The organism is Henriciella marina DSM 19595, from assembly GCF_000376805.1.
GTDB classification, from domain to species: Bacteria; Pseudomonadota; Alphaproteobacteria; order Caulobacterales; family Hyphomonadaceae; genus Henriciella; species Henriciella marina.
This window is the reverse complement of record NZ_AQXT01000002.1, coordinates 2824926-2939506: the sequence shown is the minus strand read 5'-3', so window position 1 is coordinate 2939506 and position 114581 is coordinate 2824926. Positions and strand designations below refer to the sequence as shown.

Here is a 114581-nt window from a genome sequence, read left to right as displayed (position 1 = left end):
GTCGATATCGAAGGCGCGGCCTGACAGAGACCTACTCGGCGGCTACCATGCGCGGCTCATTAGGCTTCATGGCCCGGCGTATAACGTCGAAATAGTCCTTCGAAATGCAGTCATAGCCTTCATAATAGCCACGCTCTGCCAGCAGCCTGTGCAGGCGGCCCAGCCTGTAGGGCGGCACGCTGGCCAGCAGATGATGCTCCAGGTGATAGTTCACGTCATTCGGCGCCACGATGAGCCGCTGCCAGAGCGGTGCGACCGTGGTCCCCGTATTCAAACGCGCATCAAGGCTGGTGCGGTCGAGCGCGGTGCCATGCTCCCCAATCTGGCGAAGGCGTACGATGGCCGGGAAAACAAAGAGGCGCGCTGCCCACCACATCAGATACGCCCATGGCGCGCCAACCAGTGTCAGCGTGCCAAGCAAAGCGAAGTGGAACATCAGCCAAGGGTAATTGCGCGAAAGCTTGAACTTCTTGAAATCATTCATCGTATCGCGAAACCCGGTCTGGCCGGTGAAGTCGCGAATGAATTTTCGCTTCAGGCTGTCCTTGGACACCGGGTAATTCTTCACGAAACCGATATCGGGATCATCGGGTGTGCCAGCATATTTGTGGTGCTTCAGATGATAGGCACGGTAGGCCTTGAGCGATGTATTCATCGGCGCGCCGGCCAGCCAGTGACCGACAAACTCATCAACCTTCGGGCTCTTGAAGAAAGCGTGATGCGCGCAATCATGGTTCATCACGCCAAGGCCAAGCTGGCGCCCGCCAAGGATCACGATACCTGCCAGGATCGTCAGCGGATTGGTCCAGATGATCGCAATGGCAAAGGCTAGCGCGATGATCGCCCAGTTGAACACCAAGCCGCCAAGGGCGCGGATATTCGACTTTTTCTGAAAGGCGCGCAGCTCAGCCTTTGTGAGCGCTTGCGAAAGCTTCATACCCTGTTGCATGAGCGAACTCCTGATCCCTGGCGTTTCTTCTTTATTACATTTATAAGCACTAATTGTCAAATGTCGTATTATTTTAAGCCTCTCGAGAAAACCAGCATGTCGGCGCGCGCGCTTGTCCTGTCTCTCCTGAGCAGTCGCCGCGATGAGCCAGAATCGATCTCGCGGCTGATACAGGCGGGCGGCCTCTTCGACGTTGGGGCGTCGACCCTGCGCGTGGCGGTCACCCGCCTTCTGAAAGAGGACCTTCTGGAAAGCCCGTCACGCGGCCTTTACCAGCCGGGACCCAGATCACGCTCGCTCATTCGCAGGCTGCAGGACTGGCAGAACGTCGAGCACAAGATCGCCCCCTGGAGCGGCAGCTGGCTGATCGCGCTGACCCAGCACCTCGGGCGCACCGACCGCAAGCAGCTCGGGGCCCGCGAAAGGGCGCTTGGTCTTTCAGGCTACCGCCGCACGCCGGAAGGCGTCTGGACCCGCCCGGCCAATCTGGCGCTTGCGCTAGATGAGCACCGGGAGGAGCTGATCGCGATTGGCGCCGACCCCGACATTCTGCTCGTTCACGCCGACAGGATCAGCGCACCAGCTCCCTCAGACTGGCGAACCCTGTGGTCCACCGAAGCGCTCGCGGCAACCTATGAGGAAGCGACCACCGCAATGGAGACCAGCCTCGCTGGACTACCAGACCTGCCGGTCCCGGACGCGGCCCGTGAGACGCTGCTCATCGGTCAGGCCGTCATTCGCCTGATCAATTACGACCCGCTCCTGCCGCCCGACCTCGCCGATCAGGCAGGCTTCCTGAAAATGGTCGACACGATGCGGACCTATAATGAAGACGGCCTCAAACGCTGGCAGGCCTTCTTCGCCACAAGCGATCAATGACAGCCACCTTTTCGCGCGCTACTCGCAGTGCCAGCAGGTCTCATAAGGCGTAAACCCAATCGGCCCGCCAGGTGGCAGCGCCTCCGCCTCAATGGCAGGCGGGTTCACATCAGCCGGGGCCTCAAGGAAGTCCTCAATACGCGCCTGCAGCCAGGCCGCATGATCACCGCTTGTGCTTCCAAGCGCTTCGGAAAGGTCGCGCAGTCCGGCTTCTGCCGCGGCCTTCACCGCGACGGTCGTATCAGCGGCGGCAAGGTCCATCAGCGAGAAAGCGTACCGGGCCCGGACCGCCTCTGCGATCGGGCGGGTGCGCGCCGACGGAGCGCTCGCCAAGACACCCTCCTGGACCCGCCCAAGCACCGTGGAGACACCGGGATTTTCGGGGTCGCGACGATGAAATTCGATCAAGCGTGCAACACGCTGCGGCTCAAGAAGAATGCTGAACGTCGTTGCCGCTGCCGTGTCAGCTGCCGACACAACATCAAAAGCCGGGCTGGCCGCCCCCGCAAACCTCTCCCGGTCCCAGTCGGCCAGCTCGTAATTCGCCATGCCGGGTGTAAGCAGCGCCAGCACATCGTCCGGCAGGTCGAGCCGCGCCGGATCAACAGTTTCCAGCAAGATATCAAGCGCTTCCATCTGCCGCTCAGGCGAAACGATAGACGCCGCCGGCTGGCCGTCACCGCGCTCGGCATAGTTGAAACTCATCCCGCCAATCAGCTTGGCGGCCGCCGCCGTCTGATAGCGGTGATAGAGATAGATCGGCACGATCACATCATTGAGGTCTGAAATCGGCTGGCCTTGCGCGACGCGGTCAGGCCCAAAACTCTCAAGCGCGATCCGGCGGATCTCGAGCGTCTCACGAAGCGCATCTACCGGGTCGCTTCCATTGTCCCAGATGTTGCCGAGCGGATGGCCCGTGGCAGCACTGCGCGCATCCTGATCGGCGACATAGATCAGCCCGTCGGAGCGCGCCTCGAGCACCATCGCATCACGCTCTTCGCCGGTAAGGTCGCCGTAAAGCCACGTCGCCGTGAACTTGTCCCATGCGCCGATGCCGACACCATAGACATTGCTGAAATCGAGCTCGCCACGCTTCACCCGGACGTCGGGCGCCGGGTAATCCATGACAGAGCCTTTGCCATAGGTGCTGGCCGCGAAATTGTGCTGGAAGCCAAGCGCATGGCCGATCTCATGGGCTGAAAGCTGGCGAATACGTGCCAAGGCCAGCTCAACTGGATCATTGTTCGATCCTGTTCCGGTCTCTCCCGTCCCTGCCAGCCCTTCAAAGATCATCCGGTCCTGCCGCACCCGGAGCGACCCGAGGATGACATGACCTTTCAGCATTTCGCCCGTGCGCGGGTCGGAAATGCCGCCGCCATAGGACCAGCCGCGCGTCTGGCGATGGACCCACTGGACCACATTGTACCGGATATCGAGCGGATGGGCGTCTTCCGGCAGGATTTCAACACGGTAGCCATCCGGATAGCCGGCTGCGGCGAACCCATCTCCCCACCAGCGCGCCCCATCGAGAAGGGCCTCCTGGATCTGTACCGGCGCACCGCTATCGATGTAGAAAGTGATGGGATTGATTGTCTCGCCATCGGCGTTCTTCTGCAGGCGGTAACGACGCGCCAGCCGCTTGACCACTGGCTCATCGAGGGCGGCACTGTAATCGAAATAGATCTGGTCAATGACACCTGCACGCGGATCAGATGCGAGCGGTGTGTACCCCTCTTCCGGCAGGCGGACGAAGGAATGATGCTGAACCAGCGTCACGTCATTCCCGCTCGCCGCCGTCGTCGCCACTTCGCGGCCAGGGTCCTTGCTCGACAGCGTCAGGAAGACATCGACTTCCACATTGTCGGGGAAGACGAGAATATTGTCGGGGTCCACAAGCGAGCGCTTTTCCGCGACGGTGAACGTGCCCTGCTCTGCGTCCTTCAGATGCTGGACCAGATTAAGGCTGTCAGCGACCAGAAAGCTTGTCAGATCGAAGGTAACATTTCCGCCTTCCTGCGCGGTGATCTCTGCCTCTCCAACGAAGGAATTGGCAAAGCTTTCTGCAACCGCGCGCGCTTCGAGCGGATTTTCCGGGTTTGCGCGATAGGTCTGGTTTTCAACTTCCAGCAGGACGCGGTTGCCAATCTTGCGAAAGGCCAGGATCTCTCCGCTCGAGCCCCATCCGCGGTCAAGCCCGACAGGGTTGGAGCCGAGGCCCGCCTTGAGCCGCACCGCATGGATCATCCGCAGCATGACCCCGTCATCGCCGGGGGCCGGCAGGGTCGCCAGCACCTTGTTCTCATCAGTGACTTCCATATCGATGAAGCCGCTCATCGAAACGTCTTGCGCGCTTGCCACCGAGGACAGGCTGAAAAGGGCGGTGATGAGGAAACCGATGATGGTCTGGCGCACGGACATGCTCTCCATTTTTAACATGAGCAGACCCTAGGAGGATTGGGGACCTGATGTCGAGCGCCTGCCGCGCGGGAAAGCCTCCAGCCCGATTGTCTTGGCCCCGGCTTCCCGGATACCTTCTGCGAAAATCAAAGGGAGAGACAAGATGGCCGACCTTGCAAGCCGACTGTTTGATTTCACGGGCAAGACTGTTCTGGTGACAGGGGGCAGCCGGGGGCTCGGCTATGAGATGGTAAAGGCGTTCGCGCAGCAGGGCGCCGACGTAATCATCGTCAGCCGCAAGCTGGATGCCTGCGAGGAGGTTGCCGAAGAGGTTCGCGCACTCGGCAGGAAAGCGCTCGCGCTCAGCGCCCATTGCGGCAAGTGGGAAGAAATCGACCCGATGATCGAGCAAGTCTATAAGGCGTTCGGCAAGGTCGACATCCTCATCAACAATGCCGGGATGAGCCCGCGCGTCCCGAGCCATGAGGTGCCGGAAACCCTGTTCGACAGCGTCCTGAACCTCAACTTCAAGGGCCCGTTCAGGATCGGCTCGCAGATCGGCAAGCGCATGGCAGACGGCGATGGCGGGGTCATCATCAACATCTCGTCAACCGGTGCGCTCATGCCGCTGCCGGAGGTTGTGCCCTATAGCGGCGCCAAGGCCGCGCTGAATGCGATGACCGTCTCGTTCGCCCGCGAGTACGGACCAAAGGTTCGCGTCAACACGATTTCGGCCGGGCCTTTCCTGACCGATATTTCGAAAGCGTGGCCCGAACAGATGCGGGAAAAAGCCGACAACGCGCTTGGCCGCCCCGGCAGGCCTGAAGAGATCGTCACCGCCGCGCTCTGTCTTGCCAGTGAGGCCTCCAGTTTCACCACGGGCACCATCCTGCGTGTCGATGGCGGAAGCTGATCTGCCGCCTCAACCAGATGTGATCGATTTTTTTGGCCGCGTCGCTGGTCGGGTGGGGGCAAGCGCGCTAGGCTTATCTGCGTGAAGGTCCGGCTGAGGGAATGGATTGCTGCCGCGATGAAGACTTGCGTCTGAAATTGCGGTCTGCCCATCCATAAACGTCAAGGCGTTTGATGCTGGTGCCTGTTCGCAATGCGAGAGGAGGATCAGCGCATGGCAGATATCAAGGTCAACGGAAAATCAGTCACCGTCGACGCCGACGACAGCACACCGCTTCTGTGGGTGCTTCGTGAGCATCTGGGCCTTACCGGCGCCAAATATGGGTGCGGGATCGCCCAGTGCGGCACCTGCACGATCCATATCGATGGCCAGGCCGTACGCTCATGTACGTACCCGGTTGGCGCCCTCTCTGGTGCCGAAGAGATCACGACGATTGAGGGCCTCTCGGAGGATGGAAGCCATCCGGTCCAGCAGGCCTGGGTCGAGATGGACATCCCCCAGTGCGGCTATTGCCAGCCTGGCATGATCATGGCCGTCGCCGGCCTTCTGAACAACACGCCTGACCCGACCGATGACGACATCGACGCTCAGGTCACCAATATCTGCCGGTGCGGTACACTCGCCCGGGTCCGCAAGGGTGTCCACCTTGCCAAGACGAAAGCCTGAGGGAGGGCAGACACATGGCTGACACGATCAGGCTTTCACGCCGCAATTTCATTATCGGCACTGGCGCCGCCGGGCTTTCAATCGGCATCCTGGCCTCCTGTTCTGGCGGGTCAGATGACGCGCCCGACGCCGACCAAGCTGCAAACGCGGCCCCGAACCCAGAGGTCAATGCATGGGTCCATGTCGGCAATGACGATGTTGTCACGATCCGGATCGCCCGCTCCGAGATGGGCCAGGGCACGCTGACAGGCCTCGCCCAGCTCGTCGCTGAAGAGCTTGAATGCGACTGGGACAAGGTCGTCACCGAATATCCAACACCCGGCGAAAATCTCGCGCGCGACCGCGTCTGGCGCGACTTCTCAACCGGTGGCTCGCAAGGTATCCGCGCCAGCGTTGATTATGTCCGCGAAGGCGGCGCCGTCGCACGGGTCATGCTGACCCAGGCGGCTGCTGATCAATGGGGCGTTCCGATCGGCGAATGTTCGGTCTCCAAGGGCGTCATCACGCATGGAGCCTCAGGCAAGGAACTGCGGTTTGGCGAAGTGGCCGACGCCGCCAGCAAGCTCACGCCGCCAACCGGTGTGAAAGTCAAGGACCCGTCAGAATGGAAACTGGTCGGGCAGCCCGTCCTCCGTCTCGACACGAAAGAAAAGGTCACGGGTGCGCAGAAGTACGGTGCGGACCTTCAGATGGAGGGCATGGTCAATGCGGCCATCCTTCAGGCCCCAAAACGCGGCGCAACGCTCGCCTCTTATGATGAGAGCGCCGTGACCTCGATGCCAGGCGTCCGCAAGGTCGTCCGTGTCGATGACCGCTCTGTCGCGGTCGTCGCCGACTATTGGTGGCAGGCAAAGACGGCGCTCGATGCGCTACAGGTCGAATGGACCGATGGCGAAGGCTCCGATTATTCGAGCGCTGCATTTGATGAAAGCCTCGAAGAGGCGCTGACATCTGATGAGGCCTTTGTTGGTAATACCGCAGGCGATGTCGACAGCGCATTTTCCAATGCTGCCCAGACCGTCGAAGCAACCTATCGCGTCCCGAACCAGAACCATGCCTGCATGGAGCCGATGAATGCGACGGCGATCTGGACCGAGGACAAATGCGAAGTCTGGTGCCCGACACAGAATGGCGAGGCCGCACTCGGCGCCGCGTCAGAGGCCGCTGGCCTGCCTATCGAGCAGTGCGACGTCTACAAGATCCATCTCGGCGGCGGTTTTGGGCGGCGCGGGATGAGCGACTATGTCACCCAGGTCGTGAACATCGCCAAGGAGATGCCCGGCACACCGGTCAAGCTTCTCTGGTCGCGCGAAGAAGACATGAAGCATGGCTTCTATCACCCGACCACGCAGGCGCGCTGTCAGGGTGCTCTCGACGCTGATGGCAATCTGATCGGCATGAAGATCCGACTTGCGGGACAGTCGATCCTCGCAGGTCTGATGCCGCAGGCGCTGATGAACGGGATGGACCCATATGTCTTCCAGGGCCTCCTTCCGAGCGGGATGGATGCGCGGGCTGAAGACCAGACCCTGAAATACACCTTCCCAGCCCTGAAGGTGGACCATGCCATGCGCAACCCGCCGGTCCGGCCGGGTTTCTGGCGCGGTGTGAACGCCAACCAGAACGCCATCTATCTTGAATGCTTCATGGACGAGATGGCCCACGCAGCGGGCCGCGACCCGCTCGAATTCAGGCTGGACTATCTGAAAGACAGCCCACAGATGGCCGCTGTTCTCAATGCCGTGGCGGAGAAATCCGGCTGGGGCAGCGATGACGGCAAGGCCCGCGGGCTTTGTGTCTTCTACTCGTTCGGCAGCTATACAGCCGCCTGTGCCGAGGTGACCGTCAGCGATGAAGGCCGCCTGAAGATCCACCGCATCGTTGCCGCGACCGATCCCGGCTATGCCGTCAATCCGCAGCAGATCGATGCACAGGTTGCTGGCTCCTTCGTCTACGGCCTATCGGCAGCGCTCTTCGAAGAGATCACCTTCGAGAATGGCGAGGTGCAGGAAACCAATTTCGACACCTACGACTCGATGCGCGTGCGCGACATGCCGGAAGTCGAGACCATCGTCATGCCGTCCGGCGGTTTCTGGGGCGGCGTTGGCGAACCGACGATCGCTGTCGCAGCGCCGGCCGTGCTCAACGCCATTTATGCCGCCACCGGCAAGCGTATCCGCCGCATGCCTGTAAAGGACCAAGACCTGAGGAAAGCGTGAGGTCTGATCGTAAGATGACTTCGCCCGTTGCCGCGTTCGCCGCGGCAGCGGGCTTTTTGCTGGCGGCCTGTAGCGGTGAGCCGAACATCGCGCAGGCGGACCCGCAGCCAGAGAATGTGGCGCAGTCCGCCGCAGACCCCTCAGCAGCCATCGATCCCGGCAAAAGCCTCGCGCTGACATGCTCTGGCTGTCATGGCGGCGAGGGTGAGGCCATTCCGGACTACGGCGTGCTGACCCACGAAGAGCTTGAGGCACGGCTCCTCTCCTACAAGCAAGATGCGAGTGGCACGACCGTCATGCACAGGCTGATGCGCGGCTATAGCGACAATGAGATAGCCGCCGTCAGCAGGTATCTCTCAACGCTTGAGGAGACCCACTAATGGTCTGGACCCCGCAGCGACGAAGCTTGCTCGCCGGACTGGCGGGCGCCGCCGCCCTGCCCTTCATAGGTTCGCCCGCGCTTGCGCAACCCCGCCCTCGTCTGGTGGTCATCGGCGGCGGCTTTGGCGGGGCAACAGCAGCCCGTTTCCTCAAGACCTACATAGCCGACGCCGACGTCACGCTGATCGAGCCGCAGGCGACCTACACAGCCTGTCCGTTCAGCAACCTCGTCATCGGAGGTCTGCGCGAAATGAGCGCGCAGACGTTCGGCTACGACAGGCTGAAAACCGAAGGCATCAATGTTATTCAAGAGAGAGCCGAAGACGTCGATCCATCCGCCCGCACCGTGACGCTCGGCTCTAGCGACACCCTGTCCTATGACCGGCTCATCCTGTCCCCGGGGATCGATATCCGCTGGGACGCGCTCGAAGGCTATGGACCAGACGCGCAGCAGGTGATGCCGCATGCCTGGAAAGCCGGGCCGCAGACAACGCTGCTACGCGATCAACTCGAGGCGATGGAAGACGGCGGCCTCGTCGTCATGTCGGTCCCCGCCGCCCCCTATCGCTGTCCGCCCGGCCCATATGAACGCGCCAGCCTGATCGCGCATTATCTCAAGACGCAGAAGCCAGCCTCGAAGCTCATAATCCTTGACGCCAAGGACCAGTTCTCCAAGCAGCCGCTCTTTCTGGAAGCGTGGGCGCAGCACTATCCAGATCATCTGCAATGGGTCGGCGCGAGCGACTTCGGCCGCGTCGTCTCCGTTGATCCGGCAGCCATGACGCTCTCGACAGATTTCGACACCTACAAAGCCGATGTCGCCAACGTCATCCCGCCTCAGAAGGCCGGAGAGATTGCGGCCCGCGCAGGCGTCGCCGACCAGACCGGCTGGTGCCCGATCAATCCGGTCGATTTCTCGTCTACGCTTCAAGACAACATCTACGTCATCGGAGACGCGACCATTGCGGCCCCGATGCCAAAGTCGGCATTCTCCGCCAACCTGCAGGCCAAACTCTGCGCGCTTCAAATTGCGCGCGACCTCAGCGGCGCCGCCATTGAGCCGACCGTGCTGGCCAATACCTGCTATTCCTACGTCACGCCTGACGCGGCCGTCTCGATCACCGGCGTCTACTCGAACGCAGACGGCAAACTCTCCAGCATGGACGGCGCAGGCGGTCTCAGCCCCGCAGGTGCTGCGCCCGCCATCCGGGCCGCAGAAGCGGCAGAAGCGGAAGCCTGGTTCAAACAGATCACCCGTCAGACATTTGGATGAGGCTCGTAGCTTTTCCGCTTATTGTCTGCTGCCTCGCCGCCTGCAGCTCAGAGGCAGACGTTCGGCTTGCTACTCCGGCAGAGATCGAAGGCGACGCGATCAACGCGCCACTTCTTGGCCTCAAAGGGGATGCGACGAGAGGCGAGGCTGTGTTCACCGAGCGCGCGCAAGGCCACTGCGTCCTTTGCCACGCAGCCCAACAACTGGACACGGAATTTCAGGGAAGTGTCGGTCCAGATCTCACTCTGGTTGGCGCGCGGCTGAGCGAGGGCCAGGTCCGTCTTCGCATCGCAGACGCGCAGCGCCTCTGGCCAGAAACGGTAATGCCCTCATATTATCGAGCAGACGGCCTTAATCAGGTCGGCGATGAATATAGAGGCGAGCCCGCGCTCGATGCCCAGCAGATCGAGGATCTCGTGGCTTACCTCGCAACACTTGATGGTGAACAGACATGACAGCGACAGGCAAAACACCCCTCATCATCGCCCGGCGCGCATTCCTGCTCACCGGCGCGGCCGGTCTCGTTGCCGCCTCCCTCCCGCTTGGCGCGGTGGCCGATGCCGCAGATGCTGACGCTGCGATCCGCGAGATTTTCGGCGACAAACCCCTCAATGAGGGCCGCGTAACCGTCGATCTGCCGCCAATCGCAGAGAACGGAAACTCGGTCGCCATCACCATCTCTGCCGAAAGCCCGATGACGCGTAAGAACCATGTGACACGCATGGCCATCATCTCGCCGCGTAATCCGGTCGCCGAAGTCGCACTGTTCAAACTTGGGGCCCGCGCCGGTAAGGCTGAGGTCTCGACACGTATCCGGATGGCGGGCACGCAGCGTATCAGGGCCGTCGCCGAGATGAGCGACGGGACACTCTGGCACGGCTCCGCGAGCACGGTGGTGACACTCGCCGCCTGCCTGATCGGGTAGGGAGACAGAAAAATGGCAACCATCCGCATAGCCGCCCCGGACACCGCAAGCCGCGGCGAAATCATCGAGCTGAAGGCGTTGATCCAGCACCCTATGGAAACCGGGTATCGAAGCGGCCCTGATGGCAAGGCGATCGAACAGGACATCATCAAGAGCTTTGAAGTCACCTATGATGGCGAGACCGTTTTCGAGGCTGAGCTCAAACCCGGAATTGCAGCCAATCCGATCCTCACCTTCTACACCCGCGCCACAGCGTCCGGACCCATCGCATTCACATGGACCGGCCAGAATGGCGAGACCTGGTCCGAGACCCATGAGCTGACGGTGGAATGAAGCGCCTCGCCGCCATTTCAGCCATCCTGTCTCTTGTGGCATGCCAGCCGGACACAAGTCCGGCGCCTGCCGATAGCGCCCCCGACCCGCTCAAATCCGGCTATGACTTCCTGCAGGCGCAGACGCAGGCCCTTCAGGATGATGACTTCGCCAATCCAGGCTTCCTCTGGGTGGACAGGGGCGAGGCGCTTTTCTCCGAAGCACCTGCCGACGGGAAGGCCTGCAGCACCTGCCACAATGACGACGGCCTCTCCCTTGCGGGCGCGGCGGCTCACTATCCCCAGATCGACGAAGAGAGCGGCGACCTTGTGAATATTGAAGGCCGGATCAATCTCTGCCGGACCCGCCATCAAGGCCTTCAGCCGCTGGAATATGAAAGCGACGATCTCCTCGCGCTGACCGCCTACACCGCCAGTCTTTCGCGCGGCGCGCCAATCTCCGTCGATATCGAAGGTGCCGCAGCCAACTGGTATGCCCGCGGACGCGACTATTTCGAGACACGTCGGGGCCAGTTCAACCTCGCCTGCACCCAGTGCCATGACGACAATTGGGGCAAGAAACTGCGCGGCGATACGATCAGTCAGGGCCACGGCACGGGCTTCCCGGCCTACCGCCTCGAATGGCAATCGCTTGGCTCGCTCCACAGACGGCTGCGCGACTGCGATGCGGGCGTGCGGGCACAGCCCCGCGACTATGGCTCTGATGACTACCTCGCCGTTGAGCTCTATCTCGCCAAACGCGCACAAGGCCTGACCCTCGAGGCCCCGGGGGTCCGCAGATGACCGGCAAGGCAAAGCTCAGCGTACGTATAGACCTGCCGAATGGCGGCCGTTTCGGCCCCGGCAAGGCGGCGCTCCTGCTCGCGATCGACAGCGAAGGATCGATCAGCAAGGCCGCGGCGGCGCTCTCCATGTCCTACCCGCGCGCCCTGAAGCTTATCGATGAGATGAAAGCCGACTTCGCGCAGCCGCTTATCGCGTCATCGCATGGCGGGGCATCGGGCGGCGGCTCCGAGCTCACCGATCTCGGCAAGCGTGTCCTCACGCTCTATGGCGACGTGACCGAAACGGCTGAGACCGCCTCGATGTCATCCATCGAGGCCCTTTGCGGCCTTCAAGGTTAGAACTCGGCTGGCTTCGTTCTAAATGATGGTTTAGAACGAAACACATCGTGGCCATGCAGCAGACCTATCCTGAACATCCAGAAGACGTGCTCAGCCAATGGCTGGACTGGCGAGCCGATGGCCCGGCGGCGCTTGTCGTGGTCACTGCAATCGAAGGCGGCGCCGTGCGTGCGCCCGGCGCCCTGATGGCCGTGAATGAAGCTGGCGCAATTGCTGGCTACATCTCTGGCGGGTGCATCGATTCAGATGTCGCCCTGCAGGCCCAGAACACGCTGCGCACCGGCAAGGCCAAACAGCTACGCTACGGCGCGGGTTCGCCCTTCACAGACCTGCCGCTCCCCTGCGGCGGCGCGATCAAAGTTACGATCATTCCGGATGCCGACACCGCCAGCCTAAAGTCCGTTCGCGATCAGCTGCTGTCGCGAAAGACGGCACGGCTGGACCTTGACCCGCTGGATGGCTTCGCGCCTGTCTATGTCCCCAAGCCTCGCCTGCGCATTGCCGGACGCGGCGCCGACTGCCTCGCCCTCGCCCGCGTCGCACATGCGGCAGGACTTGATGTTCACCTCCAGCTTCGCGATGGCGAAGACGTCACCGCGGCAAAGGACCAGGGCTTCGAGCGTGTCACCCCACTTGAGACGCCGTCTGACATTCCAACCACCAATGATGATGCGTGGACGGCCTTTATCCTGATGTTCCACGACACCCATTGGGAAGGCCCGCTGCTGAAACAGGCGCTGGACGGACCGGCCTTCTATATCGGCGCTGTCGGCAGCCGGAAAACCCATGCCCGCCGCTGGGAAGCGCTGAAGGCCAATGGCGTGTCCGATGTCGCCTTTGAACGCGTGCGCGGACCGATCGGCCTCATCCCGTCCATGCGCGATGCCTCGATGCTGGCGGTTTCCGTGCTGGCGGAGATCGTCGCGGCCTATCACGACGCGCTTCGCAAAGCCTTTGCAGACACCGCGCTCATCCTTCTCGCCGCCGGACAGTCTCGCCGGTTTGAGAATGGCGACAAATTGCTGGCCAAGCTGGACGGCAAAGCCGTGCTCGAGCACGCGGCCCATCTTCTGGACGGGCAACAGACCGCCGGAAACATCGCTATCGTTGGCCCAGACGATGCACCCCGCGCTGAAGCGCTGTCGGCATCTGGCTGGCAAGTCGCCCAGAACCCGGACGCCGCCGAGGGTCAGGCCACATCGCTCAGCGTCGGTATTCGCGCCGCGCAGAAAACAGGCGCAAACGCTGCGCTCATCCTGCTCGCCGACATGCCGCACATCGACGACGCCCATCTTCACGCCCTTAAAGACGCCTTCAGGCAGGGCCGTACTGCCGCGATGAGCAAGGTCGACGGTATCCTCTGCCCGCCTGCCATCTTCCATCATTCGACGTTTGATGCGCTGACAAAGCTCTCTGGCGACACCGGCGCCAAGTCGCTCTTCAACCAGCTTTCCAATACCGCCACTGTCGATCTTGCGCCTGACCGCGCGCTGGACATCGACACGACCGCCGATCTTGATCGCGCGAAAGGACTTACGCATGCCTGACGGACATACCGCCCTGAAGCCTGCCCCGCTTATCGACCGCTTCGGACGCGAGATCAGCTATCTCCGCCTGTCGGTCACGGACCGCTGCGACCTTCGCTGCACCTATTGCATGGCAGAGCATATGACCTTCCTGCCCAAGAAGGATCTTCTCAGCCTCGATGAGATGCAGACCGTTGCCGATGCCTTCATCCGGCGCGGTGTCCGGAAGATCCGTATCACAGGCGGGGAGCCACTGGTCCGCAAAGATATCATGCGGCTTTTCGAAGGGCTGGGCGCGCGTTTGGGCGATGGCCTCGATGAGCTCACCCTCACCACCAATGCGACGCAGCTTGAAGCGAATGCCGAAGCGCTCATCGCAGCTGGCGTGCGCCGGGTGAACGTCTCGCTCGATACGCTCGATCCCGACATGTTCCACCAGATCACGCGTCGCGGCGACTATGACAAGGTCATGCGCGGCATTGAGGCAGGCGCGAATGCGGGCCTCAAGATCAAGATCAACACCGTCGCCCTGCGCCATCAGAACGCCGATGAAATCCCCAGAATGGTCGAATGGGCCCATGCCCGCGGCCATGACATGACGCTGATTGAGGTCATGCCACTCGGCCTGACCGGCGAGGATCGCTACGACCAGTACATCCCGCTTTTCGACATCCGCGACCAACTGGAACGCCGCTGGACACTGACGCCTGAAGAGGCGAACGACACCAATGGCGGCCCGTCGCGCTATGTCCGCATCGCCGAAACCGGCGGCCGCCTCGGCTTCATTACCCCGCTGACCAATAATTTCTGCGCCGGCTGCAACCGCGTGCGCGTTACGTGCACGGGCCGCATCTATATGTGCCTCGGTCAGGATGATCACATTGACCTGCGCGCCGCCCTGAGAGAAAGCGACGATCTAATGGCAGCGCTTGATGAGGCGCTGGACCGGGCCCTCATCGCCAAGCCGGAACGTCATGACTTCGCGATCGATCGTCGCAATCAGGACCCGGCCCTTGATCGCCACATGTCAGTTACAGGGGGCTGAGCCCATGGCTGATATCCTCTATTTCGGACGGCTCAGCGATGTTACAGGCACGGGCGCCGAAACGCTCGACATACCCGTGGACATTACAGACACAGCCGCGCTCCGGCGCTGGCTCGACGACGCCAAATCGGCAAATGGCGCCTTTCTCGAGGCGAGCGTCAGGCTAGCGGTGAACAGCGAGATTGTGGTCGATCCACATCCGGTCGCGCCCACCGACGAAATCGCTTTCATGCCGCCCGTAGGTGGCGGCTAAGCCTTTCCATGATCACGCTTTCCCCCGATCCTTTCCGCCCATCTGAGGCGCTTGCCGCCTTCGAGACAGCAGCGCGCGGGGCTGGCGCAATTGTCAGCTTCACCGGTCTTGTGCGGGACACCGCCTCGGACGGCGAGGTGACCGGACTTCACCTTCAGGCATACTCGCCGATGACGGAAAACGGCATCGAAACGGCCGTCTCGCAGGCCCGCGCCCGATGGCCGCTCGATGCGGTCCGTGTCATTCATCGTACAGGGGACATGCAGCCGTTCGACCCGATCGTTTTCGTTGCGACGGCGTCTGCCCATAGACGCGCCGCCTTCGAGGCCGCCGACTTCCTTATGGACTACCTCAAGACCGAAGCGGTTTTCTGGAAAAAAGAACTCACCCCGACTGGCAGCCGCTGGATAGAACCGCGCCAGCAGGATTATACCGACAGCGCCCGCTGGGCGAAGACAGACGAAGAGAGAGCCTGACATGCACGGCATCAATGAAAGCCTCGAATTTCACGCCGTCCGCATCGCCGTTCTGGTGATGAGCGATACGCGCACACTGGACACGGACACGTCCGGCTTCACGCTGGTGAAGCGGATCGAAGCGGCGGGACACATCGTTGCTGACCGCAAGATCGTGCCGGACGACAAGGCCGCCATCCGGGCGCAGGTCTCCGCCTGGATTGCCGATCCGGACGTCGATGTCGTGATCACATCAGGTGGCACGGGCCTCACCGGCCGCGATATTACCCCCGAAGCGATCACGCCGCTGTTCGACAAGGTAATCGACGGCTTCTCGGTCATCTTTCATCAGGTCAGTTTTCAGAGCGTCGGCCTCTCGACCCTCCAGTCTCGCGCGGTTGCAGGCCTCGCCAGCGGCACCTTCATTTTCTGCCTGCCTGGCTCTAACGGAGCCGTGAAAGATGGCTGGGACAAGGTCATCTCGCTGCAGCTCGATAGCCGCCACAAGCCCTGCAACCTCGTGGAGCTGATGCCCCGCCTCATGGAGCATATGGAGCCGGGCCATTGAGCGATCTCACCCATATCGGCCCCGATGGCCGCGCTCGCATGGTCGATGTCGGCGCCAAGGACGTCACCGAGCGTGTCGCGGTCGCCCATGGCCGGGTGCGGATGGACGCCGAGACTCTGAAGGCGGCGACCGGACGCGACACCAAGAAGGGCGACCCCATCTCCATCGCTGAGCTGGCCGGCATCATGGCCGCCAAGAGGACGTCAGACCTCATCCCGCTCTGCCATCCGCTGCCGCTTTCGTCGGTAAAGGTGGAGATCGAACCAAATGATGCGGGCACCGGCCTGCGCGTTACGGCCCGGGTGAAGACAAGCGGGCGTACCGGCGTCGAAATGGAAGCGCTGACGGCGGTTTCAGCCGCCTGCCTGACGCTCTACGACATGCTGAAGGCGATCGATAAATCCATGACGATTGAGGGCATAGAATTGCTGGAAAAGACCGGCGGCAAGTCGGGCGACTATCGCAAGGCAGGCTCATGAGCGGCCTGATCAGCGTCGATGAAGCGATGGCCGCGCTACAGCGCCATGCCCTGCCCCAAAGCACGGAAACGATTGAGCTCGAAACCGCCCATGGCCGACAACTGGCGGAGACGATCACCGCGGGGGTCAGCCGCCCGCCCGCTGATCTCTCCGCGATGGATGGGTACGCGGTCAGACTGGAAGATGTCCGCCAGAAAGGCGCGCGCCTGAGCGTCGTTGGTGCATCCCCGGCAGGCACACCGTTTACTGAAAGCATCACATCCGGCGAGGCCGTCCGCATCTTCACCGGCGGTGAGATTCCAGCTGGCGCCGACCACATTGTCATTCAGGAAGATGCGACACGCGACGGCGACACGATTGTCTGCGCTGAAAGCTATGACGCGTCGCAGTTCATCCGCAAGGCGGGCCGCGATTTCGATCAGGGAGACGTTCTGCTTCGCGAAGGCGTTTTTCTCGGTGCGGCAGAGCTTGGACTGCTCGCAGCCGGGAATATCGGCACCGTTGAAGTTACCCGGCGCTTGCGCATCGGCATCCTTGCAAATGGCAATGAGCTGAAGCCTCCGGGCAGTGAGCTCGGCCGCGGAGAAATCGTCAATTCCAACCCGGTGGCGCTGGCCGCGCTCATCCGCGAATGGGGCGGCGAACCGGTCGATCTCGGGATTGCAGAGGACACGCTGGACGCCATCGCCGAGCGCATCGCGGCAGCAAATGACATCGACATTTTCCTGCCTGTCGGCGGCGCGTCTGTTGGCGATCATGATTTGATGCGCCCCGCTTTCGCGGCGGCTGGCTTCGATCCTGTCTTTGAGAAAATCGCCGTGCGCCCTGGCAAGCCGACATGGTTTTCAACGCGCCAGCAGACGCGCGTCCTGGGCCTACCTGGAAATCCGGCCTCGGCGCTGGTTTGCGCGCAACTGTTTCTGAAACCGCTGATCACCGGCACGCCGCATCAGTTCGTACAGGCCACCCTGGCTTGTGACCTCACCGCGAACGGCCCGCGTGAGCACTACATGCGCGCCTTCCTGTCTTTCGGCGTGGGCGGCCAACTCATGGCCGACCCGGCACCCGATCAGGATAGCTCGCTCATAAAGCCGTTTGTGAATAGCGCAGGTCTACTGCGCCGCCTGCCGAATGCCGATGCCCGAAAACGCGGCGAGCTGGTCGACTTTCTGGTGACCAGCCCGGCGCATATTCAGTCTGAGGCCTAGCTCTCCGGCGTGTAGCCGGTTTCGCTCATGATATAGGCGATGACCGCAACGCGGTTGTCTTCGCGCGGCACGCCCGCAAAGCTCATACGGTTGCCGGGCAGGAAATTACGCGGGCTGGCAAGCCACTGGTCGAGCTGCTCCGGCGTCCATTCAAAATCGGCTTCCTGCAGCGCCTGCGAATAGTCGAAATTATCGAGGCCGCCGACCTGACGGTCGAACATGCCGTAAAGGTTCGGGCCTAGCAGCGTCGGGCCGCCTTCAGCCAGCGAGTGGCAGGACGAGCACTGCATGAAGAGGCGCTTGCCTGTCGCGTAATCGGCGCTGGCATATGGCGCGGGCAGGCTTGCAAGCTGCGCGCTCTCCTCTGCCGGGCCAGATGCGGTCTCTGCCTCCACAGGGGCCTCGGTATCCGCTTCGGCGTCAGCTTCATCCGGCGTGGACATCTCTGCAGGCGGCGTATCGGCTTCGATATCAGCCGGTTCATCCGCGCCGCCGCAAGCGCCAAGACCCGTAGCCAGAACCAGCGCCAGTGCGCTCATGCGAAATTTCATTTCGTCTCTCCCATCAACCTTTGGAACGAACAGTCATAACACTAGGCCAGCGGCCCCGGCTTGCAAAAGGAAAACAGGAAGAGGTGGCTTAAAAAGCCTGAATTGGTGGCCGCGACGGCGATCACGCTTTCTTGCCGACGGGCGGATCGTTCACATCGGCAACGTCAAGGATGGGCGATGCCTCTATCTTTTCTGCATCCAGCAGCGAAACGACACGCAAAAGCGAGGCGGTAATGCTCGCCTGTTCCCAATCTGCAAGTTTGCCAAATCGCGTGCGAAACCTGTCCTGCAGAAGATCGGGCGCGCCCTCAAGCGCGGCGAGGCCCTTGTCGGTGAGACGAACCCAGACGCGGCGACGGTCGGTCTCGCCACGCTTGCGATCAACAAGACCGTTTTCCTGCAACTTGTCGATCAGGATCGAAATTGTCGCCTGCTTGAGGTCAACGGCGCGCGCCAAGTCTCCGGTCAGCGTATCGCCTTGCGTCCGCAGCACCTGAAGCACGAGCAGTTGCGATGCGGTCAGGCCGGTCTTCTGGGCAACCGACTTCACGTTGCTGGCCGTAGCTTTGAGGACACGCCGCAATGCGACAAGTGCAACTTCCGCCTGATCCTGCATGTCCTCGCTCCACATATCTGCATGCGCCGCTGACAGGCGCAGGGAATCAAAACCTTCCGAGAGTTGCGCCATATTATCAATGATCCTTTGGTTAAAAAATATTTTTGTATCAAACAGTTCTTAGGGCTATTTTTGTCTTTATTCCGGCTTTTGAGGAACGATGTCTCTCAATCCAGTTCTTCGGCGTGCACGGGTTGACCCCGTTTGCGCCATACTTATATAGATAGTCAAACAATATTTACCAGGCAAGCGCTCGACCGGGAACTCGGCGGCGCTTTGGCCATTGTATAATTGAAGCAGGCTTGAAGACATGATCACAGACGCCGTCACAATCGAGGCACCGAAAAGCGAGGACGGCGCAGCCGTTCACGACCTCATCGCTGCATGTCCTCCGCTTGATACCAACTCGCTTTACATGAACCTGATCCAGACGACCCACTTTGCTGAGACGTGCGCGCTCGCGCGTGAGGATGGCGAGGTGATCGGTTGGGTCAGCGGGCATATTCCACCCGGCGAGCCGGATGTCTTTTTTCTCTGGCAGGTGGCCATTGGCGAAAAGGCGCGTGGCAAACGCATTCCAAAGCGCCTTGTCGCCGACATCTTCTCCCGCCCGTCCTGCAAGGATGTGCGTTATCTGAAGACCACTATAACACCAGATAATGAGGCATCATGGGGCCTCTTCAAAAGCCTCGCGCGCTGGCTTGAAGCGCCATTGAGAGACACCAAGTTCTTCGACAAGGACACACATTTCAAAGGCCGTCACGACAGCGAGATTCTCGTGACAATCGGGCCTTTTGGCCGGCCGGCCAATAGCTGAGCCGACACTTCTCGCGTTTAGAGACGCCCAAAACCAGACCAATGACAGGAGCAGAACGCATGCCGTTCACAGACACTCAGGAAGACATCTTTGAAAGGCGCGAGTCGATCGTGCGCAGCTATTGCCGCAACTTCGACGCGCTTTTCGTGAGCGCCAAAGGCTCGGAAATGACCGACGCCGATGGCGAAACCTATATCGACTTTCTCGCCGGTTGTTCGACCCTCAATTACGGTCACAACGATCCGGACATGAAGGCCGCTCTTATCGCGCATATCGAACGTGATGGCATCGCCCACGGTCTCGACATGTATACAGACGCAAAAGCCGAATGGCTGAAAGCGTTCGAGGAGAACATTCTCGAGCCGCGCGGCATGGGCGACTACAAGATCATGATGACTGGCCCGACCGGCACGAATGCCGTCGAGGCCGCCGTCAAGCTGGCCCGCAAGGTTACCGGCCGCACCAATGTGATTGCCTTCACCAACGGCTTTCACGGCATGACCATGGGCGCTTTGGCGCTGACCGGCAATGCCGGCAAGCGCGGCGGTTCGGGCACGGGTAGCGTTGGCCTGACCGGCACGACCCACATGCCCTATGCCGGCGCGTTCGGCGACGACATCGACACGCTGAAACAGATCGAGACCATGCTCGACAATCCATCCTCCGGCGTCGATGCCCCGGCGGCCTTCATCTTCGAACCGATCCAGGGCGAAGGCGGACTGAATGCCGCGTCAAAGGAGTGGATGAAAGGAATTGCAGATCTTGCGAAGAAGCATGGCGCGCTGCTCATCATCGACGATATTCAGTCGGGCTGCGGCCGTTCGGGCGACTATTTCGGCTTCGAGATTGCCGGCATCAAGCCGGACATCATCACCCAGGCCAAATCGCTGTCCGGCATGGGCCTGCCTTTCGCCTGCGTACTGATCAAGAAAGAGCACGACATCTGGAAGCCGGCCGAGCACAACGGCACGTTCCGTGGCAACAATCATGCTTTCGTGACCGGCAAGGTTGCCCTCGACAAGTTCTGGAAGGACGACTCTTTCCAGAAGGACGTCCGGGCCAAGTCGGAAATCCTCACCGAAGGCCTCCAGAAGATTATCGACATTCTTCCTGACGCACGGCTCAAGGGCCGCGGGATGATGCAGGGTATTGACGTCGAAAGCGGCGATCTCGCCTCCGACATCTGCGCCCGCGCATTCCAAAAAGGCCTCATCATCGAGACCTCCGGCGGAGACGATGAAGTGGTGAAGGTGCTCGTTGCCCTCACCGTGCCGGAAGCCACCCTTCGCAAGGGCCTCGACATTCTGCTCGAGTCCGCGCGCGAAGCATCCGACAGTACCAAAGTCGCAGCGGAGTAAGCTAGCATGATTGTACGCGACCTGAACGACCTCAAAGGCACAGACCGTGCCGTCTCTGACGCCAAATGGACATCCTACCGGATGCTCCTGGCCGATGAGAAAATGGGTTTCAGCTTCCATATCACGATCCTGGAAGCTGGCTCAGAGCACATCTTTCACTACAAGAACCACTTCGAGAGTGTGTACTGCATGAAGGGCAAGGGCTCGATCACGGATCACGGCACCGGCGAGACCCATGAGATCAGGCCTGGCGTCATGTATGCGCTGAACCTGCACGACAAGCATACGCTGCGTGCCGAGGAAGAACTGCACATGGCCTGCTGCTTCAATCCGCCTGTGACCGGCAAGGAAGTCCACCTGCCGGATGGGTCCTATGCAGCCGCCGAAGACCTTGAGGACATCAACGACGCCTGAATACCCTGTCTCCCGCAGCCTGCCCCTGGCACGAACAGGCAGGCTGCGGCTTCAACCAGACCAAATCCTAGGGGGCTTTAAGCCATGACCCACACTGTTGAAAAAATCGGCGGCACATCAATCGCCAACACGCCGGTCATCCTGGACAATGTCCTGATAAATGGGCGCGAGGGCGCTGATCTGTACAACCGTATTTTCGTCGTGTCCGCCTATGCGGGCATGACCAACCTTCTTCTGGAACACAAGAAAACCGGCAAGCCGGGCGTCTACAGCCTTTTCGCAAGCGCCGAAAACAAGTGGCAGTGGAGCGAGGCACTGACTGAGCTGTCGGCGGCCATGCGCGAAAAGAATGAGGAAGTCTTCGGCGACCATCCAGATTGCAAGGTTGCAGACAATTTCGTTCTTGAACGCGTCGAAGGCGTCCGCAACTGCCTGATCGACCTTCACCGTCTTTGTTCCTACGGCCAGTTCCGCCTTGACGAACATCTCCTGACGGTTCGCGAAATGCTGGCCGCCCTCGGCGAAGCCCATTCGGCGCACAATACGACGCTCCTGCTTCGCCAGCATGATATCAACTCGGTCTTCGTTGATCTCACCGGGTGGCGCGACGAAGAAAAGATGACGCTGGATGAGCGCATTGAAACCTCATTCCGCAACATTGATTTCTCCAAGGAACTGGCGATCTGTACCGGTTATGCAAGTTGCACCGAAGGCATGGTGAAGCTTTATGACCGTGGCTACACCGAAGTGACCTTCTCGCGGATTGGCGCGCTTACCGGCGCTGCCGAAGCGATCATTCATAAGGAATTCCACCTTTCCAGTGCCGATCCGAAACTGGTCGGTAACGACAAGGTGCTGAAGATCGGCAAGACCAATTACGATGTTGCCGACCAGCTCTCGAATATGGGCATGGAAGCGGTTCATCCGAAAGCCGCCAAGGGCCTTCGCCAGGCCGGCGTGCCGCTTCGGGTCAAGAACACATTCGACCCGTCTGACGCCGGGACGATCATCACCGATGACTTCCACCCTGAAATCGGCCGCGCCGAGATCGTCACAGGGATCAAGAACATCTACGCTTTTGAGCTGTTCGAACAGGATATGGTCGGCGTGAAAGGTTATGACGCTGAGGCGCTGAAAGCCCTGACACGCCATAATATCTGGATCGTGTCGAAGTGCTCCAACGCCAATACGATCACCCACTATGTCGACTGCACGCGTCAGTCGCTGAAACGGGCAGCAGCAGACCTTGAAGCCATGTACGAAAACGCCGAGGTGACGATCCGCAAGGTGGCCATCGTTTCGGTGATCGGTGCCAATCTTGACGTGCCCGGCATGACTGCAAAGGCGACGACAGCGCTGTTTGAGGCTGGCATCAACATGCTCGGCCTCCAGAAACTGACCCGGAGCACGGATCTTCAGACAATCGTCGCCGAAGAGGATTACGACGAGACCGTCCGCGTCCTTCACCGGGCTCTGGTGGAAGAGGATTCCGCCACCCGCGATGGTGATTCCTCGGAAATCAGAACCGCCGCCTGATGGCAAGTTCGGGGTCCGTCACCCGGCAAGAAACTGGATGGAAAGAACGTCTGGGGTCGTACCGCAACGTTCTGGCTGTCACGAGTGCTCTGACTATGCTTCAGGGCGCATCGGCTGCCCTGTCCGTGACGATCGCGCTGAGCCTGGCAAATGCCGGTGCGTCGAATGCTGGCCTTGGTCTGGTTGCGGCATTCTTCGCGGGCGGCTTCCTCACAGGAGCCTTGCTATCGCCAGCGCAGATTTCACGGATAGGGCATATCCGATCTTTCGCCTTCTTTGCCGCCATCGCCATTATTGCATCGCTCAGCTTCACACTGGGCGTTAGTCTTATGGGCTGGGCGCTTGTCCAGGGCGTCATCGGCATCTGCACGTCGGCGCTCTTCACGGCTGGTGAAAGCTGGGTCGCAGACGCTGCGCCAGCAGACCGCCGCGGTTCAATCCTCAGTTTCTATCACGTTGTCTCAAAGCTAGGCGCTGTCGGTGGCCCATTCCTGATCATGGCCGGCGCGGGTGGCGCGGGCGGCTTTCTTATCGTCGCCGTGCTCTTCGCCCTCACGATAATGCCGATAACCGCCACGCGGCAGAGCCAGCCAGAGTTGAGCACCGGCAAGCCGTTCGGCCCCCGCAGGATGTTCCGGCTGGCCCCCGCCGCCGCGATTGCAGCCTTCTGCGCTGGTGCCGTGAACAATTCGGTCGCCCAGCTTTACCCCGTCTATGCCCAGACCATCGCCCCTGATCAGGCCGCTTCTTTCGCAGCCAACTTCAACGCCGCAATCCTGGCAGGCGCCATCGTTGGTCTCTGGCCAGCAGGCATGATTTCTGACCGTATCGACAGACGCCTGGTCATAGCAGCCACCGGTCTGATCGGGGCTGTCTGCGCGCTTGGACTTGGCCTCGCAGCGGGTCTGGTGCCGCAAATTCTGATCTTCATGCTGGGATTTGGCTATGGCCTGGGCGCGCTGTCATTCTACGCGATCGCTGTCGCACATGCCGCAGACCGGGCCGAAGCCAGTCAGACAACGCCAATGATGGCTGGTATCATCGTTTTGTGGGGGATCGGGTCCATCGCCGGACCCGCCGTGGCAGGCCTCGTCATGACGCCTCTCGGTGGGCCAGGCCTCTTTTTCTATGCGTCGGGTGCCCTTGCTCTACTTGCCGCGCTCATGTTCACACGTACAGTGAATGCCGACCCTGTCGAAGAGATCGACAAGGAACCCTTCAATGCCACCCAGGCAACCAGCCTCGCCCTGTCGGACCTAGACCCACGCGGCGAGGAAGAAAATGAGCAGTTCGACCTGTTTCTAGCCTGGATGGCCTCAAACGAGAACGACGAATGATTATTGCGAGCTTTGTAGTTATCCTGATCATCTTCCTGGGCGTAGGGCTTGCCTCTGCCAGAAAATCCACCGGGGAGAGAAATGATTACTACATGGCCGGCCAATCAGTCTCGCCATGGCTTGCCGGGCTTTCTGCCGTTGCAACGAACAATTCCGGTTATCTCTTCATCGGCGTCATCGGCTATGGTTATGCAACCGGTCTATCGGCCGTCTGGCTGATGTTTGGCTGGATTGTCGGGGACTATCTCGGCTCGCTCTTCATCCACAGACAGCTGCGCAAGGCGACCGGCGTCACCAAACAAGCCTCGTTCGCCTCAGTCCTTTCCAACTGGCACGGAGAGGATTTCTCGGTCTGGCGCCGGATGGCCGCGGTTATCATGGTGATCCTGCTTGTGGTTTACGGCGCCGCCCAGATCACGGCTGGCGCCAAGGCGCTGGACGGCGTGTTTGAAGGCTTTGACTGGCGCATCGGCGCGATCGGCTCTGCCGTGATCATTCTCGCCTATTCCATTGCTGGCGGCATTCGTGCCTCCATCTGGACCGATGCGGTGCAGTCCATTTCCATGCTTGTCGCCCTCTTTGCTCTCTTCTTCGTCGGCCTTTCAGGGGCAGGCGGATTTGACGGCATGCTGGGCCAGCTGAGCACCATGGATAACGGAACGTATCTGAACCTTTTTCCTGAGAACAACGAGATCCTGATGACCGGCGTTCTGGGCATCGTTTTCTTCGTGCTTGGCTGGCTTTTCGCTGGCTTCTCCGTTGTCGGACAGCCGCACATCATGGTGCGCTTCATGGCGCTCGATGACGAAAAGAACATGCAGCGCACCCGTGCCTGGTACTATGGCTTTTTCGTTGTCTTCTACCTGCTCGCGGCAGGGCTCTCTCTGATGGCGAGATTTTACATGCCGGAAGCAGGCGACATCGATGTTGAGCTTGCCCTGCCCCGCATGGCTGAGGACCTGCTCCCCGATGTCATGGTCGGGTTGATCCTTGCCGGCATCTTCGCCGCGACCATGTCGACCGCGGACTCCGTAGTCCTCTCCTGCTCGGCCGCCATCACGCATGATTTGACGCCCGAACGCCTCGAACATCCGCTGATGCTGAAGGCAGCCACCGCTGTCGTGACGCTTGCCGCGCTCGGGATCGCGCTTCTCGACAATCAGAGCGTCTTCACGCTCGTGATCCTGTCGTGGTCGACGCTGGCCGTGGCCTTTGCCCCCCTGCTGACCCTGTATTGTCTGAACCGCCGCCTGACCGAACCTGTCGCGATCGGCCTCATGCTGGGCGGCATCGCCATTGCCCTTTTCTGGCGCTACGGCCTTGGCTGGCAGGGCGGCGTCTATGAAGGTCTGCCAGGCATTTTGATCCCGATCATCGTCGGCTGGTTCCTCTCGCGCCCTGCGACCCGCGCAGAGATCAAGGCAAGTCCGATGAGCGAGTAAGGCCCCGCATCTCTCACACTAAAAAGCCCGTCTGGATGCATCCAGGCGGGCTTTCTTGTCTGCGCTTTCGAAAGTCGCTTAGCCGTAAAGCGCCTTTGCGTGATGCATGATGTGATCATCCATGAAGGTCGAGATGAAATAATAGGAATGGTCGTATCCCGGCCGCATGCGGATCGCCAGAGACTGTCCAGCCTCACGGCATGCCTCTTCGAAGAGGCGCGGCTTCAGCTGCTCTTCCAGGAACTGGTCATCCTCGCCCTGATCGATAAGGATCGTCGTTTCGAGCTGCGTCTTCCTGACCAGCTCGCACGCATCCCACTCTTCCCAGGCGTCCTTATCGTCGCCGAGATAGGCAGAGAACGCTTTCTCTCCCCAGGGCACCTGGCTTGGTGCCACGATGGGCGAAAAGGCCGACACGCTGCGGAAATGACCGGGATTGCGCAGCGCAAGCACCAGTGCGCCATGTCCGCCCATGGAATGGCCAAAAATTGACTGCCGGCGCATGTCAGCGGCAAAGTTGGACCGGATCACGGAAGGCAGCTCCTCCATGATATACTGGTCCATCTTGTAATGCTTGGCCCATGGCTCTTGCGTCGCCGTCAGATAGAAGCCAGCGCCCTGCCCCAGATCATAAGCCTCATCATCGGCCACATCGTCGCCGCGCGGGCTTGTGTCTGGCGCCACGATCATCACACCAAGCTCTGACGCCTTGCGCTGCAGGCCGCCCTTTTCCATGACGTTGGACCAGTTGCATGTCAGTCCGGAAAGATACCAGAGAACCGGAACAGGCTCATCGCTCGACTGCGGCGGCTCAAACACGGCAAACCGCATGTTACAGCCAAGCGTCTCGCTTTCATGCTCATGAACGCTGAGATCTCCGCCAAAACTTACCCAGTCTGATACTGTGTCCAAATCTCTACCTTTCCTCGTTTGCCTATGCTGCCACATGTAACACATGTGGGCGACAAGCCCACCGCCACTACATAGGGCTTCAGGAAACGTCGTTGTGGCAGCACCGCACAATGATGCTCAAGCGCCGCCACCACGAGGCTGGCGAGACCTTGGGCCTAGCGACTGCGCAGCTCGCCATTGACCCAGATTGTCGCGCGCGTGCGCGGGTCAACGTAATAATAGCGCCGGGCGCGGTCATCATAGTAGCGCTCCCCGTGATAGCGCGCGTCATATGTATCGTACCGCTCGTTGCCATAGCGGTCGTCATAGCGCGGGTCACCATAGGGGCGGTCAGCGCGCGGACGCTCTGGGGCATCCCTGTACGGGTCGTCGCCATAATAGCCGGGTCCGGCAGGGCCGGCGGCGGGTGGCGGCGTTGCCGCGCAACCCGCAATCGCGAGTGCAGCAAACGCCGAACTGATTGTGGTGAATGTCTTCATGTTCGTTTCCTTCCATTCTGGACGGCGCGCACAGGTAAAAGCCGGCGCGTCTTTCAAGGAAACGGTAATGCGAGACCTGAGGTTCCGCTTATCCTATTCGTTCCGGATGCGCTCTGCCTGTTCGGCGACAGCCAGCGCGCGGTCGTCTTCCTCGCACGGGACAATCTTCACATCATAGGCAAAAGCCTCATCACCAGCGATCTGCGTCGCCTTCGAGCGGAAGACCTCGACATTCTCTTCGATCTTGAAACCGACCTCATTGCCAATGGCGATAACAACGTCGACAGCTTCTTCAACGGATGCTGCCCAGACCTTGAGAGAGAGAACCGACGGTCCGATCCGGCCGTTCGGAACAGCATGTCCCTCCATTATGTCCCCACCTGCAACAAGCGAGAAATGCTTGAACTCCGACATGATATCGCCTTCCAATCAGTCCCTTAGGTTCACGATAGGCACAGGAATTCGGAAATCATATGACGAGCTACACATTGTACGGCGCCGAGGTCAGCTATTTTACCGGGAAAGCCCGCTCCTATATGGACTGGCGCGGCGTCGACTATCAGGAAAAACCTGCAACCCAGGCCGTCTACAAGGAGCTCATCCTGCCAAACGTCGGCTGGCCGGTCATTCCTGTGGCCACACTGCCGGACGGCACGGTCGTGCAGGATACCGCCGATATCATGGCAGCGGTAGAGCGGATCGAGCAGAAGGACCCGCCCGCCTGGCCCACTTCGCCATTGCAGCACTTTGTCAGTGAACTGCTTCACCTTTACGGCGACGAGTGGCTCGTCATCCCGGCGATGCACTACCGCTGGAACTACAATGAAGACTGGGCCTATGGCGAATTTGGCGCGCTCTCTGCGCCAGACCTCTCAAGAGACGAGCAATACGACCTCGGCAAGAAGAATGGCGCCCGCTTCAAAGGGGCGCTTCCCGTGCTGGGCGTCAGCGACACCACCATTCCCGGCATCGAGAAAAGCTACGAAGCCTTCCTGCGCGAGCTCTCGGCCCACCTCGACACCCACCCCTACCTTCTAGGTGGGCGGCCGACCTTGGGCGATTTTGCCTTTTACGGTCCGCTTTACGCCCATCTCTACCGCGACCCAGCCTCCGGCGAGCTGATGAAGCGGCTTGCCCCCAAGGTTGCAGACTGGGTTGAGCGGATGCAGGCGGGCGGCGGCAAGGGCGCCGGCGCGCTCCTGGCAGATGACGCCATACCGCAAAGCCTGGAGCCGATCCTCGCCCGACAGATGCGCGTGCAATGGCCAGCCATCGACGACACAGCTAAACTCTTCGAGGACTGGGCTGCCAATGCAGAGCCCGGCACCCCTGTTCCCCGCGCCCTTGGCGACCTCATCATCGACATTGAGGGACATCGCGGCCCTGCAAAGGCCCGCAGCTTCCCGCTCTGGCGGCTACAGGCCGCGCTCGATGTTTATGAGGCGATGGATGAGCAGACCCGCGCGCGCGCAGATGAGCTGCTCGCCCGCATTGGCGGCGACGCGCTGAAAGCCTTCCACCTGCCTGCCCGCCTGAAACGCGAGAACTGTCAGGTGGTGCTGGCCTAACGGGTCAGTCTTGTGGCTCGGCAGGCATCACCGGGATCAACACCTCATTGCGGCGAAGCGGCGAGGGTTTCCACGGGGCGTCATAGCCAGCATATCGCGCCGCCCCACCCGTTAGGTGAGACGGCGACATTCAATGCTCGGTTAAATCGGAACCTGTCAGCGGCAGAGCGCGCAGAGCTTGTTGCCATCCGGGTCGCGCAGATAGGCGAGGTAAAGCTTCTGCCCGCCGCCTTCGCGCCAGCCTGGCGGGTCCTCGATTTCCTTGCCGCCAGCCGCTGCGCCCGCCTTGTGCCAGGCATCGGCCTCATCGGTGGACTTCATGGCAAAGCCGATCGTCATGCCATTGCCATGCGTCGCAGGCTCACCGTCAATCGGCGGCGTGACGAGGAAGACCGCGCCATTGTGCAGATAGACAAGACGCCCCTTGGGATCCATCACGCCCGGCTTGCCGCCGATCGCCTCAAAGGTCGCGTCATAGAAAGTCTTGGCTTTGTCCAGATCATTCGATCCGACCATCATGTGGCTGTACATAGTTCTCGTTTCCTTCCTCAAAAACTCTTCGGGCCTGAATGCCTAGTAGACAACCACGCTGCGAATGCTTTCGCCGGAGTGCATCAGCTCGAACGCTTTGTTGATATCATCCAGCTTGAAAGTGTGCGTGATCATGGGGTCGATCTGGATCTTGCCGTTCATATACCATTCGACGATCTTCGGCACATCGGTGCGCCCCTTGGCCCCGCCAAATGCCGTGCCGCGCCAGTTACGGCCCGTGACCAGCTGGAACGGCCGGGTCGAGATTTCCTTGCCCGCTTCAGCGACGCCGATGATGACCGACGTGCCCCAGCCCTTGTGGCAGCATTCCAGCGCTTGCCGCATCACATCGACATTGCCGGTGCAGTCGAATGAATAGTCCGCGCCGCCATCCAGCATCTCGACAAGATGCGCAACGACATCCTTTGTCTCTTTCGGGTTCACGAAGTCGGTCATGCCGAACTTCTCGCCCCATTCCTTCTTGCTGTTATTGATATCGACGCCGACGATCCGGTCTGCGCCAGCCATCTTCGCGCCCTGGATGACGTTGAGGCCAATGCCGCCGAGACCAAAGACGACCACATTGTCGCCGACCTGGACCTTGGCCGTGTTCACCACCGCGCCGACGCCTGTCGTCACACCGCAGCCGACATAGCAGGTGGTCTCGAACGGCGCGTCATCGCGGATCTTGGCGACCGCGATCTCTGGCAGGACCGTAAAATTGGAGAAGGTCGAGCAGCCCATATAATGATAGATGGTCTCTCCCTTATAGGAAAAGCGGCTGGTGCCATCCGGCATCACGCCCTTGCCCTGCGTCGCGCGGATCGCGCTGCAGAGGTTCGTCTTGCCAGACAGACACATTTTGCACTGGCGGCATTCGGGTGTGTAGAGCGGGATGACATGGTCGCCGGGCTTGAGGCTCGTCACGCCTTTACCCACCTCGCGCACGATGCCTGCCCCCTCATGGCCGAGAATGCTCGGGAACAGGCCCTCACTATCGAGCCCGTCCAGCGTATAGGCATCGGTATGGCAGATACCCGTCGCCATGATCTCGATCAGGACCTCGCCATCCTTTGGGCCGTCCAGGTCGACTTCAATGATTTCAAGCGGTTTCTTGGCCTCGAAGGCGACGGCGGCGCGCGTTTTCATGATATCTGCTCCTAATAATCGAGCCGCAACATGACGGCTAAACCCAGTGCCCACAAGACGTTGCGCACCGAATACCCTGCGACTTTCTTCGCTATGGCGCGCCAGCCTGTGGAACAAGCGAACCCACGCATTCGTTCTGACAGCAGGAATTCACAAGGAGATCCAATTCATGAAAAAACTCATGATAACCGCCGCAGCATCTGCTCTCATGTTTGGGGCCGCAGCCTGCTCGAACGACAATGACGCCACCATGGACGACGCCACCTACGGCCAGGAAACCGAAGTCGTGGAAACCGACATGTCTGATGAAACAGATGACATGGACATGGTCGAAACTGAAACCGTGTACCTCACATCCGGCCAGATCAGCGCCGGTGAGATCGTTGGCGCAGAAGTAATCGGCGCCGATGGCGAGAAGATCGCCACCGTCGACGACCTGCTGATGAATAGCGATGGTCAGATCGAGATGGTTGTTTTCCGCAGCGGCGATTTCGTCGACCTCGTCGGCACCAAGGGTGCCCTGCCTTATGGTGAGCTTGATCTCGTCATGGCCGCAGAGGACGAGCCGCGCTTCACGATCTCGATGACTGAAGAAGCGATCCAGAATGTCGCTGAGTATGATCAGGACGGCCTGAACGACTATAGCCTCGCATCTGAGCTTATCGGCACAACGGGCGAGTTCATGAACACCGACGAGTCGGCACGTATCAATGACATCATTGTCTCTGCAGACGGCGATGCGCTTTATGCGATCCTTGGCAGCCCGACCATGATGGGCGACGATCGCCAGCTCGAGTTTGCAAACGTGATGGTCGAAGGCGACGATGAAGAGATCGCATTCGGCGGATCGGCTACCGAGCTCGAAATGCTGCCCGTCTTCAAATATGACCGCGAAGACGACATGGGCAACATGGACATGGACGATGATATGGACATGGACGATGACGCCACCGACACATATGGCGACCAGCAGTAATAAGCTGAAAGCCTTCGGCTAAGGCCTAAAAACAAGAAAGGCCCCGACAGCGATGCCGGGGCCTTTTCTTTGCTTTACTGAAATACCGGAATTCGGGCCGCTTCTTGCTAGCGGCGTCCGGCGGTCACTTCCCGTGTCATCTGCTCGATCTTGCGGATCAGGGCATCCGCCGACCCGTTCGTGCGGTCCAGCAGCGACAGGAATTGCGCCTGCTGCTCGATAGCCAGCCAGATCAGATTGCCATTGGCATTGAGTGCCACATCGACGACCTGATAGCTGTCATTACGGCGAAGTACACGCCAGCGAACGCTCATTTCCTCTCCATCAGCCCGCGGGATACGCGTATCGACGATGGAGTCCCGGGGCGTCCGGTCGGTAGAGCCTTCGACAATGACCTGCTCGCCGCGATAGTCATCAAGCTCGTTCTCGTAAACGGCGAGAGCATATTCCTCGAACGTCTCCTGGAACCGCTCAAGCTCCTCGGCGGTGAAACGGTTGGCATACTTGCCAATGACAAAGCGGCTGATCGCCCTGAAGTCCGCGAACTCTTCCATGTAATCGCTGAAAAGCTCTGTGCGCGCATCGCGGCTCAGCGAAGGATCGTTCAGCGCCTTGAGAACGTCATTGGCGTTTTCTTGCACGAAGGCTTCGGTGCGCGCATCGGCCAAAACCGGTGCACAGGCTGCAACGGCCGCCGCCGCAGCAAGTATGTATCTAACGCTTTTCATAGGTCTAGTCCTGCTGGTCTTCGACGTCCGTCCCCTGGTCGTCAGCGTCATCATAAACATCGAAATCAGGCAAATCTTTGTACGGATCCGCCTCAGTCTGCCCATTTCTGATGGCAGCCTGGCGTTGCGATGAATAATTCCGGCGAAGCGCGACATAAGGCTCTGGCTGTTCGCGCAGTGTTTCGATGACCTCGATCAGGCGGGACCGCGTGTCGACCACGCCGAGTATGGTGCGGGTTACGGCAATATCGTCATCTAGGTCGGGATCGCCCTCGAATTCAGTCCAGGTGAGCGGGTCGAATACCCGGTCAACCGCAACGCCGACCGTGTCGCGCACATTGCTCGGGCCGAGCAGCGGCAGCACAAGAAACGGCCCAGGTCCAACACCCCAGACGCCCATGGTCTGCCCGAAATCCTCGTCATGCTCTTCAAGGCCAACCGTGCTGGCAACATCAAAGAGGCCGACAACACCGACGGTCGAATTGATCAGGAAGCGCCCAAGCGTCTCTGCGGACGAGTTGGCATTTCCCTGCAGAACTGAATTGGTAAAGATGATCGGCTGGCGCAGATTGGTCAGCACATTGTGGACCCCGTCGCGCGCTGGCTCAGGCACTACGGCCTTGTAGCCGCGGGCAACTGGTTCGATGGCCGCCTTGTCGACGGTCTCATTGAACGCATAGACGTTGCGGTTGAGGCCCTCCAAAGGATCATTGACGTCCGATGCGCTCTGCGTGGTTGAACACGCCGCAAGGGACATGAGGGCGATGAGGGCTGGGAGTATTGTCTTCATGATGATTTCCGTCGTCTGGCCCCAGCATATGTACGCTTGGCACTCTGCTTTCAACGCCGGGATGGGCGTGGATAAGGCGCTTGTTCGCAATTGGTGTTCCAGAGGCCACACCAGAGGCTGCATATTGTCATTCATATAAAGGCATGTTTATATGCTGATATGAAACAGGGTTCGCCGTCCATTGTCGAAGCATTGCGTGCCGCAGGCGAACCGACCCGCCTGCGCATTCTCGCGCTATTGCGGCATGGCGAACTTTCCGTTGGAGAGCTTGTGACTGTGCTCGGCCAGAGCCAGCCAAGGCTTTCCCACCACCTCAAGACGCTGACATCTGCCGGTCTCACCGAACGCCTTCCAGAAGGGGCGTGGGTGTTCTATCGCCTGCCGGCATCCGGTTGGGCGGGCGCGCTGCTCGATGGTCTGTTCGCGCTGATCGACGAAGAGACGGGCGACTTCCCGAATGACATTTCGCGGCTGGAAGCGGTTCGCGAGGCCCGCCAGGCCTCAGCTGAAGCCTATTTCAGCTCGATCGCGACGGACTGGGATCACATCCGCTCGATGCATTATCCCGATGAACTCATCGAGGCCGCGATCCTGCGCACAATTGGTCCGGGCCCCTATCGCCGCGTGATCGATCTCGGCACCGGCACTGGCCGCATGCTCACCCTTCTCGGGGATCGCGCCCAGGAAGCTGAGGGCCTGGACCTTTCGCACCAGATGCTGACCCTGGCCCGCTCAAAGCTGTCAGAAGCCGGCGTTACGCAGGCGCGGGTCCGGCAGGGCGATGTCACCTCGACCCCGTTTGAAACCGCCAGCGCCGATATCGTCATCGTGCACCAGGTGCTGCACTATCTTGAAGAACCCGAGAAAGTCGTACGTGAGGCCAGCCGCATCCTCAAACCGGGCGGCAAGCTGATCATCGTCGATTTCGCCCAGCACAATCACGAATTCATGCGCGAAGCCTTTGGCCACAGACGGCTTGGCATTCGCGAAGACAATATGACCTACTGGGCCGACCAGGCCGGACTATACCTCGACGATGTCATGCGGTTCGAGCCGCCAAAAGACCTCGATCAGGGGATCGCTGTCCTCATCTGGTCTGCCCGCAAATCACAAGACAAAAAGGAAGTCGCCGCATGAGCCATCTGTCTGTTGCCACCCGGCAGGCCGAAAAGAGGCCGAATGTTTCCTTCGAATTCTTCCCGCCGAAGAATGAGACCATGGATGAACGCCTGTGGGAGTGCGTGCGCCGGCTGGAGCCGATGGCACCGCATTTCGTCTCGGTCACCTATGGCGCTGGCGGGTCGACGCGGGCGCGTACCCACGAAACCGTCGGGCGGATCGTCACCGACACCCGCCTGACACCGGCCGCGCACCTGACCTGCGTCGGGGCACCGCGTGAAGAGGTCCTGCAGACGGCAGAAGACTATTACGAGGCCGGCGTCCGCCACATTGTCGCGCTGCGCGGTGACGCCCCGCAGGATGACGACTTCGCGCAGCCTGAAGGCCGCTACACAAATGTCGTCGACCTTGTCACCGACCTGCGCGCCCACCGCCCTGATCTTGGTAAAGTGTTCGAGATCTCGGTCGCCTGCTACCCGGAACCCCATCCGGACTCGCGCGGCTGGGACGCCGACCTTGCCCACCTCAAGCGCAAGCAGGATGCAGGCGCAGACCGGGCCATCACCCAGTTCTTCTTTGAGCCAGAAATCTATTTCGAGTTCGTCGAGAAGGCGCGTGCCGCAGGCATCACAATCCCTCTTGTTCCGGGCATCATGCTTCAGCCGAACTTCAATGGCCTGAAGAAATTTGCGAAGATGTGCGGTGCCAGTGTGCCGGACTGGCTGCACAAGCTTTATGAGGGCCTCGATGACGACGCCGATACACGCGACCTGATCACCGCGAACGTTGCCGCAGAACTTTGTCACAAGCTGGCAGATGGCGGCGTCGAGCAATTTCACTTCTACACCCTGAACCGGGCAAACCTGGCGCTTTCGACATGCCACCTGCTCGGTCTCAAACCCGCAACGGCGGAGGCCGCCTGATGTCAGACACCACACTGATCGACCAGCTCAGCGCCAAGGCAAAGGACGAGATCCTGATCCTCGACGGCGCGATGGGTACGATGCTCCAGAAACACAGCTTTTCTGAAGAACAGTTCCGCGGCGAGCGCTTTGCCGACTGGGAAAGCCCCGTCCAGGGCAATAATGATCTCCTGAACCTCACCCAACCCGATGCGGTTCGCGATATCCATAGCCAGTTTATCGTCGCCGGTGCTGATCTCATCGAGACCAACACGTTCAGCGCGACCGTCATCGCGCAGGGTGACTATAACATGCAATCGATCGCAGCTGAGATCGCCGAAGCTGGCGCAAAACTCGCCCGGCAAGCCGCTGACGCAGCCGACAAGCCGGTTGGCGTGCTCGGCGCGATCGGGCCGACGAACAAGACGCTGTCACTGTCGCCAGACGTCAACAATCCCGGCTACCGGGAAGTGACGTTCGACGATGTCCGCGTCGCCTATCTCGAGCAAGCGCATGCCATGGCGCCTTATGTAGACTTCTTTCTCATAGAGACGATTTTCGACACGCTGAATGCAAAGGCAGCCATCAAGGCGCTTCTGGATTTTCGCGCAGAGACCGGCAAAGACATCCCGGTCATCATCTCCGGCACGATTACCGATGCCTCCGGCCGCACACTTTCGGGACAGACCGCCGAGGCCTTCTGGCATTCGGTCCGCCATGCACAGCCATGGGCGATCGGGCTCAACTGCGCGCTCGGCGCCAAAATGATGCGCCCACATATCGCGGCGATCTCCAAGATCGCGGACACGCGGGTCATCGCCTATCCGAACGCTGGCCTGCCGAATGAGTTTGGCGAGTATGACGAGCTGCCTGAGCAAACGGCTGCGCAGCTTGAGGAATGGGCGAAATCCGGTCTCGTGAACGTGCTGGGTGGCTGCTGCGGCACGACACCGCCGCATATCAAGGCCATTTCTGGTGCAGTGAAGGGCAAAGCCCCCCGAAAGGTCGCCGAACCACCTCGCGCCATGCGTCTCTCCGGGTTAGAACCGTTCCAGCTTGCAAGCTGACGGAGGAAAATATGGGTAAGACATATGACAAGCTTGATGACGCGCTCATCGAGTTCATCAAGGCACAGAAAATGTTCTTCGTCGCGACGGCGCCGCTGTCGCCCGATGGGCATGTGAATGTCTCGCCCAAGGGATATGACAGCTTCGCCGTCATCGACGAGACGACGGTCGCCTGGCTAGATCTCGGCGGGTCCGGCATCGAAACGATGGCCCACCTCAAGGAAAATCAGCGCATCACGGTCATGTTTTGCGCCTTTGAGGGCAAGGCGAATATTGTCAGGCTCTACGGTAAGGGCGAGGCGGTCCAGCTCGATGATCCCCGTTTCGCAGACCTGATGAAACTCTTTCCCAACTTCGAGAAAGCCCGCGCCATCGTCACGATCAATGTGGACAGAGTATCCGACAGCTGCGGATGGGGCGTTCCCTTCTATGACTTCAAGGGCGAGCGCGACCAGCTCAAGCGCACATGGGACCATGCCTATGAAAAGCATGGCGATGCGGTCGACGAGAAGTTCTACGTATCCAACGCAGCGAGCATAGACGGGCTCCCCGGCATGACCCGCCCTCAGGAGGCCGCGAAATGATTGCACCGCCTGTATCTGCCGGAGACCACTTCGTTTTTTACGGCCTGCTGAAGCAGGGCGCGCCTGGCGGACCCAGGGGCCTCGACCTGGAGCGCCATGGCGAGTTTCTGGGCCCGTGCCGCTTCAAAGGCACTATGTTCGACATGGGAGAGTATCCCGGCGTCGTTCGCCAGAAAGGCCTCTGCCACGGCATGCTCTACCGGCTCGATCATCCGCGGATTGCGCGCAAACTTGATGCCTTTGAAGGCGTGCGCCCGGCCGAACCGCGTGATGCGCTTTACCGCCGCGAAAAAGTCTCCATCGTCGATGATTTCGGGCGGCCCTGCGCCAAGGCATGGGCCTATGTTTACAACCGGCCGGTGACAGGAAGACCGATGGTCCGGTCTGGATTCTGGTCATCTGCCGACAGCGGGCGCCGCCAGAGGATGGCATGAAACCAGCCCTCAAATTCATCATCTGCTTTGCAATCGCAATAGTTGCCTATCTGCTCGGCCGTTATGCGGCCAGCGCCGCCTTTGAGGACCCAGCCAGAATATGGCTCAGCCTGGCTGGCGGCGTGAGCGCCGCGACGGCCTTCTACATTTCCGGGCGTCTGCTCGACATCGTGAACCCAAGTAAAAAGGATCCCGAACAGGATCAGTAATGACAAATTCCACAGCCTCCCAGACCTTCATCAATATCGGTGAGCGCACGAACGTCACCGGCTCCGCGAAATTCCGCAATCTCATCAAGGCGGGCGACTACGACACCGCTGTCGATGTCGCGCGCCAGCAGGTCGAGAACGGCGCCCAGATCATCGATGTGAACATGGACGAAGGCATGCTCGACGGTGTCGAGGCCATGACGACCTTCCTCAACCTCATCGCTGCCGAACCCGACATTGCCCGCGTGCCGGTCATGATCGACAGCTCCAAATGGGGCGTGATCGAGGCTGGCCTCAAATGCGTGCAGGGCAAAGCCATCGTAAACTCCATCTCGCTCAAGGAAGGCGAGGAACAGTTCTTCGAGCAGGCCCGCACGGTCATGGCCTATGGCGCTGCCGCAGTGGTCATGGCGTTCGATGAGGACGGCCAGGCCGACACCGCCGAACGCAAGATCGAGATCTGTACCCGCGCCTACAAGCTGCTGACCGAAGAGGTTGGCTTCCCACCCGAAGACATCATCTTCGATCCGAACATTTTCGCTGTCGCCACCGGCATCGAAGAGCACAACAATTACGCCGTCGACTTTATCGAGGCGTGCAAGGCGATCCGCGCGAACCTCCCACACTGCCATATTTCCGGCGGTCTTTCGAACGTCTCCTTCTCTTTCCGCGGCAATGAAATCGTGCGCCGGGCCATGCACTCGGTCTTCCTCTATCATGCCATTCCTGCCGGGCTCGACATGGCGATCGTCAATGCCGGCCAGCTCGACATCTATGACAACATCGACCCAGAGCTGCGCGAGGCCGTCGAGGACGTGATCCTCAACCGCCGCGACGACGGGACCGAACGCCTTCTCGACCTTGCCGAACAGTATCGCGGCCAGAAGGGCGAGGTGAAGAAGAAGGATATGAGCTGGCGCGAGCAGCCGGTGGAAAAACGTCTCGAACACGCGCTCGTCCGGGGCATCACCGAGTTTGTGGTCGAGGACACAGAAGAAGCCCGCCAGAAGGCCGAGCGCCCGCTCCACGTCATTGAAGGTCCCCTGATGGACGGCATGAATGTCGTCGGTGACCTTTTCGGCGCCGGCAAGATGTTCCTGCCGCAGGTCGTAAAATCGGCCCGCGTCATGAAAGCCGCCGTGGCCCATCTGACGCCCTATATCGAGGAAGAGCAGAAGCGGCTTGGCCTCGACAAGGTCTCCAATGGCAAGGTCGTCCTCGCCACGGTAAAAGGCGACGTCCACGATATCGGCAAGAACATCGTCGGCGTGGTGCTCGGCTGTAACGGCTATGACATCATCGATATGGGCGTGATGGTCCCAGCCGAGAAAATCCTCGAAAAAGCCATCGAAGTGAAGGCCGACATGATCGGGCTTTCCGGCCTTATCACGCCGTCGCTGGACGAGATGGTCTTCGTCGCCGCCGAGATGGAGCGCCAGGGCATCCACTTGCCGCTGCTGATTGGCGGGGCCACCACATCGCCAGCCCACACCGCCGTCAAGATCGATCCGGTCTTTCCTTCGGCGCCCGTCATCCATGTCAGCGATGCCAGCCGCGCGGTGGGCGTCGTCAGCGCCATGATGAACGAGGCCGACCGCGAGACCCTCTGGGGCACCACGAAATCGCGCTATGACCGCATCCGCGAGAGCCGCGCGGGCGGCCCGCCAACGCCGCGCCTGCCAATCGAAAAGGCACGCGAGCTGGCCTTCAACACAGATGAGCCATCCGCGCCGGCCCCAAGCTTTACCGGCGTGAAAACCTTTGATGATTTCGACCTTTCGGAGCTGAAAGACTATATCGACTGGACGCCGTATTTCATGAGCTGGGATCTTGCCGGGCGGTATCCGCAAATCCTCGAAGACGAGAAAGTCGGCGAGGCGGCCAGCGATCTCTGGCGCGATACGCAAGTCATGATGCAGCGACTGCTCGGCGAAAACTGGTTCAAGCCTAAAGCCGTTATCGGCTTCTGGGGCGCGAGCCGCGCGGGCGACGATATCAAGCTGTCGACCGGCGAAACGTTTCATACGCTGCGCCAGCAGATGAAGAAGACCAATGAGAAAGCCAATTTCGCGCTGTCGGATTTCATCGCTGAGAGCAATGACCATATCGGGGCTTTCTGTGTCACGTCCGGCGAAGAAGCCGACAGGATCTCCAAACAGTTCAAGGATGAAGGCGACGACTATTCCGCCATCATGGTCCAGGCCCTGGCCGACCGGTTTGCCGAGGCGATGGCCGAATACATGCACGAGAAGGTCAGGAAAGAGCTCTGGGGATATGCCGCAGACGAAGCCTATGATGTCGATGACCTGGTGAAGGAAAAGTATCGCGGCATCCGCCCTGCCCCCGGCTACCCGGCCCAGCCAGACCACACCGAGAAAGAGCTGATCTTCAAGCTTCTCGAGGCTGAAGAGCGTATCGGCGTCTCGCTGACCTCCAGCTTTGCAATGAGCCCGGCGCCATCGGTCTCAGGCCTCTACTTTGCCCATCCAGACAGCGCCTATTTCGCCGTTGGCCGCATCGAACGCGACCAGGTCGAGGACTATGCAAAGCGCAAAGGCTGGGATCAGCGCACCTGCGAACGCTGGCTCGCGCCGATCCTGAACTATGATCCGTTCGCGGTGAATACGGACGAGGCGGCCTGACATGGCGCGCATCTCCGCCTTCACAGTCGTCGTCCCCGATTATGACACGGCGATTGCCTTCTATATCGGCGCGCTCGGCTTCGACCTGCTTGAAGACACGCGCCTCAGCGATACCAAACGCTGGGTACGCGTCGCCCCGCCGGGCGCCGAGACTGCAATCCTGCTGGCTCAGCCCAAGAACGACCTTGAACGCACAGCCATCGGCAACCAGACCGGCGGGCGAGTTGGCTTCTTTCTCGAGGTCGAGGATTTCGACGCCGCCTACAAACGGATGAAGGCGCACGCCGTAGACTTCCGTGAGGCCCCACGCAGTGAGCCTTATGGCAAGGTCGTCGTCTTCGCAGATCCGTTCGAAAACCTTTGGGACCTGATCGAGCCGGCGTCATGAAGAGCGAGCCGGAACGACCTGACGGGCGGCTTAACGCCCTATTCGGCGAGCTTCGCCAGATCCTCAGCTATGATCCGTTCGCTGTGAACACCGACGCGGCGGCGTAGGGCTTGAATAGCGGGGCGGCCATGCGCCTTGCGCGCAAGATCGATGAAAAGATCTGGCCGCGCCGCCATGGGGAATTGAGAGCATCGGTTAGCTGGTATGTCGGCGTTATATTCATCGGCCTTGGGTTCTTCATCGCCTTGGTGCAGACCGCCAATGACCGGGAGCTCAGCTGGGGCGCCGTGCTTGGCTTTATCGCGGTCGGCGCAGCTCTGATCAGTCTTCGATGGTCTCGCACACTGCACTTTCGACGGCGCGGCGTCTTCGTTTACAGGTTTGGGCGCTACTCTCGTTATGAGCCGTATTCGCGATGGACGCGCGTCCAACTTGGCCCCATCTTCGTGCCGCTCCAAGTCATCCGTCATGATGGAACGCGATGGAATTTGCCGAATCCGGACGATGATCAATCAGAAATCCGGGGCGAAATTCTCTGGCAGCTGGAGCGCGCAGGCGTCCCGATCCCTGATCAGGTCGCCCGGCAGAACCGGATGGGAATTAACGAATTGAACTCCTACTCGCGGTTTCTTCACAAAAGAGATCAAGAGCCATCTCGACGAATTTTACCTCCTTCCGGATAAATCCAGCTGCTCTGGCCGCTGACTCGCAAAGTCATCGGTGTCGCACGCTCAAAATTCAGGGTTTTGGGGCGTGTCATGGCGGGGCGAGGGTCTGGTGCAGGGAGGGCGCCTGGATAGTGCACTCATGGTGTCTGGGCGGTGTTTCTGCGGTGTCGCAGGTGAAGAACGCGCCGAGCACGCCGAGGTCGATCGGCAGGAGACGCGTCCAGGGCGTGTAATCGAAACCCTCGCCAAGCGGGCAGCGCGCCAGACGCTCGGCCGCGCTGTCGCCGATATGGTCGATGACGATCGTGCCATTGCGAAAGACCCGGTAGCCGAGACCACGGCGTCCCTCTTCCCGGCAATGCGTGATGGTTGCCCAGAGGCGGGCGAGATTCAGCCATAGCACCGGCCAGCAAAGGACGGGCACGAAGGCGTGATATCGCTGAAGCTCATGGCGGGAGATCATGGGCCAAGTTTAGGGGCGCGCATGATGGCGGGGGATGGATTTGATTTGTCCTACCGGATAGGGACGGCTTCCCGTGAGGGTTTGAGCGGAAGCGCGCACGACCTTGTGGTTCGACTTCGCTCACCATGTCCGCCTCTTTGCGTGCGCCGGATAAGGCGGCGTATCACGCTAGTCCCCACCCCAACCCTCCCCAGAGGGGAGGGGGCGAAGACGGAGGCGTTTGCTTTCAGGATTTATGGGACCACGAGGGCGTCGGGGCAGACGTTGAAACCGTGTGGGACGCCATCCCCCTCCCCGCTCTGCGGGGAGGGTTGGGGTGGGGCCTATTCCGCCGCGTCCACCTTGTCCTGCGTCTTGGTGTCGAAGTCGCTGGCGTCGTGGCGTTCGCGGAGCTGGCTGGAGGGGTCGCCGAAGGTTCGGTTGACCATGCGGCCGCGTTGGACGGCAGCGCGCTCGGCGAGCTGATCGGTCCAGCGGATGACGTTCTTGTATTCGTGGACCTGCAGGAATTCGCCCGCCTCATAGACAATGCCTTTGACCAGCGCGCCATACCAAGGCCAGATCGCCATGTCGGCGATGGAGTATTCGTCGCCTGCCATATATTCGCGGTCGGCAAGGTTGCGGTCGAGCACGTCGAGCTGGCGCTTCACTTCCATAACGAACTGCCTAATCGGAGATCTGGAATGCGAGCCAACTTTCATCCAGACGGCAGCTTATCGCTCCATTGGAAAGTGCATCTGCCGCTGCGATCGCGGCGGCGTCACACTCTCGAAAAAGCTGATTACCCGGAGCCTGATAGTCCGCCGGATCAATCGAGCGGGCATAAACCAATCCCACCGTGCGACCGCCGATTGAAAGCCCGTACGTCTTCAAGGTGAAAACGATCCGATCAGCGCCGCCATCCCCGCCCTTATAAATATCTACATATTCGAAGCTGAGGCCATCGATATCCTCGGCATCGACCCGCTGAAAAGCGACCTCGGCAAGCGATGGAGCGTGTTGCTCATAGGTCTCGATCGCCTCTTCAAGCCCGTACGGCCTGCCACATGAGGCAAGGACTGTCGCCCCCAGCAGCAGGCCAATAGATCGAGACCGCACGCGCTACCCTTCGACCTTGTCCTGCGTCTTCGTATCGAAGTCGCTGGCCTCGTGGCGTTCGCGGAGCTGAGAACTCGGGTCGCCGAAGGTTCGGTTGACCATGCGGCCGCGTTGGACAGCATCGCGCTCGGCGAGCTGGTCAGTCCAGCGGATGACGTGCTTGTATTCGTGGACCTGCAGGAACTCGCCGGCATCATAGACAATGCCTTTCACCAGCGCGCCATACCAGGGCCAGATCGCCATGTCGGCGATGGAGTATTCGTCGCCTGCCATATATTCGCGGTCGGCGAGGTTGCGGTCGAGCACGTCGAGCTGGCGCTTCACTTCCATGGCGAAGCGATTGATCGGATACTCATATTTCTCTGGCGCATAGGCGTAGAAATGGCCGAAACCGCCGCCGAGATAGGGCGCCGAGCCCATCTGCCACATCAGCCAGTTGATCGCTTCGGTGCGCTTGTGATGGTCGCTCGGCAGGAAGGCGCCGAACTTTTCAGCCAGATAGATGAGGATCGATCCGCTTTCGAAGACGCGGGTGACCGGGTCCGTCGTATGGTCGGCCATGACCGGGATCTTGGAGTTCGGGTTGAGGTCGACATAGCCGGAACTGAACTGGTCGCCCTCACCGATATTGATCAGCCAGGCGTCGTATTCGGCGCCCGTGTGACCGGCGGCCAGAAGCTCTTCCAGCATGATGGTGACTTTGACGCCGTTTGGCGTGCCGAGCGAATAGAGCTGGATCGGGTGCTTGCCGATGGGCAGCTCTTTATCATGGGTCGGACCGGCGATGGGCCGGTTGATCTTGGCAAAGCGGCCACCGCTTTCAGTATCCCAGGTCCAGACTTTCGGGGGGGTGTAGGTCGGATCGCTCATGAGGGGTCAGTCCTTGCTTGCTGCGCTTTGTCTTGCACACTGAGGTAAGGACGACCAATCACCAATCAATTCCACGGCCCCAAGATTAATCGGCCTGTTCAGTTTTACTGAGCCTTGAAGATCGCCGTGAGGCCCTCTCGATAGGTCGGGTATTGAGGGCGCCAGCCCGTGGCGGCTTTCAGCTTCGCATTGGGCACGCGCTTGCATTCGGAATAGAAGCTGCGCGCCATGGCGCTGGCGTCCGCCTCGTCCAGCGTGACGTGTTCGGGCCGCGCCACGCCAATGAGGTCTGCGGCAAAATCCATGACGGTTTCAGGCGGTGCCGGTTCATCGTCGCAGAGATTGAAGACGCCGGAAAGGTGCGGGCGCGTCAGCAGGGCATAGAGGCCTGAGGCGAGGTCTTCGAGGTGGATGCGCGAGAAGACCTGGCCCGGCTTTACCATCTGCTCTGTCTTGCCAGACTGCAGCCGCTCTATCTGCGAGCGGCCCGGCCCGTATATGCCCGGCAGGCGGATCATGCGGGCATCTGGGCGCACGCCCATCCACTGGGCTTCGGCATCGCCGCGTTTTCGTCCCCGGTCCGAGCCGGGATTGGCTGGCAGCCATTCAAACGCCCATCCGCCATCAAGGTCGCCGTAGACCCCGGTGGTCGAGAGGTAGGTGACCGAGGCCGCCTCTCCGGCATGCTGGCCCGCCAACGCAAAGCCGGGGCAGCCGGTATCGCCGGGCGGTGTCGAGATGAGGAAGTGGCTGTCTTTGCTGGCATGCGCGATGGCGGCGGCGTCATCTGTCCGGACAGGCTCAATGCCTTCGTCGCGAAGGCCAGCGGACTTGTCGGCGCTGCGGGCGGTGCCGAAAATCGCCCAGCCGCCATGTGCCTTGCAGACATTTGCCAGCTGGCGGGCCGAATAACCGGGGCCGATCAGGAAGAGTTTGCGTGAAGCAACTGTCATTTGCGCACCTTGAGCCGGCCTATTACTCCGGCACTACAGTAGATTTCGGGGACCGGATTCCAAATTGTCAGCCTATATTGCTCTCCTGCTCGCCGCGATTCCTGTCTCACAGTCAGCAAGCGCTGATATTGTGCGCGCCGAACGCGCCCGCCTCAATGACTGTATCGAACTCTCACGCGAAGAGCCTGAGACCGCGCTTGAGGACAGTCTGCGCTGGATCGGCGAAGGCGCGCGCCCGGCGGCACGTTACTGCAATGCGATGGCACTGATCGGGCTTGGCGAATACCGCGAGGCGGCAGCCCGTCTGGAAGAGCTCGCCAATGCGCCGGATGCAGGCAGCCTTGGCGACCGGGCGACCTATCTGGCGCAGGCCGGCAATGCCTGGCTGGTCGCGGGATATCCGGATGCGGCCATCATTGCCCTGACCAATGCGCTGAAGCTCTCGCCAGACGACCCGGCCATTCTCACGGACCGGGCGGCGGCCTATCTCGGCACCGACCAGTATGAGGCGGCGATTGCCGATCTCGATGCCGCGCTGGTGCTGGCGAACACGGTCGACGCGCTGCAGATGCGGGCGCAGGCCTATCTGGAGACAGATGACCTCCCGGCTGCCGAGATGGATGTGAACCGGGCGCTGCTGCTTGATCCGGAAGATATCAACACGCTGGTCCTGCGCGGGCATATCCGTGAGGCCAAGCGGCTGGCACGCGAGGACTGAGCGGTTTGGGCGCTGTCTCGCCATGGCATGTGGTGAGACGCAGCTGGCCGGTCTTGGCCTCTATCGGCGTGAATGGCGCGCTTGTCGCCTTGTTGTTGAGCCTGCCGCATAAGGCTCCCGGCCCAGACAATGATCCCCGTGCCATCATCCCCGTGACGCTGGTCGACCTGCCGCCAAGACCCGAGCCTGAGCCGGAAGAAGAAGAACAGGCGCCGGAAGAGGACCCTCCACCCCAGGCTGAGCGGGCACGGGCGCAAACGCCGCCTGCACCTTCTGGCGCACCTTCCCCGGACGACAGTGCCACCATCCAGTCGCCCATTATTGCCCGGCCAGATGAGGCTGTGGACGCAGACCAGATGGCGGGGAGCGGACCGGGCGTCCCGGAGCTGGACCTGCCGGTCTTTGCAGATCGCGAAGAACGAGCGCAAGGCGCTCTGCGGGCCTTTCGTTGCAGCAGGCTTGGCCGGGACCGGCCGGCCTGGTGCGATGACACGCCAGATGCGGTCCCCGGGCCTGCCCGTGCAGGCTTTGCAGACACGCCGGACATGGCCGCGAAGGCGTTTGCGGACTTCCAGATCGAAGCAATGGACCCGAAGGTGAAGGAAATCCTTGCAGAGGGGTGCGGGCCGTCGCGCGGGGTCATCCGGGACGCGGTCAGCGAAGATACATCCTATCAGCGGCAGGGCGCGCATGCGGCTGTCGGCATGCTGTCCGAGGCCAGCCGGAAGGCCGAGTGCAATTGAGCCGGTGAGCCCCTATGGGGCCAGCACGCAGTCTGCGAGGCCATCGCCGGCGACAACGCGGATCCGCGACTGCAGCGTGCCGGCGCGGCCGCTGACATAGTTGCCGGGCGGGTCGAGGCGCCATTCGTGCGGGTTGGGAAGAACCGCGGCCAGCAAGGCCGCTTCGCGCTCGGTGAGGTCGCTGGCATGCTTGCCGAAACGCACGCGCGCGGCGGCTTCTGCGCCAAAGATGCCGTCGCCCCATTCGATCGTGTTGAGGTATTGCTCCATCACGCGGCGCTTGCCCCAGACGGCGTCGGTGAAAAGCGCGAACCATGCCTCGCCGCCCTTGCGTACGAAGCCGCCGCCATTCCAGAAGAAAGTGTTCTTGGCGGTCTGCTGGGTGATGGTGGAGGCGCCGCGTTGCGAGCGGCCCTCGCGGCGCTCTTCGATGGCCTGATTCACCGCTTCGAAGTCGATCCCGTCATGGGTGCAGAAGCGGGTGTCTTCAGCGGCGATCACTGCACGCACGAGAATGGGCGAGATGTCTTCCAGCGGGACGATGACACGGCGGAAATTCTCCCCGCCAATCGTCCGCTGCATCATCAATATGGTGCCGGGCACGGGCACCCATTTGAGGGAGAAGGCATAGACGTGCACGAGCACAAACAGCGCCAGCAAGACTTTCAGGATGCGGAGCGCCCATCGCAGAACCGGGCCGCGGTCTTTGCTCTCACTCATGCCGGTGTCTCGTTCCATTCAGCGCTCACTTGCTCATCTGTTTCGCCTGCGAGGCGCTGCGCCTTTTCTGCGTCAAACCGGGCCTTATCAAGGCGGGATAGTGCCCAAACAGCTGCGGCGCGCACAATCGCATCGCCGTCATCAAGGTGGGGGATCACCGAGCCTTCGACCAGTGACGGATCAGCGCTGTTCCCGATCGCTATAAGCACATTGCGGAGCATCCGGTTCCGGCCTGTGCGCTTTATGGGTGAGCCTGTGAACACCTCCCGGAAAGCGGCGTCATCGAGCGCGGCCAGCTCTGCAAGCTCAGGCAGCTTGAGCTCAGGCCGGGCCCAGAGCTTCTGTTCGGCAGAGCGGCTGGCAAACTTGTTCCAGGGACAGATGGCGAGGCAGTCATCGCAGCCATAGATGCGGTTGCCCATGGCGGCGCGAAACTCGTGCGGGATATGGCCTGAATACTCAATCGTCAGATAGGAGATGCAGCGGCGCGCATCGAGCTGATAGGGCGCGGTGATGGCCTGCGTCGGGCAGATGTCGATACAGGCGCGGCAGGAGCCGCAATGGTCGACTTCCGGGGCATCGGGCTCGAGCTCTGCCGCTGTCAGGATCGAGCCGAGGAAGAGCCAGTTGCCGAACTCACGGCTGAGAAGGTTGGTGTGCTTGCCCTGCCAGCCGAGCCCTGCCCTGGCGGCGAGCGGCTTTTCCATCAGCGGGGCGGTATCGACGAAGACCTTCACTTCGGCGCCGGACTTTTCGGCGAAGGCGCGGGCGAGCTGTTTCAGCCGTTTCTTGATGAGATCGTGATAGTCGGCGCCTCGCGCATAGACCGAGATATTGCCGTGCGTGGTCTCCTTGAGAGCTTCGAGGGGGTCGGTATCGGGCCCGTAATTGACCGACAGCATGATCGCAGAGCGCGCATCGGCCCACATGTTCGTGGGATGCTTGCGCCGCTCCAGCGTTGCTTCCATCCACGTCATCTCGCCATGGCGGCCTGCCTCGACCCAGTCTCCCAGCCGCTCGCCGTTTTCCCAGCTCTCATCGGCGCGGGTGATCCGGCAGTCTGAAAAGCCAAGGTCCAGCGCGGCCTGCTTCAGCCAGTCTTCAAGGGGCTCGGCAGGCGCAGCCATCTAGAAATCGAGATCGGCGTAATGGCGCGGCGGGCGCGTTCCTTCCACCTTGTCGGCCAGAAGCGGACGGAAAGAGGGGCGCGATTTCATGCGGGCGTACCATTGCTTGAGGTCTGGCGTCAGGTCCCACGGCACGTCGCCGAAATAGTCATAGGCCGAGAGGTGCGCGGCGATGGAGAGGTCAGCGAGGCTGAGCGTGCGGCCCGCCATATAGGGGCGCATGCCGGCAAGGCCCTCAAGGAAGGCGATCTTGCTTTTAAGGGCATGGATACCCTCGCGAAGGCGCGCGGTGTCGGACTGTTTCGAGCGCCGGACCCACTGGTTTTCGCGCTCTGCCAGAAGCGTGCGGTTGACCTCACCGAAGGAGGTTTCGCTCCACTGCCAGAGACGGCGCACTTCGGCCCGGTCCTTGGCCAAAAACGGCATGAGGCGCGGGCCAGCCTCCAGCCCTTCAAGGTATTCAAGGATGGCGTGCGTGCCGGACGCGGTAATCTTCTGCTCGCCGGACGTGTCCATCAAGACGGGAAGCTCGGTGCCCGGCGGCAGGTCAGGCAGCTCAGCAATCGGGGCGCCGGGACGGCAGGTGCGAAGGTCCGTCTCGGCGCGCTTTTCATCCAGCGCCAGACGCACGGTTCTGCCCCCTGGATCAAGCGGCCAGTGCCAGAGACGTTTCATGAAGCTTCCTTTCTGGATACGTTCATTCCAGTTCAGACCTTTTCCCGGCAACGAGTTTGCGCGATGAGTGCCCGCATTACCTAGGTCAATTCATTTGCTGCCCGGAGACTTATGCATGTCGCTTAACAGGTTCAAAACATCCATCCTAGCAACCGCTGCCAGCCTTGCGCTTCTGGCAGGCTGCGGACCCAATGATGCGGGCGAAGCAGATGTCGCCCAGTCTGCTGAAAATGAACCCGTAAGTCTTGAGACACCGCCTGCCGGACAGTTGCCCGATGGCGTCACACCGACGGCCTATCGGCTGGACCTCGTCACTGACCCGGCCGCCGACAGCTTTTCCGGCACCGCCGAAATCGACATCCGCCTGAGCGCGCCGCACGACCGCATCTGGCTGCATTCGCTTGAGCAGACGATTGAAAGCGCAACTGTTCGGCTTGAGGATGGCACCGAGATCGAGGGGACGTTCGAAGGCGCGCTGGCTGATGGCGGGGTTTCCAAGATCGATTTCGCCGAGACCGTTCCAGAGGGCAAGGCGACGCTCGTCATCGAGTATACCGCGCCTTACAATAAGGGTCTCGCAGGCCTCTACAAGGCGACCCAGAATGACCGCCCATATCTTGCGACGCAGATGGAGCCAATCGATGCGCGCCGCATGTTCCCAGGCTTCGATGAGCCACGCTTCAAGACGCCCTGGACGCTGACCGTTACCGTGCCGACCGGCAATCAGGTGATTGCAAACGCGCCGCTGACCGGCACCACCCAGCTCGACAATGGCATGGTGAAGCACTCCTTTGCCGCAACGCGCCAGATCCAGTCCTATCTCGTCGCGCTGGCCGTTGGCCCGTATGACATGCGCGAAGGCGCGCCGCTGCCGGCCAATTCCATCCGCGCCAAGCAGGTGCCGTTCCGTGGCTTTGCCCCGGCGGGCAAAGGCGACCAGCTTAAAGTGGCGATGGATATCACCGACGAGATGGTGGACCAGCAGGAAACCTATTTCGACTATCCCTACCCCTACGCGAAACTCGACATCATCGCGGTGCCGGACTTTGCCTATGGCGCAATGGAGAATGCGGGCGCGATCATCTACCGCGAAGCCGCGCTGCTGGTGTCTGACCGCACGTCGATCGACCGCCGCCGCGGCATCCTGACGACGCACGCCCATGAGCTTGCCCACCAGTGGTTCGGCAATCTGGTGACGCCGGAATGGTGGAACGACATCTGGCTCAACGAGGCCTTTGCCACCTGGATGAGCTACAAGACGATGGACGAGATCTATCCAGACCAGGGCTATGACCGCGCGCCGCAGCGCCGCGGCCTTGCCGCCATGGGCTCAGACAGCCTGAAAAATGCGCGTCAGATCCGTAACCCGATCGAGCGCAATGCCGACATCAATGACGCCTTTGACGGGATCACCTATTCCAAGGGCGGCCATGTCCTGGCGATGTTCGAATCCTATCTTGGTGCCGAAGAATTTCGCGAAGGCATGCGTCTTCACATGAAGCGCTTCGAAGACGATGCCGCCAATGTCGACGACTTCATGCAATCGCTGGCCGATGGCAGCGGCGATACCGGCGTCGTCGAGAGCTTCCGGTCCTTCATCTTCCAGCCAGGCATTCCGTATCTCAATGTCGAGGCAACCTGCAGTGAGGACGAGACCGGCCTGATCACGGTCAGCCAGCAGCGTTACGCGCCGCTCGGCTCCGAGATCAATCCGGATGGCCAGACCTGGCAAGTCCCATTTGCGATGCGTGTGTCCGGCCCTGCGGGCGACGAGGTCGTGCGCGAAATGCTGACAGACACCGTCACAGAGTTCCCGCTGGAAACGGGTTGCGCCGACTGGGTCATGCCGAACGCGACGGGCGGCTATTGGCGCTTCACCACGTCGACCGAAAACTGGGACGCGCTGATCGAGAATTTCGATGTCCTGTCCGCGGCCGAGCAGCTTTCCCTTCTCGATAGTGTCACGGCGGCCTTCCGCGCAGGCGATGCGCCGGCGTCGGCCGTCCTGAGAGCGCTGGAGGCAGGCGCGACGGCGGAGTGGGACGTTGCAAGCGCCTCCATCTCCAGGGCGACGGGATATTATTCGAGCCTGCCCGAGGAAGATCGCAGCGCCATGAGCGACTGGGCTGAAGCCACTTACCGCCCGGTCTATGACGCCCTGAAAGCGCGCGAAGATGATCTCGATCAGGGCGAAACCCTGCTCCTCAACGATCTCTATGGCGGCCTGCTCGAAATGGGCGACATGGAAGACGAGCGCGCCGCGCTCGCCGAAAGGGCTGCCGCCTTTGTCGGCGTCGAGGGCGAGCCTGACCCGTCCGCCGTCTCGCCTGAAGAATTCGCCGCAGCCATGAAGTATGGCACGCAAATGGGCGGCGAGGACTTCTACGAGGCCGCGCTGGATTATGCCCGCACCACCGATGCCCAGCGTGAACGCCGTATCGTGCTGGCCGTCCTTGCGCAGAATGTCGACGAAGCTCAGCTGGAAGCGCTTTATGAGGAGATGAGCGGCGAAGACTGGCAGGGTCAGGAAGCCTGGTCGGTCATGCAGCAATCGCTGAACAATGAAGCCAACCGCGACAAGGCCTGGGCGCTTTATCAGGCAAGCTTCAGCGACGTGATTGCGCGCACCCCGGAAATCCGCAAGGCGCAGACAGCTGGCGCGGTCGCGTCATTCTGCGAAGCCGACAAGATTGCCGAAAGCCGCGATTTCTTCACTGCCAACAGCGATGCAATCCCCGGCTATGAGCGCTCTCTTGCCCAGGCAGAAGAAGCGGCAAACCTCTGCGCGGCCTTCCGTAGCGAGAAGGTTGGCGAACTGACGGCTGCGCTTTCCGGCGAAACCGAAGAGTAACGACCTTTCTCCTTCGCACCTGCAGCGTGCGAAGGAGACTGGCCCCCGCCTTTCGGGACAGATAGAAGCGGCTATAGCCAAGCAGGAGCTTCGACATGTCGGATGCCGGTCATAGCGACACCTCAGCCATCGGCGATGTGCGGCTGAAAGATATCCTGCAGAATTTCAGGGACACTGCTGAGACAGAGCATCTGGACTTCCTGTCCGATGAGGACATCGAAGCCCAGGCGGCAAGTATTGCAGAGCTCGCGGCGACCTATTCCGGCGACACGGCAGGTATCAGGGTGCGCGACGGGCGCGGCGATGATGGCCGCCTGACAGGTACAAGCGTGCTTGAAACGGTCACGCGGGACATGCCTTTCCTGGTCGATTCCCTGCTGGGGCTCTGCGCCGAGCAGGCCTTTGAAGTGCGCGCCCTCTTCCATCCCATTATTAGCACCAGCGAAGGCGTCCGCCTGTCGCTGATCCAGATACATGTGCCCGCTCTCAGCGCGGCCGAATGCAAGGCGTTAAAGGATGGCGCAGAGGCGACCCTGCGCGATGTTGCCATGGCCGTTGCCGATTTCGGCCCAATGCAGACGCGGATGCAGACCGAGATCGACCGGCTGACCAATGATGCGGCGAGTTCCACAGAGACCTTCAAGGAAGCGGTCGCTTTCCTGAACTGGCTGGCCGACGAGCATTTCGTTTTTCTGGGCGTGCGCGACTACCGCTTCGAGACCGCAGATGACGGCACGGTACTGCCGGAAGAGCCGATCATGGTGGAGGGCTCCAACCTTGGCCTGTTGCGCGACGAGGATCGTAACGTGTTGCGGCGCGGCGCCGAGCCGCTGATGCTGACGCCGGCAATCGGCGTCTTCCTTTCAGAGCCCAATCCGATCATTGTTGCGAAATCGACGCTCACCTCGCGCGTCCATCGCCGCGCCCTCTGTGACTATGTCGGGGTCAAACATCTCGACGCTGACGGCAATGTCGTCGGTGAAACACGGTTTCTCGGACTGTATACAGCCGAAGCCTATAATCAGAGCGTCCAGGACATTCCGCTCGTGCGAAAGCGCGTCGACCGCGTCCTGGAAGCCACGGGCGCGATTGAAGGCAGCCACGACTTCAAGGCGCTTTCCAATATCCTGGAAACCTGGCCGCGTGACGAGCTTTTGCAGGCCGATGCCGACACGCTCATTCCGCTGCTTCAGGGCGCGCTGCACCTGGTCGGGCGGCCGAGAACGCGCCTGTTTGTGCGCCGGGACCGGTTCAACCGTTTTGTCTCCGTGCTCGTCTACGTCGCGCGGGACGCCTATGATTCCGCCGTTCGTGAGCGCATCAGCAGCTATATTACCGAGGCCTTCAAGGGGCGGCTCATCTCCTTCCAGCCACGCTTTGATGCCTCGCCGCTGGCGCGTGTCCACCTGCTCATCGAACTGCCCGACGGGTCGGTGCAGCCCGACCTGACAGCGCTCGAGGCCGATGTCACGGCCATCGCGCGGACCTGGGACGATGCTTTCCGCGAGGCTTTGACCGAACTTGGCCTGCCCGATGATACGTTCGAGAAAGCCAATGCGTTTCGCGGCGGCTTCAATGCCGCCTACAGGGAGGCGTTTGCCCCGCGCGAAGCGCTGACCGATGTCGAGGCGATCCGCGATCTCGCCCCTCAGCGTCCCATCCGCCTGCGGGCCTTCCGCCCGGATGGCGCGGGCGATCACGAAATTTCGGCCAAGATCTACTCACGCAGCGGCGCGATTGCCCTTTCCGACTGTGTGCCGGTCTTCGAGAATATGGGCCTCTTCGTCGATTTCGAGACCGGCTATCCGGTCAGACCAGAGACCAAACCCTCAGCAGATAGCCCGGACACATACTGGATCCATTCGCTCAAGATGCGCAGCGGTGACGCCTCGGCGCTCGACATCGAAGAAGTGGCCGCGCGTTTCGAAGAGGCGTTCGTCGCTATCTGGGACGGGCGGGCCGAGAATGACCGGTTCAACGGTCTCATCTTTACAGCTGGCTCAAGCTGGCGGGAAGCGGCGCTCCTTCGCACGCTCTGCGCCTATCGCCACCAGTCGGGGATGGACCCGGCGCGCAGCACGCAGATCGAGGCCCTACAGCGCCACCCTGGCCTGACCCGCGCCCTGCTCGACCTCTTCGAAATCCGGTTTGACCCCACGACGGCGGAGGATCTGAAAACCCGCTCGAAGAAGGCCGAGAGCAAGCGCCTCGATATCGAAGCACGCCTGAATGAGGTGTCTTCCCTGGATGAGGACCGCGTGATCCGCCGCATCACGCGCCTGATCATGGCGATCCAGCGGACCAATTTCTGGCAGCGCCGCCCCGATGGTACGCCGCATCCATTCGTCAGCTTCAAGATCGCCAGCCAGGAAATTTCGGACCTTCCGGCACCAAAGCCTTTCCGCGAGATTTTCATGGCGAGCCCGGAGGTCGAAGGGGTTCATTGCCGCTTTGGCAAAGTGGCGCGCGGCGGGCTTCGCTGGTCTGACCGGCGCGACGATTACCGCACAGAAGTGCTCGGCCTCGTCAAAGCCCAACAGGTCAAGAATGCGGTCATCGTGCCTGTGGGCTCGAAGGGCGGGTTCTTTCCGAAAACGCCGACGGCCGGGGCGAGCCGCGAAGAGGTTCGCGATATCGGCATTTCGGCCTATCGGACCTTTATCAACTCCCTCCTGGACCTCACCGACAATCTCATCGATGGCGATGTGCACGAGCCGGCGAACACCGTCGTCTGGGACGGCGATGACCCGTACCTGGTCGTGGCCGCCGACAAGGGCACAGCGACCTTCTCTGATATCGCCAACGAGATCAGCCTCGAACATGGTTTCTGGCTGGGCGATGCGTTCGCCTCTGGTGGGTCTGCTGGCTATGACCACAAGAAGATGGGCATTACCGCGCGCGGCGCATGGGAAGCGGTCAAGCGCCACTTCCGCGAAATGGGCAAGGACATCCAGACCGAGCCGTTCACCGTCATCGGCTGCGGCGACATGTCGGGCGACGTCTTCGGCAATGGCATGCTGCTATCGAAGCAGATCCGCCTGACGGCGGCTTTCAACCACATGCACATCTTCATCGACCCGGACCCGCAGGACACAGAGCGCCTCTGGGAAGAGCGCAAGCGCATGTTCGACCTGCCGCGCTCATCCTGGATGGACTATGACCAATCCCTGATTTCAGAAGGCGGCGGCATCTTCGAGCGCAGCGCGAAATCTATTGCGCTGAGCGATCCGATGAAAAAGATAACGGGCCTGAAATCGGATACAGCGACACCTGACGAGCTGATCCATGCCCTGCTGAAAAGCGACTGCGAGCTGCTCTGGTTCGGCGGGATCGGCACGTATGTGAAATCCTCGCAGGAAACACAGGGCGATGCTGGCGACCGGGCGAACGACACGATCCGCGTCAATGGCAGGGAATTGAAAGCCCGCGTCATTGGCGAGGGCGCAAACCTTGGCCTGACACAGGCAGGCAGAATCGAGTTTGCCCAGCATGGGGGACGTATCAATACCGACGCCATCGACAATTCAGCCGGCGTCGACAGCTCTGACCATGAGGTCAATATCAAGATCCTCTGCTCTGAAGCGATGCGGCGTGGCACCCTGCCGAGTGGCCAGCGCAACCATCTGCTGGCGGAGATGACCGATGATGTCGCCGCGCATGTGCTGGCGCATAACTATTCCCAGACCGGCGCGCTGACGCTGGCTGAGTCGACGGCTGCCCGGGACCATCAGGCCAATGAAAGGCTGATGGGCTATCTGGAAGGGCGCGATGAGCTGGACCGGCAGGTCGAAGGCCTTCCGGCGACATCGGAAATGACCGAGCGGGCCCAGAACAAGCAGTGGCTGACCCGGCCAGAGCTTGCGGTCCTCATGGCCTGGTCGAAAATCACGCTCTTCGATGACATCGTTGCCTCAGACGTGCCGGATGATCCTTATTTCTGGCAGACGCTGGAAGGGTACTTCCCGGCCGCACTGCACAAATATGAAGACGCCATGGAGGCGCACCGGCTTCGCCGTGAAATCATCGCAACGGTGCTCGCCAACCGGCTGGTCGATGCCGGCGGGCCGCTCATGCTGTTGCGGCTTCGCGAACGCACAGGCGCGTCAAATGCACATATTTGCCGCGCATTCGAAACCGCCGCCACCCTGCTCGGCCTGCCAAACTATCGCGAGGACATCCACAGGCTGGACAACAAGGTCCGCGCCAGCCTGCAAACCGAGCTTCAACAGCTTGGCGCAGAAGCCGTCGCCGACACGGCCGCCGCCCTCCTCCGCAGCGCGCCTGATCTTAAAGTGCAGGATGCCGTCGAGAGATATAGCGGTGTCTTCGGATCACTGGAGAGCGCCCTCGAAACCTCGCTTGAGGGGTTCGAGGCCCAGCAGTTCCGCAAGCGCGTCACCGCGCTCACCAATGCCGGGCTGGAGCGGGACTTTGCGGCCACAGCAGCCGCCATGCCGCTTCGCCCTGTCGGTGTGGAGCTGCAGATACTTACAACGGGCGCGGCCACATCAACCGACGAGGCCCTCAGCGCGTACATGAAACTCGGAGATACGCTGAAGCTCGACAGGCTGCGCCACGATGCGATGAACGGTATCGACGCAGCGAACTATTGGGAGCGTCTTGCGACCCGCAGGCTGGTCGAGGACCTTCGCCGCCATCAGGCACAGGCGACGGCAGATGCGCTTGTCGCTGGCGGCGTCGATCCATGGCTGAAGGAGCGCGACAGTGACCGGCGCGCCCTGGTGCAGCAACTGAATACGCTGTCATCGGCGAATGCGAGCTTTGCGCAGTTCACCCTCGCGGCCGACGCTGTGAGAGGCTTCATGTCGGGGTCGGCAAAAAGCGAATAGCGCCTAAATACAAACGGGCCCGCCAGACGGGGACGTGTCCAGCGGGCCCTACAGGCCACTCCGCAGGCTGGGTGGGGGGACGCACGCGGAGGCCTGATTGTATTGGAAAGCACTTACACACGCTTCCCCATTTCGGACCCCGTATATGTGACCCAGCCGGGGTTTCGCCAAGCTCAGTCAGCAGTGGCGCCTGCAGAATTTTGTCCAAGAGTTTCGGGGTCCCCCGTAAGCGCACCGCCGGGGTCTCCATCTGCTGACAACAACACCGAAATCCACCTGGTGGTTGCCGACTGTGCGCATAAAATCATTATGAGAACTGTTAATGGCGCCGACAGGAACATGCCGGGTATGCCCCAGATGGCGCCCCAGATTGCAAGTGACAACAAGACGACCAGCGCGGAAATGTTCAGCGATTCGCCCATGATGCGGGGCTGAACGAAATTCCCGATCATGAATTGCCAGAAGCTGACAGCGGTAAAGACAATCACCGCAAAGATGTAGGTGTCCTGCGCGCCGCCGGGAATCCAGCCCGGAATCTCGGGCTGCACAAGGGCAAACAGCGTCGGCACGAATGCGGCGACGATAGAGCCGATGGTCGGGATATAATTGAGAACAAAAATGAGCCCTGAGAGAAAGATTGCATTCTCCACCCCAAGCGCGACCAGCGTGATGTAGGTCAATACCGTGATCATCACGGAGATGACCGTCTGGGTCCAAAGATAGGTCTCGATGCCCCGGCGCGCGGCACGGCCGATTTCGCTGACCTGGTCGCGGCGCACCTCATCCTTGAAAATCCGGTCCAGCTTCGGCGTCCAGGCGCTTTGGGCAAGGAAAAGGAAAGCGACGTAGATCAGGATAATGACGAGATCACCCGAAAGATCGCCCATCGCCCCTGCAATCGTCGCAAAGAAGCGCTGCCCCCGCTCATCGAACAGGATCTCGGTGAGAGTCGGCGCCGGCCCCATATTCACGACATTATAGACGTCACTGATCAGCGAGTTGATCTTCTCTTCATACTCGCCAGCCTGATCGCTGAACTGCGCGACGCCTTGCGCCAGCAGGCCGATAAAGAGGCCGAACCCGCCAAGCACGCCCAGGACGGCCACGGCCCGGCTGGCGCCTTCAGACATGAAACTGACGCGTTCCTTTATCAGCCGCTGAAAGCCTTCCATGACCAGAAAAAGGAAAACTGCGAGCGCGAAGGGTGCAAGGATCGCTCGGCCCAGATAAAGAAGCGCAATGATCACGCCAATGGCGATGATCCATATGCCGACAATCCCGGATCGCATCGTCATGACTGGGAATTTCCTCCGGCGTCGCCAGCAGGCGACAGACGCGCCATGTGGAAGTCACGCGCGACGTGGATGCAAGGCCTGACCGCAAAGAAAACCGAGCCGATCAGGAAAAGCCATGTTCCTATAGTCTGTGTCTTCTCGCTGAAGAAGAGGGCCGAGCCAATGATGAAGGCAAAGGCGGCAAGCGCGTCGATGCCATCGTAGAGCTTCTGATAATTTCCATAAACCTGACCGTGTTTGTCGGTGTCGAAATTCATCCAGCTTCGCGACTGTCTGCTCATCTCGGTCTCCTTTCAACGGCTCAATGTCTCGTCAGGAGATTGCTATACTGACAGCCGAAATCAATTGTCGAAGCGGCTTCACTCAAAGCCGCCCAAGAACAAATTGTGCGTCAATCTGATCTTGAGCAACGACCACCGGAATCCTTAACCGTTCATTGGATGACAGTCTCACGCCCTGCGCTCCTTATAGAGTTAGGGACTAAACCCTTGGCCGCCCGGCCCATTTGCGTCTAGCTTCGCCGCGGGAACAGCGATGGAGCGCGTGGGATGAGTAACGGTATTTACCTCGGCGGCGGCGGCGGCGCGCAGAACGAAGCCCAGGCGCTTCTCCTGAAGCAGGCCAACCGCCACGGCATCATTGCGGGCGCCACCGGAACAGGCAAGACCGTCACGCTGCAGATCATGGCTGAAGGCTTTTCCAAGCAGGGCGTGCCGGTCTTTTGCGCTGACGTGAAGGGCGACCTTTCCGGCATCGCCAAGTCTGGCAGTGAGACATTCAAGCTGCACGAGGCCTTTGCCTCCCGCGCGGCCAAGATCGGCTTTGAAGACTATACCTATCACGATGTCCCGGCCGTCTTCTGGGATGTGTTCGGTGAAAAAGGGCACGCGGTCCGCTCAACCATTGCTGAAATGGGGCCAACGCTTCTGGCCCGGCTGATGAACCTCAGCGAGACACAGGAAGGTGTGCTGACAGTGGCGTTCGAATACGCCGATGATGAGAACCTCCTGCTTCTCGACCTCAAGGATCTGCAGAAGCTGCTTATCCATCTGGGCGACAAGGAGGTGCGCAATGAGGTGTCGCTCCGCTATGGCAATGTCGCATCGGCTTCGCTCAGCGCCATCCAGCGCCGCCTGTTGCAGCTTGAGCGCGAGGGCGCCGAACAGTTCTTCGGCGAGCCGGCGCTGGACCTCGGCCACCTCATGCGGACCGCCGATGATGGCCGCGGCATCGTCAACGTGCTCGACGCGACCCGGCTCATCAATTCGCCAAAGCTCTATTCGACATTTCTGCTCTGGCTTCTCTCAGAGCTGTTCGAACAGCTTCCCGAAATCGGTGACCCCGACAAGCCGAAGCTCGTTTTCTTCTTCGATGAGGCGCACCTTCTCTTCAAGGACGCGCCCAAAGCGCTCATCGAGAAAATCGAACAGGTTGTGCGGCTTATCCGCTCCAAGGGGGTCGGCATCTATTTCGTGACGCAGAACCCGCGCGACCTGCCCGACAGCGTGCTGGCCCAGCTGGGCAACCGCATCCAGCATGCCCTTCGCGCCTATACGCCGACCGAGCGAAAAGGCGTGCGGGCAGCAGCAGAAAGCTTCCGCCCGAACCCGGCATTCGATACCGGAGAGGTGATTACCCAGCTTGGCACTGGCGAGGCGCTTGTCTCGACCCTTGATGCGAAATCCACCCCGGGCATCGTCCAGCGCACCCTGATACGTCCACCTTCGTCTCAGCTTGGCCCGATTAGCGCAGATGAGCGCGCCGGCATCATGTCGGCCAGCCCGGTCGCCCGCCAATATGACAAGCCGGCAGACAGGGAGTCAGCCTACGAAATCCTGCTCGCCAAGGAACAGGCTGCCGCCGAAGAAGCCGAACGCCTCGCAGAGCAGGAAGAAGAGGCCAAGCGCGAGATCGAGAAGAAGAAGACGCGGCGACGCTCATCGGGGCGCCAGTCGGTCGGCGAAGCCGCGGTCAAAACAGCGACCCGCACGATTGCCCGCGATGTCGCACGCTATGTCCTGCGCGGCATTCTCGGCAGCATGAAACGGCGTTGAGACCTCTTCGTCTGCTCGGTGTCACACAGGCGTCGCGAGAGCGTTACCGTTCTGATACGAAACCGTCGCTGAACTGACGCGGAAGACTGTTACCCGCCCACTCTTGTTCAAGAGGGGTGTTTTGATATGAAATTCCGGTACAGCAAGCTTGTGACGACGGCCTTGATCAGCGCGGGGGTCGCGCAGCTCGCCGCCGCCGATATCGTGCGCGGCCAGGTCACCGACGCGACGGGCGAAGCGCCGCTCGAAGGTGCTATAGTCCGCATCGAAGGCCTCAATCGTTCAACCACCACCGACCGGTATGGCGACTATCGCTTCACCAATATTCCGGCTGGCGAGTATGCACTTTCGGTCAGCTATATCGGCGCAGAGCCGGTGACGGAGACGGTCAGCGTCCTCAATGACACCGAGCTCGACATCCAGCTTGGCAGCGATGTGCGCTATCTCGACAACATTCTCGTCGTTGGGTCTGCGGCAGCCCAGGCCGGCGCCATCAACCAGCAGCGCGCATCTAACGCGATCATCAATGTCATCGACTCCGATGGTCTCGGCAACTTCCCGGACACGACGGTGGCAGACTCGCTGGCGCGGGTGCCGGGCCTCTCGATCGAGAGCGACCAGGGCGAAGGCCGATATGTGTCCATTCGCGGGATCAATACCGACCTCATTGCCGCATCGATCAATGGCGTGCGCACCCCATCGCCTGAAGACCGCCGCGGCGTCCTGCTCGATGGTGTGCCGTCCGACCTGCTTGACGGTATCGAGGTCCAGAAATCGCTGACCCCGGATGTCGACGCAGACAGCCTTGGCGGCGTCATCAACCTCACCACCATTTCCGCCTTCGACCGCGATGGACGCTTCGTCCGGGCAAAGCTCGAAGGCGCCTATAACGAGATTTCGCAGGAGCTCTCTCCAAAGGCCACGCTGACCTATTCCGACGTATTCGGAGACAGGCTCGGCGTTGCCGTGTCGCTGAACTATCAGGACCTGCGCATCGAAACTCACAACAATGAGGCCGACGAGTGGAGCCAGCTCTCGAATGGCGACTACTATCTCAGCGATGGCTATGAGCATCGCTGGTACGGTCTCAACCGCGAGCGTATGGGCATCGTCGCCAATTTCGACTGGCGCCTCAATGAGACGACAGACCTCTATCTGCGCACCCTGTTCAACAATTATGAAGACGATGAGGTTCGCAACGTCCTCCAGTTCCGCGACCTGGGCGATATCGCCGATGAGGATGCCAATGGCGACGATGTCGTTGCCGACGGCTCACAGGTCACGCGCTTCACAGCCTCCCTGCCGCTCAATGAGATGGGCGCAGAGGTGCGTGTTCGCCGCGAAGTGCGCCAGATCCAGACCATTGCCCTTGGTGGCCAGACGTTCTGGGGCGACTGGGATACCGATTATGAGGTCTCCTACGCCTATGCCGAGGAAGACGACAGCGACAATCATGACGCGGCCTTCCGCTATGAAGACATCCAGGACGATGTGCCCGAGAACGCGACCATCGATTTCTCCACGCCCGAACGTGCTGTCTGGTCAGGCGCGGCCATTCTCGACGCGATCTATGACCCGGCGAACTACAATCTCGACGCCTATGAGCGTGAGTTCACGGTCAATGAGGACACCGAGTTCTCAGGCAAATTCAATATCGCCCGCCAGAGCCTGCTTGGCGACACGCCAGTCACCTGGAAAGCGGGTGTAAAAGTGCGTGACCGCGAGAAGATCCGCGATGTGAATGTGCTGGTCTATGAAGACAGCTCGATCAACCTCGCCGGTTTTGCGCGCAGCAGCGTCATCGAAAATTGGCGCCTCGGTAACCAGCAGCCGACCTGGCCGGATCCGGACCTTACGCGCGAGCTGCGTAATTTTTTCGGTCCAGCCGATCTCGATGAGGAAGGCAGCTTCTTCGATAGCAATGGTGAAGACTACAAGATCGATGAGCATATCCTGGCCGGCTATGGCATGGGCACGTTCGATCTCGGCCGTCTGACCCTTGTCGCAGGTGTCCGTGTCGAGCAGTCCAATGTCGATCTGGAAGGCCGTGTCGTGATCGAGGATGAGCTGACAGCGACGACCACGCGCTTTAGCAATGAGTACACAAACGTCCTGCCGAGCGTGAATGCCAAATACGAGTTCACCGACACGCTGATCGGGCGCGCGGCCTATTACAGCGCCGTCGTTCGTCCGGCCTTCGGCGAGATGGCGCCCTTCTTCTTCATCAATGACGACCGCGACGAGGCAGAGATCGGCAATCCCAATCTCGACGCGCTTGAAGCCGACAATTTCGATCTCGCCATCGAATTCTACCCGACCAAGCTCTCAGTCCTGTCCGCGGGCGTCTTCTACAAGGACATCTCCAACGCGATCTTCCCGGCGACCTTTGATATCGGTGACGTCCCCGGCAATATCGACCTGTCGGGCATCCCGGCCGAATTCCTCAATGGCGACGATACCGATGGCGGCGAGATCGAGGAAGTTTCGACCTTCATCAATGTCGGCTCCAGCGAGCTTTACGGTGTGGAGTTCAACTATGTTCAGGACCTCGGCGATCTCTCTGGCGCGCTCGGCGGCTTTCTTGTCTCGGCAAACCTGACGCTGACCGAAAGCGACGCGACGCTGCCCGACGGCCGCGATGTGCGTTTCCTCAAACAGTCCGACATGATCTGGAACGTCGCGCTCGGTTATGACAAGGGCCCATGGGACCTGCGCGTGTCGGCCAATTATCGCGGCAACTATCTCGATGAGCTGGTGGACGCCAATCTTGACCGGACAACCGATGACCGGCTTCTCGTCGAGGCGTCAGCCAAGTATGATGTGAACGACAATCTCCAGATCTATCTGGAGGGCAAGAACCTCACCGATGAGCCGGAATACTATTATTTCGGCGACGAGCGCCGCCTGTCGCAATATGACGAGTTCGGCACCACGGTCGTCTTCGGCGCCCGGCTGACCTACTAATTTCTGGCGATGCCAGTGGGCGGGCCGGAGCGCATATGCGTGTCCGGCCCACCATTTTTGAAACGCTACACTTCAGGAGATCTCACCGCATGACATTCCGTATCCTTCTGCTCGCCGGCGCTGCCACTGCAACGCTTGGTGCCTGCGAGACCGATGATGTCTGGATCGATGATGGCATCGCGGCCCAGCCTGTCGCGGCCAGCTTTGAAACTGATCCGATGACCGGCACTGGCGACCGCGCCGATGACCCGGCGCTCTGGGTGCATCCCGGCGACGTGTCCAAGAGTGTCATCCTTGGCACGAACAAGGATGAGGGCTTGCACGTCCATGACCTTTCCGGCGCTGAGCTTCAGTTCCTCGACGTCGGCCAGCTGAACAATGTCGACGTTCGCGGCAATGTCGCGGCCGCTTCGAATGATGAGTTCGCCTCGATCTCGACGTTCAGCGTGGATGCAGAGACCGGTACTGTCTCCCATACTGGCGACGTGCAGACCGGCAAGGATGAGCCATATGGCTTCTGCATGGGCGAGGTCGATGACACCACGCTGATGATCCCGACCTACAAGGACGGGTCCATCCAGATCTGGACCAGCAGCGATACCGGCACCACGCTGCAGCGCAGCCTGCAGGTGGGCCAGTTCGGTCAGCTTCAGCTTGAAGGCTGCGTCGTCGATGATGGCGCTGGGATTGTGTTTATCGGCGAGGAAGAGCACGGCATCTGGAAGCTGGACCTGCGCCAGCCAGACAGCTCGCCTGAAATCGTCGACACGATCGAGGCCGGCAATGGCCTCGTCGCCGATGTCGAAGGCCTGTCGCTCTGGATCGGTGAAGGCACCGAAGGCTATCTCGTCGCTTCTGCGCAGGCCGCCGACCGGTTCGTCGTCTATGACCGCGCCGCACCGCACGCCCTCCGCGGCGTTGTCACCATTACAGAAAGCGCCGATGGCAGCGTCGATGCTGTCAGCCACACCGATGGTCTCGATGTCTCATCGGCCGCCCTGCCCGGCTTTCCGCGCGGCGTGATGATCGTCCAGGATGACGCGAACCCGCTCCCCGAAGTCGACCAGAACTTCAAGGTCGTCGATTGGGCTGCCGTCGAGGCGGCGCTCGGTCTCGGCACCGCAGAGCGCTAAACCAAGCCTGCCGCCCGTCATCCTTGCCTTTATTTCACGCGAGGTGACGGAGCGGTAGCGCTTTCATTTTGCAGCTCGGGCCCTTAGATACGGGCAAGAGTTTACAGAAAACGCGCTTTGGAGGACCGACAATGCAAGACTATCTCAAATTTTATATCAACGGCGAATGGGTCGACCCGGTAGAGCCGCGCACGCTCGACGTTGAGAACCCGGCCACCGAAGAGCCGTTTGCCCGTATCTCGCTTGGCTCGCAGGCCGATGTGGACAAGGCTGTGGATGCGGCCCGTGTCGCGTTTGAATCCTTCTCCCAGACCTCGGTCGAATTCCGGGCCAGCCTTCTGGAAAAGATCGCCGCCGGCATCCAGGAACGCGCCAGCGACATGGCGAAGGCCATTTCCGACGAAATGGGCGCCCCGATGTGGCTCGCCAATGCTGCGCAGGTCCCTGCAGGCATGGGCCATTATATGGCTGCCGCGAAAATTCTGCGCGAATATCAGTGGGAAGAAGACCGCGGCGCGACCCTGATCCGCAAGGAGCCGATTGGCGTCTGTGGCTTCATCACCCCATGGAACTGGCCGCAGAACCAGATCGCCTGCAAAGTGGCTCCGGCCATCGCGACAGGTTGCACCATGGTTCTGAAACCATCTGAGATCGCCCCGCTCGACGCAATGATCGTGGCAGAGATCCTCCATGATGCAGGTGTCCCGCCAGGTGTCTTCAACCTCGTCAATGGCGACGGTCCGGGCGTTGGCGCTTACATGTCCCAGCATCCTGGCATCGACATGATGAGCTTCACCGGCTCGACCCGCGCTGGCGTGCTCGTCAGCCAGGCGGCTGCCCCGACGGTCAAGCGCGTCGCGCTTGAGCTTGGTGGCAAGTCGCCGAACATCGTCCTGCCGGATGCAGACCTGAAAAAAGCAATCGGCGGCGGCGTCATGCAGATGATGACCAATACCGGCCAGTCCTGTAACGCCCCCTCCCGTATGCTGGTCCAGCGCGACCAGCAGGACGAGGCCATTGCGATCGCCAAGGCGACCGCAGAGCAGGTCAAGGTTGGTGCAGGTGCAGACGCCCCGAAAGGCGCCATGGGCCCGATCGCCAATGGCAATCAGTGGAACAAGGTCCAGGACCTTATCCAGGCCGGCATCGATGAAGGCGCAACCCTCGTCACCGGCGGCACGGGTCGTCCGGAAGGCTTCAACAAGGGCTACTTCACCAAGCCGACTGTCTTTGCCAATGTGAAGAATGACATGACCATCGCGCGCGAGGAAATCTTCGGCCCGGTGCTCTGCATCCTTCCATATGACACCGAGGAAGACGCCATCCGCATCGCGAATGACACGGTCTATGGCCTGTCCTCCTATGTGCAGTCGTCCGACCTCGACCACGCCCGGAAGGTCGGCAATCAGATCCGCGCAGGCAACGTCCATATCAATGGCGCAGGCCCTGACTTCGCTTCGGGTGCCTTTGGCGGCTACAAGCAGTCGGGCATCGGCCGTGAGTGGGGCGATTACGGCTTTGAGGAATTCCTCGAAGTGAAAACCGTCTTCGGCAACGCGCCGGCCTGATCGGCTGATTTCAGCTGAAATGACAGGGAAAGCCCGCGGCATTCGTGCTGCGGGCTTTTTTGTCGCGCAGGGTCGGGCGGAACGCTGAACGCGCTCACCTGTTCGTCAGGTTCACTCATTCACAGGAGCAATCATGGCACGTTTGAAGCCCGGACAGGACGCAAGTCCGCTATCCCTTAACCTGATCAACGGCACCAATTGGACGCTGAGCGAACAGGACGACAGCGCCCACCCCTGGCGCATGATCGTCGTCTATCGCGGTCTCCATTGCCCGATCTGCAAGAGCCAGCTCACCGAACTTTCGGGCAAGCTGAAGGATTTTGCAGACGCAGGGATCAGCGTTGTCGCCGCCACGATGGAAGACAAGTCGCGCGCCGACAAGGCACATGAGGACTGGTCGCTCGACCAGCTGCCGATTGCCTATGGGATCGGCGAGGATTTTGCCGAGAAGTTCGGCCTCTTCACCTCAAGTGCCATCAATGACGATGAGCCGGATGTCTTTGCCGAACCCGCCACGCTGGTCTTCAAGGGCAATGACTTTCACATGGGCTGGGTCCAATCGGTCCCGTTCGCCCGCCCTGCCCTCGACGACATTCTCAAGAGCATCAAATTCGTCGACGAGAAGGATTACCCGCCGCGCGGCACGCGCTAAACAGCAGCCGAACTTGCGACCTGAATTCGAAAGCCCACCCGTGTGACCGGGTGGGCTTTTCTTATTGCTGGTCTTCGAGCCCGTTGAGGTTTCCAGAAAAGTTCTGGATGAGCAGCCTGCCTTGCTGGTCCAGTCCGAAGCTCGACATGCCACCGACGAGGATTGCTCCTTCAAACACGTCATTCAGTCGCTGAAAGGAGCTGGACGGAACGGTCTCACCGATCACAAGATCGGTTTCCGGCACTGACCAGAAATTCCCGCTGGCGAAGTCACCAAAGACGTAGTGGTTCTGGATCGCTTCGATATTTCCCCGGTAGACATATCCGCCCGTGACGGAATTTCCTTCAAACGGACCGCTGCCGTGCGCGTACTCAGCCACCGGCTCCGTGAAAGCAGGATCGTCCGGCCCTTCAAATTCCTGCGTCCCTTCTCGCGTATCCCAGCCGAAATTCGTTCCCGCGCCATCGGCAGGCAACCGGTTGATCTCTTCGATCGCATTCTGGCCGACATCGCCGAAGAAGAAATCGCCGGTGACCGGGTCAACGCTTCCCCGGTACGGGTTACGGACGCCGAGCGCGAAAATCTCAGGGCGGCCCCCGCCGCCGATAAATGGATTGCCTGCCGGGATGGCATAGTCGCGAAGGTCATCTGCGGGATAGTCATCGCCCGTCACATCCAGACGCAGGATCTTTCCGAGGAGTTCATTGGGGTCCTGCGCTTTTTCATTTGGATCACCTGAGCCACCGCCATCGCCGAGCGGCACGTAAAGAAGACCGTCATTCGAAAAGCCAATCCATCCCGCATTGTGATTGGATTCAGGCTGGGCCACCGTCAGGATGACATCCTTTGTCGAGGGGTCCGCTTGCGTTGAGGATCCACTGAACATCTGGTAGCGCCGAATTTCGGTATCACCGGACGTATTGGTGACATTCACATACAGGGTGCGGTCCGTTTCGAAATCAGGCGAGAATGCGAGCCCCAGAAGCCCGCGCTCACCGATCGAAGAAGTGTCTGCTTCGACATTCAGAAACGGTGCACCGAGCGCACCCGTTGTTGGATTGTATGCGAAGATCAAGCCGCCCTTTTGAACCACGGCAAGCCGCTCAGTCCCTGGGATCGGCGTGACGTAGACCGGTTGCTCAAACGTATCACTGATGGTGATGATCGTTCCCCTCTCAGCCACGTCCGTCACCGTCAGATTGAGCGTGAACCGCGTCGCCGCGCCCTGGTCATCGGTCGCCTCGACCGTGAGCTCGTAGACGTTGTTCTTGTCCTCATCAGCTGGACTGTCGAAGTCGAGCGCCGCCGCTGGAGATAGCTCACCGGTGTCTGTGTTGAGGTCAAACAGGAGAATGTCGCTAGACTTGACCGCCGCGAGCGTGACCTCGTCGCCGTCCGGATCTGACACTTCGAATGTGTAGATGACGCCGGAAGTGTTTTCCGCGACTGACAGGGTCGGTGTAGACGTGAATTCGGGGGCATTGTTCGCTGAGGGAGGCGGAGGTGGTGGCGGGGGCGGCGGAGATGCCGGGGCGCCGCTGCTTCCACCGCCGCCACAAGCTGCCGCCATGAGAATGAAGGGAACTGAACAGAGTAGGCGTCTCATGACGGGCTCCAATCGAGATTGAGAAGGAATGAGGAATTCAATCTTAGCTAAGGCCCTCAAGGTTCTCTTACTGAGAATGCAATCTGTTGCAACTATTGCAGTTTCAGCGCCTGTCGTTGCCTCCCGTTCACCTCCAACCAATATAATAGGCACCATCGCCGATAAGGACGTTCCATTATGATGAACAAGAAAAACGTTGTTACCGCTATTGCTGCTCTCGCCGCCCTTGGGGCGTGTGCGACCGCGACGCCTTATCAGGCCGCGACGCCGTCTGACCGTGGATATACCGACCAGCAGATCGAACAGAACCGCTGGGTGGTGAATTTCGCGGGCAATAGCCTCACGGACAGGCAAACGGTTGAGACCTATCTGCTCTATCGGGCCGCGGAGCTCACCGTACAGACCGGCTATGACAATTTCCGGATGGTACGGCGGACGACCGATGCGGACCGCAATTTTGTACCGGTCGGCGGCACCTATAGCCATTTCAGCCCGTATTACAGCTTTTACGGGCCGCGCGGCCGCCGCGTCGCCTATTACCCCCATCACTGGGCAGGCGCCGGCTTTAACGACCCGTTCTTCTCGCGCGCGCCAGACTACCGCGAAGTGACGCGGTTCGAGGCCTCGGCCGAGATTCTGATGGGCCGCGGCCCGTCGCCGGATGATCCGGCCTATTTCGACGCCCGGGACGTCTTGTCCAACCTCTCAGGCACGATCCTTCGCCCAGCGCCCTAGGCGTCACTGCGCCTCTGCAGGACTGACACCATCAGAATAGAAAAAGCCCGCCTCGATGAGGCGGGCTTTCATGTGTCTGGATACCGGTCTGGCTTAACGCGGGGCCATCCGGATTGCGCCATCGAGACGGACATCTTCGCCGTTGAAATAGGCGTTGGTGATCATCTGCTCTGCGAGCGAGGCATACTCTTCCGGATTGCCGAGGCGGGCCGGGTTCGGCACCTGAGCACCAAGAGCCTGCTTCACATTTTCCGGCGCACCCTGCAGGAGCGGGGTGTTGAAGATGCCTGGCAGGATGGTGTTGACGCGGATCAGTTCGCGCGAAAGGTCACGGGCGATCGGAAGGGTCATGCCAACAACGCCGCCCTTGGAGGCGGAATAGGCCGCCTGGCCGATCTGGCCGTCTTCTGCAGCCACGGAGGCTGTGTTGACCATGGCGCCGCGTTCCCCATCGATCGGGTCGAGCGTCATCATGCCGGCAGCCGATTTGGCGATGCAGCGGAAGGTGCCAACCAAATTGATCTGGATGATCATGTTGAAGGCATCGAGCGGGAAGTGCTTGATGGCGCCGCTTTCCTTGTCGCGCGAGGCGGTTTTGACGGCATTGCCGGTACCGGCGCAGTTGACGAGGATCCGCTCCTGGCCAATTGCGGCGCGGGCTTTCTCGAAGCCAGCATCTACAGAGGCTTCGTCGGTCACGTTGACCTTGCAGAAAACGCCGCCGAGTTCCTTGGCAAGCGCTTCGCCTTTTTCCTCGTTGAGGTCAAAGAGGGCAACCTTCACGCCCTGCGCGGCGAGGCGTCTTGCGGTTGCTGCGCCAAGGCCGGATGCGCCGCCTGTAATGACCGCGCTGATGTCTGAGCTGAGTTTCATGTCTGATAGGTCTCCCTTGAACGTTCGGCTAATGCGAGCGATCTATAGGGTCAGGAGATAATCTGCCAATGCGTCACCCAACGGAAATTGTGATTGAGAACGGAGAGGACGGCCCACGCCCGCTTCCCCTCGCCATTGAGCGTAACCGGCAGCGCACACGGAAGGGCTTTTTGCCCAAGCTTTTGCGCCTTGCCGGAAAGCTGCCTTTTGCTGACGATCTCGCCGCCGCCTACTATGCCGCCATGGACCCGGCGACGCCGCGAAAGGCAAAAGCGGTGCTGTTCGCCGCGCTCGCCTATTTCGTGGTGCCAACCGACTCGGTGCCTGACTTTATCGTCGGCTTCGGCTTTGCAGACGATGCGACCGTACTGGCAACAGCGCTGTCGATTGTGGGCGCGCAGGTGCGTGAGCGCCATCGCCGCTCAGCGCGCAACCTTCTCGGATTACCGGCGCCTGCGAATGAAGACGGCGCGAATGCCTAGCTGATCCCCGGATCGAAGCTTTCTGCCGCGCGCCGCACTTCAACCGCGCCATCCGATCCTGATATCTCATAGACCGACAGACGCCTTTGCGTTGTGCCCTGCCCATTGAAGCGGAAGAGGCCGTTAATGCCGACGAAGCCGTCCTCGGAGGCAAGCTCATCGCGGGTAACTTCGCCATCAGCGCCAAGTTGCGTGACGAGAGACGCGGCGTCATAGGCCGTAGCGGCAAGCGAGCTTGGGCCCCGGCCATAGATGCGCTGGAATTTCGTGTTGAAGGCCTGCACATCGTCGCGCGGCGGTGCAACGAACCAGCCGCCCCGCAGCGATGGTTCGCGCCAGACGGCGGTGTCATCCCAACCCGAAAGACCCATCATCTGGGCCCGGCGGCTCATCCCGTAGTAGCTGAGAAGCGGCGCGACGCGGCGCAGCTGCGTGCCGCGCTCAGGGATGAGGATTGCGACCGGGCTGCCGCTTTGCTGGGCGCTGTTGACTGCATTGGCGACATAGCGCGCCTCGGAATCCGGCGACTGGGTCGTGGCCGGATAGAAGCCGGTCGCTGCGACCCGGCCCCCGACACGGGTTGCCTCACGCTGCAGGGCGGTCTCGATCCGCTGACCTATGTCGCTTTGCGGGCCGAAATAGGCGAACTGGCGATAGCCCTGAGAGACGGCATGATCGACAAGCGCGGCCACTTCTTCTTCAGGGGTGATCGATGCGAGCCATGTATTGCCGCCCGCGACATTGCTGTCATTCGAGAAACCAATCACCTGGGTTTCGGATGTTACGCCCTGCCGGTTAAGCGCGGCGATATTTGTCCCGAAGAGCGGGCCAAGGATGACGTCAGCACCCTCGCGCAGCGCGCTCTCTGCCATCGAAACCGTCTGGCTCTGGGAGCCGGCTGTGTCTTTTGGCAGGATGAGCATGTTTTCAGCGCCGTGATCAAACAGCGCCATCTCGATACCGGCCAGCATGCCTTCGGCTTCCTCACGCACACCGGAGTTTGGATGCGAGAATGGCAGCAACACCCCGATACGGAAAAGGTCCCGGCCGTTCATGAATTCGGGGGTGAAATAGCCGGGATTGGCTTCCGGCACATTCTCGGCCGCCGTGATGCCCTCACCCTCGTGAATGCCATCCAGCCCCTCTTCGTCGACGCCGCGATCTGCACGGTCCGGCCGCGTATCTGGACGGGCCTGGCCGGTTTCAATCGGGGCCGGCTGGCGCACCGGATCGGTCGCACAAGCAGAAACAAGCAGAAAACTTGCAAGTGCAAGGCTTGGCGCAAGACGCGCAAAGCGCGATGGTAGACGGAATGTCATCCAGTTTTCCTTCTTCTCGATCGAGCGACCGCAGATCCGGCGAGACTACTGCCGGGCCGGGGCCTGCGCAACACGCTGTCGCGCGGCTTGAGTCCGGCCTCTACATTGTGTCCACACCTATCGGCAACCTCCGCGACATAACCTTGCGGGCGCTGGATACGCTGGGCTCGGTTGATGAGGTCCTTGCCGAGGACACCCGGGTTGGACGCAAGCTCCTTGATGCGCATGGCATTCACGCAAAACTGAGCCCCTATCATGACCATAATGGGGCTGAGCGCCGGCCCGGCCTGATCGCGCGGCTTGTCGATGGCGCCTGTCTTGCGCTCATTTCCGATGCGGGCACGCCACTGGTGTCCGATCCGGGCTGGAAACTCGTTCATGAGGCGCGCGAGGCCGGCGTGCGGATCATCCCGATACCGGGGCCGTCTGCCATGCTGGCCGGACTTGTTGCCTCCGGTCTTGCGAGTGACCGTTTCATGTTTTGCGGCTTCCTGCCGCCGAAGACGGGCGCGCGCCAGCGGGCCGCAGAAGAGCTGAAGACCGTCCCGGCCACGCTGATCTTCTATGAAGGCGGCTCTCGTCTTGCTGCCTCACTTGCCGATCTTGCCGAAACGCTTGGGGCCGACCGTAACTGCGTCGTCGCGCGGGAACTGACAAAGCTCTTCGAGGAGGTGCGCAGCGGCACGCTGGGTGAGCTTGCGGCCCATTATGCAGAGGCGGGCGCCCCGAAAGGCGAAATCGTCGTGCTTGTCGGTCCGCCCGCCGAACGGGTTACGGATGCCGGCGATATAGACGCCGCGCTCAATGACGCGATGCAGCGCCTGCCGATGAAGGCCGCAGCCAATGAGGTCGCAGACGTATTCGGCCTCTCGAAGCGCGATCTCTATCAGCGTGCCTTGCAACTGAAGAATGGCTAGGGCGGGCCCAGGCCGCCGCGAAGCTGCAGAAGCGCGTGGTCGGCGCGCAGAAACCCTTGCGGCTCTCTGGCTGCGCGCCAAGGGCTATCGCATCCTCGATCGGCGGGTGCGGCTCACTGTTGGTGAAATCGACATTATCGCCCGCAAGGGCAAATTGCTTGCCTTCATTGAGGTGAAAGCACGCGCCGACTTCACAATCGGCGCGAATGCGGTCACCTCTCCCTCCTGGCAGCGGATCAACCGCGCGGCGGCCAGCTGGACCGCGCGGCGCGAAAAGCTGCAGGCCTGTGACTGGCGCTTTGATCTGGTTGTGATCCGTCCCATGCGGCGGCCGCTTCACCTTATTGATCAGTGGCGCCCAGATTTTGCCCCAAGCGGTCGCTAGGGCTTTGGCATCGGACCTGACGACTATGAGGCGAACATCTATGACCATCCCCCGTATTCTGGCCCCTGCCCTCCTTGGCGTCTTCAGCCTGAGCGGCTGTATCGCTGCGGCTGTCGGAACCGCCGGCGCGGTCGGTGTCGCCGCCGTACAGGAACGCACAATGGGCGAAGCGCTGGACGACGCCACTGCCTCCAATGAGATCAAGGCGAAGCTTCTGAGTGAAGGCGGCTATGGCGAGGTCGATGTTGAGGTCGCCGATGGCCTCGCGCTTCTCTCTGGCCGCGTCGCCAGCCCTGAAATGCGCGTGAAAGCCGAAGACATCGCCTGGAGCTCCAGCCGCATTATCGATGTGGCGAACGAAATCCAGATCGAGGCGCCGGGCGGCTTCATCGCAAACGCTTCGGACGAGCTGATCACCGCACGCGTGCGCTCATCCCTGGTTGCCTCGCGGGACGTCAAAAGCCTCAATTTCAATATCGAGACCTATGCCGGCGTGGTCTATCTGATGGGCTTTGCCCGGTCAGAGGAAGAACTTGAAGCGGCCGCAGAGCGCGCCAGCCTCGTGCGCGGTGTGAAGCGCGTCGTCTCTTATGTCCGTGTCCGCGAAGGTCTGCCGCGCAAGAACGAGTCGCCCGGCGCGCAGAACCCGGACCAGGAACTGCTCGGCGGCAACGTCTACTAGCGACAGGGTCGGGCGGCGCCCTAGCGCGCCGTCAGCGTTTCGCCCGTATCTGCAGACATCGTCAGCAGACCCGTTTCGTCGATTTGCATCAGCGATACGTATTCCAGCAGGTCGAGATAGAAGGCTTCCTGCACCATGACGTCCGGCATGCAGCCTTTCCGCGTCAGCGCCACCGGGCCGATGCTCAACATGCTATCTTCAACAGAGGCGCTCGCCGTATAGGCGTTGCAGGAGGCTTGTCCGCTGATCTGGCCGGTTTCGGAAAAGGTCAGCGTGATCGGCACAGACGTAAGCACAGGCTTGCCATTCAGCCGTGCAATCATCCACTCGCGGCCTGCGAGGTCCTCCAGCGTCACGAGATTTTTGCCAGCCGGGGCCAGCATCACCATGTCGAGATCCGTCTGCGTGCCATTGGCAGCGAAGGCGCGAGCCTCATCGGTCTGCCAGAGCAGCTCACCGGCGCCTGAGCGGATATCGGCGCTCAAGCCGAGCGCGCCGTCTTCAGCCTCCTGCTGCACGATGATCTCGAACGGGATCGGGACCTGGCGGCCATTCAGAGCGAAACTCTGCTCTGCCAGAAGCTCCGCCTCATCACTGCCGGCGCCGCGAACACTGAGATGAGCGACCGCATCCTGCGGAAGCGCAATACGCGGGCGATAGTTGAGCGATCCAAGAACCTTCGTCTCGAGCACGGGGTCGGTTTCGGCGCCCATCTGTCCGGTCTGCGAACCGGTAGCGGGCGACTGGGCACAGGCAGCGACGATGGCAAGTCCGGCAAGGGCGGTGAACGCTTTGATCATGATCGGGTCAGGTCCTGTTCTATGAGGTGGGCCGAATATGGAGCAGCGCGGGCGCCGGGCCAACCGCCATAACGAATTCTGCCCCTCCAGGGTGCGACGATCTGGATTGATCCAGTTCAGCCTGCGGCCCGTATTCCATGTATTGCCACAATTTTCTGCTCGAACATTGCGTTGTAATATTTAGGTTTTTTAATAATCCAATCGCTTTTGGGGCCCGTAACACAAGCACCACAACCCAAGGAGCTTCCCCATGAAAAAACTCTTCGCATCCGTTGCAGCAACTGCCCTCTTCGTTGGCGGCGCAAGCGTTGCCTATGCCGATCACCACAAGGAAATGTCGGACAAGAAGGACATTGTCGATACGGCTGCTAGCAATGACAGCTTCTCTACGCTCGTGACAGCCGTCACCGAAGCCGGCCTCGTCGATGCACTGAAAGGCGATGGCCCGTTCACCGTCTTTGCGCCAACCAATGACGCCTTCGCAGCGCTGCCAGACGGCACCGTCGAGACCCTGCTGATGGACGAGAATATCGACCAGCTTCAGGCGATCCTCAAACTTCACGTCGTGTCCGGCAAGATCAAGTCGGGCGACATTGCTGAAGGCACGACCGAAGTCGAAACCCTCGGCGGCGAGACAATCGATGTCGTTAACACCGACGGCACGATCACGGTCGGCGGCGCCGAAGTGATCATGGCAGATGTCTACACCTCCAACGGCGTCATCCACGCCATCGACGGCGTGATCCTGCCAGAATAAACCCCCTTCCTCCCGGGGATTTCACCTCAAATCTGATGTGCGCCCCTTCCTTCCGGGAGGGGCGTTTTTCATGCGCGTCATGAAAGGAATGCGAGCTCGGCGCTTATCAAGGCGGCCAATCACCTTCATATAGCCTGTCTGAAGACACTGATATAAGGCTGACCGGTATGAGCTTGCGCATCGCGATCCAGATGGACCCGCTGGAAGAAGTCGACATCAATGCCGACACGACTTTCGCTCTGGCCGAAGAAGCGCAGGCGCGCGGCCATGAGCTGTTCGTCTATCAACCCCATCATCTGAGCTTTGACAGCGGCAAGCTGCTTGCCCGCGCGCGCCCGGCCAGGGTGCAGCGCGTCAAGGAAACGCCCGGCGTGTTTGGTGAAGAAACCATCCTCGACCTTGCCGAAGACATTGACGTTGTCCTGATGCGTCAGGACCCGCCTTTCGACATGTCCTACATTACCGCCTGTCACCTTCTGGAGCTCCTGAAAGGCAAGACGCTGGTGCTCAACGATCCGGAATTTGTACGGTCGGGCCCGGAAAAACTGTTCCCGCTTCTCTTCCCGGAGATCATTCCGGACACGCTTATCTCGCGCGACCTCAAGGCCATCGAAGCCTTCCGTCGGCGCCACCGCGACATCATCATCAAGCCGCTCTATGGTAATGGCGGGGCCGGTGTCTTCCGCATGAAGGAAGATGACAGCAATTTCTCATCGCTGATGGAAATGTTTCTGGAGCGCACCCGCGAGCCCATGATCGTACAGGCATTCCTGCCCGCCGTCAGCAATGGGGACAAGCGCGTTATTCTGGTCAATGGAGAGCCCGTTGGCGCGATCAACCGGCGCCCGAAGAAGGGCGAGACCCGCTCCAACATGCATGTCGGCGGCACAGCCGAACCGTCAGAGCTAAGTGAGATCGACCTACGAATCTGCGCGGCAATCGGCCCAGAGCTCCGCCGCCGCGATCAGCTCTTTGTTGGTATAGATGTAATCGGTGACAAACTCACCGAAGTAAATGTCACGTCTCCGACCGGCATTCAGGAGCTGAAACGCTTCGCCGGGATAGATGCGGCAGCAATTTTCTGGGATTGTGTGCAAGACAGAGTTGCCAAAACCTGAGCACACCCACACTCTGGAGACATGAACATGAAAGCACTTTCGCTCGCCGCTGGTCTGGCTATCGCACTAGTTGGAACAGCATGTTCCCAGGAAGCGCCTGTCGATCCTGAAACGGTGCAAGCCGAGACAGACGCTGTCGCCGAGGCGTCCACACCAGAAACAAGCCAGCCAAGCCGCTCGCGCTTCAATCTGCGCGTTCCCGGCGGCGACCCTGTGCCGCCTGCGCAGACCGATAGCGGTTTCAACCTGCGCACCCCTGACGCACCGGCACCGAACGGAATGGGCATCAACCTTCCGGCCACGCCGCCGCAGTCCACGACCCTCGATCAGCTGCCTGAGGTGCAGACCCCCACGCTCAACAATCCGGCGGGCAGCATCGCCGCAGAGGTCGATACACCTGAGCTTGAGCCTGAAGACGACCCGGACGCCATTATCCGCCTCGACTAGGCATGAGCGGCCCATGCCTTGAACTATAGGGCGATATTGTTCTTTCTTTGTTCTGCGCTTTGTGCTAGGCGGAACAGCGAAAGGAAGTCGCCATGGTCTGCCGCGTTACGACATTTGCCTTCGAGGGGATCGAGGCCAAACCTGTCGACGTTCAGGTCCACATCACGTCAGGCAATCCTTTTTTCACCATCGTCGGCCTGCCGGACAAGGCGGTTGGCGAGAGCCGCGAACGTGTGCGCGCCGCCTTTTCCGCCATAGGCCTCGCCATTCCGCCCAAGCGGATCACCGTAAATCTCGCCCCGGCCGATCTTCCCAAGGAAGGCAGCCATTATGACCTTGCCATCGCGCTCGGCGTACTTGCAGCCATGGGTGTGATCGCGCCTGACGCACTTGATGGTCATGCCGCAATTGGAGAGCTGTCGCTTGACGGCGCGCTCGGCCAGACGCTTGGCGTCCTGCCAGCCGCCATGGCGGCGCAGGCGATGGACCTCCGGCTCATCTGCCCGGAAGTTTGCGGGCCCGAGGCCGCGTGGGCGGGCGACGGCACAATTGCGGTCGCGAACCTCATCTCCATGATCAATCATTTCGCTGGCCGGGTCAGTCTGCCTGCGCCTGTTGCCGGTGAACTCGCCGCCCCGGACGCCGTGCCTGACCTTGCAGATGTGAAAGGTCAGGACGGGGCCAAGCGTGTGCTCGAAATTGCTGCGGCTGGCGGGCACAATCTTCTCTTCTGCGGCCCGCCCGGGTCCGGCAAATCCATGCTGGCCCAGCGCCTGCCCGGTCTCCTGCCGCCGCTATCGGCAACCGAGCTTCTTGAGGTGTCGCAGATACAATCTGTGGCAGGCATGCTTCAGCGCGGCCAGCTATCGCGCCAGCGCCCGTTCCGCGCCCCGCATCATTCTGCATCAATGGCGGCTCTGGTCGGCGGCGGTATCAAGGCGCGCCCGGGAGAGGTTTCGCTTGCCCATCACGGCGTCCTTTTTCTTGATGAGCTTCCCGAATTTCCGGCGCAGGTTCTCGACAGCCTTCGCCAGCCGCTTGAGGATGGCGCGGTCGTTATTTCGCGTGCCAACCGGCATGTGAAATATCCCGCCCGTTTCCAACTCATCGCGGCGATGAACCCCTGCCGGTGCGGCGGCGGTCCGGGCGATGGGGCCTGCCGGCGCGGACCGGCCTGCGCCCGCCAGTATCAGGCGCGCATTTCCGGGCCCTTTTTCGACCGCATCGATCTTTTCTTCGACACCCCGCCCGTCACCGCCGTCGACCTCGCTCTGCCGTCGCCTTCGGAAGGCACCGCCGAGGCCAGGCAGCGTGTCCAGCTCGCGCGCGATGTCCAATCAGAGCGCTATGAGCAGACTGATCCACGCGAAGCGCGCCGCCCGGTCAATGCAGATGCACCGACCCGGCGCCTGGTTGAGATTGCCTCCGCCGATGAGGCGGCCAGCTCGCTTCTCTCTGATGCGGCAGCAAAACTTGCGCTCTCTGCGCGGGCCTATCACCGCGTCTTGAAAGTCGCGCGCACCATCGCAGACCTTGACGGTGCAGGTGGTATCAAACGTGTTCACGTGGCCGAAGCGCTCAGCTATCGGCGGCGCCTGCCCGATGGACAGACCGTCGGCGACACGCACGCGCTTGCGCGCTGAAACGCGGTTAAGCGATTCCTCAATTTTTGGCGTTACACCGCCTGGCATGACAGAGAAGAACGACGCCCCTTCGGCCGAACAGGCCTTTCTGGCGACCACCAGCCATGAAATCCGCACGCCGCTCAACGGTATTCTGGGCACGGTGTCCCTGCTTCTGGAGACAGAGCTGGACCCTGCCCAGAAGGAATATGCCGAAGCGATCCGGTCATCCGGTTCCCGGCTTCTCGATCTGCTCAATAATATCCTCGACTATGCGCGCCTCGATACAGGCGTTCCGGAGATCGAACCTGAAACCTTCTGCGTGCGCGACCTTGCCCGCGAGGTGACTGAACTCCTCTCGCCGCGCGCGCATGCCGCAGGCCTCGACCTTGGCGTTCTCTGCCGCCCCAACGTCCCGGCCAGTCTGACTGCCGACGCCGGAAAGCTCCGCCAGATCCTTTTCAACCTTGTCGGCAACGCGTTGAAATTCACCGAAACCGGCAGCGTGCTTGTCGATATGGATTATTATGACGGCAGTCTCGTCTTCAATGTCCGCGACACCGGCCCTGGGATCGCGGCGGCCGATCAGGAACGCCTTTTCGACGCCTTCCGCCAGACCTCGTCTGATGATGCGCGCAAGGATGGCGGGGTCGGTCTTGGACTTGCCATCGTGAAACGGCTCAGCGAAGCGATGGGCGGAAGCATCACCTTGCGAAGTGCGCCCGGCGCAGGCACATGCTTCCGCTCGAAAATTCCGGCAGACGTCATAGAAGGCCCTGAGGCCGTCCGCTCTGATCGTCTGGCTGGGCTCTCCATCGCATTTGCCGGTCTGCCCGCCTCCACGGCGCTATCGGCCTGGGGCGCGCTCAATGATCATGGCGCGCGTATTTCGATGGTCCAGAACGCCGTAGAGGCCCGTCGTGCCAAACCCGCCCTCATCATGGCGGCAGCTGAGCTTCCCGAACGCAGCCTGAAGGCGCTGACCGAGATCGCGCCGGTCCTTGTGGTCCTGCGATCGGCAGACCGCGGCCTTCTCAGCCGGTTCCACGCCATCGGCGTTGCCGGCTGGCTGGTGCGACCGCTTCGCGATAGATCCCTGGTCGAACGCGCCGCCCTCGTCGCGGCGGGCACTACAGGCGGAGACGAAGAACAGGACGCCCCCAAGGGCGGCCGTGTGCTCATCGCTGACGACAATGTTGTCAACGCGCTGATTGCGCGCCGCGCCCTCGAATCGGCTGGTTACACCGTCACTGTTGCATCGACCGGCCGCGAAGCGATCGACAGCGTCGAGAATATTCCGCCTGCGCTGATCTTTATGGATTTGCGTATGCCGATCATGGACGGCTATGAAGCAATGAAAGCCCTGAGAGAGGCCGGAAACACCATGCCGATCATTGCAATCTCCGCAGAAATCAATCCCGAGATCGAGCGCCGTGCCCGCAAAGCCGGTGCCGATGGCGTCGCCGCCAAACCGCTCGACGCCGAAGCGCTCCGCCGTCTCGCCAATGACTGGACCGCGCGCCGGCAGGGCGCTGCATGAGCGAGACGACGCAATCGGGCGCAACGAATCCGCGCGAGACGCTATCAAGCGCCTTCAAGAGTTACCTGAAGCCGACCATGGCTTTCATGCTGATCCTGGGGTTCGCCTCGGGCCTGCCGCTCATGATGGTGTTCTCCAAGCTGTCATTCTGGCTGCGTGAGTCCGGGATCGACCGCGCATCGATCGGCGGACTCTATGCGGTTTCCTTTGCCTACTCCCTGAAGTTCCTGTGGGCGCCAGCCGTCGACCGAATCAAGCTGCCCGTTCTGACAAGTTTGCTCGGCCAGAGGCGCGGCTGGATGATCCTGGCCATTTGCGGCACATCGCTTGGCCTCTTCCTGATCAGCTCCAGTGATCCGGCCATCGCCCTGATGCCTGTCGTGATCGGCGCGCTCGTTCTGGCTTTCTCGGGCGCCACGCTCGATATCGCCGTGGATGCCTGGCGTATCGAGTCTGCGCCGAATGAAGAACAGGCCAATATGGCCGCAATCTATAATCTCGGTTACCGCTTCGCGATCATGTTCTCTGGCATGGGTATGGTGATTGCCGGGGCTACCAGTTGGCATTTTGCTTATGCGCTCATGGCTGTGATCATGCTGGTGATCGGCGCCATCGTCATCTTCGTCATCTCAGAGCCAGACCGGATTGAGCGTTTCGCCGATGAGAGCAAGTCTTTCGCTGGCAAAGTCAAAGACGCGGTGATTGAGCCTTTCTGGCAGCTCGTGCGCAAGTTTGGCATCTGGGTCATTCCTGTCGCCGGGATCGTCACGCTCTATCGGATCAGCGACTTCACCATGGGCGTCATGGCGAGCCCTTTCTATGTCGACCTTGGCTACAGCCGTGAAACGGTCGGCTGGATCCAGGGCATCCTCGGCCCGTGGCCCATCATCATCGGCGGCTTTGTCGGGGGCTTCGTTGCCGTGCGATACAATCTCATGCGCGCCATGATCGCCGGCGGGGTCATTACACTTCTGACCAATGGCGCTTTCGCTGCGCTGGCGATCGCCGCCGGTCCGAACCTCGACATTGTCGCCAATGCCGTCTCGCAAGGGGTGGAACCACCGCCGGGCGCCGTCGTCCATACGCCGACTGTCTGGGCGCTGATGGGCGTCATCGTGGCGGACAATCTGGCGGCCGGTTTCGTCGGTTCAGTCTTTATCGCCTACATGTCTTCGCTGGCAGATCGCAAATTTGCGGCGACCCAGTACGCTCTTCTCAGTTCGGCCTATTCCTTTTTCTGTAAGCTTGCCGCGACCACGACGTCAGGCCCGCTGTCAGAATCGATCGGGTGGGCAGGCTTCTTCACGGTCACCGCGCTCTACACTATCCCGCCGGTCCTGCTCATACTGTTCGTGATGCGCTATGGCCCCGACCACGCCAAGGGAATCAGGATCGACGAGCCCGAAGACTTGCCGAACGAAGGCGTCCCCAATGAAAAAGGCCCGACACCAGCCAAGAGCTGATATCGGGCCGTTCAATTCGTTTCTGGCTGAGGCCAGGAAGCGCACCTATTCAGCCGCCTTGATGTGACCGAGCTTGTCGATGTCGAAAGCGGCGAAGGTCGCCAGGTTTACGATATCGTTCACCGTTGCGCCGAGTGACGCGATCTGCACCGGCTTTTCAAAGCCGAGCAGGATCGGTCCGATCACCGTCGCGCGGCTCATTGAGGTGAGCAGCTTGGTGGCGATCGCAGCCGAGTGGATGGCTGGCATGACGAGGACGTTGGCCGAATCCGTCAGGCGTGAGAACGGATAGACCAGCTTGTGGCCAGGATTCATCGCAACGTCGACGGACATGTCGCCTTCATATTCGAAGTCGATATCGTCGCGCGCATCCAGCATGGCGACGGCTTCGCGCACTTTCTCGGCGCGCTCGCCCATCGGGTTGCCGAAGGTCGAATAGGACACGAACGCCACGCGCGGGGCAAAGCCGAGCGCTTTGACAGAGCTCGCTGCCTCGCAGGCAATGCCGACGAGATCCTCGGCGACCGGAAGCTCTGTGATGGAGGTGTCGGCGATAAAGATCGTCTTGCCGCGGTTGATGACCATCGACATGCCGATGACCTGCTTGCCCGGGATCGGGTCGAGGACGGCCTGCACGTCTTTCAGAGCGACGTCGTAATTGCGCGTCACGCCGGTGATCATGCCGTCGGCATCGCCGAATTTCAGCATGCACGAGCCAAAGACGTTCCGGTCCTGATTGACGAGGCGCTGGGCATCGCGGCGCAGGAAGCCCTGACGCTTCAGACGGTCATAGAGGTAATCGGTATATTCCGGGTTGCGGTCCGACAGGCGCGCATTGACGATTTCAAGTGAGCCTTCCGGCACACCCATCTGCTGCATGGTCCGGGTAACCTGCTCTTCGCGGCCGATCAGGATTGGCTCACCAAGACCCTGGTTCTTGAACGAGAAGGCGGCGCGCACCACCGATGGCTCCTCGCCCTCTGCAAAGACGATACGCGGTTTTTTCTCACGTACGGCAGCCTGCACGCTCTGCACAAAGGAGGCCGTTGGATCGAGACGGCGCGCCAGCATGCGGCGGTACTCGTCCATGTCCGGGATTTCCTTGCGCGCAACGCCGGTATCCATCGCAGCCTGCGCCACGAAGGGCGGAATGAAGCTGATGAGACGCGGGTCGAACGGCGTCGGAATGATATAGTCGCGGCCAAATTGCGGGCGCGAGCCATGATAGGCGGCGGCGACTTCGTCTGGCACGTCTTCACGCGCCAGTTCCGCCAGCGCCTGCGCGGCGGCAACCTTCATCTCTTCATTGATCGAGCGGGCACGCACATCGAGCGCGCCACGGAAGATGTAGGGAAAACCGAGAACATTATTGACCTGGTTGGGATAGTCCGACCGGCCCGTCGCGATGATGGCATCGTCGCGCACCTGCTTGATGTCCTCAGGCGTAATTTCCGGATCCGGGTTGGCCATCGCAAAGATGATCGGATCCTTCGCCATGCCTGCGACCATCTCCTTGGTCACGGCGCCCGCGATGGAAAGGCCGAGGAAGATGTCGGCGCCTTCCATGGCTTCGGTCAGTGTGCGCTTTTCGGTTTTCACGGCAAAGGCGGACTTGAACTGGTCCATCTTCTCCGTGCGGCCCTCATAGACGACACCGCGGGAGTCGCACATCAGAATGTTCTCTGCCTTCACACCAAGGTGACGGATGAGGCCCGCGCAGGAAAGACCTGCCGCGCCCGCGCCGGAAATCGCAACCTTCACATCTTCAAGATTGCGGCCGGTGATGTGACAGGCATTGATAATGCCAGCGGCCGCGATAATCGCCGTGCCGTGCTGGTCATCATGGAAGACCGGGATATCAAGCTCTTCGCGAAGACGGCTTTCGATGATGAAGCATTCGGGGCTGGCGATATCCTCAAGATTGATGCCGCCCCACGTCTCGCCAATATTCTTGACGGTCTGGATCAACTCTTCAGTGTCTCTGGTGAAGACCTCGACATCGACCGAGTCGACGTCGGCAAAACGTTTAAAGAGGACAGACTTGCCTTCCATGACGGGCTTCGAGGCCATCGCGCCCAGATCGCCAAGCCCGAGGATCGCCGTGCCATTCGAGATGACAGCAACCATATTGCCCTTGGATGTGTACTCATAGGCGAGGTCGACATTCTCCGCGATCGCCTTCACCGGCACAGCAACACCCGGGCTATAGGCAAGCGACAGGTCGCGCTGCGTGGCCATCGGCTTTGTTGGCGTGATGGACAGCTTGCCTGGTTGTGGGTGGCTGTGGAAGTCGAGAGCTTCCTTGTCGGTAAAGGTCGGACGCTTGGACGTCATGGCAGATAGCCTTCAGGTTTGCACTGTTACTGAATTTCGTCTCTAAGCCGCTGCGGTGGGGGCGACAACCCGCATGCCGCTGGTTATTTCGGTTGCGCACAGGCCCCGCGAATCCGTTAAGTTTGTCCCGATGCCAGACTCAGCCACCCAGCCCCCATCAGAGACCAAAGCGCCAACCCCGTTCATGGCGCAATATCTCGAGATAAAGGGCCGCCACAGCGACGCCCTTCTCTTCTTTCGTATGGGCGACTTTTATGAGCTGTTTTTCGATGATGCGGTGAAAGCCGCCGAGGTCCTGGACATCACGCTGACGGCCCGCGGCGAGCATGAAGGCAAACCAATTCCGATGGCAGGCGTGCCCTACCACGCCGCCGAAGCCTATCTCGCACGGCTCATCAGGTCGGGCGAACGCGTTGCCGTCTGCGAGCAGACAGAGAGCCCGGCAGAGGCGAAGAAGCGCGGCTCGAAATCCATCGTGAACCGGGACGTGGTGCGCATCGTCACGCCGGGCACGATCACTGAGGACACGATTCTGTCCGCCCGGCAGGGACAGGTGCTTGCCGCGATCGCGCTTGCCACCGGCGGCGCTGATGCCGCCATTGCCGCCTGCGACGTCTCCACCGGCGCGTTCGAGATCATCTCCGTCACGCCGGAAACGCTGGCGGAAAAGACAGCCAGCCTGCCAATCAGTGAGCTTCTGGTCACAGAAGACGACGAGGCCCGCCCTCTTATACGCCAGGCACTATCGGCGCTGCGCATCCCGGTGACGCGTCGGCCATCGCGCGCCGCCAGCCCCTCCTCGGGCGAGGCTGCGCTGAAATCGGCCTATAAGCTTGCTGCGCTCGATGGGTTCGGTGCCTTCTCCAAGGCGGAGCTATCTGCCTGCGGCCTGCTGCTCGACTATCTCAGCCTGACGCAGGCCGGCGCTGATATTCGGCTGGATCCGCCCAACCGGCGCGGCGAGGCGACCACGCTTTCCATCGACCCGGCAACACGGGCAAGCCTTGAGATCGACACCGCGATGCAGGGCGGGCGAAAGGGCACACTGCTTGCCACGGTCGACCTCACGCTGACCGCCCCCGGCGCGCGTCTCTTCGCCGACAGGCTGTCGCGGCCTGAGTGTGAGCGGGCGCTGATCGAAGCGCGCTATGATGCGCTCTCTTTCTTTCTCAGCGAAACCGATCTGCGCGGAGATGTCCGCGCCAGCCTGAAAGCAGTGCCGGACCTGGAGCGGGCGCGGACCCGTATAAGACTGGAGCGCGGGGGCCCGCGTGATCTCGCCGCGATTGCGAGAGCGGTCCGCGAAGGCGGCGCGATGGCAGAGCAGTTGACACAGCTTCAGACCGGCCTGCCGCATCTTATCGAAGCGGCCGCAGGCGCGCTCGATCCGGCGCGCCATGAAAACCTCGCCGCGCTCGCAACAGACCTCGAAAATGCGCTCGCAGAAGATCTGCCAACGCTGGCCCGTGATGGCGGCTTTATCGCCGATGGCTGGGATGAGGCGCTGGACGGGTCGCGGTCGCTGCGCCGTGACAGCCGCCAGATCATCGCTGAGCTTCAGGCGCGCTATTGCGATGAGACCGGCATCGGCGCGCTCAAGATCAAGTTCAACAATGTGCTCGGCTATTTCATCGACGTCCCCGCCCGCCATGGCGATGCGCTGCTGAAACCGCCCCATGCCGAGACCTTTATCCACCGCCAGACGCTTGCGTCCAACATGCGGTTCTCGACCGCAGAGCTGTCGGACCTTGCCGGGCGCATCTCCCGCGCCGAAGAGGCCGCCCAGACCCGCGAGATGGAGCTTTACCGTGAGCTTTGCCTGCGGGTTGAGGCTGTAAATGACGCGATCTCTGCCGCCGCGCATGCGCTGGCTGAAATCGATGTCGCCGCCGCGGCCGCCGATTGGGCAGACCGTAATGACGCAGTGCGTCCAGAGCTTGCCGATGAGCCTGTCTTCGACGCCGAGGGCCTGCGCCACCCCGTCGTTGAAGCCGCCCTCAAGGCCGAAGGCGAAGGCTTCACCGCAAATCATCTCAGCCTTGATGCCTCGGGCGCGGCCGCCCCGCGTCTTGCGCTGGTCACCGGGCCGAACATGGCCGGCAAGTCGACCTATCTGCGTCAGGCCTGCCTTGCTGTTATTCTGGCGCAGGCCGGTCTCTTCGTTCCGGCAGCGTCGATCCGGCTCGGGATCGCAGACCGTATCTTCTCACGCGTCGGCGCCTCCGATGACCTTTCGCGCGGACGCTCCACTTTCATGGTCGAGATGGTCGAAACAGCCGCAATCCTCAATCAGGCGACCGAGCGCAGCTTTGTCATCCTCGATGAGGTCGGCCGTGGCACCTCGACCTATGACGGGCTCGCCATTGCCTGGGCCGCTGTCGAACACCTTCACAACACCAATAAGTGCCGCGCGCTCTTTGCTACCCATTATCATGAGCTAACGGGTCTGGCTGAAGACCTCGCCTACGCCGCGAACCTGTCGCTGCGTGCCAAGGAATGGAAGGATGAGCTGGTCTTCCTGCACGACATCGCTTCCGGGCCTGCCGACCGTTCCTATGGTGTACAGGTCGCCCGGCTGGCAGGGCTGCCTGCGCGCGCGGTGAAACGCGCCGAACAGGTGCTCAAAAAGCTCGAAACCAAGCCGGACGCAGTCGAGGCGCTACCGCTCTTTGCCTCTGTGGCTGAAGAAGTGGCCGACTTCGAACCCCAGCCAGACAGCCCGGCGCTCAAGCTGCTCGATGCCATCAGCCCCGATGATCTGACCCCGCGCGAAGCGCTGGACCTGCTCTACCGGCTGAAATCAGAGCGCTAGGCGTTTGAGCAGCCGCGCCAGCCATGCATTCATAAATAGTCCGCATCAGGAGTTCTTCTAAAAAGACGATTGCGTTGACCCGGCCACTGGTCATCTAGTGATAGACGGAAACACCCGCGGACCCCATTTCTATGCCTGACTTTGCCCTGCCGCAGGAATTTCAGATCGCGCTCGTCTTCGTGCTGCTGGTGGCTGTCTTCACCAGCTTCCTGCGAGAGAAGATACCAGCCGACGTCGTTGCCCTGCTCGCCATGTCGGCGCTCCTTCTGACTGGCATCCTGTCGGTGCCTGAAGCGCTGAGCGTGTTCTCGAATGCCGCCCCCATCACGATTGGCGCCATGTTTGTCCTGTCGGCGGCGCTGGAGCGCACCGGCGTCATCGCGGCGGCCGGTAACTGGGTCATCAAGATTGCCAGGAACTGGACGCCGACCATCGCCGTCATCGCGCTGATGGGCATCGTCGTGACGCTGTCGGCATTCATGAACAACACGCCCATCGTGGTCATCCTGATCCCGGTTGCGATACGGCTTGCCCAGACGATCGGCACCAGTGCGTCGCGCCTGCTCATTCCGCTCTCATTCGCCTCGATCTTTGGCGGGATGACGACGCTGATCGGCACGTCGACGAATCTGCTGGTCGACGGGGTCTCGCAAAATGCCGGGCTGGAGCCGTTTGGCATCTTCGAGATTACGGCCGCAGGCCTCATCATGGCGGCGGCAGGCATCCTCTACATGGCGCTCGCCAGCCGCTGGCTGCTGCCCTATCGCGACACGCTGGCTGATCTTCTGCCGACGACGAAAAACCGGCGCTTTATTGCGCAGGTTCTGGTGCCGGTGGACTCGGTCCTTGTCGGCAAGACCATCAAGGAAACGGGCTTTACCGCCGAGAAGGGCTTTACGGTTATCGACGTCATGCGCGCCAACCGCTCGCGCCGCGAGGAACTTCGCTCGCTCGTGCTTGAGGCGGGCGACCGGCTCGTTGTCCGCTCGCCTGTCTCGGAAATGCTGAGCCTTCGCGAAGCTGGAAATGTCGCTATCGGCTCAGGTTCGGAAACCCAGCGCCACGCCATTGAGCCTGTCCAGACCAGCGAGACGGTCCTGATGGAGGGCATTGTCGGCCCGGAATCGCGCCTCGTCGGCCGCCCGATTGTCGGCGCAGGCCTTGTGCGTCTCTATGGTGTCTACGCCCTCGCCATCCACCGGCGCGGTGAGAATATCAGCCTGGAGGGACGCGGCATCCGGTTCAATATCGGCGATACGGTTCTTGTCGAAGGTCCGCCGGCAGGCCTCCGCCAGATGTTTGACGACATCATGCTGAGCAATCTCACAGAGACCTCAGAGCGTCCACTTCGCCGGGACAAGGCGCCCATCGCCATCGGTGCGGTCCTGAGTGTCATGATCCTTGCGGCCCTTGGCATCATGCCGATTGCCGGTATTGCGCTCATCGCGGCGGCTGTGGTCATCGCGCTTGGCTGCCTCGACCACCAGGAGGCCTATAAGGCTATCCAGTGGGATATATTGATGCTCATTTTTGGCATGCTCGCCTTTGGCATGGCGCTGGAAAGTTCAGGCGCCGCTGCGCTTGTGGTCAATTCGATCGCGGCCCCTGTCGGCCTCTTCGGGCCGCTCGCCGCCCTGGCCGTAGTCTACCTTCTGACATCGACGATGACGGAACTGATTTCCAATAATGCGACCGCAATTTTGATGACGCCGATCGCGATTGGCCTTGCCAACAGCATCGGCGCAGACCCGCGCGCCTTCGTCGTCGCCATCATGTTTGCTGCCAGCGCGAGTTTCGCGACACCGATCGGCTACCAGACCAATACGCTGGTATACACCGCGGGGGGCTACAAATTCAGCGACTTCGCCCGGATCGGCCTGCCCCTGAACCTCGTCTTCTTCGCTGTTTCTATGCTGGTCATCCCGCTCTTCTGGCCGCTTTAGCCGGCCCTAGAGCGGCAGGCCGAACTTTGGACCAATCCACGTCGTGAGGCCGTAAAGCACCACGGTTAGCGCGCACCCCGCTGCGAGCGAGGGCCAGAACCCGACGCCATTACGCAACAGGACCGGTATCAGAAGGAACATCGGCAGAGACGGGATGACAAACCAGAATGTTGCGCCGGCATGATCAGCCATCGTCTCTGCATCTGGTTTCTCACTCCATAGCCAGATCATACCGAGGACTGAAACGAGCGGGAGAGAGGCTATCAGCGCTCCGAACCCCGGATAGCGCTTGGCCAGCGTCGAGGCGAGAGCGATCAAAACGCCAGAGATAATGGACTTGAGGATGAGATAGAGCATCTGTCCATCTCATCCTCAAGCGGGCCTGTTTTGCAATCCTTGTCGGACCGGCGGACCTAGAAACCGCCCGCCGTGCCGTCCTTGCGCATTTCAGTGGCCGCGATCCATGCGCCGGACTCGAAGTCCTTCATGATCGCCTGATAGCCGCCGCCATTTGCGTCGCAGCATTCGACCGTATAGCCGCGCGCCTCGAGCTCAGCCCGGGTTTCAGGTGGGATACCGCTCTCCAGATGCACCACACCCAATTCGTTGATGCAGGTGTCGCCGGAATAGTCGTCGGTCGGCTCGCAGCCGCCCGTATGCTCCCAGCGGGCCGCATCGCCAGCTTCCTGAAGGCCCATGTCATAATCGATCAGGTTCAGGATGACCTGAACGTGGCCCTGCGGCTGCATGCCGCCGCCCATCAGGCCAAAGCTCATCCAGGGCTGATACTCGCCCTCGACCTGCTTGTAGGCAAAGGCCGGAATGATGGTGTGGAAAGGGCGCTTGCCCGGCTCAAACGCGTTCGGATGCTCCGGGTCGAGGCTGAAGAGCTGGCCGCGATCCTGGAACATGAAGCCAAGCCCATCTGCAACCAGCCCGGTGCCCATACCGCGATAGTTCGACTGGATCAGGGAGACCATCATTCCATTCTGGTCAGCCACAGTGAGGTAGGTCGTGTCGCCTTCTTCCAGCGTCTCGTCAGCCGCCATTGCCGCAAAGTCCATACCTGCATCGACCTGAGACATCGGCGCTGTCAGATTGATCGCCTGCGCGCGCTCGACATTATAGCCGTCACGGATGAAGACCTCCGGATCAACCCCGCTGAATGCCGGATCGGCATACCCCTTGGCACGGTCTGCAAAGGCAAGTCGCTTTGCCTCAACCTGCGCCATGATGGAATCCGGTGACCCGAAGCCCATGCCGCGAAGGTCAAAGCCTTCCAGCATCTGCAGCATCTGGAGCGCTGCCACGCCTTGCGTATTCGGACCTAGCTCACAAAGGCGCGTGTCGCGATAGTCGACGCAGAGCGGCTCGGTCCATTCGCCTTCATGGGCGGCAAAGTCCTCATAGCGTAGATAGCCGCCAATCCGCTCGAAATAGGCGCCCATCGTACGCGCAATGTCGCCTTCATAAAAAGCAGAGCGGCCTTCAGCGCCGATCGTCTCCAGCGTGTTGGCAAGGTCTGGATTGGTAAAGAGAGAACCTTCGCGCGGGGTCGGCGAGAAGAAGGTCTCCCGCCCATTGTCGAATTCCTCGATCATGCCGCTTGTCGCATATTGCGGGAAATTCGCGGCGCTGCGGCCCCAATAATAAGCGATGACTTCCGGAATCGGGGCGCCTTCGCGGGCATAGCTGACGGTCGGGGCGAGCAGCTCGTCCATGCCGACACTTCCGAACCTGTCATGCAGGGCGAACCAGCCGTCCACCGTGCCGGGCACCGTCACCGGCGCTGCGCCATAGGGCGGGATTTCCTCGCCATCCATGAACTCGTCAGCCGCCGCCTGCATATCCTCCAGTGTCGCACCCATGGCAGAGCGTCCAGAGCCATTATAACCGTAGAGCGTGCTCGTCTCAGGGTCCCAGACGATGGCGAAGAGATCACCGCCAATGCCATTGCCTGTCGGCTCGACCAGGCCAAGCATGGCGTTGGCCGCGATGGCAGCATCGACGGCGTTGCCGCCATCTTCCATGACATTGAGCGCGATCCGCGTCGCCAGCGGATGTGCCGTGGCTGCAGCTGCGCTCGGGGCGACGACTGAAGACCGCGTGCCGATATCACGGCCCGATGGCATCCGGTCGCCTTCAGCCGGATCGCTGTACTCAAACGGGGCGGGCGCATCCTGTGCGGCCTGCTGCGCATCCGCGAGTGGCAGAACAAACCCCGCCGATAACGCCGCGAGGGCGCCTGACCTGATCATCATTTCGAACTTCATGAATCTTCCTCCGCTGCTGCGTCTTCATCCCATGATGAATCCCGGCCCGGCAAGGGCGCTGAGAGAAAGAGTAGGGCTGACCCTGCCCCCCGGCCAGTCCTCGGCTACCCCATTCTATCCTGACGACAGAGGGTGACGCGCTAAATGGAATGGCCTAATGGCGTTACAGGACGAGGGCGCCAAAAACGTCCCGAAGCACATGCAAGCAAGCACAGGAACCAGATTATATCATGGCCTATGAAACGCTTTTGACCGAGGTCGACGACGCCGTCGCCATCGTCACACTGAACCGGCCCGACGCGCTCAACGCTTTCAACAACGCCCTCATGGATGAGCTTACCGAAGCGCTCGACCGCTTCGACAATGACGCCTCCATCGGCTGTATCGTGATTACCGGCTCCAAGAAGGCTTTCGCCGCCGGCGCCGACATCAAGGAAATGCGCGAGCTCTCCTATCTCGACGCCTATTATGCCGACTTCATTACCCGCAACTGGGAGCGCGCCTCCAAGATGCGCAAGCCCGTCATTGCGGCCGTCTCCGGCTACGCGCTTGGCGGCGGCTGTGAGCTCGCCATGATGTGCGACTTCATCCTGGCCGCAGAGAACGCGAAGTTCGGCCAGCCTGAAATCACCATCGGTGTCTCTCCGGGCGCCGGCGGCACCCAGCGCCTCACGCGCTTTGCCGGCAAGTCCAAGGCGATGGAAATGTGCCTCACCGGCCGCATGATGGATGCCGAGGAAGCCGAACGTTGCGGCCTCGTTTCCCGCATCGTGCCGACAGATGATCTCCTCGACGAGGCAAAGTCCGTGGCCCGCAAGATCGCGTCCATGCCGCGTGCGACAGCGATGATGACCAAGGAAATGGTCAATGCCGCATATGAGACCACGCTCAGCCAGGGCGTGATGTTTGAGCGCCGCCTTTTCCATTCTCTCTTCGCGACCGAAGACCAGAAGGAAGGCATGGAAGCCTTCGTCGAAAAGCGCGAACCACACTTCAACAATCGCTAGCACCCAGCTGATCAGACAAAAGCAAAGCGCCCCCGGTGATCTGCCGGGGGCGCTTTTTCTTCTGGCGGGCGGGTCTGCCTAGTCCTCCATGATCAGGACCGGCTTGATCGCCTTGCCCTCTTCCATGTCGTGAACGGCGGTGTTGATGTCCTCAAAGCGGTACTCGCTGATCAGACGGTCGAACGGGAAGTCGCCATCGAGATAATGCTGGATGAGGCGAGGGATGAAGACCTTCACCACGCTGTCGCCCTCGACACAGCCAATAATCCTGCGGCCACTTAATATGTGCTCATTGGCATCGAAGTCGTAATCGGTCCCGCCCGGAGGCGCCCCAACGATCACGAGCGAGCCCCTGTTGGCGAGCGCGGCCCAGCCTGCCCGCGCAGCCGGCTTGGCGCCGGAACACTCTATAACGGCGTCGACACCTTCTGGCGCGATCTTGCGCACCATTTCTGGCACCTCGCCGTCGCCTGCATTGATCGCGTGGGTCGCGCCGAGCTCCTTGGCGAGGGTCAGCCGCTCTTCATTCATGTCGATCGCGATAATCGGGTGACAGCCAGCAAGTTTTGCCGCCATGACCGCCGATAGCCCGACACTGCCAACGCCGCTGACCGCAATCGACGTGCCCGCGCGCGGTGCCAGCGTATTCAGCACCGCGCCTGCGCCTGTCTGGATCCCGCAGCCAAGCGGGCCGAGCAGTTTCAGCGGCGCTTCGTCGCCGACTTTCACGACATTGCGCTCATGGGCGATGGCATAGGTCGAAAATGAGGATTGCTGGAAGAAGGCGCCGTGCACCTCGCCGCCCAGTGCGCCTTCATCGGATCCGAGACGCTTGTTCAGAAAATTGAGATCCGTGAAGTCGTCGCAATAGGCCGGGTCGCCTTCCATGCATGGGCGGCAATGGCCACAGGACCCATAGCTGAGGACGACACGGTCGCCCTCTTTCAGGTCGTGAACGTGCGCGCCAGCGGACTCGATGATACCAGCTCCTTCATGGCCGAGCACGACGGGAAAGTTGGTCGGGAGCATCCCGTCCCTGACGGCAAGGTCGGTATGGCAGACACCCGTCGCGATGATCCTGATCCTCACTTCGTGTGGGCCCGGGTCAGAGATCTCGACGTCGGAGAGCTTGAACTCGGCTTCCTTCTTTTCAGCGATAGCGGCGCGGGCGGACTGGGTCATGGCTGTACTTTCCTTGGCTGGTCACCGAACAAAGCATGCTAGCCATCATCGTTCCCGGCCGCGAAGCCGCACCCCTTATGACAGGGCGCTGCGCTTTCTTCAGAAAGGGCAGCCTATCGCAGTTGACGGCGCGGGGGCCTTTGGGTATGTCCGCCGCTTGCGTCCGACGGGACACTCAGGAGTTTTTGATGGCGAATACACGCTCAGCCAAGAAGATGGTGCGCAAGATCGCGCGCCGTACAGAAGTCAACACAGCGCGCCGCTCGCGTATGCGCAGCTATATCCGCAAGGTTGAAGAAGCCATCGCATCGGGCGACCAGTCCGCTGCAGCAGATGCGCTGAAAGCAGCCCAGCCGGAAATCATGCGCGCTGCCGGGAAAGGTATCCTTCACAAGAATACCTCGTCCCGCAAAATTTCGCGCCTCAGTGCGCGCGTCAAGGCGATGGGCTAAGCCCCAAAGTCTGACTGGCGACAGTTAACAAGTTTAAAAGCCCGCATGATACCTCATGCGGGCTTTTTTCATTGTTTTACCCTTGCAAAATTCAATGCTTAAACATTGCAAGGAATTGCAAGATTCAGGCGCTAAAAATGCGGTTTTACACAGCATTTCCGGGCCCCAAAAGTTGACAGAACAAAATCAGAACATCAAGCTGCGCCAAATCGCACAAATCGTACCTATATTTTTTTGCACACCCTTAGCTGATTGATTCAGCGCCGGTTTTTTCCAGACACAAATGTGTCAACTCCAGAACTACCTAAGATTCGAGAAAAGGCTTGTAGACAGGTTCCGAAAGCCTGTGGTTAATTCAATCCATCGACGGAATTTGATCTCTGTACGGCGTAAAAAAATCAACGGACCCACAAGGTCCGAACGCCCGAGTTTTGATCTGAGTCGACGCGTAGAGGATAGGACTAAACACAGATAAAGGGGAAGTTCCTATGGGGCTGCAAGAAGAATCTGGCAGACGTGAGAGTGAGAGAAACACTAACACCCAACGCGGCAACGATCACAGAGGTCTGGATCTTTGGCGCACCGTACTGGAAGACGCTCGCCACGAGACGTCTTCCGATGACTACGACAAATGGATTTCGGACCTACGCTTCGTCGCTGACGACAATGGCACGGTTCTGATCGCAGCGCGCGACCAGCTCGCCTGCGATCGTATCAACAGCTATCATCGTCCGATGCTGCGCCGCGCCTGGCGCAAGGCGGATCCGCGAAAGCGGGCGCTCAAGATCACGTGCTGGAAAGACATTCCGGCCGACACCCGCGATCTGCTGGGCAATCCGTGGCACGGCGAAGCCGCTGCTGAAGCCGCAGCCGCCGCCAGTGAAGCGGCCGTTGCCGAGGCACCGGCATCGACCTCGCGTCATGGCGGCGCGATGAGCTTCGACACGCTGATCGTGGGCGACACCAACCGGGCGGCGGTGCGCCTCGCCGAGGTGATCATCCAGAACAAGCAGGTTCACGCAGACGTTGCGCTGATCTATGGCCGCCAGGGGACGGGCAAGACCCATATCCTTCGCGCCATGGAGAAGGCGATCGCCCGTCAGAATGATGGACGGCGCGTCACCTATATGTCGGCCGAAGAGTTCATGACGGCATTTGTTGACGGCGCCCGCGAAGGCGACACGCGCCGCCTGAAATCGCAGGTCCGTGACAATGACCTCCTGCTGATCGACGACCTGCAATGGATCGCCAACAAGAAGAAGACCGATGAGGCCTTCTTTGCGACCCTGCGTTCGGTCACCGCAGAAGGCGGACGCGTCCTCCTGACCGCTGACGAGGCACCTGGTGACCTCAAAGGCTTCTCCGCCCGTATGCGCGGTGAGCTGATGGGCGCGGCAGCCGTCGAGGTCGGCCTGCCAGATCAGGACATGCGGCGCGAGATCGTTCGCCTTCATGCCGGTCTGATACAGGCAGGGCAGCCGAACTTCGTGATCGACGAGGAGATGTCTGAAAAGATCGTCTCGAGCGTGCGTGGTCCGGGCCGTGACCTTTGCGGCGTTCTCTATTCGCTGCAGTCGGAAACTCGCTACGGCGATATCGAACCGACCTTCGAGATGCTCTGCACGGTGCTTCGCCGCCAGCAGGGCGAGTATCAGCCGCCATCGCTCGACAATATCAAGCGGGCCGCGATGCGCAGCTTCGACCTCACGAAGACAGAGATCGAAAGTGCCAGCAAGTCACGCGCGATCTGTGCCCCACGCCAGGTCGCGATGTATCTCTGCCGCGAGATGACCGACAAATCCCTGCCGCAGATTGCACGCTCATTCTGCAAGAAGGATCACACGACGGTCATCCACGCCTGGCGCAAGGTGAAGGCCCAGCTTCAGACCGATCCGGAAATGGTTCGCCAGGTCGAACAGGTGCGCGAAGCGGTGTTCGACATCCAGTCTGAAGGAAATGGCTAAGCCACAGGCGGCGAACGCGGATTTCTCCGCAGCGTTTCGTCGCTCAGGGCTTGCAATTTAATCGATTTTGACAAGTGTACTCGGCCCGTCTCCCCACAGGAGGCGGGCCGATTCGACTGAAACGCCCGGCCGACCGGGCAGGAAAGATGTGGCCCCGCAAGCGGGCGACTGATAGGGCTGACGCATGAAGCTGACGATTGAACGAAGTGACCTGCTGAACGCACTCAGCCACGTGCAGAACGTGGTCGAACGGCGCAACACGATTCCAATTCTTTCCAATGTTCTGATGGAGGCCAAGGGCGGCCAGGTGACCTTTGTCGCCACCGATCTCGACATCGAGGCCGTCGATAGCGCCGACGCCAATATCACCAGTGAAGGCGCCGTAACGGCCCCAGCCGGCACCCTCTTCGATGTTGTCCGCAAGTTGCCATCCGGTGCTGACGTCGAGCTTGAGCTCAACCCTGAGAACCGCCGCCTGACGATCCGGTCCGGCCGCTCCAATTTTGCGCTGCCGACCCTTCCGGCCACCGATTTCCAGACCATGACCGGCGATGACGGCGCAGTCACCTTTAATGTCGAGGCAGCCGATCTTCGCCGCCTCATCGACAAGACACGCTTTGCAATCTCGACCGAGGAAACGCGCTACTATCTGAACGGCGTCTACCTCCACGTGGCAGATGGCGACAAGGGCAAGGTCCTGCGCGCCGTCGCAACCGATGGTCACCGTCTCGCGCTTGCCGACAGCCCGGCCCCGACCGGATCTGAAGCGCTCGAAGGCGTCATCGTCCCACGCAAGGCCGTTGGCGAAGTTCGCCGCCTGATCGACAGCGCTGACGGTGACGTATCGGTCTCCGTATCCGATACGAAGATTGTCTTCCGCGCCGGGCGTGCGATCCTGACGTCCAAGCTGATCGACGGGGCCTTCCCGGACTATCAGCGCGTCATTCCAAAAGGGAACGACAAGCGGCTGATCATCGACAACAAATCCTTTGAATCAGCTGTCGACCGCGTTTCTACCGTGTCTGCGGAACGCTCGCGCTCGGTGAAGCTCTCGCTCAGCGACGGCAAGGTCGTGCTGGCGGTGAATTCTGCCGAGACCGGCCAGGGCCATGAAGAGATCGAGTGCGACTATACCTCCGACGCCATGGAGATCGGCTTCAACGCCAAATACCTCCTTGATGTCACCGCGCAGATCGAGGCTGAAGACGCCGAGTTCATGTTGAATGACCCGGCCTCACCTGCCCTCATCCTCGACCCCGCCGATCCGGCCGCTCGCTATGTGCTGATGCCGCTTCGGGTGTAAGCGGGGGCGATGACCGCCCTCACGCGCCTGCGCCTCAAGGACTTCCGTAATTACGAAACGCTGTCGCTTGATCTCGACGGGCGGCATGTCTGCCTGTTCGGCTCTAACGGCGCGGGAAAGACGAATTTGCTTGAGGCTATCTCGCAGCTCGGACCGGGCCGAGGTCTGCGCAGTGCCACTCTCTTAGACCTCACCCGCCACGGCGCCGAGACAGGCTGGGCCGTCTCGGCCACGCTGGATGACCGCCGCCTTGGTGTCGGCCTCGAAACAGATGGCACCTCATCGAAGCGCGTCATCCGCATTGATGGTGCGCCCTCTCAGGCAGGCGACCTCGCCGAGCTTGTCCGCATCGTCTGGCTGACCCCTGCCATGGATTCCATCTTTCGCGGCGGTGCCTCTGACAGGCGGCGCTTCTTTGACCGGCAGGTCATGGCGCACATCCCCTCCCACGGCCCGGCAGCCGCCCGGTATGAACGCGCCATGCGGGAGCGCAATGCCCTTCTGGAGCGCGGACATGTCGACCCGGCCTGGGCCGACGCGATCGAAACGCGCATGGCCGAAGCCGGGGCCGAACTTGCCATCAACCGTGCCAGCGTGCTGGAGAGCCTGCAGGCCGCCGTCGATACCCGCCCCGAAGGATACTTTCCCAAGGGCGACCTCTCGCTTGAAGGCGACGCAGAGACCGCCGCCATCGCGGGTGAGGATTTCAAGACCATCTTCGAGGGCCTCACCGAGGCCTACAGGTCGGGCCGCCGCCGGGACGCAGCCGCTGGCCGCACGCTGAGCGGCCCACACCGGAGCGACCTGAAAGTCATCCATCGGCCAACTGGAATGGTGGCTGGCGACGCCTCGACCGGACAGCAGAAAGCCCTGCTGATCGGACTGATCCTCGCATCCGCGTCGGCTCTGTCTGGCGATGGCGGCGGGCCGGCCCCGCTCCTTCTGCTGGATGAGGCCGCCGCGCACCTTGATGCTGACAGGCGCGCCGCGCTCTTCGATGAGCTGAGCGCACTTCCGGGGCAGAGCTGGCTGACGGGCACCGAACGCTTCCTCTTCGATGCCTTTGGTGCGCGCGCCCAGCATATTGCCGTAGACGATGGTGGTGCAGAAATGCTCGCCTGACACGCGGGCCATCGGCCTCGCTTTTTTACGTGCGCCTGTATGAAGTGACTTTTTCAACAAAATCCTCTCGTTAAGATGACGCCGCGGTCTTGCATTAAGCGGGGCTGCTCAACACCTTTGTCGAGAGATGGTATGGGAGCACATCCGCGCGACGTGCGCGGGACGAACGGGACGATGATTGAAGCAGAGCGGCTGCGGGCCCTATCAGACACCAATTTGATGGATAGTGAGCCGGATCCCCGCTTTGATCGGCTGACCCGGCTTGCCGCCAACTCACTTGAAACAGAAACGGCTCTGGTCACGCTTATCGGCAGTGATCGCCAGTGGTTCAAGGCCTGCTACGGCTTCGATGGCACGGAAACGAGCCGCGATGTCTCCTTCTGCACGCATGCGATCGAAACGCCGGACATCATGGTGGTTCTCGATGCGACCAAGGATCCAAGGTTCGCCAATAACCCCTTCGTGGTCGATGCGCCGCATATCCGCTTCTATGCCGGCGCCCCGCTCATCACATCTGAAGGCCACGCGCTCGGCACCCTCTGCGTCCTCGATTACAAGCCGCGTGAGCGCTTTGACAACACGGACCGTGAGATCCTGCGCGATCTTGCCGACAGCGTGGTCGGCCTGATCGAAAAAGACGACCAGCTTCGTGAAATGAGCGAACTGTCGGTCGTCAACCGCGAGCTTCAACACCGCATGGGCAATATGTACGCCCACGTCTCCTCGCTTGTATCGCTGCTCGACAAGGCCGACCTCGACCATGAGGACTATGTCACGCGCCTGCGCGAGAAAATAAACGCGCTCGCCCTCACACAGTCGCTGATCACCTCCAATGGCAGCCAGTCGGTTTCGATGAGTGAACTGGCCCAGCAGACACTCGCCGTTTTCGAGGCGGGCGCAGGAGAGCCGGTCGTGACCGTTCAGACTGAAAACGATTTCGACATCACGCCCCGCGCCGCCTTTGCCATGTCGCTCATGCTGCATGAGCTTGGCATCAATTCGGTCAAGCACGGCGCGCTTGGCGGCGAAGGCGGGAGCGCGAATTTCGGCTGGTCATCGCCGGACGAGCTTAAATTCTCCTGGGAAGAAACGCTGCCAAACCCGCGCGTTGATGATGTCCCGAAGAAAGCCAATGGCGGCTTTGGCAGCGTCATCCTGAAGCGGATCGCCCCGAAAACCTTCGGTGGCGAAGCTGACATCGACATCCAGCCCGGCAGCTATCGCTACACCGTTTCCGCCCTGCCAGAGCGTATTCTGGCGCCCAAGACCTGAAAGCAGCCCAGCACCGGCCAGGCTGACTGCTTGCGGTCGCATGCCAGCTCGCCTAAGTCCTGAGCGCTGGGGCGGCCGAACGATCAGGCCGGAAATGAAGGGGCCTGTGTGGGACCGGTAAGCAAGCATTATTCAAACGCTGGACTGCTCTCGCAGCTCGAAAAGGCAATCGGCGCGATGGGATTCAACCCGGATACGCTGACCGCTGACGCGCTGACCCCTGTGGAAGAGTTTCACATTGGCGGGCGCGGGGCGACGGAAGCACTGCTCGAACTTCTCGCCCTGACCGAAGACAGCCATTTCCTCGACATCGGGTGCGGCACCGGTGGCACGGCGCGGTTCGCTGCGGCGAAATATGGCTGCAAGGTCACAGGCGTCGATCTTTCGGCCAATTATGTCGAGGTCGGAAAAACGGTTTCGCACTGGCTTGGCCTCACCTCGAAAGTCCATCTGGAGTGCCGCTCCATCCTTGATAGCGGGCTTGAAGACGGCGCCATGGATGGGGCCTGGATGTTTCATGCAGGGATGAACATTCCCGGCAAGGAGAGCCTTTTTGCTGAGGTCCACCGCATCCTCAAACCGGGCAGCGCCTTCCTCGTCTATGATGTGATGCGCCCGGCAGAAGCCGACGCCACCCTCACCTATCCCCTGCCATGGGCGAGCAGCGAGGATATCAGCCATCTGGAAACGCTCGACACCTATGTGACCGGTCTTGAGGCGGCGGGCTTTGCGATAGAGGCACAGGGCATTCGCCTCGATATCGCCGACAGCTTCTTCGACAAGGTCGAGGCGGCAGAGGGCGCTGCCGGTGCGCCGCTTCATCTCGGCATCGTCATGGGCGCCGATGCGCGCGAGAAAACAGCCAATCTTCTGGCCGCCTACCGCCGCGGACAGGTTGCGCCGGGCATGGTGCTTGCGCGAAAAGCCGATGACAACATGGAGACGTCCCAATGAGCGAGCACATCAAGACAACGGTCGACAATCGCATCATGACCATCACCATCGCCCGGCCCGCCCGCAAGAACGCGCTGACGCAGGCCATGTATGGCGCGATGGCCGACGCGGTGAACGGTGCGAACACCGACAAGGGTGTGCGCGCCATCATCTTTACCGGCGAAGGCGACATGTTCACCGCTGGCAATGACCTTTCCGATTTCGCCTCCATTGAGGAGCGCGAAAGCGGCGAGCCGCCGGTCACCCGCTTCCTCAACGCCATCCGCGACGCTGAAAAGCCGCTCATCGCCGCCGTGAACGGCCCCGCGATCGGTGTCGGCCTCACCATGCTGCTCCATTGCGACATTTCCTATGCCGCTGACACGGCGAACTTCCGCGCGCCCTTCACCCAGCTTGGGCTGGTGCCAGAAGCTGGCTCGTCGCTCACCCTGCCGCGCGTTGTCGGCCGCTCCATGGCCAATGACATCCTCCTCGCAGGCCGCATTTTGAGCGCCGCAGAAGCGCTCGATTGCGGGCTTGTCTCCCGCGTTGTGCCAGCCGGAGACCTCATGAAAATGGCGATGGACACCGCCCGCAAGATCGCCGCCTCCGCACCATCTGCGATCCTCAAATCCAAAGCGCTGATCAATCATTCGCGCGATGAGATCGCGGATCAGATGCGCGCCGAAGGCAAGATCTTCGCAGAACAGCTTCAGTCGCCGGAATTCGCCGAAGCCGCCGCCGCCTTCGCGCAGAAGCGCGCCCCGGTTTTCGAGGATTAGGTCAGGGCGCTGCCGCCTAGAGCGACAGAATGTGCTGAAGGCGCTTGCTGGATACGTCGCTGAAAAGGCCAGCCGTGACCACCTCAGAAGACATCGAAAAGCTCCGGAAACAGACAGATTTCTTCTCGGTGCCGGACCCTGTCCGCCTCTGATCGGCGCGGCCAGAAACGACCGTCAGCCTAGCGTTTTTGGCGCTTCTGACAGCACCCGCAGCAAAGAAGTACACACGCCCCTCTAACCCCCTGTAAGAACGGGAGTTTAACACCCCCTCCAGATTTCCCTTTCTGGCGTAAATCCTCTATAATTTCAGCCTATTGTGACGAATCAGAAAGCGACACGCATCCCATGGCTGACCCGACAGACAACATGCCCGAATATGGCGCCGACTCCATCAAGGTCCTGAAAGGGCTTGAGGCGGTCCGCAAGCGCCCGGGCATGTATATCGGCGACACCGATGATGGCTCCGGCCTGCACCACATGATCTACGAAGTCGTCGACAATGCGATCGATGAGGCGCTGGCCGGTCATGCCGACGAAGTGACCGTCACGCTGCTTGCCGATGGCTCTGCCGAGATCACCGACAATGGCCGCGGTATTCCGGTCGAGATGCACAAGGGCGAAGGCGTGTCAGCCGCCGAAGTCATCATGACCCAGCTGCACGCCGGCGGGAAATTCGACCAGAACTCTTACAAGGTCTCAGGCGGCCTGCACGGGGTCGGTGTCTCCGTCGTCAACGCGCTTTCTGACTGGCTGGAACTGACCATTCACCGCGCCGGCCATGAGCACTTCGTCCGCTTCGTGGACGGTGGCCGCGTCGAGGCCCCGCTCGTCCAGCGCGGCAAGAGCCCGCTGCGCGAAAGCGGCAAACCACTGACCGGCACAGCCGTGCGCTTCATGGTGTCGGCCTCGACCTTCACCATGACCGAGTATGACCGCAAGACGCTGGAGCACCGCCTGCGTGAGCTCGCCTTCCTCAACTCCGGCGTGCGCATCGTCTTCCGCGATGAGCGCGGCCCAGAAGCCTACGAGTCCGTTCTTGAATATGAGGGCGGCGTCAAAGCCTTCGTCGAACACCTCAACCGCCAGCGCACGACGCTGATCCCGGAAACCATCTACGCCATCAGTGAGCGCGACGGCATCACCGTCGAGGCCGCGCTTGCATGGACCGACAGCTATCATGAGCATGTGCTCTGCTTCACCAACAACATCCCTCAGCGCGATGGCGGCACCCACCTTGCCGGTTTCCGCGGCGCGCTGACCCGGATCATCAACAAGTACGCGACCGAGACCGGCCTTGCGAAAAAGGAAAAGGTCGACATTACGGGCGACGACGCCCGCGAGGGGCTGACCTGCGTCCTGTCGGTCAAAGTGCCTGACCCGAAATTCTCGTCGCAGACGAAAGACAAGCTCGTCTCCTCGGAGGTCCGCCCCGTGGTCGAGAGCCTGATGGGCGAGAAACTGTCGGAATGGTTCGAAGAGCATCCCAAGGAAGCTCACAACATCATGCAGAAGATCGTGGAGGCGGCTGCCGCCCGCGAAGCGGCCCGCAAGGCCCGCGATCTCACCCGCCGCAAGACCGCGCTCGACATCACCTCCCTGCCCGGCAAGCTTGCCGACTGCCAGGAAAAAGACCCGGCCAAGTCCGAAATATTCATCGTCGAGGGCGATTCCGCTGGTGGCTCTGCCAAACAGGGCCGCGACCGCTCCAACCAGGCCATCCTGCCGCTGCGCGGCAAGATCCTCAATGTGGAGCGCGCCCGGTTCGACAAGATGCTGTCCTCTGACCAGGTCGGCACGCTGATCATGGCGCTCGGCGCCGGCATTGGCCGCGATGAGTTCGACATCAACAAGCTGCGCTATCACAAGATCATCATCATGACCGATGCTGACGTCGACGGCGCCCACATCCGGACCCTCCTGCTCACCTTCTTCTATCGCCAGATGCCGGAAGTGATCGAGAAGGGCTATCTCTACATCGCCCAGCCGCCGCTCTACAAAGTCGCCCGCGGCCGCTCCGAGCGCTATCTCAAAGACGATATCGAGATGGACAATTACCTCATCAATGAGGGCACGACCGGCGAGGCGCTGATCCTGCAGGACGGCACCCAGATTGCGGGCGAAGACCTGCGCGCCAATGTCCGTGAAGCCGCCGCCTTCAAGACCGCCCTCTGGCGCCTCTCACTGCGCGCGCCCGGCCATATCGTCGAGCAGGCCGCCATCGCAGGCGCGCTCGGCCCGAATGCCGACAAGACCAACGCCCAGAAGACAGCCGACCGCCTCAACCTCATCGCCGAAGAAGGCGAAGACACATGGCAGGGCACCTTCATCGACGGCGATCTCACCCTCTGGCGCGAAGTGCGCTCCGTTGAGGAAAAGGCCGTCCTCGACCGCGCGCTGCTCGCCAGCCAGGATGCGATCCGCCTCAACAATCACGCAGAGCATGTCCGCCATCTCTATGAAGAGCCGGCGCTCCTGCGCAATGACAAGGCTGGCGAAGTGGTCGTGCACGGCCCGATCGACCTCTTCGAGGCCGTCCTCGCCTCAGGCCGCAAGGGCCTCAAGATCCAGCGCTATAAGGGCCTCGGCGAAATGAACGCCGACCAGCTCTGGGAAACCACCCTGGACGCCAACGCCCGCACCCTCCTCAAAGTCAAAGTCGCCCACGCCGACGACGCCGACGACATGTTCACAAGGCTGATGGGGGATGTGGTCGAGCCACGCAGGGAGTTCATTCAGGAGAATGCGCTTGAGGCGGAGGTTGATGTTTAATAGTGATTCGACAAGGAGCACCCAAACAACAAATTGGTCGCGAAGAATCAATTAGACGTTTGTTACACTTCTCAATTCGACAAATCATCCAGCGAGAAGACCCTTTAAGCATCCATTTAGCAGCGAAATCCTGCGCTCGCATGTCATTTGATCTTGCCAAGCATAGAGGCGTTAGCGTCGCCGCCTTCGATGGCTTGATAAAACCAGAGTTTCGCAAGGAATGGCGTCGTATACACAACGAAACATATAACTTTCTGAAACATGCTGACCGAGACCCTGAGTCGTCGATAGGATTGCATGACTTACCCGGCACAAATCGACTTTTAACGCTGTTAAACTGTCAAACGTTTAGCGATCTATTCGGAAAACTAACACATCATTCTTGGCTGTTTTATATCTATATGGCTGTTGCCGAGAGAGACGCTGGTAAGCTGCTCACCTTGACGCCAGAAGTCTGGGAGTTTCTCGCCCAAAGCCCAGACCTGCACAATTTAGACTATTGGCAGAGCGCTTTTCTGAAAATGCCCGACATCGAGGCTGAATACAAACTTGATGCTGACTATTCGGTGTTTAATTGACAACTTACCTTGCTTGGCTCGGGTGGCAAACCGTGACAGTTGGTCATAAGCAGACCTTTTCTATCTGAGTAAGCGAAGCGCATTTGATCTGCAAATTCAAAGCAGCAACACCAGAAACGTGCGTCACCCTCGACGGGCGTCAGCCCGTCTGAGGGTCCATCACCTGCCATAACCGAGAGCACAAGGTCGAAGGTCCGCAACTCGACTTTCAGACCGCGTGCCGCGGTCGGAGTGACACGCGCCCCCTCTATCTGGCACCTCCCCTCTCCCGAATGCGGGAGAGGGGCAGGGGTGAGGGCTCCGGCGTTTCAGACCAGCGCGACGCCAGCATCAAGAACCACCCTCGCAGCCCTCATCCCGTGCTGCGGCGCATCGCAGTGCGATGCTTCTCCCTGCGCACCTTCTCCCGCATCCGGGAGAAGGGGGCGATAGACGCGAAGCTTGCGAGCCACCTTAACCGAGGCGATAGTCTCCAGGATGAGCGACCACCCTTCAACCCGACGGGCCCGGAGCCTGCGCCGAGAGGCCAACCTGCCGGAACGCAAGGCGTGGGAGACCCTCCGCCAGCTTCGAAAGGAAGGGCACACCGTCCGGAGGCAGGTGGCGATCGAAGGTCTCACCGTCGACTTCGCGATCCGCCCAATCAAACTCGCCCTCGAGATCGACGGCGCCATTCACGACCGCAAAGATGTGAAACTGAACGACGCCGAGCGAGATCAGCGGTTGAGCAATGCCGGCTGGCGCGTACTCCGCATCCCGGCTGAAGCCGCGATGAGCCCGCATCATCTAATAATGGCTGTAAGGGCTGAAGTTGAACGCCTTGGCCAAGAGCAAGCCACTCCGCCTCTATCTGCCACCTCCCCTCTCCCGGATTCGGGAGGGGGTATAGTGATGTCCAACGAAAATTATTGGCGTGCTGTATACCTGATTGCGGCTATCGATTTAGCCAGATGGCCTCGCATGGCGGGCTCAATAGCGCAGAGCTCGAAAAGTTCTTGTTCGAGCCGCACGAGTTGCTCCTTGGAAAACTCAGAAAAAGCTAGGAATTCTAGTTGCTGCTGAATCCATCTGTATCTGTCTTCTGGGTCACGACATACCGCGCTCAGCAATAGCAGCAATCTAAAGGCATCCGTCGCATTGAGCGCGAACTCCACACTATTGGTGTACCGCTTGATCAGTGTGGCAAGAGAATTGGCCAAGTCCTCGTTGCCGCAAACAACCGCAAGTCGAGCCAGATTCCCTAGTATGGCCCAAACCTCATAGCGCTCTTTCACGTCGGAAATAAAAAGGCCTATTTGATCAATCTTATCCTTCGCTCGTGCCACAAAGATATCGGGGATCGCAAACGTTGGGATAGCATTTGTAAGTGCGACAAATGCGCGAGCCGAATTCGTTTCGAGCTTTAGTTGTTCGTCGATGGCGCGGTGCAAGTCGACCGGAAGGAGATTGGTTGGTGCTTGGCTTCCTTCTAAATAGCCCGGTCTAAACGAGGCCATCTGTAGGCAATCTGATTGCAGGCTTCCCGAATCCCCAAATAATAAAGTTTTTAGTCGTTCACATGAAATATGTTCGATCACTAGTGACGCCTTGTTGAAAAGGCGGCCTGCATGATCGGCATAAAGTGAATTAGTCGTCAGTCCATCAACGTGCCAGCTTGGCGTTTCTACAGTTTCGAGGAGAGTTTTGAGCAAGTAGTTCTGCGAGTAATGAGCGAACAGGCTTTCAGAAATCGAAGCGAGTAATTCATCGTCGCTTCCGAGTTCCGAGTGTATCAACGTTGCCTGCGTGCTTACCACATAACGCCTATAGAATATGGAGACATTTTGAAACTTGGCGAACCGAGCAGATAGCCCGTCAATACCTGCAAATAGGTTTGCAGCGATCGTGTAGCTAGGTTGACGCCCCTTGTCAGGATTCATTTCTATAAACGCGTGGACCAGGTCCCCAATTCGCTCTTGAAAGCCGCTGTACTTGCACAAGTTTGCCAGTAGCAGTTCGGTCAATCCTACGACCGTAATAGGAGCCTTTTTGAGCAGTACCCAATCAACAACTTCGTCCAAGTGGTCGTAAATGTTGAGAGTGCTGGCAAGTACGTCCGAAAGTTGGGACTGACCGCACAAGCTTAATGATTGCTTGATGCGTGCAGGCTCGTCCAATCCCTTCCAACGCTCCAATTGCGCTACTATTCCTTGAGACGCGCACTCGTCTACCGAGCCATTTAGCGAAAAGTCTCCGACTAAGCGTTGCCAGTATACGTCACAATGCGGCAGAAAGAGCGTCCACGGCGCCGACCCCTTTTCTGGCAGGCCGCTTATCTGTTCCATTACACCAACCGGCGAATTTTGGCAGTCTTCGTATAATTCCAACAAAAGATCGAATGACACTTCGTCGGTTATTCGCCGTTCCCACGTCTCGTATCGCTCGGACGGTAGCTTTCCATAGGCGAGAGCCTTTAATCCCGTCAGTTTCGTGTCGATGTCATCCGACAATAAGCGACTTTCGGGTAATTGAAGTGTGACTTCATCGACAACGCAGGAAGCTTTAAATTGCTCGTCGACGACGATTTTTGCTTTTCGACCGTCTCGGGTTTCAAGATTATATTTTTGTCCGACGTTGCGAACTGCACATCTCAACGCTTCGAAGAACTCGTCGACCTTAAAAGAGACGTTCTCAAATGGCGAAATTGTGGGTGTGATATTGGGGTTTATCTCGGTAGCAAAATTGCTGTCCTGCATAAGCTCAAGTCTAAGCGTTTGAGGTATTCTTTGAAGGACATAGCCGGCAAGGATTCTCGTGTCAGGCATCGACACCTTCTTTCAAGTGACGAAAGAATTCGCGGTAATATTTCTTCGACGCTTCGAGGTAGGCCTCGTAGGTAAGGGGGTCCCCAAGTTTTGTGGGCTCTGCTACGTCTTGATCGAACCAATCGATAAATTGTTGCTGCGTGCTGTCGGACACCTGGAATGCCAAGCCCGCTAAAAAGCATAGTTGAGTTGATCGTAGTTGGACCAACTCAGAAGACTTGAATTGTCTGAATCTGACCCAGTCACGAATGTCATATAATTCCAAGACCCACGACGAACGCGCGGGAGCCTGCTCAATGCTTGATTGGTCATCCCAAAGCATCCTAATCGCGTCGAAGAAAGCGCTATGCAGTGATTGCACCCAGTTGGATTCATCTGGAATTAAGAGCCAGTCGGTCATTGAAACAAACTCGATGTACTCACGTATTGCCCGCAATTCGGCTGTTTCAGATATCTTGCCGTCTCTTATTGTTGAGTGCGTCAACGCCTCAACGATTTCGTCCGCCCTGAGCGGAACGAATATGTATAAGGCCTTCCTCATCCGATTCAGTGTTTCGAACTTATCATACGAGGCTTGATTGGACGACGCAGACCAATAATTGAGTATGTCTAGGGAGCTCAGAACAGGCACATACCCTTGATCGTTTCCGGCCTGGCGAAGCTTATTAATGCTTCGATCATCACAACAGACCGCATCATAATTGTGGGCCTGCTTGACCATATTCAATAACAAAGAAGTGCTCGAATACTCCGTTTCATATACATCACGAGAGGCAATTTTCACCAATCCGCTGGTGATCTCTCGTTCCAAAAAAGCCCTGAGACGCTCAACGCATTCAATTGCTGAATCGGCATGTTCATTGAATTGCACAAGCGAATAAGCTTCCTGGAGCTCCGCATTTAAAATTTTGAGCTTCAAGCCGGATCGACTTAAGGGTTGCAGCATATTCAGATCGCTCAAGTAGCTTAAGGCGAGCCCGTCTATGAGCAACGTACAGCCTTTCTTAATTCGATCGTCGAATTCGGCGTTCTGGTCCCCTTGGAGCTTCAAAAAATTGCTAGCGGTTTGATACTCGCTTTGGGTGAGCCGGCCGTTATCCCGAAGAAAATTAGTTAGCTGCAAACAGCCAACGACTACATTTTCCAATCCACGCAAATCCGCCGTTTCTCGACCTAGGCTTGTGCTTTTCTTAATCAGCCCTGGATGAACGACAAGAATAGCGCCCTGTTCCGGAGGGGACTCACTTGCTGCAATTTGAAGAAGGCGGCCCGTTCGCAATCCCGCCTCTGTCAAAAGGTGCGGTGGAACTTCAACTGCTTCATTTATGGCCTCTAAAGCGCCGATCCCAACTAAGGAAATGACATTGCGGGCTTTTTCTACGACTGAGGGTTGATGGAAGGATATTTCTCGGACGTTGTTGAAAAGTTTTTGGAGTGTTCCGTGCGGTATCACGACGCTCCCAAAACTCTGTTTGAATTGATCCAACAATTTTAAGTCTGCAAGGCTGATAAGAAATGTGGGATCGCAGAGTACACATTCGGGCAACTCCTCAAGAGTCTCTCGCTCTTTTCCAAAGAACGCGGGTATAGGTTCTTTGAACCGTAAATCACCCGCGTCGCGATTTCGTGCGGCTCGAAGGGCCGTAAGCTCACATATGCTGCGATTACTAGCTTCACCGAAGATTTCCAGGGGATAGCTAGCGGTCCGCAAACCTTCAGAAAGCTCGCGTTGCCGCTCGTGCCAATCCGGTGCATCACGAACCAAATCATCAAGAGAAATCTGCTTTATCGGCCCGTCTCGGTCGGACAACTGCACGGCTTGTTGAAGCCAGGATGAAACTTCGGCGTCTCCCTCCCAGCCACTGCTGCTCGCAATGTGGTAGCATGCTACCAAGGAGGTCGCATCTGTCTGCGCGTTGTTAGCAACGTGTCTGACAATAGGCTCAACAACGGAAGGACGCGAATAAGTTGCAATTTGCGCGTACTCCAGTAGCTCAGAGCTAGTGAGGTCTTCGCGTTTTTCGAATGCCTCCTCACACAACGGGCCCAGCCGTTCCCACTGACCGCATTCAAGCAAACAGGAAATCAGTAGCTGACGCACGGTACGGTTTGGATGGTCTTCATTCAGACGACTGACGTACTCCAAGGCCTCCTGAATCCGGCCTCGAAAATAGAGCGATTGCGCATATCGAAGCGCGATCTGGTGAGACTGCTTGGACAACTCAACATGGCGATCGAGGAATTCATCTAGTTCCGCAACATTTTTGGCATCGTCGAGGGCGGACAAGTATCTCTTTGCATCACTAAGAGATTGGGTTCGAGCAAAGAGCTCGAGCGCATACTCGGAACGCTTTAGCGGATCACCTGATTTTTCGAGGCTTTGGAGAAGCATTTCCAAGTCTTCGAGAGAATCTGATTCCAGGAAGGCCGCTTCATGCGTTTCGAAATGATCTCCGCTTTCGCTTTGCTGAATAATTCTATCTAACTGAGCACGCTGCTGATCCAGCAATTCTTCAATAGAAGCTGCTTTGCGTTTTGCTTCCGAAATTCTACCTGCCACGCAAAGCGTCTCGACGAGCATCATATTCAATACTGAGGCATCTAGATGAGTGCGAAGCTTACCCACATACGAATTCAGCAAATTCGCTCTTTCGTCAGCATTATCCTCGAGCAGAATCCAACTTAATCGGGCCTCACTGCCTGAACGGCCTAATTCACCTTCCAGCGCAACATGTCTCTTGATTATTTTATCAGCTTGCTCCCGATCGATCGCCGGACCGAATCTTAGGCCAAGGTTGACGAAATGGATGGCTTGCTGCGGATTCAAAACGAGCGCTTTTAGTCTCGCAGTGGCATCTGCATTTCGTTCAGTGGACAGTAAACTCAACCAGAGGCCCAACTTGTTGGTCTCTAGTGCTCTCGTGCGCAATCCATTCTGCAGGTAACGTTCGCTGGCGCTTCCAAACAGACCAATAGCCCTGTGGCGCAGCGCTAAACTCTCGCCTGTGTCGGACAACCGGTACCTATCTGCGGAAAAGGGGACCCCGAATAGCAGAACACTCCTGTGTTCCTCCGGCGATAGTGTGCCTGTTAGCGCTAATCCAAAGAAATCCTCCGCTACTGGAGAAAATTCGAAATCGATTTCCGTCAGTTGTTCTCCTAGACGCTTCGCGAGCTCCCAATTTCCTCTTTCCATCAGATTGACAATGATCGCACATTTGGCGTGAGTATCGAGCTTGTCGAATTCATGCCCGGCATCTGTCAGCCATTCCAGAGCGGTTTCTGGGGATGTCGAATTGAATTGTTGGATAAACGCTGCCGACCAGCTGTCATTTGTATTTAGGGCGACCAAAGCTTTGCGCACTGATGTGTCACCGTATGGTCCGGAAAAAAGGGCCTGTGCCACTTCCAGTTCCGGAGAGCGAGGTAAGTTGCCCACTTCAACCAGCAACTGTTGCGCGACCGATCTCGTCGGCTCCGGCGACAGAGTACGGATACACAGCCCTAGCGTGGAGGAGCGAACCTCATTCGGAGCAAGTCTCAAGTCACCGAAAGTCAATCGATTTGCGAGCCGTTCAGCCTTCTCCCGGGCTTTGAATTCCGGAACCAACCGAAATCGACGAAGCGCATCAGCTTCTCTTTCGCAGTGCTCTGCAGCATATTCGGCAGGCAGTGCATCGGCTTTCAGATTAGCTGCTTCTGACCTCGTGACCATGCCTGCTTCGATGGCCGAGACTTTTTCAGCAACGTTTTCGAGAGTTTTGAAAACAGCCTTTCGGAAGAAGCTCTCATTTTGGATGCACACATCCCGAAGTCGACTGGCCAGACTTTCAATATAAGGCGTAACTTCGGATTCTTTGGCACAAAAGAATGGTTGAAGTCCGTCGCCAATGTCACGGACGTTTCTCCACTGTTCCTTCAATGCGTTGGTCCATAACTCGACATCAGGCACGGTTTCTTCGCGAAGGCGCTTACGAAGCTGTACGATGGCCAGTGCATCATCGCTGCTGTCTAGTGGTGAATCACGTTCAAAAAGAATGCGACCCGCAGAAAGATATAACTTTTCAGGCAGGGACTTTTGCCATTCGTCTATCTGCTTCGCGATATCCTTAGCGAGAGAGGGCGAAGTTGCAGCATCCCATACACCGTCAAGTGCTTTTGCCGCAGTGTAGCCGACAAGCCATATAAGAACCGGTTCGATAATTGACAGCTCCTAAGCTAAACGCATTCACAGGTTGAAGCGACCTGCCACTAGAATCTACAGCTTGTCCAACTTTTCTGAACATCTCACACGTTAAGGACTCGAACCAAAGTCTTGACGAGGACCGGATTCACCCGCACCACTCCATCACTCTGCAAATCAAAATCCGCTCCCGAAAACGTCTCTTCAGCGATCAGCTTCAAGATAACCCGATCGACCACGGGCCGCATCGGTTCCATCAAATCCAAAGCGAATGACGGCGTGTTGTCTTTGTTCTTCTCGCGCTGATTGTGCATCACGCCGATCATCGGATCATAGCCGTCTGCGATCGCTTTGATTTTCGTTTGTGTGAGAAGTGCTGTGTAAACGTAGTTCAGCATCGCATTGATCGGGTGCGATGCGTTTCGGTTTGGCTCTTTCTTCGATGAATTGACCGATGACCTTGCGGTGAACGTCCGCCACTCCTCAGGAATGGGAAACTGCTTTGCCGCTTTCCAATTGATGTCGAGAGGGTGCCAGGCCCGCCAATACCAGTAGGCCGCTTTGCCTTCCTGACCGCGAAGCTTCTGTGTTTTGTCGGCTCGCCCGCTTTCGATGAATTCCAGGCATGCCGAAGTTGCCTCGATCGCACGGCTTCGATCGGCAGACGCAGGCAGACAATCGCGAAGCGTCACAAGCGCGGCTTCCAGTTTTTTAATGGTGAGCGGCGCTGCAAACTCGATCTTCAGCGCCTCGCTTTCGCGGGCCTTCATTTGCCATGCAATTTTTTCAGGATCGCCCGCATAGCCGGTTGGGCTCATCACAGACGTATTCGAGCCATCATATTTGATGCGGATAAGGGCGATCCCCTGTTCCGTGAGCCAGTCGACCGCATCCAGCGTGATAGAACCGGCCCCATCAATGATGACGATACGCGGTGGCAGGTCGAGACTGCCTTTGAAGAAAACATGCTGAACTGGTTTGCTCGGAAAATGCGTCGTGCCGTCCTGGATGATTAGGCGACCTTTCTCGACTTTTATGGATAGGCCATAGCCGACGAGAATGAGCGGGCGTTTCTGACGCTCGCGCCGTTTGCGAGGGGATTGACATGTTTCGGATCGGGCTAGCCAATAGTTGCTTCGGGCACTCCATTCGTCTTGGTCTTCCGGCACCAAATTTTCGAACGTTTCATGTCGCATCGGGGTTTGGCTCCAGTCCTACTAACTTCGCAAAAAGTGTAGCAAAATCTGGCCCCAAAATCGCCTCCAAAAGTGGTAGTTGGACCGTCAGAACGCCCACCAAAATGGCTTGCCAGTTTGGGGCTTTGAAAGCGGTTTCGATCACTAACTTTGTTACATTACTTAAGGGAAGTATTGGTTCGAACTTGGTGGCGTTCGCGAATGTTTGAGCAATGGAAATTGCTTTGACCAAATCGCCAGCTTTCACGCTGCTCAGTCTCTCTTCCAAACTAAAATCGGTGTTCTCGGCATCACCTGCGATACCGGGCATAAACTGAACCAAGTCCTGCATTTCAGTGAGCGCCGGCGCGAGCTGATCTCCAAGCAGTTCACCAAAATGTTCGCTTAGAAGACTTCGAGCCCCGTCCATCACCGAATTGGGTATGGATGCGTCCGAACTACTACCAATCAAGATTGTGAATCCAGCTTCCAAGATGGCCTCTCTCGGCATTGCCCAACCTTCGTCTTTCAGTATGGGCGCAACTTGATCGGCTCGTTTCAAGAGACGATCTGACGGCTCATTCGCGAAGCTCCTTGAACTGAAATTTCGCCAGCCATTTCTGCGCATACGTTTGAAACTGCGACTGGCTTCACTTGCCACGTTTTGCAAAAGCTCATCCGGATCCACTTTAAAACCTGCAACCGCTAATCCTATGCGGAGTTGAGCGGTTCGTTTCGCTCCTCTCGCTTCTAGCCCAATAATCTCGATTGCAGCCCGAACGGATTTCTCATCAAAACTCCATTGTGGGGGAATGCCGCGCCTAATACCCTTGGCGCTCGCACCATCTATCAGTCCCTTGGTAATCCAGCTCTCGAACTTCGCTTCGCTTGGTGGATCGACGCCGAGACTTGCGGCTTTCGCAGCGAGCATTGCGAGCACGGCTTCCTTTCTCATCGCTCTAGTTTCCCAAGTTACAAATCCTACGCAAACTGGAAGCAAGTCACGGGCCAGAGCTATTTTAGGACTCCTACGCGAACTGGATGATGGGGCGGCACGTCATCTCGCATACCGGGCATTCCTTAGATTGCCTGGAGCCCGAAAGTGGCAAAGAAGCGCGACTACAAAGCAGAGTACCAGCGCCGCAAAGCGCGCGGTCTCGCACGCGGTCTGACGCTATCCCAGACGCGCGGTCATCCTAAACCGGATGAAACTCGCGCAAGCGGCAAACCCGCTGCACCCCGCGCGAGCGCGAAGATCAATGAAGCCCTGAAAGTCATGAACGGCGGTCTATCGATGACCGCCGCCGCCAGAGCGGCTGGCATCTCACCGGAACGCCTTTCCTGGTATCTCGCACAATCCGGCCTTGGTTTGAAACAAGCCAATCGATGGGTAATCGGTGACACCCGCCCCCGCCGTATTCCCATGATCGAAAATGCTTCGACTAAGGCGATTACGGTCGCAGGCTTCGCCCCTGCCAGCCGGGCCGGTCACTATTTCAACGACATCAAGAAATTCCTTCGGACCAAAGACCCGAAAGTGCTCGACCCGTATCGCGGTGACGGCCTGACCGATCTTAAAGGCCGCTTCCACCCCTTCGAGACCGATCGCAATGCGCTCATTCGCTACGCGCTGAAAGACGAGCCGGAATTCCACGAAATCTACGCAATCACAAACCCTGACTAGGAGCCCTCCATGCTGCCTGAAATCACGAAAAAAGAACTACGACGCGAGGCCGATTTCCGGCGTCTGAAATCGCGTCATCCAATCTGCCTCTGGTGTGCCTTCAACGCTCACCCGGCAGCCCTCGAATTCGCCCACCTCATTCCCAGCAAGTTCGCGATCGGCACGGGCGGAGCGCTTTGCAGCAACTGCCATCGCATCTCAACCGAAAAGGAGAAAGACATGTCGTTTAGGCCCAAAACTCAAGACCCCGATCGCGAGACGATCGGGCGCTATCTCGACGCCCTGGCAGACTGGCTGCTTCAAATTGCCAAGACGCTGAAGGCATTTGGCCAGTCGCTGATTGAAGAGGCTGAACAAGCCCGCCTCGATGAGAAGGAGGCAGACCAATGAGCGTTCTCGAAACTGATCTCTTCATCAGGGCCTATACCGAACCGCCGAACTGGACGCCGAAAGTCTTCCGCCCGGCTGGCTTCGAATTCGACATCACGTCGGATTGGCAGGTCATCTTCGATACAGAAACAACCGTTGATGCCCTCCAAAAGCTTCGCGTGGGGTTTGCTCAAGTCCGGCATGCCGGGACGCTGAAATATGAAGTCATCTTCATTGCAGACGAGCTGCCAGATGCTGACCTGGCAGTTGTCTTGGCCTACGCGTCGGCTCATGATCTTGACGTCATTCCGATAGAAGCGTTTCGGCGAACGATCATTCTCGATATTGGTTATCTCGCGAATGGCGCGATCATCGGGTTTAATCTGCCGTTCGATATTGCTCGTATTGCTCTTGCTTCCGGTGAAGCGCGCGGCTCGATGTTTGGCGGGTTCACATTCCGCCTGACCCGCTGGAAGTCTGATCCGAACATTCGCATCAAACATCTCAACCCGACGACGGCCCTGATAGATTTTGCCGCTCCTGGAAAACCAAAGCAGCCTCGCAGTATGCGAAAGCGAAATGTGAAGCCGGCGAGCAATCGTGGGACGTTCATTGATGCCAAGACAATTGCGGCGGCCTTGCTGACGGGCCGGTATTCGCTCGCCGCTCTAGCCAAGCGGTTGAATACGCCAACACAGAAGCAGGAGACCGAAGAGCATGGAGGCCCGCTGACGCCGGAATATCTGAGCTATGCACGAGATGACGTCCAGGCGACCTGGGAGTGTTATGAAGCCCTCGCCAAAATCTATGCTGGTTTCGGACTATCGACGCCGCTCAAGCGTATCCTGAGCGAAGCCAGTCTCGGCAAAGCCCTGCTTCGCGAGATGAACATTCGCCCTCTGCTTAGGAGAGATTACGATGCTTGATCGTCAAATCTTCGGGCCGATCATGGCTACCTATTATGGCGGGCGGGCAGAAGTCCGAATTCGCCGGGCAATTACCGAAGTTCTCTATTGCGACTTCAAATCCATGTATCCATCCGTCAATGCGCTGATGAAGCTCAATGCCTTCTTGGTCGCGGCACATTTCGAGCACTTCGACGATACCGCGAATGTTCAACGCTTCCTCGACACCGTGACGCTTGATGACCTCAAGCAAAAGGATGTTTGGCCAAAGCTTCATGCGATCGTGCAGCTTTCACCGGATGGTGACATCGTGCCGGTGCGGGCGCGATATTCAGACGGGCGGCAGAACCAGACGATCGGTGTGAACAGCCTGACTTCAAATCAGCCGGTCTGGTACACGCTGGCTGATCTTGTCGCCTCGAAACTCTTCACGGGCAAAGCGCCGA

General features: G+C 60.0%; 104 protein-coding genes and 2 pseudogenes (2 of these 106 cut by a window edge). 73 read left to right on the top strand and 33 right to left on the bottom strand.

Features of this window, described 5'->3' with window-relative positions; all coding sequences use genetic code 11:
* Window positions 1-24: the final stretch of an ABC transporter ATP-binding protein gene (locus F550_RS0114690; RefSeq protein WP_018149337.1), read on the top strand. It extends 738 nt beyond the left edge of the window; 24 of the gene's 762 nt are visible here — the last part of the coding sequence; its start codon lies beyond the left edge, outside the window; the stop codon is at window positions 22-24.
* A gap of 7 nt (window positions 25-31) precedes the next feature.
* Here F550_RS0114690 and F550_RS0114685 read toward each other — a convergent pair whose 3' ends face one another.
* Window positions 32-949, bottom strand: a complete 918-nt coding sequence (locus F550_RS0114685) for a fatty acid desaturase family protein (RefSeq protein WP_018149336.1) — start codon at window positions 947-949, stop codon at window positions 32-34.
* A 60-nt stretch (window positions 950-1009) separates the two neighbouring features.
* On the opposite strand from F550_RS0114685, the gene F550_RS0114680 reads away from it, so the two are divergent.
* Window positions 1010-1828 (top strand): hypothetical protein, encoded by an 819-nt coding sequence (locus F550_RS0114680; protein ID WP_233349038.1) that lies wholly within the window; start codon window positions 1010-1012, stop codon window positions 1826-1828.
* Between the two features lie 18 nt (window positions 1829-1846).
* Here F550_RS0114680 and F550_RS0114675 read toward each other — a convergent pair whose 3' ends face one another.
* On the bottom strand, window positions 1847-4240 hold the full coding sequence (locus F550_RS0114675; protein ID WP_169332277.1) for a zinc-dependent metalloprotease: 2394 nt from the start codon (window positions 4238-4240) through the stop codon (window positions 1847-1849).
* A gap of 148 nt (window positions 4241-4388) precedes the next feature.
* Here F550_RS0114675 and F550_RS0114670 point away from each other — a divergent pair, with 148 nt between their 5' ends.
* The 17 genes from F550_RS0114670 (at window position 4389) to F550_RS0114590 (ending at window position 17592) form a co-directional block, all read left to right on the top strand.
* The gene (locus F550_RS0114670) at window positions 4389-5138 is read left to right on the top strand and encodes an SDR family NAD(P)-dependent oxidoreductase (protein WP_018149333.1); all 750 of its coding nucleotides are present in this window, start codon (window positions 4389-4391) and stop codon (window positions 5136-5138) included.
* 213 nt (window positions 5139-5351) lie between these two features.
* Window positions 5352-5804, top strand: a complete 453-nt coding sequence (locus F550_RS0114665) for a (2Fe-2S)-binding protein (RefSeq protein WP_018149332.1) — start codon at window positions 5352-5354, stop codon at window positions 5802-5804.
* Between the two features lie 14 nt (window positions 5805-5818).
* On the top strand, window positions 5819-8023 hold the full coding sequence (locus F550_RS0114660; protein WP_018149331.1) for a xanthine dehydrogenase family protein molybdopterin-binding subunit: 2205 nt from the start codon (window positions 5819-5821) through the stop codon (window positions 8021-8023).
* Between the two features lie 14 nt (window positions 8024-8037).
* Window positions 8038-8403: a c-type cytochrome gene (locus F550_RS18015; RefSeq protein WP_018149330.1), complete on the top strand. Its 366-nt coding sequence runs from the start codon at window positions 8038-8040 to the stop codon at window positions 8401-8403.
* Entirely contained in the window at window positions 8403-9677 is a 1275-nt protein-coding gene (locus F550_RS0114650; protein ID WP_018149329.1) for an NAD(P)/FAD-dependent oxidoreductase, read from the top strand. The genes F550_RS18015 and F550_RS0114650 overlap by 1 nt, the downstream gene beginning before the upstream one ends.
* On the top strand, window positions 9674-10132 hold the full coding sequence (gene soxX / locus F550_RS0114645) for a sulfur oxidation c-type cytochrome SoxX (RefSeq protein ID WP_018149328.1): 459 nt from the start codon (window positions 9674-9676) through the stop codon (window positions 10130-10132). Before F550_RS0114650 ends, soxX begins: the two co-directional genes overlap by 4 nt.
* The gene (locus tag F550_RS0114640) at window positions 10129-10602 is read left to right on the top strand and encodes a thiosulfate oxidation carrier protein SoxY (RefSeq protein ID WP_018149327.1); all 474 of its coding nucleotides are present in this window, start codon (window positions 10129-10131) and stop codon (window positions 10600-10602) included. The genes soxX and F550_RS0114640 overlap by 4 nt, the downstream gene beginning before the upstream one ends.
* 12 nt (window positions 10603-10614) lie before the next feature.
* Complete coding sequence (gene soxZ, locus F550_RS0114635) at window positions 10615-10935, top strand: thiosulfate oxidation carrier complex protein SoxZ (protein WP_018149326.1); 321 nt, start codon at window positions 10615-10617, stop codon at window positions 10933-10935.
* Window positions 10932-11717, top strand: a complete 786-nt coding sequence (gene soxA, locus F550_RS0114630) for a sulfur oxidation c-type cytochrome SoxA (RefSeq protein WP_018149325.1) — start codon at window positions 10932-10934, stop codon at window positions 11715-11717. Before soxZ ends, soxA begins: the two co-directional genes overlap by 4 nt.
* On the top strand, window positions 11714-12058 hold the full coding sequence (locus tag F550_RS0114625) for a winged helix-turn-helix domain-containing protein (RefSeq protein ID WP_018149324.1): 345 nt from the start codon (window positions 11714-11716) through the stop codon (window positions 12056-12058). Before soxA ends, F550_RS0114625 begins: the two co-directional genes overlap by 4 nt.
* A gap of 53 nt (window positions 12059-12111) precedes the next feature.
* The gene (locus F550_RS0114620) at window positions 12112-13605 is read left to right on the top strand and encodes an NTP transferase domain-containing protein (protein WP_018149323.1); all 1494 of its coding nucleotides are present in this window, start codon (window positions 12112-12114) and stop codon (window positions 13603-13605) included.
* Window positions 13598-14629 (top strand): GTP 3',8-cyclase MoaA, encoded by a 1032-nt coding sequence (moaA, locus tag F550_RS0114615; RefSeq protein WP_018149322.1) that lies wholly within the window; start codon window positions 13598-13600, stop codon window positions 14627-14629. Before F550_RS0114620 ends, moaA begins: the two co-directional genes overlap by 8 nt.
* Window positions 14630-14633: 4 nt before the next feature.
* Window positions 14634-14882 carry a MoaD/ThiS family protein gene (locus F550_RS0114610; protein WP_018149321.1) on the top strand — a complete coding sequence of 83 codons (249 nt, stop codon included), beginning with the start codon at window positions 14634-14636 and terminating at the stop codon, window positions 14880-14882.
* Between the two features lie 8 nt (window positions 14883-14890).
* Complete coding sequence (locus F550_RS0114605; protein ID WP_018149320.1) at window positions 14891-15358, top strand: molybdenum cofactor biosynthesis protein MoaE; 468 nt, start codon at window positions 14891-14893, stop codon at window positions 15356-15358.
* A gap of 1 nt (window position 15359) precedes the next feature.
* Window positions 15360-15905: a molybdenum cofactor biosynthesis protein B gene (moaB, locus tag F550_RS0114600; protein WP_018149319.1), complete on the top strand. Its 546-nt coding sequence runs from the start codon at window positions 15360-15362 to the stop codon at window positions 15903-15905.
* Window positions 15902-16384: a cyclic pyranopterin monophosphate synthase MoaC gene (moaC, locus tag F550_RS0114595; protein ID WP_018149318.1), complete on the top strand. Its 483-nt coding sequence runs from the start codon at window positions 15902-15904 to the stop codon at window positions 16382-16384. Before moaB ends, moaC begins: the two co-directional genes overlap by 4 nt.
* Window positions 16381-17592: a molybdopterin molybdotransferase MoeA gene (locus tag F550_RS0114590; RefSeq protein ID WP_018149317.1), complete on the top strand. Its 1212-nt coding sequence runs from the start codon at window positions 16381-16383 to the stop codon at window positions 17590-17592. Before moaC ends, F550_RS0114590 begins: the two co-directional genes overlap by 4 nt.
* Here F550_RS0114590 and F550_RS0114585 read toward each other — a convergent pair.
* Window positions 17589-18143, bottom strand: coding sequence for a c-type cytochrome (locus tag F550_RS0114585; protein WP_026180805.1), 555 nt, complete (start codon window positions 18141-18143; stop codon window positions 17589-17591). The two genes, F550_RS0114590 and F550_RS0114585, sit on opposite strands and share 4 nt — an antisense overlap.
* A gap of 121 nt (window positions 18144-18264) precedes the next feature.
* Entirely contained in the window at window positions 18265-18831 is a 567-nt protein-coding gene (locus tag F550_RS0114580; RefSeq protein ID WP_018149315.1) for a MarR family winged helix-turn-helix transcriptional regulator, read from the bottom strand.
* 238 nt (window positions 18832-19069) lie between these two features.
* On the opposite strand from F550_RS0114580, the gene ectA reads away from it, so the two are divergent.
* The 6 genes from ectA (at window position 19070) to F550_RS0114550 (ending at window position 25663) form a co-directional block, all read left to right on the top strand.
* Window positions 19070-19576, top strand: a complete 507-nt coding sequence (gene ectA / locus F550_RS0114575; RefSeq protein WP_018149314.1) for a diaminobutyrate acetyltransferase — start codon at window positions 19070-19072, stop codon at window positions 19574-19576.
* 59 nt (window positions 19577-19635) lie between these two features.
* Window positions 19636-20934, top strand: a complete 1299-nt coding sequence (ectB, locus tag F550_RS0114570) for a diaminobutyrate--2-oxoglutarate transaminase (protein WP_018149313.1) — start codon at window positions 19636-19638, stop codon at window positions 20932-20934.
* A gap of 6 nt (window positions 20935-20940) precedes the next feature.
* Window positions 20941-21348, top strand: a complete 408-nt coding sequence (locus F550_RS0114565) for an ectoine synthase (RefSeq protein ID WP_018149312.1) — start codon at window positions 20941-20943, stop codon at window positions 21346-21348.
* A gap of 84 nt (window positions 21349-21432) precedes the next feature.
* The gene (locus F550_RS0114560) at window positions 21433-22884 is read left to right on the top strand and encodes an aspartate kinase (protein ID WP_018149311.1); all 1452 of its coding nucleotides are present in this window, start codon (window positions 21433-21435) and stop codon (window positions 22882-22884) included.
* A 95-nt stretch (window positions 22885-22979) separates the two neighbouring features.
* Window positions 22980-24221: an MFS transporter gene (locus F550_RS0114555; protein WP_018149310.1), complete on the top strand. Its 1242-nt coding sequence runs from the start codon at window positions 22980-22982 to the stop codon at window positions 24219-24221.
* Window positions 24218-25663, top strand: a complete 1446-nt coding sequence (locus F550_RS0114550) for a sodium/proline symporter (protein ID WP_018149309.1) — start codon at window positions 24218-24220, stop codon at window positions 25661-25663. The genes F550_RS0114555 and F550_RS0114550 overlap by 4 nt, the downstream gene beginning before the upstream one ends.
* Window positions 25664-25741: 78 nt before the next feature.
* On the opposite strand, the gene fghA is transcribed toward F550_RS0114550, so the two are convergent.
* From fghA to F550_RS0114535, 3 genes are all read right to left on the bottom strand, one after another.
* On the bottom strand, window positions 25742-26575 hold the full coding sequence (gene fghA / locus F550_RS0114545; RefSeq protein WP_018149308.1) for an S-formylglutathione hydrolase: 834 nt from the start codon (window positions 26573-26575) through the stop codon (window positions 25742-25744).
* 155 nt (window positions 26576-26730) lie between these two features.
* The gene (locus tag F550_RS0114540) at window positions 26731-27054 is read right to left on the bottom strand and encodes a hypothetical protein (protein ID WP_018149307.1); all 324 of its coding nucleotides are present in this window, start codon (window positions 27052-27054) and stop codon (window positions 26731-26733) included.
* A 93-nt stretch (window positions 27055-27147) separates the two neighbouring features.
* On the bottom strand, window positions 27148-27468 hold the full coding sequence (locus tag F550_RS0114535) for a hypothetical protein (RefSeq protein ID WP_156807954.1): 321 nt from the start codon (window positions 27466-27468) through the stop codon (window positions 27148-27150).
* A 59-nt stretch (window positions 27469-27527) separates the two neighbouring features.
* On the opposite strand from F550_RS0114535, the gene F550_RS0114530 reads away from it, so the two are divergent.
* Window positions 27528-28622 carry a glutathione S-transferase C-terminal domain-containing protein gene (locus F550_RS0114530; RefSeq protein WP_018149305.1) on the top strand — a complete coding sequence of 365 codons (1095 nt, stop codon included), beginning with the start codon at window positions 27528-27530 and terminating at the stop codon, window positions 28620-28622.
* A 156-nt stretch (window positions 28623-28778) separates the two neighbouring features.
* Here F550_RS0114530 and F550_RS0114525 read toward each other — a convergent pair whose 3' ends face one another.
* Together F550_RS0114525 and F550_RS0114520 are read right to left on the bottom strand one after the other, a co-directional pair.
* Complete coding sequence (locus F550_RS0114525; protein WP_018149304.1) at window positions 28779-29153, bottom strand: VOC family protein; 375 nt, start codon at window positions 29151-29153, stop codon at window positions 28779-28781.
* Between the two features lie 42 nt (window positions 29154-29195).
* Window positions 29196-30302 (bottom strand): S-(hydroxymethyl)glutathione dehydrogenase/class III alcohol dehydrogenase, encoded by a 1107-nt coding sequence (locus F550_RS0114520; RefSeq protein ID WP_018149303.1) that lies wholly within the window; start codon window positions 30300-30302, stop codon window positions 29196-29198.
* 169 nt (window positions 30303-30471) lie between these two features.
* On the opposite strand from F550_RS0114520, the gene F550_RS0114515 reads away from it, so the two are divergent.
* The gene (locus F550_RS0114515) at window positions 30472-31278 is read left to right on the top strand and encodes a PRC-barrel domain-containing protein (protein ID WP_018149302.1); all 807 of its coding nucleotides are present in this window, start codon (window positions 30472-30474) and stop codon (window positions 31276-31278) included.
* A gap of 107 nt (window positions 31279-31385) precedes the next feature.
* Here F550_RS0114515 and F550_RS0114510 read toward each other — a convergent pair whose 3' ends face one another.
* Both F550_RS0114510 and F550_RS18010 read right to left on the bottom strand, forming a co-directional pair.
* Window positions 31386-32006, bottom strand: coding sequence for an MlaC/ttg2D family ABC transporter substrate-binding protein (locus tag F550_RS0114510; RefSeq protein WP_018149301.1), 621 nt, complete (start codon window positions 32004-32006; stop codon window positions 31386-31388).
* A 4-nt stretch (window positions 32007-32010) separates the two neighbouring features.
* The gene (locus F550_RS18010; protein WP_040500560.1) at window positions 32011-32796 is read right to left on the bottom strand and encodes an MlaA family lipoprotein; all 786 of its coding nucleotides are present in this window, start codon (window positions 32794-32796) and stop codon (window positions 32011-32013) included.
* Between the two features lie 159 nt (window positions 32797-32955).
* On the opposite strand from F550_RS18010, the gene F550_RS0114500 reads away from it, so the two are divergent.
* The 9 genes from F550_RS0114500 to F550_RS0114455 all read left to right on the top strand — a co-directional run bounded on the left by F550_RS0114500 (window position 32956) and on the right by F550_RS0114455 (window position 40824).
* A complete protein-coding gene (locus F550_RS0114500; protein WP_018149298.1) occupies window positions 32956-33933 on the top strand; it encodes an ArsR/SmtB family transcription factor in 978 nt (325 codons plus the stop codon).
* A complete protein-coding gene (gene metF / locus F550_RS0114495) occupies window positions 33930-34838 on the top strand; it encodes a methylenetetrahydrofolate reductase [NAD(P)H] (RefSeq protein WP_018149297.1) in 909 nt (302 codons plus the stop codon). The genes F550_RS0114500 and metF overlap by 4 nt, the downstream gene beginning before the upstream one ends.
* Entirely contained in the window at window positions 34838-35884 is a 1047-nt protein-coding gene (locus F550_RS0114490) for a homocysteine S-methyltransferase family protein (RefSeq protein WP_018149296.1), read from the top strand. The genes metF and F550_RS0114490 overlap by 1 nt, the downstream gene beginning before the upstream one ends.
* Window positions 35885-35895: 11 nt before the next feature.
* On the top strand, window positions 35896-36468 hold the full coding sequence (locus F550_RS0114485; protein WP_018149295.1) for a pyridoxamine 5'-phosphate oxidase family protein: 573 nt from the start codon (window positions 35896-35898) through the stop codon (window positions 36466-36468).
* A complete protein-coding gene (locus F550_RS18005) occupies window positions 36465-36902 on the top strand; it encodes a gamma-glutamylcyclotransferase family protein (RefSeq protein WP_018149294.1) in 438 nt (145 codons plus the stop codon). Before F550_RS0114485 ends, F550_RS18005 begins: the two co-directional genes overlap by 4 nt.
* On the top strand, window positions 36899-37111 hold the full coding sequence (locus F550_RS0114475; RefSeq protein ID WP_018149293.1) for a hypothetical protein: 213 nt from the start codon (window positions 36899-36901) through the stop codon (window positions 37109-37111). The genes F550_RS18005 and F550_RS0114475 overlap by 4 nt, the downstream gene beginning before the upstream one ends.
* Window positions 37111-39753 (top strand): methionine synthase, encoded by a 2643-nt coding sequence (gene metH / locus F550_RS18000; RefSeq protein WP_018149292.1) that lies wholly within the window; start codon window positions 37111-37113, stop codon window positions 39751-39753. Before F550_RS0114475 ends, metH begins: the two co-directional genes overlap by 1 nt.
* Before the next feature lies 1 nt (window position 39754).
* Entirely contained in the window at window positions 39755-40141 is a 387-nt protein-coding gene (locus tag F550_RS0114465; RefSeq protein WP_018149291.1) for a VOC family protein, read from the top strand.
* A gap of 128 nt (window positions 40142-40269) precedes the next feature.
* Complete coding sequence (locus F550_RS0114455) at window positions 40270-40824, top strand: hypothetical protein (protein WP_018149289.1); 555 nt, start codon at window positions 40270-40272, stop codon at window positions 40822-40824.
* Between the two features lie 73 nt (window positions 40825-40897).
* On the opposite strand, the gene F550_RS0114450 is transcribed toward F550_RS0114455, so the two are convergent.
* From F550_RS0114450 to F550_RS0114430, 5 genes and pseudogenes are all read right to left on the bottom strand, one after another.
* Entirely contained in the window at window positions 40898-41272 is a 375-nt protein-coding gene (locus F550_RS0114450) for a hypothetical protein (RefSeq protein ID WP_018149288.1), read from the bottom strand.
* Between the two features lie 323 nt (window positions 41273-41595).
* Window positions 41596-41943: pseudogene (locus F550_RS0114445) on the bottom strand (glutathione S-transferase C-terminal domain-containing protein); the annotation flags it as partial.
* Window positions 41939-42370: a hypothetical protein gene (locus F550_RS0114440; protein WP_018149286.1), complete on the bottom strand. Its 432-nt coding sequence runs from the start codon at window positions 42368-42370 to the stop codon at window positions 41939-41941. The gene F550_RS0114440 and the pseudogene F550_RS0114445, both read right to left, overlap by 5 nt.
* A gap of 3 nt (window positions 42371-42373) precedes the next feature.
* A complete protein-coding gene (yghU, locus tag F550_RS0114435; protein ID WP_018149285.1) occupies window positions 42374-43240 on the bottom strand; it encodes a glutathione-dependent disulfide-bond oxidoreductase in 867 nt (288 codons plus the stop codon).
* A 104-nt stretch (window positions 43241-43344) separates the two neighbouring features.
* Complete coding sequence (locus tag F550_RS0114430) at window positions 43345-44193, bottom strand: Rossmann-fold NAD(P)-binding domain-containing protein (protein WP_018149284.1); 849 nt, start codon at window positions 44191-44193, stop codon at window positions 43345-43347.
* A 64-nt stretch (window positions 44194-44257) separates the two neighbouring features.
* On the opposite strand from F550_RS0114430, the gene F550_RS17995 reads away from it, so the two are divergent.
* Window positions 44258-44911 (top strand): tetratricopeptide repeat protein, encoded by a 654-nt coding sequence (locus F550_RS17995; RefSeq protein WP_018149283.1) that lies wholly within the window; start codon window positions 44258-44260, stop codon window positions 44909-44911.
* Between the two features lie 53 nt (window positions 44912-44964).
* Entirely contained in the window at window positions 44965-45654 is a 690-nt protein-coding gene (locus F550_RS0114420) for a hypothetical protein (RefSeq protein ID WP_026180804.1), read from the top strand.
* A gap of 12 nt (window positions 45655-45666) precedes the next feature.
* On the opposite strand, the gene mtgA is transcribed toward F550_RS0114420, so the two are convergent.
* The 3 genes from mtgA to F550_RS0114405 are packed head-to-tail and all read right to left on the bottom strand — an operon-like array spanning window position 45667 to window position 48176.
* On the bottom strand, window positions 45667-46374 hold the full coding sequence (gene mtgA, locus F550_RS0114415) for a monofunctional biosynthetic peptidoglycan transglycosylase (protein ID WP_026180803.1): 708 nt from the start codon (window positions 46372-46374) through the stop codon (window positions 45667-45669).
* Window positions 46371-47501 carry a tRNA epoxyqueuosine(34) reductase QueG gene (queG, locus tag F550_RS0114410; protein ID WP_018149281.1) on the bottom strand — a complete coding sequence of 377 codons (1131 nt, stop codon included), beginning with the start codon at window positions 47499-47501 and terminating at the stop codon, window positions 46371-46373. Before queG ends, mtgA begins: the two co-directional genes overlap by 4 nt.
* Window positions 47502-48176 carry a glutathione S-transferase family protein gene (locus F550_RS0114405; protein WP_040501163.1) on the bottom strand — a complete coding sequence of 225 codons (675 nt, stop codon included), beginning with the start codon at window positions 48174-48176 and terminating at the stop codon, window positions 47502-47504.
* Between the two features lie 115 nt (window positions 48177-48291).
* Between F550_RS0114405 and F550_RS17990 the strand changes: the two genes are divergently transcribed.
* Entirely contained in the window at window positions 48292-51027 is a 2736-nt protein-coding gene (locus F550_RS17990) for a M1 family metallopeptidase (protein ID WP_018149279.1), read from the top strand.
* A gap of 95 nt (window positions 51028-51122) precedes the next feature.
* Window positions 51123-55877 carry an NAD-glutamate dehydrogenase gene (locus F550_RS0114395; RefSeq protein WP_018149278.1) on the top strand — a complete coding sequence of 1585 codons (4755 nt, stop codon included), beginning with the start codon at window positions 51123-51125 and terminating at the stop codon, window positions 55875-55877.
* Between the two features lie 173 nt (window positions 55878-56050).
* On the opposite strand, the gene F550_RS0114390 is transcribed toward F550_RS0114395, so the two are convergent.
* Window positions 56051-57172: an AI-2E family transporter gene (locus tag F550_RS0114390; RefSeq protein ID WP_018149277.1), complete on the bottom strand. Its 1122-nt coding sequence runs from the start codon at window positions 57170-57172 to the stop codon at window positions 56051-56053.
* A complete protein-coding gene (locus tag F550_RS0114385) occupies window positions 57169-57453 on the bottom strand; it encodes a YrhK family protein (protein WP_018149276.1) in 285 nt (94 codons plus the stop codon). Before F550_RS0114385 ends, F550_RS0114390 begins: the two co-directional genes overlap by 4 nt.
* A 267-nt stretch (window positions 57454-57720) precedes the next feature.
* On the opposite strand from F550_RS0114385, the gene F550_RS0114380 reads away from it, so the two are divergent.
* The 5 genes from F550_RS0114380 to F550_RS0114360 all read left to right on the top strand — a co-directional run bounded on the left by F550_RS0114380 (window position 57721) and on the right by F550_RS0114360 (window position 65543).
* Entirely contained in the window at window positions 57721-59226 is a 1506-nt protein-coding gene (locus tag F550_RS0114380; protein ID WP_018149275.1) for a helicase HerA-like domain-containing protein, read from the top strand.
* Between the two features lie 126 nt (window positions 59227-59352).
* On the top strand, window positions 59353-62190 hold the full coding sequence (locus F550_RS0114375) for a TonB-dependent receptor (protein ID WP_018149274.1): 2838 nt from the start codon (window positions 59353-59355) through the stop codon (window positions 62188-62190).
* 89 nt (window positions 62191-62279) lie between these two features.
* Complete coding sequence (locus F550_RS0114370; protein WP_018149273.1) at window positions 62280-63323, top strand: phytase; 1044 nt, start codon at window positions 62280-62282, stop codon at window positions 63321-63323.
* A gap of 131 nt (window positions 63324-63454) precedes the next feature.
* Window positions 63455-64891, top strand: coding sequence for an aldehyde dehydrogenase family protein (locus F550_RS0114365; protein ID WP_018149272.1), 1437 nt, complete (start codon window positions 63455-63457; stop codon window positions 64889-64891).
* 133 nt (window positions 64892-65024) lie between these two features.
* Entirely contained in the window at window positions 65025-65543 is a 519-nt protein-coding gene (locus F550_RS0114360; RefSeq protein ID WP_018149271.1) for a redoxin domain-containing protein, read from the top strand.
* Between the two features lie 61 nt (window positions 65544-65604).
* Here F550_RS0114360 and F550_RS0114355 read toward each other — a convergent pair whose 3' ends face one another.
* On the bottom strand, window positions 65605-67149 hold the full coding sequence (locus F550_RS0114355) for a PQQ-dependent sugar dehydrogenase (RefSeq protein WP_156807952.1): 1545 nt from the start codon (window positions 67147-67149) through the stop codon (window positions 65605-65607).
* 177 nt (window positions 67150-67326) lie between these two features.
* Here F550_RS0114355 and F550_RS0114350 point away from each other — a divergent pair, with 177 nt between their 5' ends.
* Entirely contained in the window at window positions 67327-67884 is a 558-nt protein-coding gene (locus F550_RS0114350) for a CC0125/CC1285 family lipoprotein (protein ID WP_018149269.1), read from the top strand.
* Window positions 67885-67977: 93 nt separating this feature from the next.
* Here F550_RS0114350 and F550_RS0114345 read toward each other — a convergent pair whose 3' ends face one another.
* A complete protein-coding gene (locus F550_RS0114345) occupies window positions 67978-68757 on the bottom strand; it encodes an SDR family NAD(P)-dependent oxidoreductase (protein WP_018149268.1) in 780 nt (259 codons plus the stop codon).
* Between the two features lie 68 nt (window positions 68758-68825).
* On the opposite strand from F550_RS0114345, the gene F550_RS0114340 reads away from it, so the two are divergent.
* Window positions 68826-69239 (top strand): YkvA family protein, encoded by a 414-nt coding sequence (locus F550_RS0114340; protein ID WP_018149267.1) that lies wholly within the window; start codon window positions 68826-68828, stop codon window positions 69237-69239.
* Here the strand turns inward: F550_RS0114340 and F550_RS0114335 are convergent.
* The gene (locus F550_RS0114335; RefSeq protein ID WP_018149266.1) at window positions 69236-70558 is read right to left on the bottom strand and encodes a penicillin-binding protein activator; all 1323 of its coding nucleotides are present in this window, start codon (window positions 70556-70558) and stop codon (window positions 69236-69238) included. The two genes, F550_RS0114340 and F550_RS0114335, sit on opposite strands and share 4 nt — an antisense overlap.
* A 107-nt stretch (window positions 70559-70665) precedes the next feature.
* Between F550_RS0114335 and rsmI the strand changes: the two genes are divergently transcribed.
* From rsmI to F550_RS0114320, 3 genes are read left to right on the top strand one after another with little or no spacing between them, the layout of a single operon-like run.
* The gene (gene rsmI, locus F550_RS0114330; protein ID WP_233349037.1) at window positions 70666-71475 is read left to right on the top strand and encodes a 16S rRNA (cytidine(1402)-2'-O)-methyltransferase; all 810 of its coding nucleotides are present in this window, start codon (window positions 70666-70668) and stop codon (window positions 71473-71475) included.
* Window positions 71468-71860: a YraN family protein gene (locus F550_RS0114325; RefSeq protein ID WP_018149264.1), complete on the top strand. Its 393-nt coding sequence runs from the start codon at window positions 71468-71470 to the stop codon at window positions 71858-71860. Before rsmI ends, F550_RS0114325 begins: the two co-directional genes overlap by 8 nt.
* A gap of 40 nt (window positions 71861-71900) precedes the next feature.
* Window positions 71901-72542 (top strand): BON domain-containing protein, encoded by a 642-nt coding sequence (locus F550_RS0114320; RefSeq protein ID WP_018149263.1) that lies wholly within the window; start codon window positions 71901-71903, stop codon window positions 72540-72542.
* Window positions 72543-72562: 20 nt separating this feature from the next.
* Here the strand turns inward: F550_RS0114320 and F550_RS0114315 are convergent, their stop codons facing one another.
* Window positions 72563-73342 carry an META domain-containing protein gene (locus F550_RS0114315; protein WP_018149262.1) on the bottom strand — a complete coding sequence of 260 codons (780 nt, stop codon included), beginning with the start codon at window positions 73340-73342 and terminating at the stop codon, window positions 72563-72565.
* A 250-nt stretch (window positions 73343-73592) separates the two neighbouring features.
* Between F550_RS0114315 and F550_RS0114310 the strand changes: the two genes are divergently transcribed.
* The 6 genes from F550_RS0114310 (at window position 73593) to F550_RS0114285 (ending at window position 80289) form a co-directional block, all read left to right on the top strand.
* Window positions 73593-74099, top strand: a complete 507-nt coding sequence (locus F550_RS0114310; RefSeq protein ID WP_018149261.1) for a fasciclin domain-containing protein — start codon at window positions 73593-73595, stop codon at window positions 74097-74099.
* Between the two features lie 167 nt (window positions 74100-74266).
* On the top strand, window positions 74267-75217 hold the full coding sequence (gene gshB, locus F550_RS0114305) for a glutathione synthase (RefSeq protein ID WP_018149260.1): 951 nt from the start codon (window positions 74267-74269) through the stop codon (window positions 75215-75217).
* Between the two features lie 27 nt (window positions 75218-75244).
* Complete coding sequence (locus F550_RS0114300; protein ID WP_156807950.1) at window positions 75245-75664, top strand: hypothetical protein; 420 nt, start codon at window positions 75245-75247, stop codon at window positions 75662-75664.
* Window positions 75665-75756: 92 nt separating this feature from the next.
* On the top strand, window positions 75757-77307 hold the full coding sequence (locus F550_RS0114295; RefSeq protein ID WP_018149258.1) for a YifB family Mg chelatase-like AAA ATPase: 1551 nt from the start codon (window positions 75757-75759) through the stop codon (window positions 77305-77307).
* Window positions 77308-77353: 46 nt separating this feature from the next.
* Window positions 77354-78826, top strand: coding sequence for an ATP-binding protein (locus F550_RS0114290; RefSeq protein WP_040501154.1), 1473 nt, complete (start codon window positions 77354-77356; stop codon window positions 78824-78826).
* Complete coding sequence (locus F550_RS0114285) at window positions 78823-80289, top strand: AmpG family muropeptide MFS transporter (protein WP_018149256.1); 1467 nt, start codon at window positions 78823-78825, stop codon at window positions 80287-80289. Before F550_RS0114290 ends, F550_RS0114285 begins: the two co-directional genes overlap by 4 nt.
* A gap of 45 nt (window positions 80290-80334) precedes the next feature.
* Here the strand turns inward: F550_RS0114285 and F550_RS0114280 are convergent, their stop codons facing one another.
* Window positions 80335-82623 (bottom strand): NADP-dependent malic enzyme, encoded by a 2289-nt coding sequence (locus F550_RS0114280; RefSeq protein WP_018149255.1) that lies wholly within the window; start codon window positions 82621-82623, stop codon window positions 80335-80337.
* 130 nt (window positions 82624-82753) lie between these two features.
* On the opposite strand from F550_RS0114280, the gene mutS reads away from it, so the two are divergent.
* Window positions 82754-85435: a DNA mismatch repair protein MutS gene (gene mutS / locus F550_RS0114275; RefSeq protein WP_026180798.1), complete on the top strand. Its 2682-nt coding sequence runs from the start codon at window positions 82754-82756 to the stop codon at window positions 85433-85435.
* Between the two features lie 131 nt (window positions 85436-85566).
* Entirely contained in the window at window positions 85567-87378 is a 1812-nt protein-coding gene (locus tag F550_RS0114270; RefSeq protein ID WP_018149253.1) for an SLC13 family permease, read from the top strand.
* A 6-nt stretch (window positions 87379-87384) separates the two neighbouring features.
* Here the strand turns inward: F550_RS0114270 and F550_RS0114265 are convergent, their stop codons facing one another.
* Window positions 87385-87735, bottom strand: coding sequence for a DUF3147 family protein (locus F550_RS0114265; protein WP_018149252.1), 351 nt, complete (start codon window positions 87733-87735; stop codon window positions 87385-87387).
* Between the two features lie 56 nt (window positions 87736-87791).
* Window positions 87792-89651 carry a gamma-glutamyltransferase family protein gene (locus F550_RS0114260; protein WP_018149251.1) on the bottom strand — a complete coding sequence of 620 codons (1860 nt, stop codon included), beginning with the start codon at window positions 89649-89651 and terminating at the stop codon, window positions 87792-87794.
* 230 nt (window positions 89652-89881) lie between these two features.
* On the opposite strand from F550_RS0114260, the gene F550_RS0114255 reads away from it, so the two are divergent.
* Window positions 89882-90658, top strand: a complete 777-nt coding sequence (locus tag F550_RS0114255; protein ID WP_018149250.1) for an enoyl-CoA hydratase — start codon at window positions 89882-89884, stop codon at window positions 90656-90658.
* Between the two features lie 78 nt (window positions 90659-90736).
* Here F550_RS0114255 and F550_RS0114250 read toward each other — a convergent pair whose 3' ends face one another.
* On the bottom strand, window positions 90737-91840 hold the full coding sequence (locus F550_RS0114250) for an NAD(P)-dependent alcohol dehydrogenase (RefSeq protein ID WP_018149249.1): 1104 nt from the start codon (window positions 91838-91840) through the stop codon (window positions 90737-90739).
* Between the two features lie 188 nt (window positions 91841-92028).
* On the opposite strand from F550_RS0114250, the gene rpsT reads away from it, so the two are divergent.
* The 10 genes and pseudogenes from rpsT to F550_RS19615 form a co-directional block, all read left to right on the top strand.
* Complete coding sequence (gene rpsT / locus F550_RS0114245; RefSeq protein WP_018149248.1) at window positions 92029-92292, top strand: 30S ribosomal protein S20; 264 nt, start codon at window positions 92029-92031, stop codon at window positions 92290-92292.
* A 488-nt stretch (window positions 92293-92780) separates the two neighbouring features.
* Window positions 92781-94256, top strand: a complete 1476-nt coding sequence (locus F550_RS0114240) for a DnaA ATPase domain-containing protein (RefSeq protein WP_018149247.1) — start codon at window positions 92781-92783, stop codon at window positions 94254-94256.
* A gap of 184 nt (window positions 94257-94440) precedes the next feature.
* Window positions 94441-95559 (top strand): DNA polymerase III subunit beta, encoded by a 1119-nt coding sequence (dnaN, locus tag F550_RS0114235; RefSeq protein WP_018149246.1) that lies wholly within the window; start codon window positions 94441-94443, stop codon window positions 95557-95559.
* 9 nt (window positions 95560-95568) lie between these two features.
* The gene (gene recF / locus F550_RS0114230) at window positions 95569-96681 is read left to right on the top strand and encodes a DNA replication/repair protein RecF (protein ID WP_018149245.1); all 1113 of its coding nucleotides are present in this window, start codon (window positions 95569-95571) and stop codon (window positions 96679-96681) included.
* A 132-nt stretch (window positions 96682-96813) separates the two neighbouring features.
* A complete protein-coding gene (locus F550_RS18720) occupies window positions 96814-97953 on the top strand; it encodes a sensor histidine kinase (RefSeq protein ID WP_169332276.1) in 1140 nt (379 codons plus the stop codon).
* A 177-nt stretch (window positions 97954-98130) separates the two neighbouring features.
* Window positions 98131-98907, top strand: coding sequence for a class I SAM-dependent methyltransferase (locus F550_RS0114220; RefSeq protein WP_156807949.1), 777 nt, complete (start codon window positions 98131-98133; stop codon window positions 98905-98907).
* Window positions 98904-99668 (top strand): enoyl-CoA hydratase, encoded by a 765-nt coding sequence (locus tag F550_RS0114215; protein ID WP_018149242.1) that lies wholly within the window; start codon window positions 98904-98906, stop codon window positions 99666-99668. The genes F550_RS0114220 and F550_RS0114215 overlap by 4 nt, the downstream gene beginning before the upstream one ends.
* A gap of 345 nt (window positions 99669-100013) precedes the next feature.
* Window positions 100014-102437 carry a DNA topoisomerase (ATP-hydrolyzing) subunit B gene (gene gyrB, locus F550_RS0114205; protein WP_018149240.1) on the top strand — a complete coding sequence of 808 codons (2424 nt, stop codon included), beginning with the start codon at window positions 100014-100016 and terminating at the stop codon, window positions 102435-102437.
* Between the two features lie 140 nt (window positions 102438-102577).
* Entirely contained in the window at window positions 102578-103015 is a 438-nt protein-coding gene (locus F550_RS19240; protein WP_156807948.1) for a hypothetical protein, read from the top strand.
* 477 nt (window positions 103016-103492) lie between these two features.
* Window positions 103493-103723 (top strand): annotated as a pseudogene (locus F550_RS19615) (endonuclease domain-containing protein); the annotation flags it as partial.
* A 197-nt stretch (window positions 103724-103920) separates the two neighbouring features.
* On the opposite strand, the gene F550_RS19440 reads toward F550_RS19615, so the two are convergent.
* The 4 genes from F550_RS19440 to F550_RS0114170 form a co-directional block, all read right to left on the bottom strand.
* Window positions 103921-105819, bottom strand: coding sequence for a hypothetical protein (locus F550_RS19440; RefSeq protein ID WP_018149236.1), 1899 nt, complete (start codon window positions 105817-105819; stop codon window positions 103921-103923).
* Window positions 105812-109771 carry an HTH domain-containing protein gene (locus tag F550_RS0114180; RefSeq protein ID WP_156807947.1) on the bottom strand — a complete coding sequence of 1320 codons (3960 nt, stop codon included), beginning with the start codon at window positions 109769-109771 and terminating at the stop codon, window positions 105812-105814. The genes F550_RS19440 and F550_RS0114180 overlap by 8 nt, the downstream gene beginning before the upstream one ends.
* A 335-nt stretch (window positions 109772-110106) precedes the next feature.
* On the bottom strand, window positions 110107-111198 hold the full coding sequence (gene cas1, locus F550_RS0114175; RefSeq protein WP_018149234.1) for a CRISPR-associated endonuclease Cas1: 1092 nt from the start codon (window positions 111196-111198) through the stop codon (window positions 110107-110109).
* Window positions 111188-112132 carry a hypothetical protein gene (locus F550_RS0114170; protein ID WP_018149233.1) on the bottom strand — a complete coding sequence of 315 codons (945 nt, stop codon included), beginning with the start codon at window positions 112130-112132 and terminating at the stop codon, window positions 111188-111190. The genes cas1 and F550_RS0114170 overlap by 11 nt, the downstream gene beginning before the upstream one ends.
* 147 nt (window positions 112133-112279) lie before the next feature.
* Between F550_RS0114170 and F550_RS0114165 the strand changes: the two genes are divergently transcribed.
* The 4 genes in view from F550_RS0114165 to F550_RS0114150 are tightly spaced (at most 9 nt apart) and all read left to right on the top strand, a layout consistent with a single transcriptional unit that may run on beyond the window.
* On the top strand, window positions 112280-112861 hold the full coding sequence (locus tag F550_RS0114165) for a hypothetical protein (RefSeq protein WP_018149232.1): 582 nt from the start codon (window positions 112280-112282) through the stop codon (window positions 112859-112861).
* A gap of 9 nt (window positions 112862-112870) precedes the next feature.
* A complete protein-coding gene (locus F550_RS0114160) occupies window positions 112871-113251 on the top strand; it encodes a hypothetical protein (RefSeq protein ID WP_018149231.1) in 381 nt (126 codons plus the stop codon).
* A complete protein-coding gene (locus F550_RS0114155; protein ID WP_026180796.1) occupies window positions 113248-114156 on the top strand; it encodes a 3'-5' exonuclease family protein in 909 nt (302 codons plus the stop codon). Before F550_RS0114160 ends, F550_RS0114155 begins: the two co-directional genes overlap by 4 nt.
* Window positions 114149-114581: the beginning of a hypothetical protein gene (locus tag F550_RS0114150; RefSeq protein ID WP_026180795.1), read on the top strand. It continues 1394 nt past the right edge of the window; 433 of the gene's 1827 nt are visible here — the first part of the coding sequence; its start codon is at window positions 114149-114151; the stop codon falls past the right edge of the window. Before F550_RS0114155 ends, F550_RS0114150 begins: the two co-directional genes overlap by 8 nt.

What these genes read in the sequence shown, in the direction of transcription:
- F550_RS0114685 (WP_018149336.1), bottom strand. Translation starts at nt 949, where the DNA reads ATGCAACAGGGTATGAAGCTTTCGCAAGCGCTCACAAAGGCTGAGCTG.
- F550_RS0114680 (WP_233349038.1), top strand. Translation starts at nt 1,010, where the DNA reads ATGTCGTATTATTTTAAGCCTCTCGAGAAAACCAGCATGTCGGCGCGC.
- F550_RS0114670 (WP_018149333.1), top strand. Translation starts at nt 4,389, where the DNA reads ATGGCCGACCTTGCAAGCCGACTGTTTGATTTCACGGGCAAGACTGTT.
- F550_RS0114665 (WP_018149332.1), top strand. Translation starts at nt 5,352, where the DNA reads ATGGCAGATATCAAGGTCAACGGAAAATCAGTCACCGTCGACGCCGAC.
- F550_RS0114660 (WP_018149331.1), top strand. Translation starts at nt 5,819, where the DNA reads ATGGCTGACACGATCAGGCTTTCACGCCGCAATTTCATTATCGGCACT.
- F550_RS18015 (WP_018149330.1), top strand. Translation starts at nt 8,038, where the DNA reads ATGACTTCGCCCGTTGCCGCGTTCGCCGCGGCAGCGGGCTTTTTGCTG.
- F550_RS0114650 (WP_018149329.1), top strand. Translation starts at nt 8,403, where the DNA reads ATGGTCTGGACCCCGCAGCGACGAAGCTTGCTCGCCGGACTGGCGGGC.
- soxX (WP_018149328.1), top strand. Translation starts at nt 9,674, where the DNA reads ATGAGGCTCGTAGCTTTTCCGCTTATTGTCTGCTGCCTCGCCGCCTGC.
- F550_RS0114640 (WP_018149327.1), top strand. Translation starts at nt 10,129, where the DNA reads ATGACAGCGACAGGCAAAACACCCCTCATCATCGCCCGGCGCGCATTC.
- soxZ (WP_018149326.1), top strand. Translation starts at nt 10,615, where the DNA reads ATGGCAACCATCCGCATAGCCGCCCCGGACACCGCAAGCCGCGGCGAA.
- soxA (WP_018149325.1), top strand. Translation starts at nt 10,932, where the DNA reads ATGAAGCGCCTCGCCGCCATTTCAGCCATCCTGTCTCTTGTGGCATGC.
- F550_RS0114625 (WP_018149324.1), top strand. Translation starts at nt 11,714, where the DNA reads ATGACCGGCAAGGCAAAGCTCAGCGTACGTATAGACCTGCCGAATGGC.
- F550_RS0114620 (WP_018149323.1), top strand. Translation starts at nt 12,112, where the DNA reads ATGCAGCAGACCTATCCTGAACATCCAGAAGACGTGCTCAGCCAATGG.
- moaA (WP_018149322.1), top strand. Translation starts at nt 13,598, where the DNA reads ATGCCTGACGGACATACCGCCCTGAAGCCTGCCCCGCTTATCGACCGC.
- F550_RS0114610 (WP_018149321.1), top strand. Translation starts at nt 14,634, where the DNA reads ATGGCTGATATCCTCTATTTCGGACGGCTCAGCGATGTTACAGGCACG.
- F550_RS0114605 (WP_018149320.1), top strand. Translation starts at nt 14,891, where the DNA reads ATGATCACGCTTTCCCCCGATCCTTTCCGCCCATCTGAGGCGCTTGCC.
- moaB (WP_018149319.1), top strand. Translation starts at nt 15,360, where the DNA reads ATGCACGGCATCAATGAAAGCCTCGAATTTCACGCCGTCCGCATCGCC.
- F550_RS0114590 (WP_018149317.1), top strand. Translation starts at nt 16,381, where the DNA reads ATGAGCGGCCTGATCAGCGTCGATGAAGCGATGGCCGCGCTACAGCGC.
- F550_RS0114585 (WP_026180805.1), bottom strand. Translation starts at nt 18,143, where the DNA reads ATGAAATTTCGCATGAGCGCACTGGCGCTGGTTCTGGCTACGGGTCTT.
- F550_RS0114580 (WP_018149315.1), bottom strand. Translation starts at nt 18,831, where the DNA reads ATGGCGCAACTCTCGGAAGGTTTTGATTCCCTGCGCCTGTCAGCGGCG.
- ectA (WP_018149314.1), top strand. Translation starts at nt 19,070, where the DNA reads ATGATCACAGACGCCGTCACAATCGAGGCACCGAAAAGCGAGGACGGC.
- ectB (WP_018149313.1), top strand. Translation starts at nt 19,636, where the DNA reads ATGCCGTTCACAGACACTCAGGAAGACATCTTTGAAAGGCGCGAGTCG.
- F550_RS0114565 (WP_018149312.1), top strand. Translation starts at nt 20,941, where the DNA reads ATGATTGTACGCGACCTGAACGACCTCAAAGGCACAGACCGTGCCGTC.
- F550_RS0114560 (WP_018149311.1), top strand. Translation starts at nt 21,433, where the DNA reads ATGACCCACACTGTTGAAAAAATCGGCGGCACATCAATCGCCAACACG.
- F550_RS0114555 (WP_018149310.1), top strand. Translation starts at nt 22,980, where the DNA reads ATGCTTCAGGGCGCATCGGCTGCCCTGTCCGTGACGATCGCGCTGAGC.
- F550_RS0114550 (WP_018149309.1), top strand. Translation starts at nt 24,218, where the DNA reads ATGATTATTGCGAGCTTTGTAGTTATCCTGATCATCTTCCTGGGCGTA.
- F550_RS0114540 (WP_018149307.1), bottom strand. Translation starts at nt 27,054, where the DNA reads ATGAAGACATTCACCACAATCAGTTCGGCGTTTGCTGCACTCGCGATT.
- F550_RS0114535 (WP_156807954.1), bottom strand. Translation starts at nt 27,468, where the DNA reads ATGTCGGAGTTCAAGCATTTCTCGCTTGTTGCAGGTGGGGACATAATG.
- F550_RS0114530 (WP_018149305.1), top strand. Translation starts at nt 27,528, where the DNA reads ATGACGAGCTACACATTGTACGGCGCCGAGGTCAGCTATTTTACCGGG.
- F550_RS0114525 (WP_018149304.1), bottom strand. Translation starts at nt 29,153, where the DNA reads ATGTACAGCCACATGATGGTCGGATCGAATGATCTGGACAAAGCCAAG.
- F550_RS0114520 (WP_018149303.1), bottom strand. Translation starts at nt 30,302, where the DNA reads ATGAAAACGCGCGCCGCCGTCGCCTTCGAGGCCAAGAAACCGCTTGAA.
- F550_RS0114515 (WP_018149302.1), top strand. Translation starts at nt 30,472, where the DNA reads ATGAAAAAACTCATGATAACCGCCGCAGCATCTGCTCTCATGTTTGGG.
- F550_RS0114510 (WP_018149301.1), bottom strand. Translation starts at nt 32,006, where the DNA reads ATGAAAAGCGTTAGATACATACTTGCTGCGGCGGCGGCCGTTGCAGCC.
- F550_RS18010 (WP_040500560.1), bottom strand. Translation starts at nt 32,796, where the DNA reads ATGAAGACAATACTCCCAGCCCTCATCGCCCTCATGTCCCTTGCGGCG.
- F550_RS0114500 (WP_018149298.1), top strand. Translation starts at nt 32,956, where the DNA reads ATGAAACAGGGTTCGCCGTCCATTGTCGAAGCATTGCGTGCCGCAGGC.
- metF (WP_018149297.1), top strand. Translation starts at nt 33,930, where the DNA reads ATGAGCCATCTGTCTGTTGCCACCCGGCAGGCCGAAAAGAGGCCGAAT.
- F550_RS0114490 (WP_018149296.1), top strand. Translation starts at nt 34,838, where the DNA reads ATGTCAGACACCACACTGATCGACCAGCTCAGCGCCAAGGCAAAGGAC.
- F550_RS0114485 (WP_018149295.1), top strand. Translation starts at nt 35,896, where the DNA reads ATGGGTAAGACATATGACAAGCTTGATGACGCGCTCATCGAGTTCATC.
- F550_RS18005 (WP_018149294.1), top strand. Translation starts at nt 36,465, where the DNA reads ATGATTGCACCGCCTGTATCTGCCGGAGACCACTTCGTTTTTTACGGC.
- F550_RS0114475 (WP_018149293.1), top strand. Translation starts at nt 36,899, where the DNA reads ATGAAACCAGCCCTCAAATTCATCATCTGCTTTGCAATCGCAATAGTT.
- metH (WP_018149292.1), top strand. Translation starts at nt 37,111, where the DNA reads ATGACAAATTCCACAGCCTCCCAGACCTTCATCAATATCGGTGAGCGC.
- F550_RS0114465 (WP_018149291.1), top strand. Translation starts at nt 39,755, where the DNA reads ATGGCGCGCATCTCCGCCTTCACAGTCGTCGTCCCCGATTATGACACG.
- F550_RS0114455 (WP_018149289.1), top strand. Translation starts at nt 40,270, where the DNA reads ATGCGCCTTGCGCGCAAGATCGATGAAAAGATCTGGCCGCGCCGCCAT.
- F550_RS0114450 (WP_018149288.1), bottom strand. Translation starts at nt 41,272, where the DNA reads ATGATCTCCCGCCATGAGCTTCAGCGATATCACGCCTTCGTGCCCGTC.
- yghU (WP_018149285.1), bottom strand. Translation starts at nt 43,240, where the DNA reads ATGAGCGATCCGACCTACACCCCCCCGAAAGTCTGGACCTGGGATACT.
- F550_RS0114430 (WP_018149284.1), bottom strand. Translation starts at nt 44,193, where the DNA reads ATGACAGTTGCTTCACGCAAACTCTTCCTGATCGGCCCCGGTTATTCG.
- mtgA (WP_026180803.1), bottom strand. Translation starts at nt 46,374, where the DNA reads ATGAGTGAGAGCAAAGACCGCGGCCCGGTTCTGCGATGGGCGCTCCGC.
- queG (WP_018149281.1), bottom strand. Translation starts at nt 47,501, where the DNA reads ATGGCTGCGCCTGCCGAGCCCCTTGAAGACTGGCTGAAGCAGGCCGCG.
- F550_RS0114405 (WP_040501163.1), bottom strand. Translation starts at nt 48,176, where the DNA reads ATGAAACGTCTCTGGCACTGGCCGCTTGATCCAGGGGGCAGAACCGTG.
- F550_RS17990 (WP_018149279.1), top strand. Translation starts at nt 48,292, where the DNA reads ATGTCGCTTAACAGGTTCAAAACATCCATCCTAGCAACCGCTGCCAGC.
- F550_RS0114395 (WP_018149278.1), top strand. Translation starts at nt 51,123, where the DNA reads ATGTCGGATGCCGGTCATAGCGACACCTCAGCCATCGGCGATGTGCGG.
- F550_RS0114390 (WP_018149277.1), bottom strand. Translation starts at nt 57,172, where the DNA reads ATGACGATGCGATCCGGGATTGTCGGCATATGGATCATCGCCATTGGC.
- F550_RS0114385 (WP_018149276.1), bottom strand. Translation starts at nt 57,453, where the DNA reads ATGAGCAGACAGTCGCGAAGCTGGATGAATTTCGACACCGACAAACAC.
- F550_RS0114380 (WP_018149275.1), top strand. Translation starts at nt 57,721, where the DNA reads ATGAGTAACGGTATTTACCTCGGCGGCGGCGGCGGCGCGCAGAACGAA.
- F550_RS0114375 (WP_018149274.1), top strand. Translation starts at nt 59,353, where the DNA reads ATGAAATTCCGGTACAGCAAGCTTGTGACGACGGCCTTGATCAGCGCG.
- F550_RS0114370 (WP_018149273.1), top strand. Translation starts at nt 62,280, where the DNA reads ATGACATTCCGTATCCTTCTGCTCGCCGGCGCTGCCACTGCAACGCTT.
- F550_RS0114365 (WP_018149272.1), top strand. Translation starts at nt 63,455, where the DNA reads ATGCAAGACTATCTCAAATTTTATATCAACGGCGAATGGGTCGACCCG.
- F550_RS0114360 (WP_018149271.1), top strand. Translation starts at nt 65,025, where the DNA reads ATGGCACGTTTGAAGCCCGGACAGGACGCAAGTCCGCTATCCCTTAAC.
- F550_RS0114355 (WP_156807952.1), bottom strand. Translation starts at nt 67,149, where the DNA reads ATGAGACGCCTACTCTGTTCAGTTCCCTTCATTCTCATGGCGGCAGCT.
- F550_RS0114350 (WP_018149269.1), top strand. Translation starts at nt 67,327, where the DNA reads ATGATGAACAAGAAAAACGTTGTTACCGCTATTGCTGCTCTCGCCGCC.
- F550_RS0114345 (WP_018149268.1), bottom strand. Translation starts at nt 68,757, where the DNA reads ATGAAACTCAGCTCAGACATCAGCGCGGTCATTACAGGCGGCGCATCC.
- F550_RS0114340 (WP_018149267.1), top strand. Translation starts at nt 68,826, where the DNA reads ATGCGTCACCCAACGGAAATTGTGATTGAGAACGGAGAGGACGGCCCA.
- F550_RS0114335 (WP_018149266.1), bottom strand. Translation starts at nt 70,558, where the DNA reads ATGACATTCCGTCTACCATCGCGCTTTGCGCGTCTTGCGCCAAGCCTT.
- F550_RS0114325 (WP_018149264.1), top strand. Translation starts at nt 71,468, where the DNA reads ATGGCTAGGGCGGGCCCAGGCCGCCGCGAAGCTGCAGAAGCGCGTGGT.
- F550_RS0114320 (WP_018149263.1), top strand. Translation starts at nt 71,901, where the DNA reads ATGACCATCCCCCGTATTCTGGCCCCTGCCCTCCTTGGCGTCTTCAGC.
- F550_RS0114315 (WP_018149262.1), bottom strand. Translation starts at nt 73,342, where the DNA reads ATGATCAAAGCGTTCACCGCCCTTGCCGGACTTGCCATCGTCGCTGCC.
- F550_RS0114310 (WP_018149261.1), top strand. Translation starts at nt 73,593, where the DNA reads ATGAAAAAACTCTTCGCATCCGTTGCAGCAACTGCCCTCTTCGTTGGC.
- gshB (WP_018149260.1), top strand. Translation starts at nt 74,267, where the DNA reads ATGAGCTTGCGCATCGCGATCCAGATGGACCCGCTGGAAGAAGTCGAC.
- F550_RS0114300 (WP_156807950.1), top strand. Translation starts at nt 75,245, where the DNA reads ATGAAAGCACTTTCGCTCGCCGCTGGTCTGGCTATCGCACTAGTTGGA.
- F550_RS0114295 (WP_018149258.1), top strand. Translation starts at nt 75,757, where the DNA reads ATGGTCTGCCGCGTTACGACATTTGCCTTCGAGGGGATCGAGGCCAAA.
- F550_RS0114290 (WP_040501154.1), top strand. Translation starts at nt 77,354, where the DNA reads ATGACAGAGAAGAACGACGCCCCTTCGGCCGAACAGGCCTTTCTGGCG.
- F550_RS0114285 (WP_018149256.1), top strand. Translation starts at nt 78,823, where the DNA reads ATGAGCGAGACGACGCAATCGGGCGCAACGAATCCGCGCGAGACGCTA.
- F550_RS0114280 (WP_018149255.1), bottom strand. Translation starts at nt 82,623, where the DNA reads ATGACGTCCAAGCGTCCGACCTTTACCGACAAGGAAGCTCTCGACTTC.
- mutS (WP_026180798.1), top strand. Translation starts at nt 82,754, where the DNA reads ATGCCAGACTCAGCCACCCAGCCCCCATCAGAGACCAAAGCGCCAACC.
- F550_RS0114270 (WP_018149253.1), top strand. Translation starts at nt 85,567, where the DNA reads ATGCCTGACTTTGCCCTGCCGCAGGAATTTCAGATCGCGCTCGTCTTC.
- F550_RS0114265 (WP_018149252.1), bottom strand. Translation starts at nt 87,735, where the DNA reads ATGCTCTATCTCATCCTCAAGTCCATTATCTCTGGCGTTTTGATCGCT.
- F550_RS0114260 (WP_018149251.1), bottom strand. Translation starts at nt 89,651, where the DNA reads ATGAAGTTCGAAATGATGATCAGGTCAGGCGCCCTCGCGGCGTTATCG.
- F550_RS0114255 (WP_018149250.1), top strand. Translation starts at nt 89,882, where the DNA reads ATGGCCTATGAAACGCTTTTGACCGAGGTCGACGACGCCGTCGCCATC.
- F550_RS0114250 (WP_018149249.1), bottom strand. Translation starts at nt 91,840, where the DNA reads ATGACCCAGTCCGCCCGCGCCGCTATCGCTGAAAAGAAGGAAGCCGAG.
- rpsT (WP_018149248.1), top strand. Translation starts at nt 92,029, where the DNA reads ATGGCGAATACACGCTCAGCCAAGAAGATGGTGCGCAAGATCGCGCGC.
- F550_RS0114240 (WP_018149247.1), top strand. Translation starts at nt 92,781, where the DNA reads ATGGGGCTGCAAGAAGAATCTGGCAGACGTGAGAGTGAGAGAAACACT.
- dnaN (WP_018149246.1), top strand. Translation starts at nt 94,441, where the DNA reads ATGAAGCTGACGATTGAACGAAGTGACCTGCTGAACGCACTCAGCCAC.
- recF (WP_018149245.1), top strand. Translation starts at nt 95,569, where the DNA reads ATGACCGCCCTCACGCGCCTGCGCCTCAAGGACTTCCGTAATTACGAA.
- F550_RS18720 (WP_169332276.1), top strand. Translation starts at nt 96,814, where the DNA reads ATGGGAGCACATCCGCGCGACGTGCGCGGGACGAACGGGACGATGATT.
- F550_RS0114220 (WP_156807949.1), top strand. Translation starts at nt 98,131, where the DNA reads ATGGGATTCAACCCGGATACGCTGACCGCTGACGCGCTGACCCCTGTG.
- F550_RS0114215 (WP_018149242.1), top strand. Translation starts at nt 98,904, where the DNA reads ATGAGCGAGCACATCAAGACAACGGTCGACAATCGCATCATGACCATC.
- gyrB (WP_018149240.1), top strand. Translation starts at nt 100,014, where the DNA reads ATGGCTGACCCGACAGACAACATGCCCGAATATGGCGCCGACTCCATC.
- F550_RS19240 (WP_156807948.1), top strand. Translation starts at nt 102,578, where the DNA reads ATGTCATTTGATCTTGCCAAGCATAGAGGCGTTAGCGTCGCCGCCTTC.
- F550_RS19440 (WP_018149236.1), bottom strand. Translation starts at nt 105,819, where the DNA reads ATGCCTGACACGAGAATCCTTGCCGGCTATGTCCTTCAAAGAATACCT.
- cas1 (WP_018149234.1), bottom strand. Translation starts at nt 111,198, where the DNA reads ATGCGACATGAAACGTTCGAAAATTTGGTGCCGGAAGACCAAGACGAA.
- F550_RS0114170 (WP_018149233.1), bottom strand. Translation starts at nt 112,132, where the DNA reads ATGAGAAAGGAAGCCGTGCTCGCAATGCTCGCTGCGAAAGCCGCAAGT.
- F550_RS0114160 (WP_018149231.1), top strand. Translation starts at nt 112,871, where the DNA reads ATGCTGCCTGAAATCACGAAAAAAGAACTACGACGCGAGGCCGATTTC.
- F550_RS0114155 (WP_026180796.1), top strand. Translation starts at nt 113,248, where the DNA reads ATGAGCGTTCTCGAAACTGATCTCTTCATCAGGGCCTATACCGAACCG.